Below are 115,343 nucleotides of genomic sequence, written 5' to 3' on the forward strand. Positions count from 1 at the left end.
TATCGCCTAGTTTTGGTTTCAGGAAGCGCGTGTTGATTTCGCGGCTGTTGAAAACGTATTTTTTAGCCCGCTCGACCCCTTCGGTATACAGTAAATCGACATTGCCAACACCACCGCCAAGAACGATGGCATCGGGGTCGAGGATATTGATGATAACAGAAACCGCCCGGCCAAAATACTCAAGCATTCGATTGACCGTTTGGCTGGCCACCAGATCGTTTCCTGCCTGATACCGCTCCATGATTTCTTTCATGGTCCGTTCTTCTCCGCTAATCTGCTGGTAATACCGTTGCAGCGCCGGGCCTGATATCACCTGCTCGTTACAACCCCGTTTTCCGCAATAGCAGGCGTGCCCGTTTTCTTCCAGAATATTGTGGCCCCATTCGCCCCCAATACCCTGCAAGCCGTTTAGTACGAAAGGCACACCATCGCGTCCGCGTATTACTACACCACCACCAACGCCGGTACCCATAATCACCCCAAAAACGGTTTGGAAATCGGGAACCACATCGGGTACTATTCCCATGGTGGACTCGGCCAGGGCAAAGCAATTGGCGTCGTTGGCAACGGCTACGGGTACATTGAGCAGGCGGGCCAGATCCTGTTTCATCGGCCGCCCGTTCAGGACTGTCGTATTGCAGTTTTTCATCGTTTGCCGTGCCGGGTCAAACGTGCCTGGTGTTCCGAAGCCAATACGATCTGGCTGAAGGCCGGTTTCGGCTTTGAGCATATCGATGAGCCGAACAATCTGGCTCATAATATGGTCGTACCCTAAATGAGCCTCTGTGTCAATACGTTTGCGAATAATGACAGCATCTGGCGAGGGGGCCGATAAAATAACACCTTCTATTTTGGTGCCGCCAAGGTCAATTCCCCAATAATTTTGCATCTAAAAATCGGTCTGTAAGTCTCAACCAGGGGCAAGACTGTATACGGTTTAGAGTTGTCAAGCGGGAGTATATACGCTGTTCAAGCTTCCCTTTCATTGACTATACTGCCCGCAATTTATGAACCTTCGCTCGGATTGCACAACCTGGTAAGTTTAGAAAGAGAAAAGAGCGCGTTTTCCATCCCGTTTTAGAAATTTCGCTTACCCACATGGAATTTTCGGGCTAAGTGTCCGTCCGACTTAATACCTTGCATTTAAATAGAAACCAGTTATTATGCTAACCACCGGTCAGATTGCCCCAGAGTTTACCCTTTTCAGCAGCGACAAAAAAGAAGTATCGCTGGCCGATTTTAAGGGAAAGAATGTTGTCATTCTCTTTTTCCCAATGGCTTTTACAAGCGTTTGCACCGCCGAACTTTGTGAAATGCGCGACAACATCAATGTTTATTCAAATCTAAATGCTGAAATACTCGGCATTTCGGTTGATTCACCCTTTACGCTGGCAAAGTTCAAAGAGGAGCAGAATTTACCGTTCCCGCTGCTGTCAGATTTTAACAAAGAAGTTTCACAGGCATATGGTACCTATTACGAAACGTTCGTGATGAACCTAAAGGGCGTGAGCAAACGCTCCGCTTTCGTGGTCGATAAAGATGGAAACATCCAGTATGCCGAAGTTCTGGAAAGTGCTGGTGATGTGCCTAATTTCCAGGCCGTACAGGAAACACTTAAAGGAATGTAAAATGAATAGTGAAGAGTGTAGAGTGCCGAATGCACCATTTAGTCTACTCTACACTCTTCATTCTACATGCTTCACGACAAATGGCCTGGTACCACAATTTTTTTCACGGATTGCCGCAAACGGCATGGAAGGCTGCACAAACGGAAGAGCAAACGCAGCTGGATCTTGAGTTACTCGTTGAAACGCTTGATTTCGGTCCGGGTGATCGTTTGCTGGATATTTTTTGTGGCTACGGCCGACACGCGTTACCTCTGGCCCGAATGGGTACGTATGTGACGGGAATTGATATTTCCTCCGAGTACATCGCTGAATTACAAGCTTCGGCAAAAGCAGAAAAGCTATCCTTAACGGCTATCGAAGCCGATTTTATGGCCGTTCCAGAGTCCGAAATTGGAGAGGCTGACGGGTTTGATGCGGGCTATTGTTTAGGGAACAGTTTTAGCTTTTTTGCGCATGCAGACATGCTGGCCTTTCTGACACGTATTGCCCGCTTTTTGAAGCCGGGGGGGCGCTTTCTGGCGCATTCGGAAATGATTGCTGAATCGGTGTTACCCGATTATCAGGCCCGAAACTGGCAACCCATTGGGGATGAAGAGGGCGAACCGCTGTTGTTCCTTGTTGAGAATGAATATGATCCTCTGGAGAGCCGGATTGACTCATCCCTTACTTACGTGCAGGCTGGCAAAACCCAGACCCGCAAAGCCGAACATTATGTGTATACCCTGGCTGAACTTTGCCGGTTATTTGACAAGGCCGGTTTGGACGTTGTTGCCTGTTACGGCACAATTGAAGGAGAGCCCTTTAGCCTGGGAGACGAAGCCGTCTGGATATATGCTCAAAGAAAATAAACATAATATGTTCTTAAGTGGTAGTTAGTATTAGTAGCCCGTCTGTGACTGGTGTTTACGATTAAGTATAGTTATTGGGAAGGTAAGTTGTTGATAACCAATTTATTATATGATATATCGTAGTGTTTATTTAACTTTTTTGAGAAATATTATATTCTTTCCATGTAAATACGTAGTTTTCAGACGGTTTAACACCGTTAACTGACCACTTAATAACTAAAATTTTATGGAAACTATCGAGCGTAAGCCCCGGAGCCGAGAGCAGGCTCGTTCCGGTATTATTAAAACGGCTAAGGCAATTGCCCGGCAGGAAGGGTGGCAAGCTGTATCCATTCGAAAGATCGCTGATGCGATCGAGTACAGTGCCCCCATCGTCTACGAATACTTTGATAGTAAAGATATTCTGCTGGATGAAATTCGAAACGAAGGTTTCCGGCATTTATATCAGGAGTATGAACGCATTCTGAAACTATATCGTGATCCGGAGAAACGGTTATACGAGATCTCGCTGGTTCAATGGCAATTTGCCCGCCATCAGCCTGAAATATACCAGGTAATGTACAATATGGACGGTGCATTTTGTACCATCCCGGTTTACCAGTCAGAAACAATGCAGGAAGTGAGCCGTCTGGTTCGCGAAGCCATCTTCTCATTTATTCCGAAAGCTGAAGAAAGCATTAAACGCTTACATTTTCAGTGGCTGGCAGTTTCTCATGGAACAATCATGCTTGCTATGATGCTGAAAGATGAGCGACCACTTGACCAGTCCGAACAGATCTACCAAGAGACTATGCGTCGTTTTGTTCGCGAATTAAGGTAATATTTCCCTACTCGGGGTATTGATTGTTTCCATAAAGTGGTTAACACGGTAAGATCCACTTTCCTTCAGGAGAGTAGATCTTACTACTTACGGATATGACCATCGCGGTACTGGGTTCAACGGGCATGCTTGGCCAGCCTGTTACGAACGAACTGATCCAGGCAGGCTTTTCAGTGCGACTCATTGTTCGCGATGTTTCAAGAGCGCGCCAGCTTTTTCCACAGGCCGATATTGTTACCGGCGACTTGCGTGACCTGGCAAGTTTGACCAGGGCCTTGCAGGGAATCGATTTTATCTACCTGAATCTATCAATCAGGCAAACCGAAAAACAAACTGATTTCCATACCGAACAGGCAGGGTTGACTAATTTAATACAGGCCGCTCAGATTGTAGGTGTCCGTCGAATTGGTTATCTGTCTTCGCTTGTTATGCGGTATCAGGGAATGAACGGATTTACCTGGTGGGTTTTTACCATAAAGAGAGAAGCAGTTCGGCTTATTAAAGCCTCAGGTATAAACTACAGCATTTTTTACCCATCCTGTTTTATGGAATCGCTGAATGGCACCCAACGACTGGGGCCATTTGTACTGTTAGTGGGCCGTTCACCGGTGAAACCCTGGTATATTGCGGCTCATGATTACGGTAAACAGGTTGCGCGGGCTTTCCGGATCGCCACAGCGGGTCTGAATCAGGAATATACGATTCAGGGTCCGGAAGCGGTTACCCAGCACGAAGCTGCCAGTCGTTTTATTGCCGCTTACCGGAAAGAGAAACTATCTTTGGTAACTGCCCCTTCTTTTCTCATGAGCCTGGGGCGACACTTCTCCCCGCAGACTGACTATGGCTGGCATATTACCGAATCACTCAATAAGTATCCGGAGGTCTTTGAAGCCGGGCCGACCTGGGCTGAGTTAGGCAAGCCGGAAATCACGCTGGAGCGGTTTGCTGCCGCACTATAAAAATGGTCTACTGCTCGGCGCCAGCGGTGAGCGCGCTAGTGCATGGGTAAACTCTTTACTTTACCCCCCGCAACGTCGTCAACGCTGTGTTGTATGATGAATGCTTTCGGGTCAATCTGGAGTACTAATGTTCTTAAGCGGCTGATTTCGAGCCGGGTAATTACGGTGTAGAGTACCGTGTCTATCTCCTGGTGACTGCCATGTTTGCCGTATCCGCCCTGGCCTTTCAGTATGGTAATGCCCCAACCTCGCTCGATGACTTTTTCCCGAATCTCTTCATTTTGCTTGGAGATAATAAGAATAGCGGTATATTCTTCAATACCGTGAATGAGAAAATCCACCGTTTTGGAGGCAGCGAAATACGTAATCATGGAGTAAAGGGCCGGATTTAGTCCCAGAAAGAAAGCGGCTGCCCCAAAAATCAAAACGTTAAGTATCAGAATAACATCACTTACTTTCAGAACAGGGCTACTCCGGCTGATAAGTAGAGCCGCAATTTCTGTTCCGTCCAGTACAGCACCCCCCCGCATCGCCAATCCGATACCGGCTCCGATAAAAAAACCACCGAAAACAGCGGTAAGCAGCAAATCCGGGGTGGCATCCGGGTAAGGAATAACGGCTAGACTAATGGATAGACCGGTAATGGCCAGTATACTTTTGAGTGCAAATTGCCGGCCAAATTGTCTGTATCCAAGGCCAATGAACGGCAGATTGATCACTAGCAGCCAGATGGGTAGGGGAATATTTATAAGTGATGCCAGCAGCATGGATACCCCCGTGACTCCTCCATCGATGAAATGGCTTGACAGCAAAAATCCTTTGATTCCCATGCCAGCACTGAGCACACCGGCAGTGATAAAAATAGTATCCTTTATAATTCTAAAAGAAGAAGTTTGAGTTATCATTAAATCGAGTAATGGTTTAGTTAAAAAGTGAACCGCAACCGGCTTGATAGTATTAAAATAGAGAATCAGTAGGGTCGATTATTTACCAACTCTACTGATTCGTTAAGCACTTGCCGGTTACCTAATATAAGCCGTCTATAGATAAATAGCGTTCCCCGGTATCGTAACAAAAGGTAAGAATCCGGCTGCCAGGAGCCAGGTCCGGGAGCTTTTTGGCGATAGCGGCCAATGATGCGCCCGACGAAACACCAACAAATGTACCTTCTTCCCGCGCCGACCGGCGGGCCATTTCGTACGCTTCGTCTTTACTAACCTGAATAGCGCCATCCAGCACATCGGTATGCAGGTTTCGTGGGATGAAGCCAGCGCCAATTCCCTGGATCGGGTGGGGACCCGGTGCGCCCCCACTGATTACCGGTGAGAGTTCAGGCTCAACGGCGTATACTTTAAGGTTTGGAAACTTCTCCTTCAGAACTTGACCAACGGCGGTTATGTGGCCGCCGGTGCCAACGCCTGTAATAAGAACATCAAAACCCTCAGGAAAATCGTCAAGTATTTCCTGAGCCGTTGTCTTAACATGTATATCAATGTTCGCCTGATTCTCGAACTGCTGAGGCATCCAGGAACCCGGTGTTTGGGCAATCAATTCATGAGCGCGCTCAATCGCCCCCTTCATACCTTTCTCGCGGGGCGTTAGGTCGAACTCGGCACCGTAAGCAGCCATAATTTTGCGCCGTTCGATGCTCATCGACTCCGGCATAACCAGTATTATTTTATATCCTTTCACCGCAGCGACCATAGCCAGACCAATGCCGGTATTTCCCGAAGTCGGTTCAATAATGGTACTGTCGGACGTTAGCAGGCCTTTAGCTTCAGCATCTTCGATCATGGCCAGCGCAATGCGGTCTTTAATACTGGCACCAGGATTGGCCCGCTCTAGCTTGCTCCAGACTTCATAGCCCGGAAATAATCGATTGATACGAACATGGGGCGTTTTGCCAATGGTGCTGAGGATAGTGGTTGCTTTCATAGTAAGTGGTTATATAACAAAATTGATCGGCTCAATTACTTCCAGTGATTTCATCCGGACATCGGTCTGATGCTGATGAAACACGAGCGAGTGGGGCTCAACGCTGCTGGTAAGCCATACATTGCCGCCAATAACGGAGTCGTGGCCAACCACCGTATAGCCACCCAGAATAGTAGCGTTGGCATAAATGACAACGTTGTTTTCTATGGTTGGATGACGTTTTTTCTGAGCCATTGATTTGGCAACGTGTGTAGCTCCCAGAGTTACACCCTGATAGATTTTTACATTGTCGCCAATGACCGTTGTTTCGCCGATAACAACGCCCGTACCGTGGTCTATAAAGAATGCTTTACCAATCTGAGCACCCGGATGAATGTCGATTCCCGTTTGTCCATGCGCGTATTCCGTAAGCATACGGGGTAGAAGAGGTACATCTTGCTTCAATAGTTCGTGCGCAATTCGATACACGGCAATAGCATAAAAGCCTGGATATACGGCAACGACTTCCTCTATCCCAACCGCAGCCGGATCATTGTCGGCAATGGCATGGGCATCGAACAAAAGATTGTCGTAAATAGCCGGAAGCCGTTCGAAAAAACGCTCGGTGACGACCGTCGGGCTTTCCTTTAAATTTTTCTCGAGCGGCTGGAGCAAACAAACCAACTGTTGGTTAAGATGCTGGTAAGTCTCTTCTACATGCTGAGAAATTGACCGGCAGTCCTGCGTAACTGGAAACATGAGCCGCATTAACTGGTCGATGAATCGGCCGGCATCCGGGCGCGAAGGGAGTTTATACCGGTACAGCGCCCGCTGGGTCTGAAGATGTTCGAGAAAGGTAGTTGTGTCGGTAATCATGATAATGTCGTCTGGATCATGCTGTCGAGCGGTAGAATTTATACCCCGTTTTGTGGAAACACTACACTGGTTATTGGCTTGTAAATCCGGTAAACACATGGGTATACGCAGGCACATTCCTTGTTTTTGAAACAAATTGCGGGCCACAAAGTTCGGCGGGCCTTCTTGGAACTTTTATTGTAGATAAAACAGGTAAACTAATGAATCTAATCATCATGCTTAGTAAAACAATCATCGCATTTATGCTTTCGCTGGCGGCAACGTCGGGCGTTGCCTGGATGGTTGCCGCAGCTTGTCAGTCGTCCACTCAGTCTGGTTCGCTAGCACCGGACTCGACGGCTACTGGTACAGGCGGCTCAGGGTCTCTGTCGGCGAAAGTGGTCAATGCTTACCCTAAACTTACCTTTTCTTCGCCTGTAGAGTACACGCACGCCAACGATGGCACCAACCGCGTGTTTGTTATCGAACAGGAAGGGCGTATTCGGGTCTTCGAGAACGACGCTAATACGGCATCGGCAGGGACGTACCTAGACATCCGTAATAAAGTTTCTTCGGGTGGGGAGATGGGCTTACTGGGGTTGGCATTCCACCCTGATTTCAAACAGAATGGCTATTTCTACGTCAACTATACGAAGAACAACCCCCGCGAAACCATCGTAAGCCGCTACAAAGCGCCATCGGCAGGAGCCTCGCAGGTTGATCCGGCCACCGAAGTCATTCTCTTCCGGTTCGAGCAGCCGTACTCAAACCACAATGGGGGCAAGGTTCTCTTCGGTCCTGATGGCTATCTGTATGTGTCGACAGGAGACGGAGGAAGTGGGGGAGACCCTCAAAACAACGGGCAAAACCGGAAGAGCTGGCTGGGTAAAATCATTCGCGTCGATGTAAACAGCACGGATAAAGGTAATTATGGCATTCCAGCCGATAACCCTTTCAAGGGCAACTCAAACGGATACCGCGAAGAAATTTTCGCCTATGGATTACGGAATCCCTGGCGGATGAGTTTTGATGCAGACGGTCGACTCTGGGTTGGCGATGTAGGACAGAACAAGCTGGAAGAAGTTGACATCGTAAAAAAAGGTGGCAATTATGGCTGGCGTGTAAAAGAAGCCAATGCCGATTATGAAGCAAAGGATAACAACGTCAACGCAGCTGATTTGACTGGCCCCATTTGGCAGTACAGCCACAGTAATGGTGATGTATCAATTACGGGTGGGATCGTGTACCGGGGGGCGGCCAACCCATCCCTGCGTGGTAAATACATCTATGCCGATTACGCCAGCGGGCGGATTTGGGCCTTGACAACGACAGATGGGAAAACGGCTACCAATCAGGAACTGATGGCACAGGCTGGCGCCATTTCTGCCTTTGGTGAAGACCAGAAAAACGAGCTATACATGTGTGATTTGGGTACAGGGAAAATTTTAAAACTGGTCGCTAACTGATTTCTTCGTTCCAGAACTAGTCGAGTTAAAACAGATGCCCGCTGCCTAAGCCGCGGGCATTTTTGTATCTTGGCACAGCATTGAGAACCTAGCAAATGACGACCACCCTTTTCGATTCTCCACTAGGGGTAGTGGCAATTACTGGTAACGATACCGGTGTTTCGGGTATTAGCTGTACAAACGTATCCCCGGTTGAAAACGCTCCTGATGATCCAATTCCTGAGCCCGTCCGCTTAGCGGCCGAGCAGCTGAGAGCGTACTTCGCCGGAGAACTGAAGTCATTTGACTTTCCGATCAATCCGGCAGGAACGGCTTTTCAGAAGTCGGTTTGGCGAGCCTTGCTGGAGGTACCATTCGGAACGACACTTTCTTATCTGGCATTGGCCCGGCGGATGGGCGATGAAAAAGCAATCCGTGCCGTAGCAGCGGCAAACGGCCGGAATCCACTTTGGATCGTCGTTCCCTGCCACCGCATTATTGGCTCTGATGGTTCCCTGACAGGGTATGCCGGAGGGCTCTGGCGGAAACAGTGGCTTCTGGAACACGAAGGGGCTTTTGCCCGTTCGAATCAGATGTCCTTGTTTTAACAAAACACACGCATCAACTTGCTGCATCAGATCATGCTTATTTTATCTCCCCGGCTATTACTCATGGGTTTTCTCTTCACGTTCTCGGCCTGTGCACCACGGTATAAAGGACCCGTTACGGATCATTTCGACGGAAAGAAGTTCTTCAATCCCGGCATGCCCGAACGAACATCGGGCGGATTGCTGAAATGGCTCTTCAACCGGGATAAAGGTCCCTGGCCGGAGCAGCCTGATGCGTTTGTTGGTGCCCGACCTGCTACGCGTGTTGAAGGCGACAGCCTAGTGCTGACTTTTGTTAATCATTCAACCTTTCTGATTCAGACCGCCGGGCTTAACATACTGACAGACCCTGTTTGGTCGAAGCGGGTTGGGCCAACATCGTGGCTGGGTGTAAAGCGGAAGCGGCCGCCGGGACTGCGATTTGACGAGCTACCACCCATCGACGTCGTGTTGCTCAGCCATAATCACTACGACCACCTCGATCTGCCGACCATCGAAAAGTTAGTCAAGGCACACAACCCTCTTTTTGTTACTCCATTGGGCGTATCCTACCTGCCAAAATCCGTTAATGGACGTGTAACCAGAGAACTCGACTGGAACGATACTCTTCAGATCAATCAAAAGCTAGCCCTGACGTGTACGCAGGCGCAGCATTTCAGCAACCGCGGACTGGGCGACAGGGAGGAAACTCTCTGGTGCGGCTACCTGCTTCATACTAGCTTTGGGACAACCTACTTTTGTGGCGATAGTGGCTATGGACCTCATTTTAAAAAAATTGCTGAACAAGCCCGGACCTCAGCAACAGGCCCTATTAAGCTAGCTTTGCTGCCTATTGGCTCGTACCGGCCGGAGTGGTTTATGGCACCGGTACACGTATCGCCAGCCGGTGCTGTAAAGGCGTTTATCGACCTAAACCCGGTGCAGGCGGTAGGAATTCACTTTGGTACTTTTCAGCAGGGCGATGATGGCCTATACGAACCCGCCGATGATTTACGAAAGGCATTGGGCACCGCTAAAATCGCTGCGGACAAATTTATAGTGCCTAAAGAAGGCCGCCCATTGGTGTTCCGGTAATTGTCCTGTTGCCAACAAAAGCGCGGGCTGCTACGTTTAGTAAAGGGAATAAGTACGAAAAGGCGCATATACATTATGAAGTTAGTCCAGTTAAGTTGTTACCTGACTTTGGTGTTTAGTAGCTTCACGCTTGGTATAGAGGCAGTTTATGGACAGGACAAAGAAGGTTGGCGTATGGCGAAAGATAAGGACCAGATTCAGGTGTACACTCGCGATGTGCCGGGGAGCCGGCTGACGGAGTTGAAGGTCGAATGCTCGATGCCGGGCACCCAAAGTCAGCTTGTTGCATTACTCTCTGATATTGCCAACTACAAAAACGTTATGTACAAAACCAAATCCGCGCAGCTGGTAAAGCGTGTCAGTGAAACGGAACTGGTGTATTATGTAGTAACAGCTTTGCCCTGGCCCGTTAGCGACCGGGATATGAGTGTTCAGCTTACGTTCGAGCAGGACCCAGGCTCCAAAGTTGTTCAGGTAAAAGGCGTTGGCGTTCCAAACCTGGTAGCTACCCGGCCAAACACAGTTCGTATTGCCGACTGGCTGGCCATCTGGAAGATTCGTCCGATCGCCAAACAGCGTATTCAAGTTACCTACACCTGCCGGGTCGATCCGGGTGGCGATATTCCGGCCTGGCTTGATAATATGGCCGCGGCAAATAGCGCCTATCAATCATTTATGCTAATTCGAAATAGTATTACCCTACCGCGTTATCAGGGGAAATCCTTTGCTTTTCTGAACTAGTAAGTGTAGTTAATGACTAAGCCCCAACGTGCCGCGAACAATCAACGGATTATTGATTGTTCGCGGCACGTTGGGGCTTTAGGGCGTATTTAACTTATATCTGCTTTTCATAGGCCAGAAACCGCAATCCCGGTCGAAAGCTAAGTGTAATGGCGCCCGCGTACCGATAGCCCAGTTTCGGAAAAAGCTTTTGGGTAACCTGGTTTTGTGAGTTTGTGTCGATGCGCAGAAAGCGAATACCCCGTTCATGAGCGAGCTGTTCCGCCTGAGCCAACAGTGCAAGAGCTACACCTCGTCCGCGGAACGCCGGATCAACCGCCAGACGGTGCGTAACAATAGCCCGTTGGTTCAGGTCGAAGCCAACCTGAGCATACTCGGGCTCCTGGTCTTCAGTGAGGGCCGCAACCCCCGCCAGTAGCCCATCTACATACGTTACCCAAAGCTGACCTTTGGCAATGTCGTCCGCAAAAACAGTCTGGTTGGGGTAATGTTCGTCCCATTGAAAATTACCGTCCTTGCGCATCAGCGGAACTACGTGCCTGATAAGGTTCATAAGGGCTGGAAGATCGGCAGTGGTGGCCTGGCGAATGGTCATGCTTGTGTCAATTGTTAATGTTGATCTTGCCTTACTGATGCTTTAAGCTACTTCCCTTCTTTCAGCATCTCCACAACCAGACTCAACTCGTTAACCGTCGATTCGGGGTTGCCGGAATACCCAATGGTACGGTACCGCACGCGCCCATCCGGGCCAATAACTACTTTGGTCGGAATACCCTGTACTTTATAGGCATTAGCCACTTTCTGCTGCCCGTCGAGAGGCACCACAAAGGGATAAGGGTGTTTATTCATAAAATTGTGGACGCGCTGCACGGGGCCACCTTCGCGGGTGTTGACGAATAGAAACTTCACATTTGGGTCGTTCTGAAACCGCGTCTGTGCCTGTTGCATGGCCGGAAAAGAAGCAATACAAGGGCCGCACCAGGTAGCCCAGAAGTCAAGCACAATCACTTTTCCCTTAAACGCCGAAGATGAAATGCTACGTCCCAGTAAATCGGTGAGCGTGAATGCCGGCGCCGGTTCATTGATGAGCAGCTTCTGGAGTTCATCCCGCTGATCGGCGCGTAAATCGGCTTCCAGTTGAGTCAAATAAGCATCGGCTTTTGCTACTGTGTTGCCCGGTTGTCTGGCGTACCAATCACGCAGGGCTCTTTTCAGGCCGGATGTTGCCGTTCCAATCTGAACCGAGGCTTCGGCCATCGGTCGTGCTTCGGCAATATGGTTCGTTTGGAGCGCACAGAGGAAGTAGCGTTCGATAAGTCGAGGGTCGGTATTGTCAATATCATTGGGATCTATGAAGGTCTGATAAGCCGTGTACGCACCGGCATAATCGCCCTGCTGTTCGCGCACACGTGCGTAGGTATTCATTAACTGACGCTGCCGGGTTAATCGTTCGGCTTCCCAGTTACCGGCTCCTGTTTTCGGTTGTGATTTGAGAACATCAATAGCTCGGTTCACCAGTTTTTCGGCCTCGGGTAACGACCGTCGCTCATCAGCCATCTGAAATGCTATTGTGTTCAGCATCAGAACATCTGTGTGGGAGGCTGGCTGTTTCTCCACAAAAGTGACCAATCCCGGTATGTCATTGTTTTTGAAATAGCCATCGGTCATCATAACCGTCAGAGCGGGCAGGTAGGAGGAGCCCGGGAACTCGGTCGCAAATGCCTGATAGGCGGCCTTTTTGCGTTCCCAGTTTTGTTCCTTCCGGATAGCCATCGACCGGTCTTTCTGCGCCAGTGAGCCGGTTGGCTCCACTAACTTCTGCCGCTCACGAAGGGCATTGGCTTTGGGGAAATCGCCCAGACTTTCGTAGAGCTGTGCTGCCGTAGTGAGTTCAGCAGTGGTCGGCGTTGGGCGGGAGGCCAGGTAAGATTCAATGCCGGCTTTTACCTTGGGTCCATAACCGGCCTTTTTCTGTTTCACCTGAGCCGCCAGCAAATCTGACCAGTAGAAGGGGTGAAGATTCGGATTCTGGGCGAGTTCATGTTCGTACAGGGTAACGACCCAGTTCGGGTCAGGACGCGCGCCCGATTCGTACAGAAAATGACTGCGGGTGAATACCGATGCCTGACCGCCGGTAGCGTGGGGCACGATTCGTCCACTGGCATCACTGACCGGAATAACGTATAGCTGACCGTTGTTTAGATCAGTTCGTTTGGGCTGGCTGCTGTTTCGAAACAGCAACATCATACCCGCCACATCTTTACGAGGAATAAATAGTTCACCGACAAAATCGTTGCCGTGCCTCACCAGTTTAACGGTTGTAGGCTGACTGAGCTGAATCACATTGGGGGCTCCATAGCGTACGTAACGTCCTTCAAGCGTGCTGTCGCTGGCCAGGGGCGTCGTTTGTGGGGTGTACGTAAAGGACACGACCTGCCCAAGCTGCGGCCTCTCCGGCGAAAAGCAGAACTGTCCCTGAACATAGCCCGTATATAAGGCGCAGAGCAACGTAACGGCGTAACGCAGATTAGCTCGTTTGGGGCGGACCAAGAGCAGGTTAGCAAAAGATAGAGGCTTTTTCGTTTTCATAATGTTGATGAGTTTCCGGCCGGGCCGGATGGGGTAAGCTATACGGCTACAGGTTCTTCTTTTACAACCGGTTTTGAGACCGCCCATAAACCTACAAACGTAAATAAGCCATTTAGCAACAGTCGTTCAAACCCAAACTGATAACCGCCAAACCAGGCCGCCGAATTTTCATTGACTACGTAGGTAAACACCGGCGAGACCAGGCAAATCCAGGGCACAAAGCGATCCCTGACCGGGCGTTTGCTGAAAATGCCAAAGGCATAAAGTCCCAACAATGGCCCATAAGTATAACCCGCAATGTCAAAAACAGCGGTAATAACTTCTTTACTATTCAACTGCCGGAAAACGATGATGACCACATAGAAAAGCAGCGAAAAGCCAATGTGAACGATATGTTTGATGCGCGACCGCTCGGCTTCAGGCCGCTTTTCGACATTCATGAAATCAACACAAAACGACGTAGTTAGGGCCGTCAGGGCGGAGTCGGCGCTGGCATAAGTAGCCGCTGTAATACCAAGCAGGAACGTGATGCCGACAACCAGACCAAGGTGATTTAAAGCAAGTAACGGATATAAATCGTCGGTACGGGTTGGGATTTCGATGCCTTCGCGTTGAGCGTATACGTACAGTAACACCCCCAGCGAGAGAAACATAAAGTTGACAAAGACAAGGGTTACGGTGAACCAGAACATGTTTTTCTGAGCCTCGCCAATGTTTTTGCAGGTCAGGTTCTTCTGCATCAGGTCCTGATCCAGACCGGTCATAACGATGGCTATGAAAGCCCCGGAAATAAACTGCTTGAAGAAGTTCTTCGGGTCGTTGGCGTCCCAGTAAAACACCTGCGACATAGTACTATCTTTCACCGTCCGGACCAGATCGCCAAAGGAGTAGCCTAACTCCTGTGAGATTAAGACAATGGTTAATACAACGGCGGTAACCAGAAACACGGTTTGCAGCGTATCGGTCACGATAATCGTTTTAACGCCCCCTTTGAAGGTATATACCCAGATCAGAGCGATGGTGATGAGTACCGACACTTCGAAGGGGATTCCCAGCGCGTTAAATAACGCGATTTGCAACACGCCAGCGGCCACATAGAGCCGAACGGCCGACCCGACGGTTCGGGCCAGCAGGAAAAAGCCCGCGCCTGTTTTGTACGACCAGAAGCCAAAGCGTTTTTCCAGGTACCCGTAAATCGAGATCAGGTTCAATCGATAATAAAGCGGCATCAGCACCGAGCCAATGACAAAGTATCCGACAATGTAACCCAGCACAACCTGGAAATAAGAAAAGCCAATTTTCCCAACTGCGCCGGGTACCGAAATAAACGTAACTCCCGACAGGGACGTGCCAATCATGCCAAACGCAACTAACCACCAGGGCGACTGTCGGTTAGCAGTAAAAAACGCATTAGTATCGGCACCCCGTGCGGTGTAAAAGGAAACAACAATCAGCATTCCGAAATAAGCAATCAGAATGACAAGGGCAAGGGTGGTATTCATAGAAAATACGGCAACTTTTCAGGCCTAAATTGAGTTCTTTTATAGGACGGCGAAGGTTTTTTTTAGTGCCCATTTTGCCGTAAATTTGCTAAGTAAACACCATTTTATCTCCTATGCAACCTTTTGAAGAAACCGTTGTGGACGTGCTCGACCAAGTTGTTGAAACCGACGTTCATAACCTTGTGGTCTTCAACGACGAAGTCAATACGTTCGATCATGTCATCGAAACGCTCATTGACGTCTGCGGACATACGCCTGAGCAGGCCGAGCAATGTACGTTGCTTATTCACTACAAAGGGAAGTGTTCCGTAAAAAACGGATCATGGGAAGAACTTGTGCCAATGCGTAATGAAATCTGCCGTCGCGGAATTAGCGCTGAAGTTTTAAATTAATGCTGAAAGAGCGAAAGAGTGAGCGAGCGAAAGTTGATGCGCCAGTCACTCTTTTGCTCTTTTTCTTTTTCGCTCTTTAATTTAACTGAAATTGGAATACCCATCCAAACTCATAGAAGACGCGGTGAACGAGGTGTCGAAACTACCGGGTATCGGGAAAAAAACCGCTCTCCGATTGGTGCTGCATCTGCTTAAACGCGATGAAGAACAAACCGAAACGCTGGCTCAGAGTTTGACGGCCATGCGGACCAATGTTAAATACTGTCGTAAATGCCATAACCTCTCGGATAATGAGTTATGTACCATATGCGCCAGTAACAAACGTGATCAATCCCTGATTTGTGTGGTAGAGGATACCCGCGATGTATTAGCGATTGAAAATACGGCCCAGTATCGTGGCCTTTATCATGTCCTGGGTGGTATCATCTCACCTGTGGAAGGTATTGGCCCCAGCGATTTGCAGATCGACTCGCTGATGAACCGACTGCGCGATGCCGGAAGCGAACAAGTGCGCGAAATTATTCTGGCCATCAGTCCTACGATGGAAGGAGACACAACGGCGTTCTATCTTCAGAAGAAACTTAAGCCGTTCAATCTCAAAATTTCAACCATTGCCCGCGGAGTTCCTATCGGGGGCGACCTTGAGTATGCCGATGAGGTGACACTGGGCCGTAGTATCCTGAGTCGGATTGCCTACGATTAAAGGCATCCTGTTACCTCTGGTCGTTATCGGCTGGTGGTCGTTATTGAAACATACTGACAGGCCAGGGGGTCACAGATGCAAAAAACTTGTTTCTTTGCATCTGTGACCCCCTGGCCTGTTAAACATTCGACCATTTTTGACGGTTTGATGAACAGCCCAAAGCGTTACAGACGCTTTTTCGTTTTTAAACCAACATTCGCATGAATCGCTCCGAGTTTTTGAAATTGGCCTTCGGTGCATCGGCCGGTTTAGTTGCCTTCCGTTCGTTTGGTCTTACACCTGCTCAGGCAGAAGGACCCTTTAAACTGGCTCCATTGCCATACGATGCGGGTGCCCTTGAACCGCACATCGACAAAATGACCATGGAAATCCACCATGGCAAACACCACAAAGCCTATGTCGATAATCTTAACAAGGCCGTTGCCGGTACTGATATGGCAAAGATGGACATCGATGCACTGGTGAAAAGCATAAGCAGCAGTACACCAGCCGCTGTTCGGAACAATGGAGGTGGGCATTGGAATCATACCTTCTTCTGGAACATCATGGGGCCCAATGCGGGTGGTGCACCCAAAGGCGCACTGGCCGATGCCATCAATAAGAAATATACCTCGTTCGACAACTTCAAAGCCGAATGGGCTAAAGCAGCTACCGGACGCTTCGGTTCGGGCTGGGTTTGGCTGATTAAAAATGGCAACGATGTCGAAATCGTCTCGACGCCTAATCAAGATAACCCATTAATGGCCCTGGCTGAGAAAAAAGGAACGCCTGTTCTTGGACTCGACGTATGGGAACACGCCTACTACCTGAAGTACCAGAACCGTCGGCCGGAGTACGTCACTGCATTCTGGAACGTTGTCGACTGGAACAAAGTCGGTAAGAACTTCGGGGCCTAATTGCCTTACATCCAAAGACGCAATCCCCTGCGTTTCCTGTGCCGAATGGTTGATTCACACAGGAGACGCAGGGGATTGCGTCTTTGAATTGAGTAACCGGCAGATTGGGCAATCTTTTGTATTTTTGTGAAAATAGTTTAGGAATGGCAGCAGAAGAATTATACAATGAAATACCGTCATTGGATTTGGCGGATTTCATGTCAGGAGACCCCGGGCGTAAAACTCGTTTTGTGCAGGATTTAGGGCGGGCATTTAATCAGATTGGGTTCGTCGCTATCCGTAATCATGGGTTAACTAATGAGTTGACAACGAAACTCTACGATGCAGCGCAGTCTTTTTTCTCCTCACCCGATTCACTCAAACAGAAGTATGAACGCCCTGATTTGAATGGGCAGCGGGGGTATATTGGAAAAGGAAAGGAAACTGCCAAAGGATTTAAGGTCGCGGATTTAAAAGAGTTTTACCACATAGGTCAGCCCGAGCCGGTTGGGGATATGCCAGCCAACGTGCTGCCTGACGAGTTTCCCGAGTTTAGTGAAGCTACTCAAACCGCTTATCGGACCCTCGAAAATGCGGGTAAGCAACTGTTGCGGGCTATTGCCCTGTACCTCGAACTGCCCGAAAACTACTTTGATGATAAAGTACAAAATGGCGACAGTATTCTGCGGGCTTTACATTACTTTCCTCTCGATCCCGACACAACGCCCGATGGCGCGGTGAGAGCCGCTCCTCACGGCGATATTAACCTGATTACGCTACTGATGGGGGCATCGGCCGATGGGCTCGAAGTGCTGCGCCGGGATGGCAAATGGATTGGCATTACCGCTCTGCCCGATCAGGTAGTTGTGAACGTGGGCGATATGCTGGACCGGTTAACCAACCACAAACTGAAATCGACGATCCACCAGGTTGTTAACCCACCGCGTGAAAAAATGAACCAGTCGCGCTATTCAATTCCGTTCTTCATGCATCCCCGTGCAGATATGGACCTGACTAGTCTGGAAAGCTGTATCGACGTACAACATCCGAAAATCTACGTCGACATGACGGCAGGCGAGTTTCTGGATGAACGACTGATGGAACTTGGACTGAAAAAATAATCAGTTCCTGTCTGACACGATCGGTGAATGACAATGGCCAGTTACCGACCGTGTCAGACAACCCGCTATCCCTGACCCTCCTCTACATGCTTCCATACCTGTCCACTGTTCAGCCGGTACGCCGAATTCGTTATATCATCTTTTTAAAAGATGTGCTGATTCTGGCGCTGACAACTTTTGGTGGACCCCAGGTGCATCTGGCCATGTTTTATGAACGTCTGGTGCAGAAACGGCGCTACCTTACTGAAGACGAACTACTGGAGCTGAACGCATTGGGACAGGTATTGCCAGGGCCAACGTCTACGCAAACCATAACAGCCATTGGTTTCAAAATAGGCGGTCCCAATCTGGCGTACATTACGCTGCTGGTCTGGATTTTGCCTGCGGTATGTATAATGACAGCCGCCGGGATGGGAATTTATTACCTGGAAAAGCACCACTTGTCGTTGCAGTTTGCCCGATTTATTCAGCCGATGGCCGTGGGTTTCATGGTTGTGGCGGGGTACAGGATTGGACAGAAGGTTATAAAAAATCAGGTCAGTCTGGCTTTAGCGTTGATTGCTGTCGTTGTGGCTTATCTATTTCGGTCGCCCTTTATGACGCCAATTGTTATTGCAGTAGGAGGGTTGACCACGGCACTAACCTACGAAAAACAAAAACGTATGGAGAAAAAGCCCCTGCGTGTTCAGTGGTCTAACTTTTTTCTGTGGCTGGGTGTATTTGTCGGGGCAGCAACGCTGGGAGCCTATACTCAATCGCTGCCCGTTCGCCTGTTTGAAAACTTCTACCGGAATGGCAGCTTTGTTTTTGGGGGAGGGCAGGTATTGACGCCCATGTTATACAACGAGTTTGTTGCCTTTAAGCATTATTTATCACGCGAGGAGTTTTTGTCGGGCCTGGGTTTGGTGCAGGCCGTTCCAGGACCGGTCTTTGCATTTGCGTCTTACATAGGGGTCTTATCCATGCGCGATTCAGGCATGCACGGCCAACTTTGGGGAAGCTTGGTATCGACTGCCGGGATTTTCCTGCCCGGTACGTTTCTGATTTTCTTCGTTTATCGATTCTGGGAGCAACTCAAGCGCTACCGGGTTGTTCGGGCATCTCTGGAAGGGATCAATGCCGCCAGCACGGGTTTAACGGCCGCAGCGGCTTTGGCGCTTTTCGAGCCCATGGCGACCCACTGGCCATCTGTGGTGGTGGTGGTATCAACCATTGCTGTGCTGCTGTATACGAAAATTCCCCCTTATGTGTTGATTCTGGTAGGCTTGCTGACCGGCGTGATTTTGTAAAGGCGCATGAGCCACCTGTTAGATATACCACATTCCTTCAGCTACGAGTTTATTACGTCCGCCAACATTTATCTCATAAGCCCCATTGGCTAAACGCCCATCCAGATACAGATAGGATTTCCGCTTCATCTGAAATCCTTGTTCTACGGTTACCGTAATATTGTCGCATACATTCGTTAAAAGATATGCCAGAAAGCAGCCGTTGGCACTCCCGGTAGCTGCATCTTCCATAACCTTATCATTTTCGATCAGCAGCATTCGGGTATTATACGCATTGCCTGCTTCATGGGTCTCACTGGTAAAGAAAAACAGTGAAGTTGAATGGCCAGTGGGACTGTTGGTCTTATACATTTGCCGGGCCGTTAAAAAAGCGCTGAAGGGTTCAATTTTCAGCGATAGGACGTCAAGGGCAGCGCGGCTTTTGAGCGGAATAACGATGTAAGGCAGACCCGTACTGATTTCCTGAATGGGTAACACGTCGTTAAGGTCATCGCGGGGAATACCTAGCTCAGTGGCAATCTCGTCGGCCGTAAAGACAGGGCCAAACGTAGGTTGCGCCTGGCGCATTAAGAATATACTCTCGTCCAGGTTATCCGGATCGTTTACAGAAATAGCGATGTCGCTGTGAGCAAGTTCTAGGGTTAGGGTTGGGCTGACCTGGGGCAGAATAAATTTATTGATGACATAGCTCGTTCCCAACGATGGATGACCCGCAAATGGAACCTCATGCTCCGGTGTAAAGATCCGAACTGAAAAGCGAAAGTTACCATTGTCCGCTTTGATGAACGTTGTTTCGGCAAAGTTGATTTCTCGGGCAATCTGCTGCATCTGTTGGTCGCTGAGCTGATTGTCCATGTCGAGGAACACGGCAAGCTGGTTGCCTTCATACCGGCTTGACGCAAATACATCGACAATGTAAAATTTAATACCCTGCATAGGCTGGTCAATAAACGTTTTAATTAAAGGTATAAAAAATCGCTCCCCGTAGCGTATAGTAACGAGGAGCGATTCAAGGAGTAGTCCAGTTTTCAGATCAAAGCTCGTCTGATAGAAATTTCCGGATTGTCTGATGAGGCCGCAGACCCTGGGGTTTTCCGTTACTGCCGGCAGGCCGACTTTCGTTCGTTCGGGTTCGGCTGCCGTTCTGAAGCGTCAGCATTTCTTTCCGTAGCTGCCGTTGTTCTTCATCCGTAAGTACTGTTCGTGTGGCTTCGCCCTGCCCATAGCCATCGTTGAAGTTGCTGATACGGCTATCGGTCTGGGCTAGTTTAAGTTCAGCCAGTAGTTCATTTAGTTCAGCCGTAACGGCTTGTTTTTGCTGTTTCAGATCGTCCAGACCGGGTAGCAAATCAAGATTGTGCTGGAGAACATTTTGTTGCGTGCTCTGTTCGGCCAGCACTATTTCGAGTGGAGTGATTTCTTTATCGATGCGTTTCAGCCGACGACGTAGTTTCCAGAGTTTAATATCAGCCTGTAGCCACCGAAACCAGAACGCCGATAAAACCGGCAAGGCAATACCCAGGCAGACAGCACCGGCCAGTGCAAACAAAATGCCGCTTAGAACGAACGACAGTAACGCCCAGGGACTGTTTACAAGGGCTAGGTTCAACTCACTCGATTCACTTAGCTGTTTCTCAATTTTGCCCATCGTGGCTGCATCGAGCACCTGTGTTGTTGCTGTAGGGTCGGTATTCAACTGAAGTTGCCGGACCGATTTGTTGATGGCGGCTTTTAGTTGATCGGTCCGGTACGCTTCGTACCGGAACCAGCCCAGAACGGCCAATGTCAGTACCGCAAACACGGCCAGAGTAATCTTGAAACGCTCGTATTTGCGCCCATTGCGTTCAGGATCTTCCTGATACGGTTTTTCAATGAGCCGATCATAAGCGGGTTTCAGCAGAATAGAAACCATCGCCAGCCCCACGGCAAATGCCCAGGCTTCGTTTGTGTTACGAATATTGAGCGCGTAGGCAACGATTTCGTGCGAAATGATCAGATCACCCGCCAAAAATGAGATACCCGCAACCAGAAACAGTAAACCAGCAAACAACGAATAATCAGGAGACGCTTTCATGCGACGCTCCCGTAAACTATCTCGGTCAGTCTCAATGGATTGTTTGGCGGCTTCCAGCTTCCCAACCTGTTTGGCCAGCCGTTCAACCTGGAGCGTATGCGTTTGCAGGGTTGTATAAGCGGCCCTGTTGGCTTCGGTGGCTTCGGCTAACTGTTGATTGATGGACGTTATCTCCGCCCGTTTCTCGGCAATTCGTTCGGTTAGCCAGTCGGTATTAATTTGGCTTGATAAATACCCTTCGTATGTTTCCCGATTTACACCTTCAACACCACTCGTGTAGCCATGCTGGAAATCAGGATGATTGCTTGGTTCCATAGATAGAATGAATTATAAATGATGAGCTATGATCATTCATAATTCATCATTGATTTACGCTGTTGCTCCGTGAGTCGGTCGCGGAGGCTGCGGGCGAGTTCAAACTCGCTCAAAAACAAGTTAACCAGTTCATCGCGTTGGGTGTTCAACCGGGTTCTTTGGGCCTGCGTATGGTTCAAGGCTGTTACGATTGGCCACTTTTGGGTGCGAATGGCGTCAACTTCGCGATTTAGTTTATCAATTTCGGCTTGCCAGGCTGGTATTTTTTGCACGCTGTTAAGCGCCAGTAACCGGTTGGCTCTGCTTATTTTTAAATCTGTCTGTAACGTACTCAGATTACTTAGCAACAGATTACCTGCCAGCAAAAACAACAACAGAACAAACACAAATAAGGCAACGGCCTGACCAACCGGCTGCGTTTGCAGAGCCTGCGTCAGCACGAAGACCGATGCCGCAACCGGTAATCCAATCTCAGCCAAGAGCCGACGGACCGAAACCCGTGTTCCTTCTTCGTAGAATAACGAAGTACGACCGAACAAATTGAACATGCCGGCTAGAAATATGCCCAAGGCAATCCAGCGGTTCGGAAAAACAGGACGCAGGGTTTCATCGATCAGGTAAAAATTACTGATGCAAACGCCCACCGAAAGCACAAGACTGACCACCGTCCGAATGAGGTTGTTGTCTTTGGGCTGGCTATTCTGAAGGTCGGTCAGCTGATCCTGCAACGCGAGAATCCGGTTTTCGCGTTGTTCTATAAAGAGGTTAAGTTCGCCTATCTTTTCGGACTGCTCATCAATGGATTCATCCAGCGGAGCCGTTTGCCGAACGAAATAAGCCCGAATCTGGGCAATCTTTTCATCAGGTCTTGTGTTGGACAGGCCAAATAAAACGCCTTCATCGCGAAGAGCGTCTTCGTCGGCAAGCCAGTGTGGCAATGGTTCCTGTGTGTGTATCTGCATCGGGAATGGCCTGAGACTGTCAGTCCCGGTTGGCAATTGGGGGCTGGGTTCAGGTACTATAGGCATATGAACTATGTCAGCAGACACGCCACCTGGCCTGAGCGACAGTGAGTTCCTCGCGAAAAGCTGGCGGATGTGCTGAAGTACTGTCATGATCACGCTGATAAAAGTGAGCTGGCTATCGGTGTATTAACCTAAGCGAGCCAAAATATACGTTTTTACAATTGAAAAACGCGTCTTAGAGCGCTCCAGAGCCGTTTTTTTAAGTCCTGGTCGGCTTCAATGGTGGGCAGGGAGTCGGCCATTAGGAAGGTGATGCCCTCAAACCGCACCGGCGAATAGCGGTCCATCATGATGTCGAGATTGATTCGCTCAAAAGGCACACCAAACGTAATGAAATGATTAATATACTTACCTCGAAGGAGTTCCCCGAAATTCATGTCCTGCACACCATGCAGGTTTAGTAAATCAACCCCGTCGATGTTGAGGTTTACCGCTTTCAGGATTTTCTCCAGAAACAGGAGGTTACTGGGGTCCAGCGCTTCGTCGGCCAGCAACAGGACTTTATGATTCAGTTTTGGCATTCTGGGCTGCTGTTGAGCGGGTGGAATTATAGAAGGTGTTGTTGGGCGTGGCAACTCACGGGGTAATGGTTCGGGCGTGGCAATGACAAGGGCCGGTTCCGGCGTAAGTATAGCGGGTGTCTCAACAAGGCTATCTGTAAGGACAGTTTCGAGCGCAACAACTGTTTCTGCTTTCCCGGCCGACAGCTCATCCAGTTCCGCCAGTAGATCCGAACCCTGGTTTTCAACAACCGGAATTTCTTCACTGACAGGGTCTGTCATCTGTACTTGCGTATTTACCACCCATGATTCACCGGGCACCCGAAAAAGAGTATCGTTCTGATAAACAGTCTGAAAAAGATTTTTTACGGACATACGTGCAAAGGCAACCCAGGTTCATTTTGTCAAAAATAGGCAAAAAAGCCGCCCCCGGTATGAAAACGAGGGCGGCCGCTTGTAGTAAGCAGAAAATCGGACCAATTAAGCAATGATCGCCTGGCGGTGAATGATGGCTTCGCGGTCGGGACTGGTCGAAATAAAGTTGATGGGCAGGCCCAGTGTGTCTTCTAGGAAGTAAACATACGTTGCCAGTTCGGCTGGTACATCGACAAACGAACGGATGTTGGTTAAATCCGTTTGCCAACCCTTGAACGACTTATAAATCGGGGTCACATCCGTATCACAAAGGTCATAAGGCATCTGCTCGGTAATGGTACCATCCGGTAGTTTGTAGTGCGTACACACCTGAATCTCGTCGAAGATGTTCAGTACATCGACTTTCATCATCACCAGCTGCGTAACACCATTGATCATGATGGCGTATTTCAGGGCGGGCAAATCAAGCCAGCCACACCGGCGCGGACGTCCGGTTGTTGCGCCAAACTCGCGGCCTTCCTTTCGTATCTGCTCACCAACTTCATTGTTGAGTTCGGTAGGGAAGGGGCCGCTTCCTACGCGGGTGCAGTAGGCTTTGAAAATGCCGAACACCTCACCAATTTTTCGGGGCGCAACACCCAGACCGGTGCAGGCACCGGCGGCCATCGTGCTGGACGACGTTACGAAGGGATAGGAGCCGAAATCAATGTCGAGCAGCGATCCCTGGGCACCCTCGGCCAGCACTTTCTTGCCAGTGGTGAGGGCTTCGTTCACCGCATACTCACTGTCGTTTAGCTGGAACTGTTTCATAAACTCCACTGCGCCAAAGAACTCGTTTTCAGCCTGGGGCAGAACGGAGGCATAATCGAAATTATTCTGTTCCAGAATGACTTTATGAACGGCCACCAGCTTGTCGTATTTGGCCCGGAAATTCGGCGATTCAACATCACCGACCCGTAAGCCCAAACGCGCTACTTTATCCTGATAGGTTGGGCCAATACCCCGGAGTGTCGACCCAATTTTCGACTCACCCTTTGCCTGCTCATAGGCGGCATCGAGCAGACGGTGGGTTGGCAGGATAATGGACGCCTTGCGGGAAATTTGCAGGTTCTCGGTCAGGGGCAGGTTATATTTTGCGAGGCCGTCAATTTCTTTTTTGAAGACGATCGGGTCTAGTACAACACCGTTTCCAATGATATTGAGGATATCGTTTCGAAAAATACCCGACGGAATCTGGTGCAATACGTGCTTCAGTCCGTTAAACTCCAGTGTGTGTCCGGCATTGGGACCACCCTGAAAACGAGCCACTACCTGATACTGCGGAGCCAGTACGTCCACAATTTTCCCTTTTCCTTCGTCGCCCCACTGGAGGCCTAATAAAACATCGATCATTCTGATTGGGCCGTTGATACGGCTATGGTTACGCTAATTCTTTACTTGTGTCAAAATCCACGTTCGGTGCTGGCCAAACATCCCGGAACGTAAATGCCAGTGGGCCAGGTCCGTTTGAATTTAGAAGCTGGAGTCGTTCTTTCGCTTCATCAACAGATGGTATGTGACCAGCCGGAATCCACCACAGAACCGTCATTATCTGGTCTGGCTGTTCAAACCACTTTCGCCGGTCCTTCATGACTCGTGTATGCGGACTCTTAAAAACAAAGGTCTGTAACTGTTCCAGCGAAACCCAAACAGACATATTTACGATAACTCGCTCGTCGTCGAATGGTCGTAAGCTGGTGGCATCGTTTCCGTCGCCAGTGAGCCGCCAGATAAACCCGTCACTTTGTTCTGCCAACTTGTTAATTGTATCTAGCTGGTTAACAAAATCAGCCATAATCGGATGATTAATGTCCGGTGCCAGCATTCTGGAGATATTCAATTGGGCAAGCTGCATAGTTGAGGATGTCTAATGTAGGATATATGGTGTATTGATCATGATGTATGTCTATTAATTGGTACTACATCATGGGTCAAAAACTTACCCTTCCACCGGAACCTGAACCGTATCGACGGACCGCCCTTGCTGGTCTTTCTCGGCAATCTGTCTGTTTTCGCATATGTCGCGGGCGCAGGAGCCGTAGAAAATCAGGGAGTGGTGCATGACATTAAATTTTAACATGTCACCTACCATGTTCTGTATATTCTGGACGCGCGGGTCGCAGAATTCCATCACCTTATGGCAATCAGTACAGATGATGTGGTCGTGTTGCCGGTAACCGTACGATTTTTCGTACTGGGCCAGGTTACGGCCAAACTGGTGTTTGGTAACCAGATCGCAGTCAACCAGTACATCCAGGGTATTGTAAACCGTAGCACGGCTAACCCGGTATTTTTTGTTTTTCATCGAGATATACAACTCGTCCACATCGAAGTGGTCCTGTCGATTATATATCTCTTCAAGAATGGCAAACCGCTCGGGAGTTTTCCGGAGACCCTTCCGCTCAAGGTAGGCCCGAAAAATCATCTGAGCAGCGTCTAAATTTGTTTGCGTCGGAGCAGGCATAAGACAAAAGTAATGATGAATGATGAATGCTGAACAGCTTTGGAGAATAGCTTTCAGGATTCATCATTCAGAAGTCATCATTTTTAAGAATCAAACCGAACCACTTCAAAGACACCCTGAACGCGTTCGAGTTTCTGCATCAGGATTTCGAGGTGGCTCGTATCGTGAACGTAGAGCCGAATATTTCCCTCAAAGATACCGTCTTTCGAGTCAATCGCCACAGAGCGCATGTTAATATGCAGCTCATTGCTGATCACTCGTGTTACATCATTGATCAAGCCAACCCGGTCCGTACCGGTAATGCGCAGACCAGCCAGGAAGGCAAGCTCTTTTTGGGAGGTCCATTTTGCTTTGATAATCCGGTTGCCGTGGTTCGACATCAGTTCAACGGCATTAGGACAGGTGACCCGGTGAATTTTAATGCCGTCATTGATCGTCACGAACCCAAAAACGTCGTCGCCCGAAATCGGGTTGCAGCATTTTGAAAGGGTATAATCGATTTTGTCCATGTCCTCGCCAATGAGGAGCATGTCGGCATCGGCGCGTTCGCCGTGAATTTTCTTAAGTTCTTTAACAAACGCCTTGGCGTCGGGCAGCGCATCGGTATTCAGTTTATTCGCCCGGTTCTCTTTGGCTTCTTTATCCGATTTGAACTTCTTCAGTTCACCAACATCAATGTGGCCTTTACCAATGCGGTAGAAAAAATCATCTGAGGTTTTGGAGCCGAAATAAGCGCGTAGCTGGTTGATGACTTCGTTGGTCATCTCCATGCGCAGCACGCGGAGTTTTTTGTTTACCAACTCACGGCCGTCGGTCACGAACCGTTTGTTCTCTTCCTTGATCAAATCTTTGATCTTGGTCCGAGCTTTCGACGTAACCACAAACCGAAGCCAGTCCTCGCTGGGTTTCTGCCGGTTAGAGGTGATCACTTCCACCTGATCGCCATTTTGCAGCACATAACTCAGCGGCACGAGGGTATTATTGACTTTAGCGGCCATGCACCGTGCCCCAATCTGGGTGTGAATGTCGAAGGCAAAATCGAGCGCGGTGGCCCCCCGTTGCAGTACCTGAAGGTCACCTTTGGGCGTAAACACAAAAACCTCTTCGCTGTACAGATTGCTCCGAAAATCATCGACGAACTCAATCGCAGCTTTTTTGTCGCCACTACCCGCCGACTCGATCATATCCCGAACCTGACTGATCCAGGCCTCAATGCCCGCGCCAGTCTGGGTGTCGTTACCTTTATATTTCCAGTGGGCTGCGTAACCTTTCTCGGCAATTTCGTTCATCCGCTCGGTTCGGATTTGCACCTCAACCCACTGACCTAACCGGCTCATAACAGTCGTGTGCAGCGACTCATACCCGTTGGTTCTCGGGGTGCTGATCCAGTCTTTCAGCCGGTCGGGGTTGGGTTTGTAATGGTCTGTTACGATGGAATAGGCTCGCCAGCAGGCGGCTTTTTCCTCTTCCTGAGGCACATCCAGAATAATCCGGACGGCAAACAGATCATAAATTTCCTCGAACGGTTTTTTCGATTTGTTCAGTTTGGTCCAGATCGAATAAATCGACTTTGGACGACCTTTGATTATGTATTTGATTCCCGTTTCGGCCAGATCTTTTTCAATAGGTTCGATAAACCGACCGATAAACCGATCCCGTGCCAACCGTGTTTCGCGTAGTTTTTTTGCGATGTCTTTATACGCTTCGGGCTCTACATGCTTCAGATACAGGTCTTCCAGCTCCGACTTAATGGTATACAAACCCAGCCGGTGAGCCAGCGGAGCGTAGATATAAATCGTTTCGGAAGCAATCTTCAACTGCTTATCGCGGGGCATGGAGTCTAGCGTTCGCATGTTGTGCAGCCGGTCGGCGAGTTTGATCAGAATAACCCGCACGTCGTCCGACAGCGTCAGAAGCATCTTTCTGAAATTCTCGGCCTGCTGAGAAGTTCCGTATTCGAAGAAGCCGGATATTTTGGTCAGTCCATCAATTATTTTGGCCACCTTCGGCCCGAACGCCCGGTCAATATCGGCAATGGTCGTATCCGTATCTTCAACAACATCATGCAGAAGGGCGGCTACAATACTGGTTGTTCCTAGTCCTATTTCTTCGACGGCAATCTGGGCAACGGCCAGCGGATGATAGATATAAGGTTCGCCCGATCGCCGTCGCATATTCTTATGGGCTTCGGCAGAGGTGTTGAACGCTTTCTTGATCAGCTTGGCGTCATCACCTTTGAGCATAGGTTTGGCGGCCCGCAACAACCGGCGATAGCGCTTCAGGATTTCCTGTCGCTCCAGTTCCAGGTCAATAATGGGTTCGCTTGTATTATTGGCTTGATGCTCGATGGCATTCATCATAGTGGGCTTTGTTGCAGTAATCGCCTTTAGGTTGTACTCTTATTACAAGTTAACAAATTATTAATCGAAAAAGGGCGGAAAACTTGCTAAAAATAAAACCTTGCAAGAAAATGCTTGACACATTCATTTTTTTTTGTACTTTTGCACCCTGAAATGTCGGTAACGACCCACGGTCATTACACATTCAGCGAACAGATTCTCCCTGTTCAGGCCATCAAAATGCGGGCGTGGCGAAATTGGTAGACGTGCCAGACTTAGGATCTGGTGCCGCAAGGCATGGGGGTTCGAGTCCCTCCGCCCGTACTAAAGTTTAAAAGCGAAAGCGTGAAACCGGGCCGCCGGAGCGGAGCGAAAGAGTGTTGTCTATAACAATTCGCTTTTCGCTCCGCTCCGGCGGCTCGGTTTCACGCTTTCGCTCTTTCAGTTTTAAACCGATACAAACGTGGATATTACCCTAGAAAAAGCCAGCGATACCAATGCCTCGCTGAAAATTACGCTGACACCGGCCGATTATAAGCCCGAAGTAGATAAGAAGCTGAAAGATTACGGCCGTAAGGTGCAACTGAAAGGGTTTCGCCCTGGTCACGTTCCGGCTTCGCTTGTGCAGAAAATGTACGGAAAAAGCATCCTGGTTGACGAAATCAACTCGATGCTGAGCCGAACCGTTAGTCAGTATATCCGCGAAAACAAACTCCAGGTTGTTGGCGATCCCGTCCCCGATCGGGAGAAAGCGGATGCTATCGACTGGGATAATCAATCTGATTTTGCTTTCAGCTACACGTTAGGACTGGCTTCTGAATTCGATATCGACTTCAGTGACCTGCCAAGCGTAACCCAATACGAAATTCAGGCTGGTGAAACCGAAATCAACTCAACCATTGCCGATCTTCAGCAGCGTTTCCACAACCATGCTCATGGTGAAGAAGTGAATGATGGCGATACCATCTACGGCGAACTGAAGCAAGTTGATGGCGAGTTCTCGGCTAAAACAGCTTTCCCAACGAACCAGATGGCCGAAGACGCCAAAGGTCAGTTTGTTGGTAAGAAAAAAGGTGATGTTGTGACGTTCGTACTGGAGCAGGCTTTCCCCGACGAGAAAGCACGGGCCAACGCAACGGGTGTAAAGAAAGAAGAAGCTGCCGAGCTGGCCGGAGAGTTTACCTTTGAGGTTGACGACATTACCCGCCATGAGCCTGCTGAACTGAACCAGGAGTTCTTCGATAAAGTACTGGGTGTTGGTGCTGTGTCTGACGAAGAACAGTTCCGTGCCAAAGTCGCCGAGATCATTAAAGGAAACTACGGTCGTGAGTCGGCTCAATTGCTGCGGCTTGACATTGAGAAAACGTTGATCGACAACACGCCGATTTTACTGCCCGACGAGTTCCTGAAGAACTGGTTGCTGGAAGTAAACGAAGGTAAGTTTACCCCTGAGCAGATCGATGAGCAGTACGACGAGTTCACGAAGTCGGTGAAGCTACAACTGATCAAGAATAAGATTGCCGAAAAAGCCGATATCAACGTTGAGTTCGACGAAGTATTGGCTGTAACGCGTCTGATGGTTCAGGAGCAGTTTGGATTCATGGGTAGCGAAGATGAGGAGATGAACAAAACCATCGACCGTATCGCCCGCAACTACCTGATGGATGAGAAAAACAATGGACAGAACTACACCAATACGTTCAATCGGGTGTATGACGATAAAGTGATTGAATACACGAAAACACAAATAACGGTTGTGTCGCAGGAGATCACTGTTGACGAGTTCAAAGCACTGGTTGAGAATCGTTAATAACATTTGTATTTAAGCAGGCGGCCCGGTCAATGACCGGGCCGTTTTGTTTTATGGGCTATGAAACGAAACACCCACTGGCTACCTGAACATGTTCAGCTTAACGTCGTGAGCGTGTATTGTTAGGATGCATAACAGGTCAGAACAAGAGCCATCCAGGAAGGCGTTGAGCCTGGTCACAGACTGTGCTGGTCAGCTCATAAAACGAAAAGGAGACCCAGCGGGTCTCCTTTTCGTTTTATGAGCTGTATGCGTTACTGGTACTGAATATACAAGGGTTTGGGTGTTAACGCCAGCACTTCGGCTGGTGTCATAATTCGGGAGCCGGGCTTGCGAAAGTCGTTTTCGTAAAACAGCTTGAAGCCTGTGTATTGGACGGGCTCCTTCTGAATATAAGCCAGGTAAGAATCCTTTTTGAGTACCGGTGGTCCCCAACCATCCATATCCATAACAATCTGGACATTTGGGTCGAGTTTAATATTTTTATAGTTCTTGATCATGCCCTGCGTGAAGCGGTGAACCACCAGAATTTTTGGAGGCAGATTATTTTCCTTCACGATCCGGCTCAAAAATTTGACCGCCTGATTAACATCGGCAGCATCATACGACCCAATTTTCGTACCCGGCTTGGCTCCTGTTACCATCGAAAACTCCGGATCTATACCCAAATGAACGAAGGGAAGTTTGAGGTATTTGGTCATGTACTCCATCTCGGGGCCGAGGGGGGCGTGCCCCCGCTGAATATCCAGAAAAACGATGGCTTTATGGTCATTTCCCCATTTAAGCACTTTCTTAATGGTCTTATCTGACATTCGCATCCGATAACCACCATCTTTTCCGGGCGCCCCCTGTGCTGATGTGGCAACTAAATGAAGAGCAGGTAGAATCGGTGTTGCCGGGTCGGCTTTTTGCCAGTTTTTAATTTCCTCGTCCAGTCGTTTCAGCATTTCGTCTTTCGGGTATTTTCCCAATACACCCATCTTTTTTGAGTGCGGATTACCGTAATAAGCGAAGATGCGGTATTTGGGAAGCAGTGCACCGGCAGGCGGAGCAAAGGTCAGCGAATCGAGAGTGGAATCGCCGGTAGAAACGGCTCCCGCAGGTCGGGCAGTTGCTACAGGCTTTTCCTTGGGGGCTTCAGTGGAATCGGCTGAAGAGGTCGTTGTCGGACTCTTAGCGGACGCTTCGAGAGCAATTTTACCAGTCTTTGACGATTCGTCTTTTGATTGTGTTGAGCAGCTGGAAAGTTGACATAACGTCAATACTGAAAGCGCAGCTAAAGATAAGCGCATACTTTATTAGGTAAATAAGATGTGATTCATAAAAAAAGGGTTACATCCTTACGAGAAGGAATGCTAACCCTACGGTGCAAGTATAGAGTCTTCTTGTAACTTTTCAAAGCGTTAATTCACCTAGTCCCTGCCGGATGATGGAAAAGTTATCGTCTGTCGCATCCACAATGGTTGAGGCAACGTTGCCGCCATAGCCTCCATCAATAACTATGTCGACCTGATTCTGGAACTTCTCAAAAATCAGCTCGGGATCGGTCGAGTACTCGATGATCTCGTCTTCGTCGCGAATGGAGGTAGTAATAATTGGGTTCCCTAACTCATGAACAATCTGGCGGGGGATGTCATTATCCGGCACCCGGATACCGACCGTTTTCTTGTTGGAGTTCAGTATTTTGGGAACACTGCCGGTTGCTTCGAGGATAAATGTGAAGGGGCCGGGCAATACTTTCTTCATCAGTTTGAAGGCCTGATTTCCCACCCGGGCATAATCGGCAATGTGGCTCAGGTCGTAACAGATAAAAGAAAAATCATTCTTAGTCGGTTTGATGCCTTTGATGCGTGCTACCCGCTCAACGGCCCGTGTATTATGGATATCGCACCCCATCCCGTAGATGGTATCCGTTGGATAAATGATAACCGCGCCATCGCGCAGGGCCTTTACAATGTGCTCTATACGACGAAGATCGGGGTTCCTGGGGTAAAGCTTAATGAATTCGGCAGACATAGCAGGACGTAGTGATTTACAGTTTATGGCTGAGCCTACTCGTTAACAGGGAGGAAAACCACACGCTATAAACTACAAACGGGTTAATCCAGTTTCGCCGAATGAAATACCGGGCTCCACTTGAGGTAATGCCGGTATAGTTTATTGACCGGAAGATGGAGCCTGCTCAGGCCTAAAATCAGCTTGCTTTGCCAATCCGGTTGTTCAATATGGTAGAGAAGGTCGCCAAACTGAAGGGCCAGATCAAATTGTTCGACATAAAAAGCTTTTCGGATAAACCGTCTGACGCGTCCGGCCAGGGCCCGGAATTCATCGGGGGTAACACACCGCTCGAAGGCTTTGTAACATACGGCCAGTGTGGAGTACAGCAGGGACGTATTCGTATAAACAATCTGGGCCGAAAGGGAATCGGGTGTAAGGCGTTTCTGGGTCAGCACTTCATCCAGATAAGCATAATGATAGAGCCGGGCCGAGCGGACCCAGAAGTCAAAATCTTCGTAGGCCAGGGTTTCATCGTAGCCGCCCAGTTCATTCAGAACGTCCCGACGCATCATCATGGTTGGGGTGCATATAAAATAAGACTCCAGAATTGGCTTGAACACATTACCTGATGGTACCGGCAAGCGCGCATGCCCACTAGCATCTACGGCATAATGCAGGGCCACTTCGCGACCGCTGCGATCAATGTAAGCCGCATTGGAAAACACAACGGCATAAGGGCCGGCCAGTTTTTCAAACTGTGCAACCTGTTTTGACAGCCGACCCGGAAGCAATACATCATCGGCCGACAGATCAACCACATAACGCCCTTCGGCCAACGCCAATCCCTGATTGAATGCCCGATTTAAGCCAACGTTAACCGGATTCTGGATAAATCGAATGGCGGAATGCCGCTCGGTAAACCGGGCAATGAGTTCGGCTGACCGATCGATACTGCCATTGTCGATGACAATTAACTCGACATTTGGATAATCCTGATCGACAACCGATTGAAGTGCCTGTTCAACATAGGACGCGTGGTTGTAAGAAATACATATGACACTCACCCAAGGCTTAATTTGGTTGAGAAAAGGACTCATTGGAAGTGGGCTAGACTGCCCGGTAACGGTAACCATATAAAAAGCCGGCGGTGTGTATCGTTGACAGTATAAGTTGTAAGTACACCAGTTTATTTAAAGCTACAAATTAAGACTTATTTGTTACTGCTTGAATGAATGTTTTTAGTAAACGGGTACGAAATAGCAGATACCGAATTGAACCTCAACGTTGGCACGCTTTTGGCCTATGGTTATAATGAACATGTTTGGTGGTGCTTACTGAGGGGCTATTCCAATATTGTGCTTTATCATTTATGGGTTAGGTTTCACAAACGTCATCTCAAATTTCAGGGGTGGCGTTTGTCGTTTTAGCCGCTACATCGGGGCTTCTGTCACCTTCCAGATTATAAAGGGCTACGTTCATCTCAAAGCCCAGAATGAGTAATAAAGAAATAAGGTTTATCCAGATCATCAGGGCAATCAGGGTGCCGATGGAGCCATAAACCTTGTTATACGAGCCGAAATTCGAGACGTAATACGAGAAGCCAAGGGTTGTAAGCACGATAAGTAAAGAGGCCGTAACGGCACCGGGCGTAATAAAAACCCACTTCATGCGAACATCCGGACCGTATCGATAAATAACAGAAACTGTGCCGACAAACACGGCAAACACTACAAGATAACGTGTAATGGCCAGTAAATTAATAAAGAGTGCATTGTTAAGCAGCCCGAAATGAAGGAGATAATCACTGATAATGCCCCCGATGATTAACACGACGATGGCTAAAATCAGGGCAAAGGCCAGCGTAAAGGTTAAACCGATGGCTACAAGGCGGACTTTGAAAAAGCCCCGCCTTTCGTCCGAGTGATAGGAGGAGTTAAAGGCCTGCATGAGCGCCACAAGACCACTCGTGGCCGAGTATAAGGCTAGCAAAAAGCCAAAGGAAAGCACACCACTGCGGGGGCGGCTGACAATGTCGCGAATGGTTGTATCGACACTACTGAACGTATTTCCCGGTAGAACCTCGCGGAAGAAGCCCATGATCTGCTCTTCCAGATTTGGAATAAAGGTGATGAAAGGGATAAGCGTGAAGAAGAAGATAACCGTGGGGAAAACCGCCAGAATAAGACTATAGGAGACAGAAGCTGCCCGCTCACTGGTGTTGTTGTCCGTAATCTGAGCCAGCATCTTTTTTAGAAAAGAATACCAGGTAATGCGGGAGTTGAAAGGATGATGCTGATGCAGCCAGACGCGGATGTTTCGCATCAGCTTCATACTCATTAACGTATCGAACATAGGCTCTTTTTTCCACTTACTACTTCATTTTGAACCTACTGATCAAAGAAAGGTTTGGTTGCTTCCACTAATTCTGCCGGAGCCGTGCAAGGACGGCCTGTTTCGGTACGAACAAAAACGAGGGTTGTCTGACCCGTATTGAGAAGCTGCCCCTCCTGATTAAAGATCTCATAGGCGAACATAAGCCGGGTCTTGGGCATCTGCGGAATCGAGACTCGTATGGTCAGCAGATCATCATATTTGGCGGGCCGGATAAATCGGGAATTCAGGTCATACACAGGCATCGAAATGCCGCTTTCTTCAATGGCTTTGTAGCTTAGCCCCAGATTTCGAAGGGCTTCAACCCGGCCAATCTCATAAAAACGGGCATAATTGCCGTAGTAAACTATGCCCATCTGATCCGTGTCGTAATAACGAACCCGGATATTTGTAACGTCGTAAGTAATCATTATACTATTTCATAATCTGCATTCGAGTAAGGGCCTGCTGATACAGGCGGGCATTGGCCAGGTGCTCGGCCAGTGTCTTTGAGAAGGTATGGTAGCCGTTGAAACTGGCGTTTACCACAAAATAGAGGTAATCGTGTTGCTCGGCATTCAGTACCGCATCAATCGTTGCCGGAGCCGGCAGGTTGATTGGCCCCGGCGGTAAACCGGTATACCGATACGTGTTGTAAGGCGAATCGACAGTTAGTTGTTTGTTCAACAACCGGCGAATGGTAAAATCACGCAGGGCAAAAATTACGGTTGGATCGGCTTCGAGTTTAATGCCGCGTTTGAGACGGTTCAGGTACACACCCGCCACGCGGGGCTGCTCATCGCGTTTGTTGGTTTCGGCGGCTACGATAGAGGCCAGAATCTGGGTTTGGGTCTGGCTGAGGCCTAATGCTTTCGCTTTGGCCTGCCGCTCGTAGTTCCAGAACTTCTTGTATTCGGTGCCCATCCGCTCCAGAAGCGCTTCGGGCTTGATGGTCCAGAAAAATTCGTACGTATTAGGTAGGAACAGACAAACAATTGTCGTGGTATCGAAGCCGAACTTCCGGCAGGTGGCCGGGTCATTGAGCAATTTACCCAATGCATCGGGGCCAAATTCAAATTTGCTGCCCAGCCGCTGAATTAGGTCGCTTTTCTGGCGCATGCTGTTGAACGTTACCGGCATGGCATCCTGACTGCCACTACGCAGTTTGACCAGGGCCTCGCGATTACCCATCTTGGGTTTTATCTCGTAGCGCCCTTCTTTAACCCGCTCCGGGTACTTCATCATCTTAGCCAGAAAGCGGAATGAGGTTTCGTCATTGATAACTTTGTGGGTCTTAAGCGTATCCATTACCGACTCGAAGGTAGCGCCCTTCGGAATGAGTAAGGCGAACGTTTTATCATTGTCCTGAACCAGCAGATTCGGGCTTCTGAACACTTGCCAGAAGTAAAACGTAAAAGTCGTTAAGAGGATGGATACGGTGAGGAACAGACCGATTTGCAAATTGCGCGACATAACGAAAATGTAAATAATGAATAAAGACGCTTGGCTATTGGCGATTATAACCGACCATCGGTTGTCACCTATTGCCTGAAATTATTTATTCATTTTGCTTTGTTCACTTTAGATTGCGCAAATTTACGCCAAATCTGAATTAAGCTACTACCAATGACCCGTGCATTCCTTCTTTTACTTTGTATTGCGCTCGTTGTCTCCTGTCGTACCCGCGTCGATAGCCCACGAAGTATGAATCCGGCGGCTGCCGTGCGGCAGAAAGCCATTGATGAAATTCGGGAGGCCGACCAGAATTTCAGTATGCTCTCCGAAAAGCAGGGGCTGGCCAAAGCTTTCGCTACCTATGCCGCCGATGATGCCATTAAACTGAATGATGGAGCCGCACCGACCGTTGGGTTCGATTCCATACGTTCTCAGATGAGCCGAATACCCCCCAATGGTTCGGTACTGACCTGGCAGGTCCTTAAAGCCGACGCTGCGCAGTCGGGCGAACTGGGTTACACCTTCGGTCAATGGATGCTAACCAGTAAAGACAATTCTGGTAAGCGAAAAACACAGTTCGGGGTTTACGTAACCGTCTGGAAACGCCAGCGAAACGGACAGTGGCGTTTTGTACTCGATGGCGGGAACGCCACCCCAGAACCTAAATAAGGCGGTAGAAGGGTAGGCTTTGTTTCCTAACGGGGGTTTATAAGCGTACAACCCCCGTTAGGAAATTAAACCTGTCTTCATGCCTGACTTTAGGTCGCTTGTTAAAAGCGTTGTAAATTTGAGTGAACAAAATCAGGTCGTTTTGGTCGTTTCTTCTCTTTTCAGGCGCCGTGTGTCACACGGCCCTTCGCTCTACACGTTTTCGTTCTGGCTACTCTGCGTTAGTAATTTCTTATTCTCGGCCAGTTTTCAGATGATGATTCCCGAGTTGCCTGCTTACCTGACAAAGCTGGGTGGACAGGAGTACATCGGCTGGATCATCGCTCTGTTCACCTTCACTGCGGGGATATCCCGCCCGTTCAGCGGAAAAATTACCGATACTGTCGGCCGGGTGCCGGTAATGGCGTTCGGGTCGCTGGTTTGTTTTCTGTGTGGTTTCCTGTACCCATATCTGCTCACAGTGGGCGGTTTTCTGACGCTACGGCTGATTCACGGCTTTTCGACGGGCACCAAACCCACGGCTACCTCGGCCTATGTAGCGGATATTGTACCGGCTACCCGCCGGGGTGAGGCCATGGGAACACTGGGGCTGTTTACAGCCATGGGTATGTCGTTGGGACCCGCCATTGGCAGTTGGTTAGCCAATGATTATTCCATGAACGTCATGTTCTGGACGTCTTCGGCGTTTGCACTGTTGTCGATTGGGATTCTGTTGCAAATGACTGAGACGCTGCCCAAGCCACAGCCCTTCCGGTTTGGGCTGTTACGGTTGAAGAAAGATGAGATTTTTGACCGGAATGCTCTGCCGCCCTTCCTGGTTTTATTGTTACAGTCGTTCTCATCGGGCGTTATCCTGACAGTTGTTTCGGGACTGAGCACCTCGCTGGGTGTCGCCAACAAAGGCCTGTTTTTTACGGTCTATACCGTGGCTTCGCTGGTGGTGAGGCTGGTGTTCAGCAAATCGTCGGACCGGTATGGCCGCTTGCCCGTACTGTTTATTTCGACGGTGGTGTTGGCCGTATCTATGGTGTTACTGATTATTACCCAGTCGCCGTTCATGTTCTGGGTGTCGGCCGTTTTTTATGGTATGTCGTGGGGGATGAATTCGCCGACGGTAACAGCTTGGACGGCCGATCTGAGCAACGAAAAAACGCGGGGCCGGGCCATGGCCACCATGTATATTGCCCTCGAAGCCGGTATCGGACTAGGGGCTGTGGCTGCGGGCTGGCTGTTGAACCACGTTCAGGGCGAAGCCGGTATCGATGCGTCCTTTGCCGTATCGGGTGTGTTGTCGTTGGTGGCCGTGGCCTATATTGGCTGGCTATGGCATCAGCACCGAAAAACCCGCCAACATCGAATGAATGAAGCCGATGAAGTAGCGTTGCTGGACGGAGAGCCGTGATGGAAGACATTGAACCCCGTATCCGCCCGCTGGTCGATGCCCTGAACAAAACCGGGCTAGTTCGCACATTCTCAAGCTGCGAAGGGCATTTTTCACCCGGAGAACAAACCCTGGTCGACCGCAATCATGCCGAAGTTCGGTTTGTGCCGGCCGATGGCGTTGCTGAACAAGATATTGAAAGTTTACTGGCTTCCCTTCTGACCCGTTTTAAAGCCAGGCATGGATTATTACCGGTGAAAGTAACGGCCTACAAGCTTTATACACCCATTGATGCCAATGAGGTCGAAGAAACCTTTGTGATTGAGCTTAAGCCATTTAACCGATTCGACTCCCCCGATCGGAAAAGGGATGATGTAGACCGGGCTATTGAACAGGTTATACTTTTCTTTTAATGTTGGCAGAAAATTAACGCTGATAAAAGGCTCTTCGTATTTAATTAAATACTCGTTCGAGCAGGCGTAAATCATCTGTAATAGTTTGCTATTTCTGAATCTTCTGGAGGGCACGAATAAAGCCCCTCCAGAAGATTTTTAGAGCAGTATTCTACAAAATAAACTGACTTAAATCCCGATTCTTTACCAAACCGTTCAGTTTTTCATTTACCAGTTCTTTCGTAACGACCACGTGGGCGTTGGCGCCGATCACATCGGGTATATCGAACATGAAGTCGTTCATCAGGTGACTCAGCACCGTTTGCAGTCGGCGGGCACCAATGTTTTCTACTTCGCCATTTACTTCAAAAGCAATCCGGGCAATTTCGCGCAGGGCATCATCCTGGAAGGTCAGGCTAACCTCTTCGGCTTGGAGCATGGCGACATATTGCTTCGTCAGAGCGTTCTTTGGCTCTTTCAGGATCTGGTAAAAATCATCTTCTGATAAACTCTGCAACTCCACCCGAATCGGGAAACGACCCTGAAGCTCCGGAATCAGATCGCTGGGCTTGGCCACGTGAAAAGCTCCGGCGGCTACGAACAGGATGTGGTCGGTATGAATAATGCCGTATTTGGTGTTCACTGCGCTGCCTTCAACAATGGGCAGCAAATCGCGCTGCACACCTTCCCGACTAACATCCGGGCCGCCACCACCATTGCCAGAGCGGGCCGAGGCAACCTTGTCAATCTCGTCGATGAAGATAATACCCGCGTCTTCGGCTTTCCGGATGGCTTCTTCTTTTACCTCGTCCATGTCGATGAGTTTGGCGGCTTCTTCTTCGAGCAGGATTTTACGGGCTTCGGCGATGCTCACTTTGCGTTTTTTGCCGCGCTTGGGCATCATGCCGCCAATCATCTCCTGAATGTTCATCATCGACATGTCGTCAATAGCGCCACCCATAATGCCAATGTTTGGCGTCTGGCTTTGCTGCACGTCGATGTCGATTTTGCGGTCGTCCATTTCGCCCGAGCGGATTTTCTCCCGGAACCGTTCGCGGGTGCGCTCGTTCAGTTCGGCGTCGGGGTCTTTCTTCTCGTTCTCGAAGCCCATATGCCCGTTGGCAGGCTTGACCGGTGGAATCAGAATATCGAGAATAACATCTTCGACCATCTGCTGGGCTTTCACCTGAACGGCTTCTTTTTTAGACGCCTTTACCATGTTGACGGCCTGCTCCACCAGGTCGCGCACCATGCTTTCTACGTCTCGGCCCACGTAGCCCACTTCGGTGAACTTGGAGGCTTCGACTTTAATGAATGGCGCATCGGCAATTTTGGCGAGACGGCGGGCTATTTCAGTTTTCCCGACGCCCGTAGCGCCAATCATCAGAATATTGTTAGGCGTTATTTCGCGCTGCATATCGGCAGCGCTGTTCATACGACGCCAGCGGTTTCGAAGGGCAATTGCCACGTTGCGTTTGGCATCTTGCTGGCCGATAATGTACTGGTCCAGTTCGGCGACAATCTGCCGGGGTGTTAGGTCTTTAAGTAATTCGGTCATTGAAAAAACAAAGCAAGTTGAGCGCTCCTTGGGTAAGAAACGCAGGAAATTAGAAAATGACTCAATGGGTAGGAGATTTTTGCTACTGGTAACTATTAATGCCTGAAGCTACCATAAAATCCATTCTGAAAATCAGGCTAATTTAAGGTTTCGTACTTGAATAGCGCGTATGAACTGGCGCGCTTACAGTCTTACTCCCAACGAAGCACGTCAGGCTGTTTACCGGTTTGGGCTCGAAACACTAAAAGGTGACGTGCTTCAGATTCAAACAGCCTGATAACCTTCTTAGAAAAAGCTTAAAAATACCTTCCGGGAAAATCAGTATGACCTGCAGCGAGTTGTAAAGAGAGAAGCAGAATGCTTTTATCGTGAAAAACGATCTTGAATTATATGTAAAAGACTGACCGATCTCCGGCTTACCAATGAATATATTTGACACGGCTACACTGCTGATTGCCCTGACGGCCATCTTCGCTTATCTGAATGTGCGCTTCCTTCGACTGCCCGACACCATTGGCCTGATGATTGTGTCGATGCTGTTTTCATTGGGTATCATCATTGGCCATATCGTCAGCCCGCAGCGCTTTGATGGCATCTGGGAACTGATCAGCCAACTCGATTATAAAACGCTGGTGCTCGACGTGATGCTGAGTTTTCTGCTTTTTGCCGGGGCGCTCCACACTAACACCCAGAAACTTAAATCGGCCTGGGCAAGCATTACCTTGTTTGCTCTGTTGGGCGTAGCTATTTCAACGGTACTGGTGGCGGGGCTACTCTATGGTGCCCTCCACCTGATTGGCCTGCCCATTGGTTTCCTTTACTGCCTGCTGTTCGGGGCACTTATTTCGCCTACCGACCCCATTGCCGTGCTGGGTATTTTAGCCAAAGCAAACGTGCCGAAGGCTACTGAGATCAAAATCGTAGGCGAGTCGCTGTTCAACGACGGCGTGGGCGTAGTCATCTTCCTAACGCTGCTGGAGGTGGTTCGGTTGGGTACGGATGCCATCACCGTGGGGTCGGTAAGCTGGCTCTTTGTCAAGGAAGCGGGGGGCGGGCTGCTGTTGGGCTTGCTGGCAGGGTATGGGTTATACTGGGTATTGCGCAGCATCGATCACTACCAGACAGAGATCATCATTACGCTCACCGCGGTGATGGGTGGCTACTGGTTGGCCAGTTGGCTGCACGTGTCGGGGCCACTGGCCGTGGTGGTGGCGGGGTTGTTCATCAGCGATCAAACGCGCAGCACCGCCATGAGCGCGGTCACGCAGGAATACGTTGAGAAATTCTGGGAAACCATCGACATCTTGCTCAATGCTTTGCTGTTTGTGCTGATTGGCTCCCGTCTGGTGTCACTATCGTTTCAGTGGGCGTATGTGCCGGCCGGTCTGATAGGCATTGTTATTATGCTGGTGTCTCGCTACGTAGCCATTCGTCTGCCGCTGACGCTGGCCCGGCGCTGGATACCGTCAGATAAAGAGGACCCCCTGATCCTGACCTGGGGTGGACTACGGGGCGGAATTTCTATTGCCCTGGCCCTGTCGATTCCTGAAACTGTAGCCGAAAAGGATTTGTTGGTGTTTATTACGTACACTTGCGTCTTTTTCTCCATAGTCGTACAGGGGTTAACGCTGGAACGATTTGCCCGGCGGCTCTACGGGACTAAAACAGGCAGCGTAGAAAAAGTCTGAATGTACCCATGAGCCACCACAAACAAACGTCCTTCCCACTCATGGACTAAACTGGTGACCGTGGAGGCTAGTCGTTAAGGCAATAAATTGAATTCATTACATTTAAACTGGTTTCGCCAACTATGAACACTAATTCTTCCGCTGATCAATTCACATTTGGCATGATTGGTCTTGGCACAATGGGGCGCAACCTCTTACTCAACATGGCTGACCACGGATTTGCCGTGGCTGGTTACGATCAAAATCCGACCCAGTCGACGTTGCTGGAAAAAGAAGGGGTCGGCAACAGGGTTAAAGGCTTCACCCAGATTGAGCCTTTTGTGGCCAGCCTCAAAAGTCCCCGGGTTATTATGATGCTGGTACCAGCGGGCAGGATCGTGGATAGCGTAATTGCCGAACTCGTACCGCTGCTCCAAAAAGGCGATATTATTATTGACGGTGGCAACTCCCATTTTACCGATACAACCCGCCGGGATGCAGAACTAGAGGCAATGGGTCTTCACTTTTTCGGGATGGGTATTTCCGGTGGAGAGGAAGGCGCACGCCGTGGGCCGAGTATGATGCCAGGGGGCGACAAAACAGCCTATCAGTATGTAAAGCCGGTGCTGGATGCAGTAGCGGCCAAAGTGAACGGTGATCCCTGCGTTACCTACATCGGACCCGGGGCGGCCGGGCACTTTGTTAAAATGGTTCACAATGGAATCGAGTACGCTGTTATGCAGCTCATCGCCGAGACGTATGAAGTGCTGCGTAAGGGGCTGAAGCTGGATAATGAGGCTATTGGTGCTGTTTTTGCCGACTGGAATGAGGGACGGCTTCATTCGTTTCTGCTGGAAGTGACGAAGGATATTTTCGCATTCCGCGAGCCGGGTACTGATCACCTCCTGCTGGACATGATCAAGGACGAAGCCCGCTCCAAAGGCACCGGGAAGTGGACCTCTCAGATTGCCATGGACATGGTTACGCCCATTCCGGCCATTGACAGTGCGGTAGCCATGCGCGACCTCTCCAAATACAAATCGCTACGGGTAGAAGCCGCCAACATCTACGGTGATGATATACAGGCGTTAGCCGTCGATCGGGATGCATTCCTGAAGAGTCTGGAACAGGCTTTCTTCTTTTCCATGATTACGACCTACGCTCAGGGTATGCACCTGCTCTCATCGGCTTCGGTCCAGAACAGCTACGACCTGAATCTGGGAGAAATCACCAAAATCTGGCGCGGGGGCTGTATCATCCGGGCCGCGTTCCTAGAAACGATGTTACAGGCATACACGGCTAACCCTTCATTGGAACACCTGCTGGTAGAACCCAACGTAGCCGATCTTATGCGGGAAACTGAGCCGGGAATTCGTTCGGTTGTCTCATCGGCCATGTTGGCAGGTATCGCCATGCCAACCTATGCCGCCACGCTGAGTTACTTCGACGCGTTCCGGTCGGCGCGGATGCCCTCGAATCTGATTCAGGCCCAGCGCGACTATTTTGGTGCGCATACCTACGAACGGATTGACAAAGAAGGAGTTTTCCATACCGAATGGCAGGGCGAGGCATCGGTCAAGCCAGTAGGATAAGCGAAAGTTGCAGTAGAGAGCCCCTGGTACACTGTCGTATCGGGGGCTTTTCTTTTTATATCGTCGTGCCCTGCTGATTGGTGTTCTTTCGTGTTAGAACAAGGGTAAACTAAAGGGAATCTTTTTTTGATGGACAAAATAGAAAAACAGGGCTCCCGCGAAATAGGCTATTCCATCATACGCATCACCAGTGCCATACTCTGAATAACCAGGTACGATCACCTCAAATAAAACGGTTACATAAACAGCCACGAACAGGACAAACGAGAAGGGATAACAATAAGCCTCATCGTGTATAAAGATAAAACGTGTAAACGTTAGGGCAACATGGCAAATAAAAGGCACAAAACAGAAGTCAGTGAGCCAGCCATTAAGAAAGGGCAATGGATAATCCCATCGCCTGAACAAATGAATGACAACCCACGACAGACCATAGCCAACAAAATAGGCATCGAATAATCGTCTGGCTACAACATTAACAGGATTGCCGCCACCGACAGAATTGTGGTACATGTGAATAAGATAGCAAAAGAGACTTTTTTTACCTGGCGTACCGATGGGGAGTCGGTGGACTTAATAGACATGAACGCATCTCTGACAACCTTATATGTGCTTTTCTTTGCTTGTGCTTCGGGATGATTTTCCATGGCTTCTGGTAAAGTTCGATTTCTCTACATTACCTTCTTATAACAACCTGGGGCTGGAATGGGGAGCTATTCCCGATTAGAAGAATATTAGAATCGTAGCTATACGCTTGTCTGGCAACGGGTAATCCTGTTCAATATAGAAGGCTTAGCGCATTAACCGGTCTAAATCAATTCGTATGGATAACTGACTCGTACCGGCTGTGGGAATGGACGTAAACCGGGCATAGGTCAGTTGAAACGCCCGCGCCTGTACCGAGACACCGAACGAAATACCCGTTCCGGTAAAGGCCGAGCCGCCAATACCAGTTGTCGTTACCTTGCCTTCTGCTCGTTTCTGGTGGTTATAGCCGACCAGCAGATGCACGTTTCGGCTGAGGAGTAATTCGGCCCCTACGCTCAGGTGCCGGGCTATTTTTTCTGTTACGCTGGTCGTTTCAGAAATAGGGTTTCCACTCAAATCATAACGGACGTTCAGATTCGGGTCGTTGTAACTGATGTCGAATCGTTGGAGGTGGTGGGCTGTCAGACTCAGTCGGATAGGTGCGTGGCGGGGCTTGAGCGTAACACCCGCTTGTAAGTCGAACGGCAGATCGACATCCGTCGAACCGTAGTTTTTGATCAGATACCCGACATTTTTGGCCACCAGTCCAAACGTCAGATCCTGTTTTGGATGCCGCCACACTCCGCCAAGATCGGCCAGCACGCCGAATGCAGAATACATTTCGATAGACGAGCCGACGGCCTTTATCGTAGCACCGAGGGTGAAATTGCCTTCTGTCCGGGAGTGGGTGAGGCTTAACGCATAGTCATTGGCCGAAAACGTACCCAATGTATTTCCCATGGGATCAGTCATGTCAAACTGCCCGTAGCTCAGGTATTGCAGACCCACCGCCCAGCCCGCGTGTCTATCAGAGTTGGTTTGTTTGATCGGTAAGCCATATTGAAGGGTATAATATTTGGCTGCTGCCAGATACGGCATCAGACTAATGGAAAGCAGGTTTGGCTTAACCGAATCGGCCAGGGCCGGGTTATTGAGGTGATAAGCCCCGTCCGGGCTAACGGCGGTTGCGACTTGCCCACCCAAAGCTGCCACGCGGGCATGCGTGGGCAGATCGAGAAACGAAAAGATACGCTGCCCACCCAACGACTGCGCAACTGCGGCCGGTTGGTACGCGATCAGAAAAAAGGCGATGTAAATGAAAAAACGCAAAGGAGCCAGCGCGATTGTACGCGGCAAAGGTCAGAAAAAAAGGAGTATTCCGTACTTATAAACCAATGCCAATTTTCAGGCCAGCCGTCAGACTGGGCAAAATAGAGTTGCCCGGCTGAAACCGGCTGGGAATAATTCCGCAACCACAAGTCGACATCTGCGAATTGGTCTCGGTACGGCCATACCGAATGCCAACGCCGATATATAAGTCGAGCAGGACGCGGCTCAAGTGTTGGGGTGCATCGGAGGGAATCGCAATCTGACGACCCCATTTGACGTGACTGCCCCAGACAAACCGGTTGATGACTTCCTGATTGTTTGGGAAATTTGGGTCCGGGTCGTAGAGAACTACATTTTTTGTGGCGTTGATCTGCTTGGCAAATCCCTCGATTGCCAGATAATTGCCTAATGGAAATTGACTTCTGATATGAATGTTTTTTCGGTTGTTGGTGCGGTAATGTCCGGTATAATGACGCCACTCAGACCGAACCCGCCAGATGGACCAGTCAGCAAAGTTCTTCTTGTCATCGGATGTAATGGCCAGTCCTTTATGTCCAAAACCAATTTCGCCCTGCACGGCATTTCGTTGGCCGGTGCGCACTTCCAGCCCTGCCTGTAGTGTAGCGTCAGGATCGAGAAGAAGGGAGAGCGGAGCCAGTTTAATAATAACCCGCGGAACGTAGCGGTACCGGACGGTAGAGTCCTGAGCCGATGCGGATAACGCCAGCATGAGCAGCGGAAGGAGGAGTAAACGTTGACGCATCAGGGAAAAGATTACCGTTGTAATTTACGAAAGCTGTATGCAACCTTTATGCCCAGGGTAGCGCTCAAGGACAGAGCGTTGATCGGACGATACACGTCAAAAAACTGACCGCCAATCGGGTGAATATAGCGTATGCCTGATACGGTTTCGGCAGAGACACGTTCGTGGCGAAGACCCAGACCCGCATAGATATCGTACAGAAATCGTGACGGGTTTGCTGACTTATTTCTTCGACCGAATGCCCGCTGAAGCCCCATTTTCACGTGCCCGCCAATGACCCGCTTATGAATCGGGAAGGCAATAGGTTCATCATGCCCGCCCTCGAACGTAGATATAAAGACGGACTTTGGGCCATTCACAGTCAAAATAAATCCTTCTAATGCCCAATACCGACCAGACGGTGCGCCGGGCCTCCGATAATAGCGGAACTCCGACCGTACCCGCCAAGCCTGCCGTTCATCCAGTTGCCCCTGTTTCAATGCCGAGAGGTTATCAAGAAATGGCGGTCCATACCCTGCCTCCACCTGAATCGCCGTTCTGGAAGAAAGCGTGTACTCGAATCCCGGCTGAAGCATGCTTTCTGTACCGAATAAGGTTAGGGGATTCCATTTGAGTAGAAGTTGCCGGACGGTAGATGCCCTTACTGTGTCCTGGGCAGTCGCATCGACGCAGAAAACCAGCAGAGACAGCAGCAGTAATCGACTCATAAATGATATAAATTTCATTCATCAGTCAAGATACAAATCGGCTCGGAACGGTTGTAATCCGCAAGAAAAATTAACTTTGTCCGTCCTTGTTTTTCTATGACCAACAGTATGCCTACTGAAAACCACCTGGAGTCTAATCAGCTTGATACACCAACGCTTTCCAAAGCCGAAGTCCTGATTCAAAAAAATACCGAAGCCGAACTCGGTGGCGGTCAGAAACGGATTGATAACCAGCATAAAAAAGGAAAACTAACCGCGCGCGAACGAATCGCCCTGCTGGTCGATGAAGGCTCGTTCGAGGAGATCGGTAAGTTCGTGATGCACCGTACCCGCGACTTCGGGCTCGACAAGGAACATTACCTCGGCGATGGCGTCGTTACCGGCTATGGGACCGTCAACGGGCGCCTGACCTACGTGTTTGCGCAGGATTTTACCGTTTTTGGGGGGGCACTCTCCGAAACCCACGCCGAGAAAATTTGCAAGCTTATGGATCTGGCCCTGCAAAATGGTGCCCCGATCATTGGACTGAACGATTCGGGCGGTGCCCGTATTCAGGAGGGCGTCCTTTCGCTGGCGGGTTATGCCGATATATTTTACCGCAACACACGGGCGTCGGGGGTTATTCCGCAACTATCGGCCGTCATGGGCCCCTGTGCGGGTGGTGCGGTATACAGCCCCGCTATCACCGACTTTATTTTCATGGTCGAGAACACGAGCTATATGTTCGTGACCGGCCCCAACGTCGTAAAAACCGTTACGCACGAAACAGTCACCGCCGAAGAATTGGGCGGGGCCAGCACGCACAGCACCAAGTCGGGCGTGACGCATTTCGCCTGTGAGAACGAGCTGGCCTGTATCCAAAGCCTGAAACAGTTACTGAGCTACATTCCGCAAAACTGTGAAGATGAGCCGCCCATGCTGGCCTATGAATCGGGCGATGAGTCGCGGCCGGGTCTCAACGCCATTATTCCGGCAAACCCGAACCAGCCATACGATATGCGGGAAGTAATTGAGGAACTGGTCGATGGAGGGAGCTTCATGGAGGTTCACAAGAATTTCGCCGAGAATATCGTGGTTGGTTTCGCCCGGATTGGCGGACGCAGCATTGGGGTGGTGGGCAATCAACCGGCGGTGCTGGCGGGGGTGCTGGATATTCATGCCAGTACGAAAGCGGCCCGGTTCGTTCGTTTCTGCGACTGTTTCAACGTACCGCTGCTGGTGCTCGAAGATGTACCCGGTTTCTTGCCCGGTACCGATCAGGAATGGAACGGCATTATCACCAACGGGGCTAAACTGCTGTTTGCATTCTGTGAGGCCACCGTGCCCCGCGTAACGGTCATTACCCGGAAAGCGTATGGCGGAGCCTATGACGTAATGAACTCCAAGCACATCGGGGCCGACATGAACTACGCATGGCCATCGGCTGAAATTGCCGTGATGGGAGCCAGTGGTGCCGCTGAGATCATCTTTAAGCGGGAAATCGCGGAAGCCGAAGACCCGCAGGCTAAGTTGCAGGAGAAAGTGCTGGAGTACACCGAAAAATTTGCCAATCCGTATCGGGCGGCTAACCGGGGCTATATTGATGAGGTGATCATGCCCGACCAGACCCGGCAGAAACTCATCCGGGCGTTTACAATGCTGGAAAACAAAGTCGCCACGCTGCCGAAGAAAAAACACGGAAACATTCCGTTGTAAATAGAAACCGGGCTACTAATGGTTCAACGCAGAGATTAAGGAGATACACTTATTGACGCCCAACGCAGCTATTCAGGTTGCGTTGGGCGTCGGCGTAAACAGGGGCAACCTGAAAAAAATCAGGCTTGACAGCCAGGGTAATCAGGAGTTTATCAATCACGGGAGTGGACTTTGCGTTGTTGACGCTGTTTCTTTGCGAAGCAACTGCCGAATAGCAGCCAGATGGGCCAGAATGACCAGTGGAACCAGACACGACGGCAATAGATTAAAGGGGAAATAAATAATGGCGATGTTGGGCTGGTCGAAGGCGAATTGCTGGAAGGGTGTGGGCACAGACAGCAGCGCGTTCACCACAATATTTACGACCAGCGCCAGGCAAACAAGATTCCAGATCAGCAACAATGGTTTGTTAACCCGGTTGCCGATAAACCCAAACCAATAGACAAGCGGAGCCGACAGCCCCGAAAAAATATCGAAGTTTCGCCCCTCGAACGTCATGAGTTCAGGAATGGTTTTCTGCATAAACAGCCATAGCAACACGATTTCTACGGGGATGCGGACGACATGAAACAGCGTTAATGCCCTTATATCCAGCCGGTCGATAAAGGTTTTACCCCAGGCCGTGCTCATCAGCGCCACGATGGTGATTATGGGCGGTAGCAACAGGAGCAGAAGCCGGGGTGGCACCGTATTGGTGACCGTGTAGAACCCGGTAAGGCCCAGGCCCGCCTGAAACGCAATCCAGACTGCCAAAAGGGCCAAAAACGGTTTACGCGCCGGTGTCGCTCGGCCAAACAGCCAACCGGCGAGCAATACGGTAAGCCCGAACATAACGGGAATGTAGAGAGGTAGTTGTTCCATGTCATTATAATTTATTGACAAGGCAAAGGAACGCTGCGTGCTGATCAGACGACCTGCCAAATGGCAAGAAATAACGATCGGACTATTTTTTTACGTATTCGCGCCGTATCCGGCTCAGCGACGTATCGGTGATGCCGAGGTAGGAAGCGATATGTTTGAGCTGGGCGTACTTGAAAATTTCCCGATCCGTGTTTATCAGATTTTCGTACCGTTCTTCAGCACTTTTATTTATGAGCTCCAGCGTTCTCTGCTTAAACACGGCAAACGATTTGACCAGCATCATACGGCCAAATTCGCGGAATTCGGGCGATGAATGGAAGAGTTTATTTAACGTCTCGAACGTGATAGAATAGCCATGGCAATCGGTGATTGCCTGAATGTTTTCGGTTGAAACGGTTTGCATAAAGAGGGATGACACCTCGAAGACATACCTGTTGCGGGCATAAAAAAAGGTGGTCACTTCATTGCCATCGGGGTCGTGCGTGAAAGCCCGCATACAGCCTTCTTCCAGAAAAAAATAGTCGTTGCTGATTTGCCCTTCTTTCAGGAAAAACTCATTTTTTTTGATGGTTCGCTTGTCAAAGTGGTCGATGATGTTTGTCAGTGCTGAACCCCAAACGGGTATGTTACTCTGGATAAACGCGATCAATGCTTCTTTAGCCATATTGGTCGAAACAGGATTGGGTCGGTACGGTTTACGTCGCTATAAATTCCCTTAAAGTAGCGTGAATCCGGGATTAAATAACCTGACTTGCAGCCTATCTCTTTTTGGAAAGACCGTAACCCGGCTTCACCCGGTTCTGCCATGCGCAGACGCGACAATTACATTTGGGAGCACTCATGTTTGACAGATGCCGGAAAGCAAATGGTTGCAAAAGTCGGGTTAACGGCTCATTTTTGTCCACCCAAGCGCAAAACAGCTGCGCCAGTATTTGACGCAGCTGTTTAACTGAATTTATCCGTCAATCAATTGACCCATTTATGTCCATCCCATCCCCTAAAAAGCCCGGTAGTTTAGTACGAACCGTGGTTATAGGACTTTTAATCTTATTTGTAATTGCGTTGATGGTCGGTACGCTGACGGTTCTGTTTCCTTAATCTACAGGTACCGTTACGTATTCAATCGCTTCCAGAATGACCGCGCAGGCCTTTCTGATCTCTTCTTCCGTGATCACCAGCGGAGGGGCGATTCGCATGGAATTGTTACAGAACAGAAACCAATCGGTAATGACACCGCCCACGATGGCGCGGTCAATAACGGGTTTCAGCACATCGAACGAGTCAAATTCAACGGCCAGCATCAATCCTTTACCGCGTACCTCCCGAATAGCCGGGTGGGTCAGCAACTGCCGGAATAATTGGCCTTTGGCCTCGGCCTGTTCGTGCAGGTTTTCGGTTTGAATGACCTGCAACGTCGCCAGCGATGCCGCACACGAAACCGGATGCCCACCAAAGGTTGTGATGTGCCCCAGAATTGGGTTGTTCCGGAATACGCTCATAATATCGGCTGAGCTGATGAAAGCCCCAATGGGCATTCCACCCCCCATCCCTTTGGCGCACAGCAAAATATCGGGTACAACGGGGCCAATGTCTTCAAACGCCCAGAAGGTACCCGTCCGGCCGAATCCCGTCTGAATTTCATCGAAAATCAACAGCGTACCCGTATCGGTACAGCGTTGCCGAACGGCCTGCATGTAAGCCGCTTCAGGAACCCGAACCCCCGCTTCACCACAAACAACTTCCATAACAACAGCTGCGGTACGGTTGCTGATCTGATCAATATCAGGCCAGTGTCCATGCCGAATGTGCCGGATGTCGGGTAGGAGCGGACGGTAGTTGCGTTTGAAATTTTCGTCGCCCGAGAGCGACAGGGCGCCCTGTGTAGAGCCGTGATAGGCATTGAAGAAACTAATAATCTCCGTCCGACCGGTGTAACGTTTGGCCAGTTTCATGGCTCCTTCAACGGCTTCGGTGCCGGAGTTCGTAAAATACACCGTGTTCAGGCCGGGCGGCAGCGTTTGGGCGAGTGCTCGTGCCAGTTCCGTCTGGGGTGTCTGAACAAACTCACCATACACCATCAGGTGCAGGTATTTGTCTAACTGGTTCTGAATGGCTTGCAGCACATGCGGGTGCCGATGTCCGACATTACTGACGCCAATGCCCGAAATAAGGTCCATGTAGACCTCATCAGGCTGCTTTCCAAAAAGATATACGCCTTCGGCCCGTTCGATTTCCAACCCTAAAGGGAAATCGGAGGTCTGGGCTATATGCTGAAAAAATAGTTGCCGGTTCGTCACCGTATGCATGATAAATTATCAATATTGCTCCTTGATTTTTAACACCCACGACCATGAAAACAGTTCTTCTTTTCCTACTGCTGAGTCCAACTATTTTGCTGGCTCAACTGATAAAAGTCACACCACAGGATATTGAACGTAAACAGTCCTACCTGCTTTTTCGGGATGGGACCCTGCTTCGGGGGCGCATCATTCGGCAGGACAGTTCGGTCATCACCGTTCAGAAACGAAATGGAGACCGCTCATTCGTAGAAGCCGACCAGGTTGTCCGTATCTCGTCTAGTCGCCCCGATGCGCCGACGGGTTCGGACCAGACTCACACAACAGTATTTTTGCTGAAGGATGGTACCCGGTTTTCCGGAAAATTCGTTCGCCAGGATAACACAATGATCACGGTACGAAAGAGCAATGGGCAACTCACGTATTTTGAACCGGAATTACTGGCCCGCGTCGACTCGTCCGGGTTAGACACCGGGGCCACTGCGCTCACCGACCTGCCTCGTACGTTTCAGAACCGCTTTTCACCCTGGCTACTGACCGGTAACACGGCCTTTAACGCAGAAAAAGGACGGGTATATTACCGGAATACGTTTCTGATACTCAACGAGCTTCAGTACGGGCTCACCCGTAATCTGAGCCTTGGAGCGAGTGTCAACCCATTTTATGGGAGTTACTCGCCAAGCGCTTTTAGCCCAAGGGAAACGGTGCTGGGGCCAACGATCCGGCTCTCCGGTAAGTTGACATTTCCCATTGGCGAGCAATTTCGGTTCGGTATCAACACTGTTTACCAACCCCGTCAAAAAGGGTTTTTCTACCAAATCGCCCAGCAACTGGTGATCCAGGGGCTTATGTCGTTTGGCGATAGCCAGCGGAATGCAACGCTGGGATATGGACTGCGCATTTTTCCGGATTATACTTCATCGAACAAAATTCCGGTGATTACCGTAGGGGTCATGCACCAGCTATCCCGTAACCTGACTTTCCTGAGCGACAATACCTTCTATTTGAATGCGTATTACGGTAATTCCAGTGCCGATCTCTCGGTGGCGCTGCGTCTCAACCGCAAACGCCATGCCTTCGACCTGGGAGCACTGGCAGCGGTGAAGTCCAATTTCGTCTACTATATCAATGTTCCAGCTCAAAATCAGACCAAAGTATACATCTCGCCCTATATTGGGTATAATTTGATTATCGGCCGTAACTAACCTCCACTACATGAAACAATTATCCCTCCTTTTGCTGCTGATTTTGCCCTATCTCAGTATCGCGCAGGATGAGTATTACCAACCTAAAAAACAACCTCAGCCCACAAAACGCACGTACTCGATACTGTTGAAAGACGGGACGCAACTCCGGGGTGAACTCGTCCGACAGGATAGCGCCGAAGCCATCATCCGAACCACTAATCTGGGCGAAATTCGACTGAATGCTGACCAGATCGTGCGAATTGAGCAGATCGGCACACAGGCCGAAGGTGAAAGTTACCCCAACCTATTTTCGCAAACGATGCGGTTCGCGCCAACGGCTTTTTCGGCCGAGCAAAGCCGACTTTATTATCGAAATTATTTTCTTTATTTCAGTCAGTTTGAGTACGGCATTACGGAAAACTGGAGTGTAGGCACAACCTTCTTTACGTTTTTGCCCACAGCGCTTTTCAGCCTATCAACAAAAGTGTCGATACCCGTTAGCAAACGGGTCCGGCTGGGAATCAACGCGCAGTACGCCGGTTTGCGGGATGGGGGGCTGTTCAATGGCAATGGTAGCGCACTCCTGGGTATTGGCTACGTGCAGGGCATCGTAACGACCGGCGACCGGCAGAACAATACGACCTTTGGGTTGGGGTGGGGTGTGTCGAATGGCGAACTCTCCCGCAATGTGGTGGGTACGTTTGGGCTGGTCCGGAAGGTTAGCCCCAAACTCTCTTTCATCACGGAGAATTTTGTGCTGATCGGGCAGGGTAGTGTGGACTTTGCCGGTGTCCTGTCGGCTGGTATTCGCTTCGATCGCCGTCGGCATGCGTTCGATCTGGCGGCTTATGTTCCCTTGGTTGTAGGCTCGGGCGTATCGAGTTCGGTCCTGTTTATTCCCTACGTTAGCTATCACATAAGAATTGGCAAATAATTTGTTCTAAGGGTATTATCTGACGGTTATGCCGATTTACACTATTTTCGCCGTTATTGTCAGATAAGACAGTTCTGTATGCCCGAAAATCCTACCGATTTACCACCGTTTGCCCGTTCCTGGACGCAGCTTTACGCCATTGTGATTGGCAGCCTGGCTGTCGAAATCAGTTTGTTTTACCTGCTAATGCACTGGCTGTCATGAGTGTTATTGACTGGAGTGTATTGGTTTTTGCGTTAGCCGGCATTATTATTTACGGCCTTATCCGAAGTCGGGGCAGCCGGAGTATGGACGACTACCTACTGGCGGGGCAGTCGCTTCCGTGGTACCATGTGGGCTTATCGGTGATGGCAACTCAGGCGAGCGCCGTTACGTTTTTATCGGCACCGGGACAGGGGTTTTCGGACGGGATGCGCTTTGTGCAATTTTATTTCGGCTTACCGCTGGCCATGGTTGTGCTGTCCATTACGTTCGTTCCGATTTTCCATAAGCTCAAAATTTATACGGCCTACGAATATCTCGAATCTCGCTTCGATTTCCGCGTGCGAACCCTCACCGCCGGTTTGTTTCTGCTCCAGCGTGGGCTCTCTACCGGCCTGTCGATTTATGCGCCTGCCATAATTCTGTCAACCATTCTGGGCTGGAATATTTACTGGACGAATCTGCTCATGGGCGGCATTGTGCTCGTATATACTGTAACGGGTGGTACCAAGGCTATCTCCTATACGCACCTGCAGCAAATGGCCGTTGTGACGTTCGCCATGGCGCTGGCCGGGTTTCTGACCGTTAAGATGCTGCCCGAAGGCGTGGGCTTTGTCGATGCCCTGCACGTAGCGGGCGAAGCGGGGCGAATGAACCTGATCGACCTGAAATTTGACCCCAATAGCCGCTACAACCTGTGGTCGGGCCTGATCGGCGGCTTTTTTCTCCAGCTTTCGTACTTCGGCACCGACCAGTCGCAGGTGGGGCGCTACCTGACGGGCGAATCCATCGGCCAAAGCCGTTTGGGTTTGCTAATGAATGGACTGTTGAAAGTGCCCATGCAGTTTCTGATTCTGCTGGTGGGTGTGCTGGTGTTCGTCTTTTATCAATACAATCCGTCGCCCACGTTTTTCAACAAGCAGGAAACCGACCGGCTGAAAGAGAGTCCGTACGCATCGGCCTACCAACTCGCCGAAATCAAACACCAGAACCTCACAACCCAGCGGCAGAAGGCAGTAATGGATATGCAGGTGGCCCTTAAAACGGATAATGAAGATGCTCAGAATACGGCAGGGAGTGTTCTGCGTGAAACGGATGAGGCTCTGAAACAGGTGAAAACCGATGTGACCAATCTCATTAAGAAGAACAACCCCTCGGCCGATACGAACGATGTCAATTATGTTTTTCTTCGCTTTGTACTCGATTATTTGCCCCACGGGCTGATCGGGCTGCTCATTGCCGTGATCTTCAGCGCGTCGATGGGCAGTATCGCTTCGGCTTATAATTCGCTGGCGTCGACCACAGTGGTTGATATTTACAAACGGCTCATCAAAGACGACTCAGACGACGCCCATTACCTGAATGTATCCCGTTGGGCTACGGTAGGCTGGGGCGTATTCTGTATTGTGGTTGCTCAGTTTGCCAATCGACTGGGCAGTATGATTGAGGCTGTTAATATTCTGGGGTCGCTGTTTTACGGCGTGATTCTGGGCGTTTTTGTCGTTGCCTTCTACGTCAAATCTATAGGAGGTCGGGCTACTTTCTGGTCGGCGATCATCTCCGAAGTCCTCGTTGTTATCAGCTGGTATCTGGATTTAACCGCTTTTCTGTGGCTGAACGTGATCGGCTGTTTATTGGTGGTGGGCATCGCCTGGATACTTCAAAAGGTTATACCACGGCCTGCATGAACAAACCGCAGGCCGTAAGTCTGCTCGGGTAAGAATTAAAACAGTGTTCGGAGAAGTCTGGTTGTAGGTAAGGCACTCAACTTTATTTACAATGAGCATCTTTAATTTAACAGTTTTTAGTGGGGTCTTACTGACGTTATCGGCTATGGGCCAAACGAAAAACTCCTCGTCTGCCGAATCAGCAAAATCCGTGACGGTCGGTCAGGGCGAAGTCGCTCGCTGGGCTGGAAACTGCCTTCGGTGTAGTTTCGAAAAAAGGGCCTGGGATGCGGTCAATGGCACCTGTTATTATCCGGTAGATATGGATATGGAGCCGGGGAAGTATACGATCTCCCGCCGAACAACGGGCGGAAAACTGGAGTCGGCCACGCTTACGGTAACCGAGAATTCCTGTCAGCAGGAAGACATCAAAAACTTTCCTAAAAAGGAATACGTAACTGTGTCGGCTAAGAACCAGGCGAGAGCGGCTAAGGAGGCTGCCATTGTCAATCCGATTATCAGCTACAAGGCAGAGGTTCGTCCGGCCGTATTTGATTTACCCGTGGGCAAGCCCGCTAATCCGCTGCCCAAAGGCGAGGGTAATTTTGGTGCCTGCCGAACGTTTGACGGGCAACCCCGCGATCGGCATACAGGACAGGATTACCCGGTAGCGGTGAGTAAGCCTGTGTTGAGCATTGGAAATGGTAGGGTAGTACTGGCGGCTAATCAGTTTTTTAGCGGCAATGCCGTTTACATTGATCACGGAAATGGATTGGTCAGTGAATATTTTCACCTGAAAAGTTATTCGGTCAAACCGAATCAGACCGTAACCAAAGGCCAAACCATTGGGTTGACCGGCGAAACGGGTCGGGTAACGGGGCCGCATCTGCACCTGGGCGTTCGCTGGCATGGGGCTTGTATCAATCCTGGTTTCCTACTGATCGATCCGTCAGATATGCCGGAAGTACAATAGCCAGGAGTAGCTATATTTATTATGTGAATGCCTGTCGAAAACCCCGGCAGGCATTTTTTTGTCCCTTGTTTCCTGTATCAGAAATGTTTCCGGTCAATGCGATCCAGACATCTGACTTGTTGGTATTTTGTTTATAATCAGTAGAATAAGGCCGTATTCTCATTATTTCATAAATGACTATTAGTTTGGTAGAGTAATGGGCTTTGCTAAGTTCTATGCCCGGTATTATTGATGTCGCCTGTGCACATTAATGAATCAGGGTAGTAGATATGGCTATCATTTCCACAAATCCAAACAAACGTTATGTCATCATTTTTACGCTCAATGAGCCTCGCATGGTTCTGGTTTACGGCCATTTTTCTAATTCATGGAGCCTCCGCGAAACCTTCGCAACAAAGTGGCCCGACACCGCAGATCATCGTTACGCCATCCTCGCTAACTGTTCTGAATTACAGTGAGTATGAAGGTCAGTTTCCGGCCACTTACACGGTGTCGGCAAGCGGGCTAACGAATGATCTGGTCATAACCGCACCGCCCTATTATCTGCTTAGCGCCCGCGGAAATACAGGTCCGAGTCTTTCCCTGCCGATTGTCAATGGGGAAGTATCGCCAACGCAGGTTTCGGTAATACTGCTCGCGTCGTCGCCCGGTACCTTTACGGGCGTTGTTACCAACGTCAGTGGCTCCGCAACAGCAACGGTAGCCGTGAGTGGAACCGCCATAACGCAGTCGGTGAGTGTAAGCCCCAGTGCACTGAATTCGTTTACAACAACGGTCGGCCAGCCTTCTGCTGTTCAATCCTATACCGTGACCAGTCGTGGAGGCTTGTCAGTGGTAGTGAATGCCCCAATGGGATTTGAGATTCGTACGGGCAGCGCTGCGTTTGGAACATCGCTGGTTATTAGTCCGAGCTTGTCGTATAAAAATACGCAGGTCGATGTACGCTTGGTTGGAACAACGGCCGGACCTGTTTCGGGGGCTATATCCAATGACACCTACTACCATTCGGCTCACCTTACATATCCGGTGGCAGTGAGTGGTGTGGTTACACCGGTTGCGGCATCCGCTTCACTGAGCGTGCTGCATCGCGATGCTGATTACGGCAATCGAACGGATCAGACGATCCGGCCTTTTCTTGAACTTAGTAATGAAGGCACTACCGCCATTCCGTATAGCCAGATCACTCTGCGGTATTGGTTTACTGCCGAAGGGGCCTCACCACCTACCGATTTACAGGTATACTACGCTCAACTGGGAACCCGAAACGTTAGAATGAAGTATGTTCCGCTTTTGGAGCCGCGCCAGGGGGCATTCGGGTATGTTGAGTATAGTTTCGATGCATCGGCGGGGAGTTTAGCCGCGGGCAGTCTGTCGGGCCCGATTGAGAATGGTATTCTGAAGCAGGACCGGTCAGCCTTCAACGAGTCGGACGATTATTCGTATGCTACTCCCACTACATTTACCCGTAATTCGCATGTAACGGCCTATCTGAATGGACGACTCATCTGGGGTGAAGAGCCCGTCACTGCACCGGTAGTGCGGCAGGTTAAGGTTTATTCGGCCGCAAAAAATAGTTATGTCACCAGCAGTATCAGTACCGTTCTTGAGGTGCGTAATGCAGGAAATGTGGCAATTCCCCTGCAGGATTTGACAGTACGCTATTGGTTTACGTCCGAAACGAGCCAACTGCTCAATAGCTATATTGACTATGCACAAGTAGGGGTTCAGACCATTAAGCACAACGTTGTTCGACTGGCTCAGCCAGTGTCAGGTGCCGATAGCTACCTTGAACTGGGCTTTTCGGCTGGTACTGCGAACTTGTCGCCCTTGAGCAGTACAGGGCAAATTCTGTTCCGGCTCGTGAAGCCTGACTTCTCGTTGCTGAATCAGGCAAATGATTATTCTCACGGCCCCGTAAGCCTGACCGAAAATCCCCGCATGACCGTCTATTTACAGGGAAATCTGATTTATGGTACCGAGCCGTCGGGTGGCATGGGGCGTGTGGGTGTACCGGACGAAAGCAAGTTGTTACAGGTCACGCTATTGGGAAACCCGGTACAGAATGAACAGTTGATTCTGGAAGCACGTGGTGCTCAGGGTCTTCCTTTGGTTATGCAACTGCTTGACCGCCAAGGTGTACAGGTGTTCGGGAAGGAAATAAGTGAGGCCGCCGATGTAGAGCGGCAGCAGTTGGAGATGAATCGGCAACCGGCGGGAGTATACCTGTTACGCATACGTACACCGAATCAGGAACAGGTACTTAAAGTAATCAAACCATAAACTACTTTGTAAAACAGCCTAAGGCCCGCTCATTTGGCAGAGTACCGAAGAGCGGGCCTTAGGCTGTTACTAGCTTAGGCGTTAACAGCTGTTATAACTTTAGCGGACTCTCTTTTGGTTGATGCTACGGCTGCACCATAGACTACCAGACCAAAGCCAATTTTGTTAACAGCGTCTCCGATGTTGTAAATCAGATCCAGATTAAGGCCCATATTGCCCAGCAGGCCGCCGGGCATTGTCATGTAGCCGATTGGGTAAATACCCCAGCCAATCAGGACAAAGTTACGCAGCAGCCGGACCGCCTTGGATACCTCTGGGTTTGGTGATTGATCGGCCACCTGTTTTACGCTGCCAAGTGTTGCTTCATATACGATACCGATATAGCCGAGGGTCGAGATTGCCCCCCACAGTACAGTCCGGGCCGGGTCGATTGACTCACCAATGTAGCCGGTTACCAGCATGAAGACAGAGTAACCAACCAAACGCCAAAGCGTAGAGGTTTTCCCTCCGTAGGGCTTGATCAGCAAATAAAACTCTACACACATCAGCGGTACTGTAAGCGTCCAGTCAATGTAGCGAAATTCGGTAGGCGATGTCTTTGTCTCAAGCCATACACCCCGCATATAAAAATAGTGTACCGCAGCAATCATGGTGATCAATCCGGAGATGAGCAGCGATGTGCGCCACTTACCATCCACCTCGCTCCGTTCCATAAAGAAGAATACCGAAGCCGCAAACATGGACATATAGCCCGTAAAAAACGTAAATCCAATTACGTCACCTGGCTGAAGAACCTCCAGCAAAATTGAAGAGAGTTGATTAAGCATAGCAGTATGTAGTGAATGATGAAATGGACATGTACAATTAAAACCTAGAATTGTACAACGGGTCAAATGTATTTTGTTTAATCTTTATAAAAAAGTGTTAAACAAAATATATTTTTATAAAAAATGAAAAAGCCCTCCAATTCCTTACAGAGGGCTTTTTGAAGCAGAAAAATAGTGCCTTGTTGCGGTAAATTATTGTAGAAGAGCTATTTACGGAGCAGGTCCAGTTGGTGCATTACCTGAATGTGAGGCAGTGTTATGGTAGAAAGCAGGATGAACAGGTAGGGGAGCGGGTCAAACAGAGGTGTATAACTGTGCCAGATACCCGCCCCGGCCATTAAAAAGCCGAACGCAAGCATTGTAAGGGGAATTGACTGCCGCCAGAGTTTCCAGATTGTTTGGGTAGGCATTCCTGGGCGCTGCATGTAGGTTTGAATAATGCCAAACGAACTAAGCGAATGCCAGCCACCAAAATACAGCATAAAGGCGGGAAGTAAAGGGAGCATGTAGGTAAGGAGGAGTATCATGCCCAGGCGTGCCAGACGCCAGCCATTGAGCCGCATGGGCTGATGGCCTAATGCCAGCATAGCCAGTACAATCGCCAGTGTAGCCCAGCCACGGAGCAATGCCCCGGCCCGACTGACGGCCTCGCCCCAAAGTTTCATGGCCTGCGGGTCATTCTGAATAATTCTGGAGAGAATGGGCGTGACTTCAGCGGCATGGGTGAGTAAGATAAACGCGAGTACGAAGCCACCGGCCACCAGCCTGATCAAGGACCAGTACCGATCATCCGGTGCATTTTCCAGATCTGTTTCGCCAAAATGCCAGGCTGAAATCAATAAAAAGACGGTTAGACTCAACACCGGAAAAAATAACCAGGCTAGCCCATAAATAACAATCATGAGCACATACTTCGTTATAAAACGGGCCAGCGAAAAGGGTTGTGCCTGTCGAAGGGTGCGTTCCTGTTCAATAAGGTGGTCAAGTGCTCCGTGCGGAATTCCAACCAATAAGAGCAGACTTATACAAAAGATCAGTTGAAGAAGTACAGGCAATGGCCCGACCCAAAATTGATAACAGGCCAGTAGAACACCTGCCAGAATGGTTAGCCCGGTAGGCGTACGCTGGATGTAGTGGCCCAGTTTGGCTAACAAGTAAGTAATCATCTCGTAAACAGTGGTTTATTGGTCAAGCCGATAACCAGCGATTTACTTTACTGGTTCATATAGTACTAAAAAATAGTAAATAAATTCTATTAGAAAGTCCCAGGAAGTAGCTAAAGCTTAGCTTTAGCTACTTCCTGGGACTTCATATAACAAAAGCGAGTAGGCGGCTATAGTGAAAGCAGCACGTCTGCTTACGCCTTCTTTTTACCTTTACCGCTTTTTACAGCGGGCATGGCCGGAATTTTGGATTTATACTCCGATACGCTTTTTTCGATGCCTTCCTTAAAGAAAGGAAACACCTGGTCGTTCGATGATTGGCCCAGGGCAAGTGCCTTTTCGGCAAATGGCAGCGCATCCGTATACTTACCCATTTTAGCCAGAATCTGCGACTTGATATACAGGTTACGGAAATTCTCCTGCTTCGCTATTGACTTGTCGATCCAGCCCAAAGCCTGATCCAGATTACGGCCTTTCGACACATTATAGCTGGCCGCTGCCTGTAATACGGCCGCATCGTCGGGCTTCTCCACTACTGCTTTATCTACGTTAGCAGCCGCATTGGCATCCACGTCCACGCGTAGGTCAGCGGAGGCTTTTGCATTGGCCCACATAAAGTTCAATTTAACTGAGTTGTCGGTTAAATCACCAAAGGCAATGGTGAACGTTTCGACCTTTTCACTGTTTTCCTGTGGCTGCAAATCAACCCGCAATACGTCCTGATCCTGCTTGTAAGTTGCTTCTGTAACGGATTTGTCTTTGTTGAAGATCAGGGTGAAGGCTCCCTCGGCTGGAATAGACATGACGGCATAACTTCCAGCCGGTAATGTTTTGCCATTTACCATCACATCGGTTGAGGTGCTGAAAATCGTGGCACCATTAGCACCTGTTCGCCACACTTTTCCGGCAGGGACAAAATCGCCCGTGAATGGTTGGCGACCCCGCAGGCTTGGACGTGAGTAAGTAACGGAAAGATCAGTTGTACCCACGGTTTGCATAACTGTAGCACCGGGGCTGGGTGAAGGCAATTTAATTTGGGCGGTGGTCAATTGAGCTGCTAAACAAAGTGTAGCAGCTGTTAATGAAAGTTTGCGCATGATTGTCTATAGACTATTTAAAAAACAGCCCCAAATTGCGATTTTTTTGCACTAAAAACCAGCACATGTACCGAAATCCCCTGCTTTCGTTGCTTCAACAATACAGTCCGGTCGATACGCATGAACAGACCATGACTCAGGAAACCATCGATTTCGTTCGGGCAAATCCTAACTGCTTCGACCGGTCGTTACTCGTTGGCCACATTACGGGCTCCGCCTGGATATGCAGCCCCGACCGGCGACAAGTTCTCCTGATTCATCATCGAAAACTCGACCGCTGGCTACAACCCGGTGGTCATGCCGATGGCGACCCCGATGTGGTCGCGGTAGCCCTTCGGGAAGCACAGGAAGAAACCGGGCTAACGTCCCTTAAACTCCTTTCCAATGCCATCTTCGACGTTGATATTCACGAAATACCCGCCCGAAAGAATGTCCCAGCACACCTGCATTACGATATTCGTTTTTTGTTCGAAGCAGACCCTGCAGAGCCATTCGGTAATTCCGAGGAAATTAGAAATATTAAATGGTTTTCGTCTGAAAATGCCGAACAACAGATAAATGAAGCATCAATTCTACGTATGCTAAGGAAAAAAGTGCATTAACTATAAATATAGTAGCTATTTTTATTGTTTTTACTATATACGAATCATTAGATTTGTCGTACAGCAAAACCATAGAGATAGCCATGAAATCTATATTTTCACTACTGGTCGGTATTAGCCTGATGGCGATATCCGGTCAGGCCTTTTCGCAGGATGGAGGGAGTAAGAAGCCGCTCAACAATCCGATGTATTCTACCCACAATTACAAACATCCGAATATGGCGGCTAAAGCCCGGGCCTGGGAAAATAAGCCGGGCGTTGCCGTACAGCAGCCTGCGCCAACCGATGCCCGGTATGCGAACTACAAAAACCAGATGCCTAATGTACAGCCGGTGGGTGGCATAACCGTTGATCATACGCCTTCGGCGAGTTTAGCTGACCGCAACTACAAAATCCAGCGGGTAAGTGAGCCGAATGCAACCACCCCTTCGAATGAGTACTATGTTAAGAAGCAAAAGAACACGGATACAACGAACACCAACGTTGGTAACTAGGTATTCTGGTCAACAATAAAATGGGCCATCTGTCATGCAGTTGGCCCGTTTTGCTTTTATTCGTATTCCGCACAACGTCGTGCAGACAGATGCTACCGATGAGTTGCGATTGCGGGTCGCACCACGTCTGAACCGTTGGTTTGTACCATGGATGACTTGGTTTGTCTTTTCAGGCCGAATACGGATGATCTATCTTTGCATTGGAATCATACCCGGCTTTACTGAGTAACAAGCCGGGTATTTATCAACCGAAAACCACGTCGCCATGTCAGCCAATAGCCGTTTTCATAGTATTTTATATAATAAATGCCCACGTTGCGGAGAAGGTGATTTCTTCGTCAAGAAAAGTGCATTCACGCGCGATTTTGACAAAATGCATGAGCACTGCCCTCATTGCGGGGAAAATTTTATGCCTGAGCCTGGTTTCTACTGGGCATCCATGTTTGTCAGTTATGCGTTTTATACCATTTACACACTGCTGACGTTTTTCATTGTCGTTCAGGGACTGGGTGTCAACCTCGATTATTATCTGATTGGACTAGTGCCAACGCTGATAGCCTTGACTCCGTACTTTTTCAGACTAGCCCGTCGAACCTGGTTGTCTATTTTTATCACTCCTAAACAGGTATCCCGTTTGTAGCGGAGTGCAGACGAATGAAATTCCCGCCAAGTTCTTTAAAACCCCTTGTACATTTGGGTGAAAGATCATGAGCCACGGTAAGTTATGAAGGTTAGAGTAGGGGTAGTTCAGGCAACACCCGTGTTTTTTGACATAGTCAGAACGATTGATAAACTCGAAGCACTCGTTGTTGATGGTGCTCGGCAAGGCTGTCAGTTTCTGCTTTTTCCGGAGTCGTTCGTTCCCGGTTATCCCCGAAAATTTACGTTTGGGGCCGCCATCGGCTTACGAACCGATGGCGGACGGGAACTCTACAAAACGTACTGGCAAAATAGTCTGCAACTACCTAGTCCTGAACTGAAGCGTCTGGAACAAATTGCCCGCGATAACGGCGTTTATCTGGCCATCGGGGTAACGGAACGGGATGCCTTGAATGGAAGCCTTTACTGCACGCTCGTCTATGTATCCCCAACGGAAGGCTATATGGGAAAGCACCAGAAAATCAAGCCGACGGGCGTTGAGCGGCTGGTCTGGGCCGAAGGAACCGGTGAACAGTCGCTGGGCGTATTCGAAACGAAAGTCGGGCGCATGGGTGGGTTGATTTGTTGGGAGAACTACATGCCGTTGGCCAGGATGCGCATTTACCAGCAGGCTCCGCAGCTCTATCTGGCCCCCACGGCTGATGCGCGGCCCACCTGGCCTGCTACGCTTCAGCATATTGCCTGCGAGGGCCGCTGTTTTGTGCTGAGCTGCAATCAGTTTTTTACACGCACTGATTATCCGGAAGAGTACCAGGAATTTCTGACGGAGGAAGATGATACATTAAGCCGGGGTGGGAGTGCTATTGTCTCGCCACAGGGAGAGTTTATTGCCGGGCCACTCTGGGACGAAGAAGGTGTTTTAATCGCCGATCTTGAGCTGGATGAAGTGCTGAAAAGTAAGCTCGATTTCGATGTGATCGGGCATTACACCCGGCCTGACTTACTGCCTTTCTCACCCAAAACCAGCTAAGCGGTCAGTCGGCCTGACGGACCGCTACCAACTATTGTTTTACCAGCTTTACTGTCCGTTTCTTATCGCCCGCAACCAGGGTCATAAAGTACATACCTGCCGATAAATTCAGGTAGGGTAATGTAAAGGCGGCCAGCCCGGCTGAGGTATACCGGCTCTGCCAGATCACTCGTCCGGCGGCATTGGTTAATGTAGCGTCGAGTGGGACGTTGGCTTCGATTTCGCCCCATCGAACGCCCAGCGGTTGCACATCACTGAACGGATTAGGGAAAACAAGCAGCTGCCCATAGGTGTCGGCGAGTACAGATGCCCGCTCAAAATTTGGGATGCCGTACCCCAACTGGGCGTCGGGACTCCCAAACTGATTCCCCGACTGGCGAAGTGCATCGGTTACCTGAGCGGCCGTAAGCCGGGGATGAGCTTGCCAGAAACCGGCCGCCAGACCGGCAACGAGCGGAGTGGCAAACGAGGTGCCGTTCCCCGAAACGATCTGTCCACCCGGACTGCCTACAATGGTTCCCTGTCCACGAGCTGCCAGATCGGGTTTGATTCGCCCATCGGCCGACGGACCGAACGAACTGAACGAGGCCCGCACACCAGCTTGGGTAACGGCCCCAATTGCCAGGACAGATACCGCGTCGGAAGGAGCAGATAAGTAGCGCCAGGCGTTGCTTCCTTCGTTGCCGGCGGCTACAACCACAACCATACCTGTTTCGGCAGCAATTTGAGCCCCGCGGGTCGACAGGGCTGTTTTACCATCCAGATTCTGGTAAGTGTAACTGGTCGACGGATCATCGAACTGGGTGTATCCCAGCGACGAACTGATAACATCCACCCCGACACTATCGGCGTACTCGGCTCCCAACACCCAGTTTGCTTCTTCGATTTGCTTTTCGCTGGCTGCATCTTCGGTACGAATCAACACAAACGAGGCTTTGTAGGCGGTGCCATACAACTGCCGGTCGGCGGTGGCAGCAATGGCTGACAAACAGGAAAGGCCATGCGAATCATCCTCGTACACACTCGTTTCTTTTTTGACAAAGTCGTAGGTTGCCACAATGCGTTTGTCATCGAAGAGCGGTTTTAGAAAGCTCACTTTATCGCCATTCAGGAAGCCCGCGTCCAGCACACCAATCAGCATCCCTTCACCATGATACCCCTGCTGGTGCATGATGTCGGCTCCCAACTGGGTTATCTGCGTTTGTGAATTGCCATAATCCAGTGGCGCGTCTGCTAGCATGTTAATAGTGCTGACTTTTTTCGGGGCCGACACCTGATTCGCTGCACTGACTCGCGCATTGGCAAGCGACCGGCCAAATTCAAGTCCTTTTACAATGGAGAGTCTCTGGACGCTGGCTATCGTAGCGTCGGTGGCCTCAACCAGAGCCGCATTGAGCCAGCGAGAGGTAAACCAGACTTTAGCCCCCGCCTGCTGAAGTTGTAAAACATAAGCCGGATTAACGGGCAGGTCGCGTTCCAGAACGCCAATATTCTGCTTTTGCCGACGCAGGATAGACCGTTGTGACAGAAATTGCTCCGGACGGCTTATACTGTAGGGCGAGTTCGCTTTGTCGCGCAGGAGAACCAAAAATTTACGGGTCGACTGCCCAAAACCCGTTAGCTGGCAGAACAGGAGCACGACGACAAGACATCTTGTCTTATTCCTTCCCGTATGTTTGAATGCGATAGATTTGCCGAATGCCATACTCAATCTGGTTTTTTCCTAAACAAGCCGGAGTGTCCGTGCAGAATTGGAGATACGTACGTTCTTTATAGATCATCCCGATTTGATGAGCGTAGATGTCAACGCGTTTGGCCTGCCCGATAAGGGTTGAATCATTCGACGCAATGACCGTGACGGTTTCCCCAAATTCTTTACCCGATACGCTGAAATGCTGCCCGACGTTGCGTGCCTCGTACTCCTCAGATTGCCATAAATTATACCGGTTGCCATTCCAGCGTAGCCCATTGCTGACCGGATACAGAAGATTAACAAAATCCCGACCATTTTCGGTACGAATCACTTCGCTATTGACCAACCGGACCGACCAGACTGAGTCTGTCTGCCATGACTGACCGTTGCTAGTTTGCCGATAGCGCAGGAGACGATACGCCCTGTGGCCGCTGACGTCGGTGTAGGCCGGGCCAACGGTCTCTTTAAGTTGGTACGAGTGCTGAAGAGGCAGGCTATTTCGTACATACTGCGTTTCCTGCACGTCGTAGATACGATAACGACCGGCTTCCAGCGGCATGAAGTCGTATTCGGGTATACCAGGCGCATCCGTTCCAGGTCGGCATCCGCCGATGGCAATCCACAGGACCAACAAAAGAATATATAACCGACTGGACATACGGGAACAAAGGATACACCAAGGTAGCGATGTTGCCCTTTTGATCAAATCGTCGTATAAATAAACCCTTCTGCCGAAGAGGCTGACGTTAGAAAATTCGTTTCCAGGCCAAGCGGACAATCAGCAGTAACGCGACAAAACCCACCAGTATATAGGTGAACGGCACGTAGGTGATTGCGTAAATGCGGGTACGGTCAATGAGCCAGAGAAGCGCAATAAGTGCCGTAATCATCGTCAGAAAGTTAGACAACTTTCCGAAAGCCGGTATGTAATTGAAAGGCAGTTTCCGTTTAATGAGCATCAGGGTAGCCACCATCGTTAACATAGGTAGCACCTGTAACGCCAAGTTCATATCCCAGATACTCTGGCGCTCGAACAAAAAGAGGTAAACATTCAGGGTGAAGGCAAACATGCCCGGAATACAGGCTATGTAGGCCAGTACGGCGTAAACATACCGCCATTTCCAGATTTCTTCTGCAGTATCGCCCGACCACAGATTAACTAAAAAAGCTCCTGTAGGAATGGCCATCAGGAGCAAAAACAGTAGTATTGGCTGGCCGGATAAGGTCTCGAATACATCTCGAAGCGTCATGGCGATAGGGAGTCTAAGCAGTAAATAGTAAGGTGTACGTAATCAAGTGATCGTGCTTACATACCTCAAAGTTAGGCATTATAGGCGCTAATCTGACTTGTTAACGTACACCTTAGTATTATCTTACCGAATTACCCGGACGCTTGACCTTATTTTATTGTCAGTAAATAACCGATTGTGAAGTTGGCATCCCAGTCGAAAACGAACTGATTACAGCCGGTTGCTTCGGCAATGGATCGATAAATATTGAGTCCCGCTTTAGACTTGGCATTCTCCAGTTTGTAAGCAGAAGGGGCGTCCAGAACCGTATAACGCTCTTTATCTTTTCGGACAGCCTTGGCCAGTTCAAAGGGTACTCCGCCAATAATGAAGCAGGTCTTGCGATGATCGGTTGGTACTTGCTTGGCTTTGGCTTTTACTTCCGTGGTAACGGTTTCGTCGCTGGTGTTATTCTGGAAATACTTCGCCCCGTATGTTTCTACGGCTTTAGTAGAACCTCCTTCTTTCCAGGATATCTTGGTATTCCCCGAACCTATATCAACCACAAATGAATTATTGTAAAATTCGGTGGGGAGTACGGCTCTAAGCCCCAAAGACCCTTCCTGCTCCGGGGTAACGATGTTCACCACGTAGTTCAATGACTTCAAAACTTTAATGATTTTTGGGGTTCCCTCAGCTTTTACGGCTCCCGAACTAACCACAAACTGAATGTCGCGGCCACCTACACCAAAATCCAGCATTTTGCCGATATAGCTTTTCAGACCCGTCCGGATATCCTCATCGGTAGCCATGTTTTCCATAACGAGGCTGTTGTTGAACTCGGCTTTTTCGAGTTTCCAGCGCTTCTGGTCGTCGATCCGGACTATGAAGGAGTTGAATCCACTGGCGCCTAACTCAACGACGCCTTTAAGCTTCCCGTTTTGCGGTTCAGGAGCCGTGTAGGAAAACGACTGGCGGGGCTGATCGGTAGCCTCACTCTCCGACGAAGCTGAAGAAGAGGCACTCGACTCTTCGACTGCAGCCTCGGCTGTTTTGTCGTCGGCACGGGGCATCGTTTCCGATTCAGTATATTCCTTGTCTTTGGGCGCAAGTTTGCGCAGGGCGTCATTACCGCCAAAGTAGCGGAATGCGAAGAAAACACCAGCCAGAATCAGGGCCGTAATGAGCAGCCGACCGGCTACGGTTAAGCGTTGCATAGGAAATTAATTTTGAATGAGTGATTGAGCGAATGGTTGAATTAAAGCGAATGAGTGGCTATTCGCTCAATCACTCATTCGCTCATTAAAAATGTACGGTTAGTCAAGCAGGTTTTTATACCCGGCGTCCTTCTGCGGAGCGGGACCGAGGTTGATGGGCTGTGCCGGAGCGTCTAGCTGTACCATCTTGAACTCGCCCTTGTTATAGGCTTCTAGTAAAGCCTCGCCTTTGTCGGACAGAATACCGTTCTGAATATCGACACCGTTGATGAAGTCCATCGAAAGGTCCATCGCGCGCTTCATTTCGCCGAGTTTCATGCTCATGTCGTCCTGAATGTATTCCATCGACTGATCGAAGTAAAACTTCTTGTCGGGATCTCCTTTAAAGATGCTGACCGCCGTTTTCAGCGCGTTCGAGCTATCTTTAACGATCTGGTACTCGGTTTCCTTAAGCCGGACTTTAATTTCGGTTTCCTTAATAATGTAGTCGGCACTTTGGTTGACCTTCTCCATAAAAGCCAGCACATTTTTCATGTTGCGCTGGAGGGGCAGCAGTTTTTCGTTCATCTCCTGCAAGCCAGCGCCTTCGATCGTTGCCAGTTGGGCCGTTTCGCGCATACCGGGTTTGTCGATCAGTGAGTTGGCTTTGTTGGCTTCAGCGAACTTCTGCTTGATAGCTTCGTTGTTCTCGTTGATCTTTTTGTTCAGCTTTACCAACTGCCCGGCCAGAATATTGATCTGTCCCTGCATTTTTTCCCGCTTGTCTTTCAAATCTTGGATATAGATTTTCATGATCGCAATCGGGTTCAACTGAATAACCGTGCCCGTAACACTCCGCATCAGCGATTTGAACAGGAAAAATATCGCCGTCCGAACATCTTTGCTCGTGAATAGGAAAATCAGAACCCCGAGAGCACCCAGCAGGAGGGAGAGTTCGAGAATGTTTGACGTTACACGAATCAGAAATTCAATGATTCGGTTGAAATAGACCAGGCCGAGTCCGGCCATACCGGCCAGCACAATCATGCCCAGAACACCTTCGGGGCGGCTCCAGAACGAACGCTTTTCTGCGTCTGCATTGCCGCCAAGTTGAGAAAAATCAGGAGTTGCCATCTAAGGATTTACAATTTTTGAGATAGAGTTCAGGCTTGCAAAATGGGTGAGAGCGTAGTCGTTATTGACTCTAATAAAGTACCGCGCAACGTCAGTTGTATTTCGCAAATCATTTCAGATACTGTGCCATTTTGGCGATATCGTCTTTAATCTGGTTTAGAAAGTGCGCGAAGGTCGACTCATAATTTTGCCGATTTTGAGTGATTTTGGCACTTTGTTCCGAGATCTCGCCTGTAATTGCCGTCAGGCGGTTGGTGTTGGCGTCGATCTGTTTCTGAATCTCAACCAACTGTTTTTCCAGAGCATTGTTTTCTGTTTGCAAGCGCTTCTCTTCATTTTGCAATCCGCCTACGCGTTCGGCCAACGCTGTTTCAACACTCTTGCTGAACCCCTCGCGGTCTTTGTTAAGGGCCGAAATGTAGCCATTCGCCGTGTTATTCAGTACGCTTGGGTCGCTACTTCCTCCGAGCGCCTTAAAACTCGCCCAGGCCGCCTGAAACTGTTTGTCTTCAGACAAGCCAAGGTTGCTCAGGCTCCGCAGGGTTTCCCGAAACTCAAAATAATCCGGACCCGGCGGGTTATTTTGTGCCAGTACATTGGCAAAGTGCTCGGCAAATTTCGAGTCTACCGCACCGGTCGCACCGGCGGGGGTACTATCCGCTGAAGGTGCCGAGGGTATTGCGGGCGAACCCGTAACGGGGGGCGAAGGCCGCGGAGCAGCTGGCGCCGGTGCCGGTGATGTACCCGTAGCAATAGCGGGCTCTTCTCCTTCTTTGACGAAGAAACTCAGAATTTTGCGACCAAGTGATTTATCAGGTTCTGCCATAGGGGTCTATTGTTTCGGGGTCACCCGGTAGCGGGATGCCCGTTCGTTGAAAGACTGAACAATGTTACGAGGTTCCAGCCATTCCTACAATATCACATTTGGCCGAACGGTTGCCGGACTTGACAAAATGCTACAGGGCATGACGGCTTATTGTCCGCATCGGTCGGCAGGGGATCATGCCGTTCATTTCATCCTGGCTGTTCCTTAAGCAGGACCGCAATCCCTGATATCAGCTACTGCTTACTCCCGGAGCCACTTCTCCATCCGTTCCCTGAATGTGGCTACTTTGGGTTCCGAAACGAGGTGGATGTACATGTTGTATGGGTTATGTCGGTAATAATCCTGGTGATACGTCTCGGCAGGGTAGAAGGCCGCAAAAGGCATGACCTGCGTAACAACCCGGCCCTGATGGTGCCCAGACGCGTTTTCTCGCTGGATAGCCGCACTGATACGAGCTTTTTCCTGGGGTGTGCGATAGAAAACAGCCGACCGATAATGCCTGCCTATATCAGGCCCCTGCCGATTGAGCTGGGTAGCGTCATGACCGGCAAAAAAAGCATCCAGTAGAACGTCGTACGGAATAACGGCAGGGTTATAGTAAACCTGAACGGCTTCGGCATGACCGGTCTGGTCGGTGCCAACCTGCTCGTAAGTGGGGAAGGCAAGGTCACCACCGGTATAGCCCGAAACAACGGCCCGAACCCCTTTCAAAACCCGCATTTCCTCCTGAACGGCCCAGAAACAACCACCGGCAAATGTGGCTACGGATTCACCTGGTTGCAGGGCAGGAAGCTTTGCCGGACTGACGTCAATAACGGTGCTGGCTTTCGACGCATCCGTTCGCTGTCGGCAGCCGGTAAAAGAAAGTGTACCGACAATCAGCCATCCGGCCAGTAGCAGAAACGTTTTTCGAGTCATATCCGGGAAACAATATATAGATAGTGAACAATTGAAACCGGTAGTCGATTCCACGGCCGGTGTGTATTCCTGAACTGATCGAAATAAAGCTGTATCGTTTCGTGGAATGGGTGAAGTCGGGTAAACAGGTGCGTTCTTGATTGAGCCACTGTGTTTATCTTTGTATGTATTGACCCCGTATCCATCACTGACAAATCCTTACGCCTTATGTCGCTTACGACCTTAGGTCTCGAACTCCCCACCGACCCCCGCTGGGTTGATATTGCCGGCATGAATATCGGCGAAATCCTGATCGACCATGCCTGGTGTGAGCAAAAAGCCGCGTCGTCGTGCATATCGCTCATTGTTATGTATACGGATAAAGTTGAACTGGTGGACGTACTGACGCCCATCGTTGCCGAAGAGTGGGGCCATTTTCAGCGGGTATTGAAAGAACTGCGCAAACGGAATATCCGACTGGGAAGGCAACGTAAGGACGAATACGTGAATGAACTACGGTCGCGTCTGCGCCGATCCATTGGCGATCAGCATGAGCAGATGATGGATAACCTGCTCATCAACGCCCTGATCGAAGCCCGGAGCTGCGAACGCTTTAAGCTCCTCTCGGAACATATTGCAGACGTAAGCCTGCGGAAGTTTTACCGTGAACTCATGATTTCGGAAGCTGGGCATTACCGGACATTCATTGAACTCGCCGAAACCTATCTGCCCGCCAGCCGCGTTCGCGAACGCTGGAAAGAGTTTCTGGCCGTAGAGGCCGATATAATGGCCACTATGGACGTTCGGGCTGACCGAATGCATTGATTGTCAATTCTGGCGAAACAGATTGACGAATTTATCAATCTGTTTCGCCAGAATTGACTGGCGAGTGGGTTATCTTTACTGTTCGGCTGAAAACGAATCCGACTCACCGACCACTAATGACTTTTCTTCAACAAACGGCCCAACGCATTTTTGACGCCCATGGCCCCAGCTTAAACGATGTTTGGGTGATTTTGCCCACTCGCCGAGCTGTGTCCACTTTCCTGGATGAGCTGGCTGCCCTTTCTGACAGACCCTTTCTGGCCCCCCACGCACTTGCCGTCGATGATTTTATCACCCAGGCCGCGGGTGTTCAACTGATCGATTCGGTTAGTTTACTTTTCGAGTTATACGACGTTTTTAAAGAAATTGACCCGCTGGTCGAGTTTGAGCAGTTTATCGGCTGGGCGTCCATACTGCTCTCCGATTTCGACCGTATTGATCAATACCTCGTTAATCCCCACGAATTATTCAGCTACCTGACGGCCGCCAAAGCACTCGAACGCTGGCAGGTCGACATGCCTTCGTCCGCCAAACCAATTGTCGAAACGCCCGGCACGACCCGATACTTCAAACTTTTCGAGAATATACATACGGCCTATCATGCCCTTCACCAGCGACTAAACGAGCAGCGGCTGGCGTACCGGGGAATGGCCTACCGGCTACTAGCGCAGCAGGTTGAGCCCTTGATTCGGGATAACCTGGCTTATGAGCGGGTGTATTTCGTGGGGTTCAATGCCCTGAGTAAAGCAGAAGAGCACATTATCCGGGTGCTGGTCGATGCCAATAAAGCTGAATTGATCTGGGATGCCGACCTGTATTACATGAATGACCGGCGACAGGAAGCTGGCGAATTTTTGCGACGATACAAGGACAATGGCTGGCTTTTTTCGAAGCAAAACCATGCCGATCTGGCGCAACTGTCCAACAACCTGCTGGGTTCTGAGAAGAATATCCGCGTGGTTGGGGTGCCAAATGCCAGTATGCAAACCAAGGTAGCGGGTAAGATTTATAGCGAATGGCAACGGGCCGATAGCGCCGGGCCGCGGGATGCTGCTATGCCCCCGCCAAAGACCGCTATTGTGCTGGCTGACGAAACGCTCCTGGTGCCGGTATTGTACGCGCTGGATGAAAACGTGACCGACCTGAACGTTACCATGGGTTTGTCGTTGCGTTCATCGCTGTTGTTTACGCTGGTCGATACGCTTTTTGAGATGCAGCGAACGGTCCATGAGTTTCGTACAAAAGACGGGCGCGACCTCAAGATTCCCAAGTTTCACCATCGCCACGTTGTAAAACTCCTTAATCACCCCTTCCTGAAACAGTACGAGCGTATACGGGGGCTGATGTGGCCGGGCGATGTACTGTCGACAGGCGAAGTTTTACCGCCCGAACCGCTCTTTCAGTGGATCGCCAAAGAGATTGTGAAAAATCAGCGGGTATACCTGACCGAGCGGGACATGCTGGAACTGGGGCAGGATGACCCACTCGTGCGGGTGCTGTTCAGGCGTTGGCCCAATGAAGAGCCCATGAAGGCCATTCGCACGTTTTATGACCTGATCGAGTTACTGCGCGACGTGTATCGTACCAGTCAGGATGCCATCGAGATCGAGTACCTCTACCTTTTCTTTACTCTGCTCAAACAACTGGAAGCAACGCTGGACCGGCAGGGCGAAGGAGCACAAGAGGCAGGGCGCGGCATACCGGTGGCTAAGGCGCGAAATAGAGGGCAGGGGGCAACCGCCATCCTGGATACGGGCGCTCCGGTTCCCATGCTACACGCGCACGAACCGTCGGCCGCCGTTACCGTGCGCAGCCTGAAACAGTTTCTGTACGAACTGATCCGGCAAACGAGCATTCCGTTTACCAGCGAAGGAAAGAGCCAGTTGCAGATCATGGGTATGCTCGAAACACGGGCTCTGGATTTTGAGCGGGTTATTATTCTATCGGTGAACGAAGGGATTCTGCCGCAGTCCAGAAAATTAAACTCGCTTATTCCGTTCGATATAGCCGCCGATGAAAACATAAAACTGCCTACCTATAGCGAACAGGAAGCCGTAATGGCGTACCACTTTTACCGGTTGCTGCAACGGGCCAGCGAAGTGGTGCTCCTGTACACAACCTCCACAGATGCGTACGGGAATAGCAAAGGTGAGCCAAGCCGCTTTATCCGCCAGTTGGAACACGAGCTGGTGCCCCGCTCTAACGGACTCGTTCGGATAAGCTACCCAACGGTTCGTTTCGGTCGGACAAGCGACAAAAAGGAAACCAGCCTGACTGAGTTGAGTGTGCCCAAAACGGAATCGGTGCGGGATGATCTGATTAACCTGCTTATAACGAAAGGGTTGTATCCCTCTTACCTGAATCAGTTCGTGAGCTGCTCCATGCGGTTTTACTTCAGCCGGATTGTGAATATTAGTGAGGAGGAAGATATCGAAGAGAAAATGGGAGCGGCTGAGTTCGGAAGCTGGCTGCACAAAGTGATGGAGCGGCTAGACCTTGAGTACCGCCTGAAAGCCCTGCCCATCGACGAGTCGATCATCAAAAGGCTGCTCGAAGAAGAGTTTGCCAGTACCAACAAAGGCCGGGTTATCGAGTCGGGTATGAACCTGCTGCTTTACGATCTGGCGCAGAAACTAATGCTCGACTTTCAGCGTCAGCAGAATGCGCTTCCTGGTTTGACCGTTATTGGAACAGAGCAAACCCTCGAAACGTATTTGACTGTATCCATTGAAGGGCGTGGGCCCGTTCGGGTACGGATAGCGGGAAAAGTGGACCGTATTGAACGTCTGGGTGATCAAATTCGAATTGTCGATTATAAAACGGGCAAGGTCGATCTGTCCGAAAAAACGCCCAAAGACCTGAGCGATCGATTAGTGAACGATGGGGGCGACGATGCTGGTAAGATGCGGCAGTTATGGCTGTACCGGTATCTGGCCCTTAAAAACATTAGTGAGTACGGTGGTTTACCCCGCGACCGGGCTAAACGAGATATTTTTAAGGCGGAGGGTATGCCCGTCGAGGCCGGTTTTTATTCGTTCCGGGATGTGAATGGGGGCTTTAAAACAAACCCCGTTCGCTTCGGCGATAATGATAGCCCTGATCAGTACATCGAAGATTCGGAAGATTTACTTCGCCAACTGATACAACAACTGCTCGATCCTAAACAACCGTTCAAAAAAACAGACCAGATCGAGACCTGCCAGTTTTGTGATTATAAGGGTATCTGCGGACGGTAAGCACCTCCGCAATGGGACTGGCCTTACGATTTCACTAAGCTATAAGCGCTAACCAGTACAGCAATGGCTCACTTCCAGTCAGACTGGTTGATGCCAGCAACCTGCATCAATTTCGATTTGGTATCGTAATGATAAAGGTCGTTCCTACGCCTACTTCACTGTTAACCTCAATTTGCCCCTGTTGTAAATGCATATACTCCCGGCAAATAGCCAGACCCAGACCCGTGCCGCTGATTTGCCGGGCATTACTGGCTCGAAAGAATTTACTGAACAGATTTGGTAATTCATGGGCGGGCACGCCAATACCCTTATCGCTTACGGTTATCAACACTGAATCCGGGGTATATCGAACTGTCAATAATGGGTCTGCTGAAGAAAACTTAAATGCATTCGCTAACAGGTTGATCAGTACATGACTCATCAGTTTGGTGTCTACCCAAACCGCCGTGGGCTCCCCAATGAGGGCTTGCTGTACGCTTCGTCCATCGGTCTGATTGCTAAAGGTCGATACGATCACGTCTTGTATAAATGTAGGCAGATCCGTCTTCTGAAAATTTACCTGTACTTTACCTTCCTCCAGCTTACTGAGCGTTAAGGTGTCCATGATAAGCTCCTCCAGGAACGTAATCTGTTGGGAAATCTGATCCGTATGTTTTTTGATCAGATTGTTGAAGGGAGATTCGTTATTCTTACTGATGTAATACTGAATTAGGTCGATACTGGATTGGATGGACGTTAATGGAGTTCGAAACTGATGCGAGGCAATGGAAATAAACTCAGACTTCAGCGTGTTCAGAGACCGCTCCTTTTCCAGCGATTCCGATAGGAGTCGTTTGTTCTCAACAACGTTCGTAATGTCGGTCCCAACGCCGATTCGGCCGGACTGTTTACCGTATCCCCGGTCCATGGTAAATAAACGCACATGGAAGTAGCGAAGGCTACCATCCTGGTGTCGGGCCCTGAATTGAAAGTCCGTTCCGGGTTCGGGTTGCTGAAAGGCCTGAATAAGCAGGGGTTGATCTTCTTCTGGGACAATAGATAACAAAGCCCTTGGGTTTTGATACAACTCGGTCATTGAAATACCGCTTAGCCGCTCAAAGGCCGAATTCATGTACAGCACATGTGGGTCTTCGCTGTCTCGTATCCAGAATAGCTCATCGAGATTTTCTGCGATCGCACGAAACCGCTGCTCACTTTCACGCAGTGCTTCTTCAGCTAGCTTTCGTTCGGTAATATCGGTCAGTGTACCGGTAGTGCCTGTAAGTTCGTTATCTTCATTGACCGTTAACCGGGCGAACACCTCAATCCAGCGATAGCCGCCTGCTTTACTGACATAACGAATCTCGTGCCGGCAATAGCTTTTCTGGCGTGCCATCAATGGCTCAAACAGCTCCAGGTTGCATTTCTGATCTTCGGGGAATACATAATCCAGGAATGAAGTACCCAGCGACTCGGCAATGCTAAACCCCGTAATTTCCTCCCAGGCTGGATTCAGGTAGGTCCATGTGCCAAATGTATCGGTCTGGAATACAGCTTCTTTTAAATTATCAACCAGCGAGCGGTAGCGGAATTCACTTTCCTGTAAAGAATGCTCCGCCTGGCGTTGGCTTGTTTGATCGATAACAACGCCAATCATCCGGCGGACCGACTCACATTCACCCTCAAACCGTATTCCATCGACTTTGAGATAATACGTCGTTTGGGTATCTGGCTTAAAAACACGAAAGCTAAGATCGGCCATGGCCTTTCCCTGTCGAACAGACTCGATCGTCTGATTAACTAACGTCAGATCGGCCTTGTGGATCAATGGCAGAAAATCATTAATGTGTTTAAGGCAACCCTTTTCAAAAAAGCTGAAATAAGCGTAAAAATGTTTATCCAGTATCAGTTCATCGGTTAACAGATTCCACTCCCATATTCCAAGCTTTCCTGCTTTTATTGCCAGATCGGTTCGTTGTTGGGTTTTCGTGAGTGTTTCTTCAATGCTCTTGAGCGACGAGATATCCGTAACTATATCCACGAATCCTAACAGGGTATTCTGATCATCATAAAGACCACTAACCGTCGACAGTACCGGAATGATCTGACCAGATTTGGTCTGTATCAAATTCTCGCGTCGTATAAAGCCATGTTGTTTAACATAGGCCATAATTGTGTTATCGTCGGTTAGCGACTGATCGTCAAGTAAAGGTCTGAGCTGGTCTACCTGTCTATGATGAACGGATGGGTCTCGCAGGAAACCGGGAGTTCTCTTCGCCACCAGTTCATCGGCCCGATAGCCCGTTAACGTTTCCAACGCCGGATTGACCAGTTGAATAATACCCTGGCTATCGGTAGCACTTATACCCAGTCCCGCATAAGTCAGGATTGCCTGCTGGAAAGCGGAAAGCTGACGCAGATCGGCCGTTCGTTCGGCGATCCGTTGTTCGAGGTTCAGGTTTGCCTGCCGTAAGTCCGCTTCGGTACGTTTCAACTGCGTAATGTCCTGAATTGTCAAGAGGACATCGCCACCCACTCGTAGCAGCGTAAAGCTTCCCCACTGCTGGCTGTTTCGAATATCATCCAGCATTTCAAAGTGCAGCGTTACATTATTACAGACTACGTCGATCAGCTTGATAAAAATATCATTGGTTAATAGGTGGGGACAAAGCGTTAATAGTGACCTTTCCAGCATGGTTTGCTGATTAAAACCGATAATCAGCGAATTCTGGGGGTTAGTGATCAGGTAACGAAAATCAGTAATGTGTCCGTTCTCATAGATTGGCCGCAGTAAGGAGAGACCCGCCGGGCTGGAGTTTACAACAGCCTGTAATAGCTGATTTAATTCAACTGAGTCATTTGGCTGGTCAGCCTTTACGGGACCACCAATGGAATGATAACGATCGGCTATTGGAACTGTATCACTTTCGCTCACCTGAAGGACCAGTTGCCGACCCAATCGAAGGATCGTCAATGAAACCCATCTTTTTGCCTTGGGTAGATAATAATCACTATGGCGGGGGTTGCCGTCTTTCAGAACGGCCTCTAACTGGCCCAAAACATCGTTTGCCTTGTCAAATGGCGACAAGAGCATATTGCTCGCTCTGGTGAACTCTTCCGGAGTTTGTTCCAGTAGTTGAGCAAACCGTAGGTTAACACGTTCGCAGCGGAATATAGTGGACTTTTGCTGACGTACAGGCCTCAGAAAGGCGACCCCATAGCGGGACCCTTCAAACCATAGCTGAACGAGCTTTTTCATGGAGTGGATTGCGGTGGTAGGGTAGAGTTACGTAAGCAGAGCTTGAGCAAGTTGTCAAACCTGAATAATTCTTAACTGTACCCTGTTATAGGGGCGTTCTGTATGACGGGCAAAGGCAATTCTGTGATGACGAAGAAAGTATAACTGCCCGGAATGAATCGGACTTTGGAAGGAGACTGTTTTGTAGAGCTAACATTAATTAATTTTTATCTGATGTACGGTGGCTTATTGTATGGAACAATAACGTTAAGTTATGTTACTAAATAAGAACAAACATACAAATAAGTAAGTGTATTATGTTCATTTTACAAATAAGATACACATTAAATAATGATGTTATTTTGTTTCGTTGGCTATGTTTGTGCGTATATAATATTCTTTTTAACTGGATTTATACAGAATATAAATTACCTGCAAGGGCTCTAAAACTGAAAAAGCAATTATGTTGAGGATAGACGGGCAGAACCTGTATAGTACATTACCTGTGAAATGAAGGCATTTTTAAGATATTCTATCACTATCGCTTGAGACGAGATTTTAAAAAGAAAAAACGCCCTCAATCCTCAGGGAGAAGGCGTTTTTTGCTGTATTTTGAATACAACCTGAATTGAAAAAAGCAATTTTGTTTGCTACCTAAGCAGCAGATGAAACAAAATTGGCAAATAAAAAGATTAAATACAACTATTTTGATAAAATAAACGGTATGAGTAATCCGCATACTGTTAATTAATTCATCTCGAAAACAACTTTCACGGAAGCCGTAATCCGAAACGTTTGGGAAATAGTTGCGACAGGTCGGTTAACTTCCATGTTGTAGGCGTTCATGTATATATTGTTCTGATTGGTTCGTATATAGCCAATAGCTTCGGTTTCTTCTATATCACCCATCCGCACAATTCGTTTGATTGTCCGGGAGGCCGCTTTAGCCATTCGTTCGGCCTTTTCTTTAGCCCTTGTTACGGCCACATCAGATAATCGAAGTTCAATATCGCGCTGGTTGCTCACCGAAAAAGAAGAGAATAAGTCCATAAAGCCATCGGAAGCCAGCCGTTGCTGCACCAGTGCATATCGTTTCAGGTCGTCGAACTTAATGGCAACCCGTTGAAACCCCTTGAATTTTTCAACTGGCTGTCCCATGCCGCCACCACCCATCGAAAAGTCACGTTCCTTACGAACCATCAGTTGCAAAATCTGAATATCTTTCGTGGGTACTTTGAGTTCGTTCAGCAGAGCCGCTAATCGCTCCCGACCTGCTTTATGCTGTTCGTAAACAAGAGTAATGTCTTTTTCATCGCTGTACGTCAGGTTGACACTCAGCGTACCCTGGTCGGCGGCTACTTCTTCAAAAGCATCGCCCAGTACCGTCAAATGATTGTCAGTCGATTGAGCAATGCCTGTTGATAAGCCCAAAAATAAACTAACGACTAGCAGGCCGGCTTTAATGATGTGGGATTGATACATTGTGTGCATAAGAGGGAAGGATGAGTTGAAAAAAATGGTTAAATCCGAAAGTGTGTTAACGAAAGTAGTGATTCAGAATAGTATCATTCGGTGGGAAGAATAGCACCCGTTCAGAAAGGACGTTAACATCTTTCTGAACGGGTGCTATTCTAGTTAACGGTAGTCCGATCAGACTAACGTAACAAAGTGCTTCTGATTCAAGGGTAAGTTTTCGGCGTTCCAGTCAATATCGTTAACGAAGGCAGAAGCGCGTACGGGGCAATCGGCAACACGGCAGTAATGACAACACTCTTTTTCGCAGGGATCGGTATGAACAAAAATTTCAACTTCGGCCCGGAAACCGTCTTTGAGGGTATCTTCAAAATGATGCACCTCCTCGTGTACCTGCGTAAGTGTCCAGTAATAAGGTAGGGTGAGGTGGCAGTCGATATGCAGATCGGCACCGTATTTCTGAACCCGCAGGTTATGCACATCGATCCAGTTGCGGTCTTTATGAACATTCAGGAGCGTAACCACCCGGTGTAGCGTCGGCACGTCGGCTTCGTCCATAAGCCGCGCTACCGACTGGCGGGTAATCTGAAAGCCATTGTAGATTATGACAATGGATAGTATAACGGAAAGAACACTGTCGATCCAGTGTTTACCGGTGTAGCTCACCAACGCAACGCCCGCCATAACGACAATGCTGCTGAATGTATCGGTGAGCAAGTGTTTACCGTCTGCGGTGAGGGCCGCTGAATCCGTTTGGGTTCCCGACCGAATGAGCATCCAGCCAACAAATGCGTTGGCTACCGCCGTAATGCCAATCAGGGCAAATCCCCAATCCAGATTAGTAAGCTCCTTAGGCTCAAAAAAGCTCAGAATTGCCTGCCAGACGATCACTAAACCAGCCGACAGAATCATGGCTCCTTCAAAGCCCGAAGACAAAAACTCGATTTTGCCATGCCCGTAAGGATGATTAAGGTCACGCGGCTGCCCGGCCAGGTAGATGCTGTAAAACGCAAAACCACTGGCAATGACGTTAACAATCGACTCAACGGCATCGCTCAGAATCGCCGTCGAATACGTCAGGAAATAAGCCGTGAATTTAAGCGCCAGCAGAATAATGCTCAGTCCCAGCGAGATGCCCATCCAGCGGTATTTAGTTTGTTGGCTGGCGCTCATGAAGCCTTATGGAATAGATGATAGATACTGCAAAGCTAACAATTCGTATGGGTATTGTTCGTACTTTCGCCGATATGAAATCGACTGAAAACCCCTGGCAGACGCTCAATTCATCCGTACCGTACGAAAACCCCTGGCTCTCAATCCGGCACGAAGAGGTGATAACACCCGCCGGAACGCCCGGAATTTATGGCGTTGTCAGTTTTAAAAACAAAGCGGTTGGTGTGGTACCGATTGATGCCGATGGCAACACCTATCTGGTGGGGCAGTATCGCTATGCGTTAAATGAGTATTCATGGGAAATCCCCGAAGGAGGCTCTCCGCTGGGTACCGTTCCCCTCGATTCTGCGAAGCGGGAACTTAAAGAAGAAACGGGCCTGGAAGCAAAAAACTGGACCGAGATAGCCCGGATTCACACGTCAAATTCGGCCACTGATGAAGAAGGATTTCTGTATATAGCAGAAGACCTGACCGAGGGTGAGCATGAGCCCGAAGATACCGAAGACCTTCGTCTTTGGAAGCTGCCTCTGTCCGAAGCGGTACACATGGCTATGACCAGCCGGATTACCGACGCATTGAGTGTTAGTGCGCTCCTGATTGTTGCTCGGCTGCGAGGTATTTAAACTTAGTTTGACGTTTGTGGTTTGTAAGTTGATGTTCTGTAGCCAGTTGTCCGGCGCATCAATTGAATAGCCATAAACGACATACTTCAAACAATAGACTATCTGTGTTCTTACCAATTTTTTTCGGTTTCCTGGTTGGCGTTGCGCTTTGCCTGACGTTTGGAACAGTGTTCTTCGCCTTGATCCAAAACAGCGTTGACAATGGGTTTCGCTCCGGTATGAAGATCGTTCTGGGCGTTATCACCGGCGATACACTCTTTGTTCTGGCCGCCTTGCTGGGTACCGCCTTTATTCCGAAAGTACAGGGTTTTGAAAATATTATGGCGGCTGTCGGGGTGATATTCCTGGTGGCCATGGGGCTGGTCAACATTCTTAAAGGAACGCCCCGGCTGGCCTATCCGAAAACCAGCTTCGGTAATTTTGTTTATTACTTCACGACGGGTTTTTTCCTGAACGCGCTCAATCCCGTAAATTTTGTTTCGTGGGTTGCCATCGTGGCCTATATTCGTTCACACCTGCATTACTCCGAAATACAGCAGTATGGTTTTATGATTGCCGCGCTGGTGGGCGTATTTGTGACCGAATCGGCACTGGCTTATTACGCCAATCGGCTCAAACGGCTCTTTACCCCCCGTGTCGTTCTGATCTTTAACCGAACTACCGGCGTGGTTTTTCTGATTGGGGCCGCCAACATCGCCTATACTCGTCTGCTGGAACCCCTGTCGAAGGCGTTGAATTGGTGAGGGGTAGTAAGTATTAGGAGCGAGTAGTAGGAGTGAGAAGCGCACAGGCAATAATGTATGCGTCAGTTCTCCTACTACTCGCTTCTTACTCCTACTACTTACTCAACTTACACTTTAGCCAAAAACGCTTCCCACTCGGCAATCATCCCTTTTTTCAGGACTCTGGGGAATTTGTTTTGGCCGCCCATTTTTCCCCGGGCTTCCATCCAGTCATAAAAGGTTTTAGTAGGCAATACCGTTACACGGACGTCTTTTAATGCGTGCCTCCGCTCAACAGCATAGTCGTCGTTGAGTTCCTTGAGTTTGGCGTCGAGCCGATCACGAAGGTCGTTGGCGTCGACGGTATCATTGGTGCCAATGTACCAATGGTGAGCAAATAGTGTGTCATGGGCCACACCGGCCACGGTAAACTCACGAATCGAAATGTCCAGTTCGTCGGACACCATTTCAATTGCCTTGTTCATGTTGTCGACCGACAGGTGTTCGCCACACATGCTCAGGAAGTGCTTGGTACGGCCCGTAATAACAATCTCGGCGCGTTGTTTATTAACAAATCGAATGGTGTCGCCAATCAAATAACGCCAGGTGCCGGAGCAGGTCGAAATCAGAAGCGCGTATTCTTTGCCTTCCTCAACCTCATCAATCATCAGGGTCTCGGGCTTATCAATGAGTTCGCCATCGGCGCTGAAGTTATGCTCGTTGAAGGGGATGAATTCAAAGAAAAGTCCGTTGTTCAGCACCAGTTGCATTCCCTCCGCATCGGGATGGGTTTGGTAAGCAATGAACCCCTCCGAGGCCAGATATGTCTCGATGTAGGTGATCGGGTGAGCCAGAAGCTTTTCAAATCCCTGGCGGTACGGCTCAAAAGATACGCCCCCGTGGCAAAATACCATCAGGTTCGGCCAGATGTCGTGGATGGTTTTGACGTTGTATCGGGCAATGATTTTTTCCATCAGCAACTGTATCCAGGCCGGTACGCCCACCACATACCCAATATCCCAGCTAGCGGCCTGTTCAGTAATTTCGTCCAGTTTGTGCGCCCAGTCGCGCTCCTGTGCAATGTCGCGGCCGGGTTTATAAAACCGCTCGAACCAGAGGGGAAGTTTGCTGGCGGTAATACCGCTTAGGTCGCCTTCGTAGTGGCCTTCCCGAACGTTGAGGTCGGTGCTGCCGCCAAGCATCAGACAGCCTTTTTCGTAAAGTGTTGAAGGCAGATTCTGGTATTTGCCGAGGGTTAAGATCTGGCGGATACTGGTTCGCTGGATGGCTTTCGACATCGCCTTCGTTACTGGAATGTACTTCGTCGCGGCTTCGGATGTGCCCGAACTAAGGGCAAAGTATTTTACTTTTCCCGGCCATGTCACATCCGGATCGCCGGCCAGCGTTCGTTTCCACCAGCCATCAAACATTTTGTTGTAGTCGTGGATGGGGACAAATTGCTTGTATTTTTGATAAAACTCCCGTTCGGTACCAAACTCGACAGAACGCAGCAAATCATCGAACTGATAGGTTTCGCCAAACTTCGTAAACTGTGCTTTTCGGATAAGCTTACGGAAGACCTTTCGCTGCTGTCGGACTGCATTGAACTTCCGCAGCCTTACGACGTTCGATAACCGAATGCCGTTTTTGAGCATACTACCTAGTAAAGCCATATTTTGAATGATGAAGGATGCATACTACCTGATGCGTTGGGGCAGGGGCCTTCGCCTAGCATTCATCAGGTATCATGCCTCATTTATAATTACATATCCCAGTCTTTCAGTGTATCCACCATGGTATAGGCTGTCAGATCATACTTACAGGGTACAACAGAGGTATAATTTTGTGACAGCGCGTACTCGTCGGTGTCTTCGGCATGGGTGTCAAAATTGACAAAATCGCCCGCCAGCCAGAAATAACGGCGGCCGTGCGGGTCGCGTCGCTCATCGAAAACCTCCTGCCATTTGGCGTTGGCCTGCCGACAGATTTTAATTCCTTTAAGCGGTTCGGCGGTTCGGGCCGGAAAATTCACATTCAGGGCCGTACCCCGCTCCACTCCGCGTTCCAGCACATTCCGGACAATAGCCAGGATATGCTCGTGAGTATGCGAAAAATCGGGGTTGTGGGTGAAGTCGCCAAGTGAGAAACCAATGGCTGGTATGCCCTCAATAGCAGCTTCGATAGCCGCCGACATCGTGCCCGAATAAAGGACGCTGATGGACGAATTGCTGCCGTGATTGATGCCGCTTACCACCAGATCGGGAGCGCGGTCTTTCAGGACATGGTTTTTGGCCAATTTAACGCAGTCGGCTGGTGTGCCGGAACATTCGTAGGCAGGAACATCACCAAAAATATCGGACGGGTAGAGCCGGATTGGGTTAGCAATTGTAATGGCGTGTCCCATTCCCGATTGCGGGCTATTTGGTGCTACGACCACTACCGAACCGAGTTGTTTCATTAAGTCGACGAGTGTACGAATACCATTCGCCGTAATGCCGTCGTCGTTTGTAATTAAAATAAGTGGTTTGTGCTCAGACATAAAATCAGGGTTGTCAACGGTCAATAGGGGTCGATAAGCCATGTTGGTCAACGGCTTAAGTTTCCGGGTTGCCGTACTGCAATCTACTAGCTGCTTTTCTACCGCTAAACTACGCAAATACGCTGTAAGGTCGGTATTGATTATGGAAAGGGTAGCCGGACATTCAGGCCCGGTCTTAGTCATATTTTATGTCGCTTTTTAAACTGTAGCGGGTTTTCGCCGGTTACGCGTCGGAAAATCTTGTTAAAATAGGACAGACTCTCGAAGCCGCACGCAAAACAGGCCTCCGATACGGTGTTATCCAACAATAACAGTTTCTGCGCCTGACTGATTCGATATTGATTTAAAAACTGGGTAAATGTCAGACGGGTCATGCGTTTGAAATACCGGCAAAAGGCAGCCTCTGTTAGGTTCGCAGCCGTTGCTGCTTCGGATATCGACAGTCGGCGGGCATATTGTTCGGCAATGAATTGGTTAACGCGTTTGAGTCGCTGCTGTTCGTTAAGGTTGTAGGCACTGGCAACAGCTTCGCCCTGAAGGGGTGTATATTCCTGACTGGTTGCCAGTAGCTGAAAAATACCCAGCAACTGCATCAGGCGCTCGAAAGGAGGGAGGGTTGCCAACTGATTAAGACGTTCGCCTACGCGTTGTTTGGTTTGTCCATAAAAGGAAATTCCCGACCGGGCCCGGGCAAACAGTTGGGTGATCGCGGCAAATTCAGGAGCCTGCCAGAGCACGTCGCCCAGAAAATTTTCCTTCAATTGCACAACCACTTTTGTATGATCTGTTTTAACCCCGTAATCAAAATTGAGGTGTGGAATATTCGGGCCAATGAAGACCAGATCGCTGCCTTCGTAACGCGAAATATGATCGCCGACGTGTCGAGTGCCGTTTGCGCCTTCGATATAAACGATTTCATATTCCGGATGGTAATGCCAAAGGAAAACGTCGCTCAGGTGGGGCGTTATCAGTATATGAAAGGAGCTGTCGGTATCCGGGCTGATCTGCTCAAGAATAACTTTCATAAATCAGTCTATTTTGCTGCTAAATGACATTAATTGGCCTAAATTTTCATCTCAGGAGCAATATAGTGTAAAAAAGGGCCAGTTTTGTTTTAACACATCCAACTGCATATCCGCTACCTTTGAATCAATAAAATCCCCTAAAAAGCCTATTATCTCATGGAAACGATGCAACCAATAATGACTTCGACAGGTGCACCTGTCACAATGATTCCTGATAATGCGCACAAAGACATTCCTGGTAATCCGTCTACGGCGACCAGCAGCAAACTGAGTTTAAATGACCGCTCAAATGGAAAGCCATTGCGGGTGTTGTCAGAAGCGGACTGGCAGTTCTGGAAAGAAAACGGATACATCGTCATCAAGCAGGCGGTCCCCAGAGAAAACGCCGAACGGCTGGCGAACTTTATCTGGGCGTTTGAAGAGAAAGACCCCAACGATCCGTCGACCTGGTATGCGCCGGCCCGCGCTGAAATGAAGATGAAGGAACTGACTAATAGCGGCATGGTCGAACTTTATAATCACCAGTTTGAGTGGGATAACCGGCAGTACCCGCGTGTTTACGATGCCTTCGTTGACATCTGGGGAACCGAGAAGTTATGGGTGACTATCGACCGGGCCAACCTGAATTTTCCTGTTCGGCCGGGGCACGAATTCAAAGGGTTTATCCATTGGGATTACGACCCCGAAACCCGTCCGCAGAACGTGCAGGGCGTGTTGGCGCTGGCCGATCAGACCGACGAGAACATGGGCGGATTTCAGTGTATTCCGGAACTCTACCGAACTTACGATACCTGGAAGCTAACCCAACCCGAAGACCGTGACCATTTTAAGCCCGATACCACGGGTTTTGAGTTCGTGAAAGTAAAGATGGAAGCGGGCGATCTGTTGATCTTCAACAGTACCCAGCCGCACGGTATCCGCCCAAACCTGTCAACTTATAAAGTACGCATTGCCCAGTATATTTCCATGATGCCAGCTGAAGAAGATAATGAGGCTTTACGGCAGTGGCGTGTTATGTCTTGGCGCGACCGTCAGGCTCCCGAAGGGTACGCTTTTCCGGGCGACCCGCGTAATTGGGAGAAGGAGCGTCATCAAACGGCAGAACTATCCCTTCTGGGCCGTAAACTGCTGGGCTTGGATAACTGGGAATAACGATTTTTGACAGGATTTACGGCGTAAACAGCGTTTGGGGCTAAACAACCCCCTGTTCATCCTGTAAATCCTGTCAGAATAAATGAGCTCCTTCGGCGTTAGTACCGTTGACGGTTACTTGTGCCGAAACCAGCAATCCGTTCGATCAGTCTGATACGCCTTAAAGACCGTATTTACGGGTGCTCCGTGAATGAGTTGTTCGTTAAATCGAGTCCGTGCCAGATAGTTAAAGGCCCCCATATCGCCCGTGTAAGCGGTTTGGTTATTGTAATTATACTGCTCATGAATATGGCATAAGGCCTCAATCAGGGGCTGCATCAGCGCTGTGTTTCCACCAATAATACCACAGTTAAGTAACGTTTCTTTGGCGAAAATGGCCTCATAATCAGCGTAATTGGCAATTCTGCTGCGCAATAGCGTGGCATGTGCTTTCATCCACTCGTTATCAAGGGATTTAAGTTCATCGCCACAAAACAACGCTGTTGGATTATCGACAAAAAGCGGTTGGCAAAATGGGTTACGGCAGACGACCACATCCGAAATATCCGTCACGAAAAAATGGGCTACTTTTTGGCTGTGTTCTCGTATATAATCCCTGTAAACGAAGTACCTATATACGTTCGGATTAAACAGAGGGTCGTATACCACTCGGGTAAAGGTGACGTACTCGTTTTGGAACAACTTACAGGTTGATTCGGTAAAATTATTGTGGAATAGTACGCCCTGAAGTTTTAGGGAAGTAATGGAATCAACCCACTCTTTAACGAGCTGATACGCATCGTGGGGTAGCGTATTGCTGCGATTCACATCGAAGACACCCGTAATATGGCAGGCTAGAATGAGGTTTTTTGGCCCGGAAGAAGAACGCATTTCGAAGCTAAATTAAGACAGGCACAGGTGAATGCTTCTTTTTGAGGGTCGAACAAATGCTGTTCGGTATGTTCCGGTAATAAATATATGTTCTCAAATCGGCCTTTCTGACCCGGTAGGTTTGCGCTGCCCGTTCAAAAAAACGAGCGTCAGCCCCGTACCCATCCAGAAAATCTATAGTCCTGAAAACCTCCTCCCGACCAAAAAGTGTAGCGAATAAAATGCATTTATCTACATGGATGAATTTGGTATGGTCCTGTTTGTCAGAAACATAATAGTCGCTTTCAGCATCAACGACGGTTTCTGTGGTAGAGGCAATCAAATCCGTTTGGTCCATTTCCTGTAAACAGGCTTTCAGATGATTGGGCTTGTACTCATCGTCGGCATCCAGAATCGTGATAAACTCCCCGATACAGTTCAAGATTCCCCGGCTAATTGACTTTGACTGACCACAATTTGTGTGGCGGAGGTACACGATCTTATTCTCGTGTTGTTTTGCATAAGCGAGAAGGCGATTTTGAGGATCGTTGCCACTGCCGTCATCAATAATAATTAGTTCGAAATTCTGGAAGTCCTGATTCAAGACGGAATCTATGGCCCGCTTCACTAAAAAAAAGTCTGTGTTGTAGACGGCCATTAACACCGACACTTTTATTTTATTTTCCATTTGGTGGGTTGCTTTTTAGAGCTTCCACAAATATATGGGTCAACAAGTATAACAACAGAAACAGAAAGTAAATTTAGATTATTAACAGCAATGCCTGATTAATTACTTAATGTAATCAATCAGGCATTGCTGTTAATAATCTAACAAAGTAAGTCCGCGCTGGGTGGATGAGATTACTTTATTCTCATAAATTAAATGTTAACCTCTACGCGTTGTCCCAGTCGGCTTTTAAAGCCCTGAATTGGGGAGTAGCTCTGCGTTTGTTTGCCGTAATAACCTGTGCCATCGTATGGGCGGAGGCTAGGGTCATCTTTACAGGTATCGGTACAGGTTCCTCCGTGCACGTCGCCACAGGATTCGCACAGGGTAACGTGGTTGTTACAAACGGGGCTGGCGCAGTTGATCATTCGGCTGGTGGGTGTGCCGCAACGGTAGCAAACCGATACTGTAACGGGATTTATGTTGTTGACAGGAACCGTGACGCGGTTATCGAACACGTAGCACTCACCGTCAAAATCTTCGCCACCCGTTTCCAGACCGTAGCGTATAATGCCGCCATGAAGCTGGTAAACATTTTCAAATCCTTGCGACAACAGATAGGCAGATGCTTTTTCGCATTTAATGCCTCCCGTGCAGTAGGTGATTATCTTTTTATCCCGAAACGTGTCGAGTTCATGAACGTGGTTTGGGAGTTCGCGCAGGTTTTCCATGTCGAACGTGATGGCGCCCTTAAATTTCCCGACTTCATGTTCGTAATTCGACCGCATATCGACCAGCACTACATCCGGGTCGTTTTTCAACTTGCGAAAATCCTCGGGTTCGAGGTGAATGCCGGTTTGTCGCAGCGGATCGACGGGTAAGTCAGAGTGCACAATTTCGGGTTTTACCCGCACATGCAGTTTTTGAAACGCATGGCCATCGCTTTCGTCAATTTTAAAGGAAATACCAGTAAAACGCGGGTCGTCTCTGAGGGTTTCCATATACGCTTCGCAATCGGCCGTGAGCCCGGATACGGTTCCGTTTAGCCCTTCTGGAGCCACAATAATGCGTCCAAGGAGATTCAGGCGAAGGCACAGCAAATGGTGTTCTTCCCGGTATTGCTCCGGGTTCTCAATGGGCGAATAAATATAGTATAGAAGAACACGGTACGGTTTCATAGCTACAGCAAAGGGTCTGACAAAGCGGTAAAAAAGCGTATCTAAAGCCGACTGGTTCGTCGGACGGCCTGGTCAGAAATAAGGGCTAATGTTTATTTTTAAATACAAAAATAAACCCAATTTGCTAAAGTTGGTTCCTTAGAATGGAGCAAAGGTCACGAAAGGGAGGACTCGATTCTTATGCATATTGCTATCACAGGAAATATTGGGGCTGGTAAAACAACCCTTGCCGAACAACTGGCTTCTTATTACGGTTGGGAGGTTTTATACGAAGCGGTAGAGGGAAATCCGTATCTGGCTGATTTTTACAGTGATATGCCTCGTTGGTCGTTTAATCTCCAGATCTATTTTTTGAATAGTCGGTTTCTTCAGGTAAAGCGTATTATTGATATTCAGGGTGCTAATCAACGCCATTCTCCTCAGGTTGGAACTGCCAATCGTCGTACGGTAGTTCAGGATCGAACCATTTACGAAGATGCCGCTATTTTTGCCCGTAACCTGTATGTGAGTGGTGACATGAGTGAGCGCGATTACAACACCTACAGTCAGCTCTTTGCCAATATGATGAGTCTGGTTCGCCCCCCCGACTTAATGATCTACTTACGGGCCAGCTTGCCCAAACTCCGGGAGCAGATAAAAAAACGCGGGCGGTTGTTCGAGCAGTCCATTAGTGACGACTATCTGGGTAATCTGAATCAGCTATATGAAGAGTTTATCTCGTCTTACACATTGGGACCTTTACTGATTCTTGATGTAGATCAACTGGATTATGCGAAGCACCCGGCTGATTTTGATCTCGTTGTCGAACAAATTAATAGCCGTCTTAACAGTATTTCTTTCTGATTTATAGCCAGCGAGTTCGGATAAATTTTGGAGTCTTGTACTAAAAACAGGCCGCTTCTCAGTTAGAAGGCGGCCTGTTGGGTGTGGAAAAGCGGAAAGAAAAAAGTATATACGATTAGTAGACTATTCTGGATTGCTTAAAATAAATTTTTAGTAGAACCCATCAGCCAACTCCATACCAATTCATTGAGCAGCGGGTTTTTATAATACGCTTATGGCTGGATAGTGAGGTGTAGCTCATTGAGCGTAGATACGCATGGCCCGGATTCCTAAGAAAGGGCCGGGAATCAGTACATAAAAAACCCAGCCAGACAGGCCAATCGTATCGATCATCCAGGCCATCAATTGGATGGACAGAACTGTCAGTAAAAAGCCGAAGCAGGTAACCAGGGTTAAGATACTGCCCCGATTCTCAACAAAGGCATTACTGGCAACCAGAGTCGAGAATTGGGGGGAGTCACCGGCGGCCGTAGCTCCCCAAAGCAATAAAAAGAAACCGAAAAGGTAAGGCGGCAATGCCAGCATAAATGGCAGCATCACGATACACAGGCCAGACGTAAGTAACAGATACCGGGCAACCCGACCGCTGCCAATCCGTAACGCCAGATATCCTCCGCCTACACAGCCAACGGCTCCGGCACCAATGGCCCCGAAGGCCCAAAGTGAAATCGATGTGTTGATGGTCGGGTGTTGCTGACCGTAGTAAACCAGTAATGCCGGCAGAAAAGCCCAAATCGTATAGAGTTCCCACATATGGCCAAAGTACCCCAGCATGGCTGGTCGAAAGGCTGATGGCTTCCACACTGCCAGAAGTGCCTGAAAGCGAAAAAGGTTGCCGACACTTTTTCGGGAGGAAGCGGGCACAATCAGCGTTAGCAGAATACCACCGCTAATAGCGAGTAAACAGACCGATATCATCAGGGTACGATACGGTAGATTACCACCCAGTCCCCGGATGAGGTGCGGAAAAGCAGTACCCAGTACCAAAGCACCAACCAGAAAACCCATTGCCTTACCTAATTCGGTTTTGAACCGATCGGCGGCAATCTTCATGCCTACCGGATAAACGCCTGCCAGAAAGAAACCGGTAAAGAACCGACTCGCCAGGACCGTTTCTGCCGTTAAAGGTATCAGCAGCCAGCTTAAGTTAACCAAAGCTGCCAGTACTACCGACAGCAGAAATACGTAGGTTGACCGAAAACGGTCAGGTATGGCTAAAATGGCATACGTGACCGTACCGACAATGAAGCCAATCTGTACCGATGAGGTAATCCAACCAGTCAGGGTGGTGGTTTTTAGGAGCGTTTGGAGTTCGGGCAGGATGGCATTCCCCGCAAACCAAAGTGAAGTACCCGCGAATTGAGCAAAGACAATAACCACCAGTTGACCTTTGGTGCCGGAAGATGCAAGCATTTTCAAAGGTAGACATTGCTTGCTAAAAGCGGTTGCGTGTTGGCAAAAGCATGACCGCCCACGTTTATATAAGTTTTTCTGGTATTCACCATGACTATTGTTGGCTGACTTAGTCAAATAGACTTACGTCCAACATTTATGTCTAACAAATGGGAAAAAATTTATATAAACAATACACATACTGTTTTGGGCTGCTGTTAAGCTTACTGGTGCCCTTCGCGCAAGCCCAACCTGCACCTTTTGAAGGCGCTAATGTTATTTTGATCACCACTGATTTGGCTGACAAGGAGGCCTATATAACGGCCGCAAGTGTATTAACCGAACAGGGGATCCTCTTTTCAGCAGCTGATGATTGCTTGCTGATCAACCTGCCGGTAAAAGCCAGCGAACCAGGTAAAACGACTGAGTTTGTGGGTAAACTATCGGTCAATGCCGGGCTTGTTAAATTAACCGGAAGGATGCAGTTGGCCGGGGAGTTCACGAATGAGCAGCCGATCAAGGGTAGACCTTTATCTATGAGCTATGCCAAAGACAAGCGTAAAGTTTCGCTTTCGCAAGTCGGATTTTTATACCTTATCGAGCTGGCTAAAAAGCTGCACCGGCCCCTGCACGGCATTATCAGTTATAAAATGCAAGTGCCGTCAACGGAGGAGGCAGCGAGTTATTAGCCAGATCGGGTACAGACTGCTCATAGGATGTTCTGCCGATGATACATAGGGCCGAATTTGGCGTTCAATTGTTGGTTTGCCTGCTGTTTGAGCGGTCTGCCGTGGCCAAATACAGCTTTGTCGAAATGAAATGTCGCAACTTCCAGGATGCTTTTAAGTGCCAGGGTTCTGTTTTCGTAGACTGTACTTAAATCCAGACCGGCTACATTCGCGCACAGATCACCGGCTATTAATATGCCTTCACGCTTAAGTAACAGGGCTATATGGCCAGTGCTATGCCCCGGGGTGTGAATTACCTGTAGCCCACCCGCTATTGGAACCATGTCCAGGTGGTTTAACCGGTCATCGACATGCACCGGGTCAATGGTACTTGCTCCCCGTTTGATGAACAGGGAAAAAATTAGCCAATTTATAATACCGGGTGAACAGGATATGGGCGAGTTTCCACTATGTCCTTCGTTAAGCAGAGGGGCTTCCTGCTGGTGTGCCAGTAGCGGAATACCGAGCTCGGCCTTGATGGCAGCGGCACTACCGGCATGGTCAGGATGAGCGTGGGTTAGTATCATCCGTTTGATTGCTGCCGGCTTGTAACCGCCCTGCTTTATCGCCGAGAAAATTCGGGGCAAACTACCTTTGTAGCCCGTATCGACCAGCGTAAGGTCATCGTCGCCGTCTTTGATGATGAAAGCGTTGACGACACCCAGCGAAATCTGGTACAGCGAAGGGGTTATTTGCTGAAGAGTCGGCATATCATATCAGGCTATAGTAAGTTTATCAGCTAGGTCATGGGTAAATAAACCGTAAACGTGGCCCCCGCTCCGGGTTGGCTATAGGTGGTTATGAAGCCATGATGATTCTCGATTACTTTCTTGACTACTGCCAGCCCAATGCCTGTACCCGTATATTGACTGCGGCCGTGCAGCCGATGAAAAAGCTCAAAGATACGCTCGCGGTAATGCTCATTGAACCCAATGCCTTCATCCACTATTCTAAGCGCAACCCATTGGCCTTGTTCTGGTGTAAATTCAGTTGCTGGCAATTGATCGGCCGTGAGCAGAACCGCATCCAGGCGTATTTGGGGCGGTTGGTCTGGTTTTGTGAACTTAAGCGCATTGGTAATCAGATTTTGTATCAGCTGTCTTAGTTGAGTTGCATCCCCCCGTATCGTTGGCAGTTCGGTGATGGTAATACAAGCCTTGGTTTCCTGAATCCTCATTTCCAGATCGCTAAGTATTTCCTGAGTAATCGTTTGCAGGGACACTGGCACAAATGGGTTCTGCTGGGTTGTCAGGTGGGAGTAGTCCAGGAGGTTTTTGATAAGGAGCTGCATCCGTAAAACTGCGTTTTGTTGCCGTCGCAGTAAATCCTGTCCAGTATCGTCGAGTGCTGTAGCGTGCTGTGTCAGCAGCATGTCTCCAAACGAATGAATTTTTCGCAAAGGCTCCTGCAAGTCGTGTGAGGCAACATACGCAAACTGCTGGAGGTATTCGTTCGAGCGGCTTAACGCAACGTTTTTTGCTTCCAGTTGCTGTTGATAGACACGCAGAGGGGTTATATCGGTGGTGATCAGCAACACGCCACCACGGAATGGGCGAATATCGTACTCGTATGTCAAACCCATCGTTGGGTAGTCCACTGACTCGTGAATGGACTGGCCGGTCATTACCACCAGAACGAGCGCATTGAACAAAGCTCGTTCCTTAACCGCCGGAAAAACCGTTAGCAGGCTCTGGCTCTGCAATTGTTCCTGCGTAAAGTCACGGTTCACAAAGGGGAAAAATAAGCGTACAGTGGCTGGATTAGCGAGATTGATTGCAAAGTCAGCGATCTGCCCGGCATCGTCCCGGCGGGGCTCGAGAACCAGAATACTGGTAGTCGAACTGTTCAACACGCCTTTGAGTAGATCGGCCTGGCTCTCCTGATCGAGCTGGGCAAGCTTGATGGCGGTTATATCCATCAACGTAACAATAAGCCCATCAAAACAAGGTACTACCGATATGTCATACCAGACTGTATCCGTGGGGTTCGACCATACAAAACGTTGGGCTTTCCCGGTTCGGGCCACGGCTGCCAACCGGTCAAAAAGGCTATCATTTATCTGATAGGGAATTAATTCAGACAAGGCCTTGCCTACCAGTCGTTCGAGTGGTTGCTTGAGCGTCTGAGCCAGTGTGGCGTTAATCTTTTCGAGGGAGAAATCTACAATCGCCCCCGCTGTATTGTAGACGGTCTTTAACAAGGTTATGCCCGTAAGGGAGTTATCCAGCACCGTTTGTAGAACTGTAGCCTGCCGTTGCTGATCCAGTTGGGCCTCCTTTCGGTAGGTAATATCGAGTGTTGTTAGAACCAGTCCATCTCCATGCTGAACGGCCACACAGTCAAACCAGACACCATGGGTCTCCAACGGATGAAACCTTTCAAAATGATCACTTTCCCCTGATTCCACGACAGCTACAAAACGATCGAAAAGACCGTTATCTGGCAGTCTAGGATACAACTCCAGGAGCCGTTTACCCGTAATCGATTGACCTGGCCGATATTGTTCATAAGTATCCAGTTCATTCCCGGTACTGATCTTGAAGTCGATGATAAGTCCGGTATGGTCTCGAATGGATTCGTAATAACGGATCGACGCGGGCGAACTCCGCAATACACTTTCTAATAAAGAAGCGGCCTTTTGTCGTTGCGTAACATCCTGAAAGGAAACCAGCAGCCCATCGCCATACTTAACCACAGATACGTCCAGCCAAATGTCCTGGGGTTGCAAATAAACCAGGTCCTGGTGCCGTTGGCCCGTGGTTACAACGTCTTTGTAACGGTAAAAAAGTTCCTCAGCCCGCATGTTGGGATAACGCTGGCTGACGGGTTTAGTCAATATTGTTTCCTTGGACTGACGCGAAATATCTGCCCCTAGTTGATTACAGAGTATGGCCTGAAAGTCAATAATAGTTTGGCTGGCATCGCGCAGAGCCTGAAACATAACCAAGCCCGTAGGCATGGATTCGATCACTTGTTCCAGTAATTGGCTACGCTCCGGAGGCACCTGGAGCAGGCCAATAGAAAGAATCAGCCGCTGACTATCAACATTCAGTAGCTGACATTCATATATAGTGGCTGAACTGGTACTAAATAATGAACGCAGCAACTGAAAGCGAACAGGAGTGGTCTGATTGAGGGCCTGATGTAAATAGACGCCCAGAGAGTGGCTATTAAATGGAGCCGGTAACTGGTCGACAGGTGTGCCAATTAATGGCTTTGTCAGTCCGGAGAGCAGCGATAGAGCACGGGCATTCGCCTGTATCACCTGAAACCCTGAAACGGTTGGTTGTTCGGAGGCCAGTACAAGTATACCATCTTGAGACAACTCGATAAGAGCGGCTGAAAGGCTCATGTCCTGACGAGAAATGGCGTTCACAACGTTCATAAACCTACTTAAACCAACATCCGTATATTTACGAGCAATTGCACACAGGTATGCTGGTAAAGACAATTTAAAGTACTTGAGGGGATTATATTATTTATACAAATCTACATAGTTTTATTCGTAAACGGGCAGGTGCCTGTTGTTCCATATAACTCTATGCGACGTTGCCAGCCTAGTTCGATTTTCTACAGGATTTATTCGGGTACATAGTTGATATTCATGAACTTACTATCATCGTTAGCGCAGATGACGGCTAGTAATAACTAATCGGAAGCTTTTCCGTATTAGGAATTTATGCGCCTTTTCCTCCATGTTGCTTATGATTCAATATATTCTTGGTATGGGTATTCGAACGCATAATCGGCGACCAGACTCAAGAGTTGGACGGCGCAGATGGATTTACGGGGCAAGCAATAGACAGTCCATAAAAAAAGCGCTTATCTATCCAATAAGCGCTTGATTTTCAATTTGTTGTGTGACCACGGGGAGACTCGAACTCCCATGCCTTGCAGCACCACCCCCTCAAGATGGCGTGTCTACCAGTTTCACCACGTGGCCATTTTCTTATTCCGGGTGCAAAGATAGCATTCTTATCATCTTTTGTCAACCTTCGATTGGAATCTTTTGCTTTTTTTCGCTCCGTATGGCCCAAAAACGGGCAAAATTTCGTACTTTTATCTTTATAAACCACGTTTAAAAGTCCAAGTAGTATGGCACTGGAATTAGTCGGAAAACTCATAAAGGTTCTGCCTGAAGTATCGGGTCAAAGCCAAAAAGGTCCCTGGAGCAAGCAGGAATTCGTTATCGAAACACTTGATGCATCCTATCCAAAAAAAGTTTGCTTAACGGCCTGGGGCGATAAAGTTGCAGATTTGAAACAATATGCCAATGGCGATACGCTGAAAGCTACCTTCAGTGCTGAGTCACGCGAGTATAATGAACGCTGGTACACAGAGTTAAGGGCGTTTCGAATTGAGTTAGCTGAAGGTGACGGCGGGTCTGCTCCTGCACCACGGTCTGCTCCAGCCCAACAGCCGCGGTCTGCTCAGTCGAGTCAACCTGCTGCTGTGTCGTTCAACTCAGCCTTCGATGAAGAAAGTAACGATCTGCCGTTCTAAGCAGGTTGATAATGAAAAAAGCCGCTAATAGCGGCTTTTTTCATTATGTGATTCGGCTGGGATTCGAACCCAGGACCCATACATTAAAAGTGTATTGCTCTACCAGCTGAGCTACCAAATCGGTTGAACGTCCGTCCTGTTAGTGGGTGGTTGTTCTTAATTGTGGTGCAAAACTATGGCCTTATTTCGATCGTTGCAAGCTATTCCTCTTAAAATAAGTCTATTTTTTTGTTTTTTTTCGGGACTCGCTGATGCACAGATAGTTTCAGTAGACTCTCTCAAACGTGCCGATTCACTATTTATTGCCGGTGATCAGGTGAATGCCGCGCGTATCTATGAAATGGCGCTAGCCGAAGGGCACACGGCTACCGATCCAATGCTGCTGAAACTGGCGAGTGCTTACGAGCAACAGAATGATGTACCCCGGTTACTCTATTATCTGGATGTTTATTTCGAACGCCACCCCGACGATGTTGTGCTGCGTCGGATGAACGACATTGCCAGTGCCAACAACCTCAGTGGATACGAAACGGATGATCTGAATTATTTTTATCTCTTTTACCGAAAATACGGTCTCTACTTCCTGCTCTTTCTGCTCATTCCGGCAGGCTATGTTTTTACGGTACTCATGCTTAAGTTAGTCCGTAAACAACCCGTATTTAGTAGGCAAAAGTGGATTTTCTTTGCCTATCTAATTCTTCTCCTGATCTTTACAAATCTGCCGGAAGGTATCCAGTCAGGAATAACCAGCCATGACCGGGTATTTCTTCGGGCAGATCCTTCCTCAGCCGCCCCGATCGTTGAAGTAATTGGTCGAGGCCACAAGCTCAGCATTCTGGGTACGAAAGACATTTACCTGCGCATATTATGGCACAATAAACTTTATTTTATCCGCCGGGATAATGTGTGGATTATTTAAAAAGAGGAGTTAGGAGTTGCTGACGCAAATGAGCTGACGCAAGCGTGTGCTTTTGGTTTTTACTGGCGTCAGCAACTCCTAACTACTTTTTCAAAGGTGAGTCTTTCTCTCTGGCCAAAGTATTGTATACAAGTTTATCCATGAGTTTAGGCAACCACTTGTTCAGGAACACGGTGAATTTGCCCTGCGAGGTCAGGATGAGCTCGCGCTTTCGGGTTTTAACTGCACGCAAAATGTGATCGGCACATTCTTCTGCGCTCATCATATTACTTTCATCCCGCATGGTTTCGCCTTTGGTCCGCCCGTGGGCGTCGAGGGCTGAAAAGCGAATATTAGACGCCGTGAAACCCGGACATGCGGTCAATACATGAACGCCCGTATGCAGCAGCTCGGTCCGAACGGCTTCAAGAAAGCCATTCATCGCAAACTTTGAAGCCGAGTAACCGCTCCGAACGGGTAGACCCCGATACCCGGCAATCGACGAAATCCCTACAATAGACCCTTTTGTCTGCTGAATGTAGGGCAACGCATAGCGGGTGGCGTAGACAGTCCCCATGAAATTAATGTCCATCACCTTTTGGATAACGGCCGGGTCTGTGTCAATCAGCATGGAACGCATACTTATTCCCGCATTATTGATCAGGATGTCCAGCCGCCCGAACCGGGCAATCGTCTGGTCGATTAATTGTTTAACATCGGACTCAATACTGACATCCGCCGTTAGTGAAAATGTGTTGATCCCTGACTGACGAAGCTCATCACTTACCAACTGAAGTGCGTCTGCCTTGCGGGCGCAAATAACAACAATGGCTCCTTCACGCCCGAAGGCAAACGCAAGCGCCCGACCGATACCCGATGATGCACCAGTAATGAGAACTAATTTATCTTTCATAATTGCAGCCGCGAAGATACTACTTAAGTGGCCGGCTAGGTAGAGTCGGCAGGATCATCGCATGAGAGTAAGCGGGCCCTTAAATGTTCGTTTTGATGTCAGTAGCAGATAGTAATACGTGCCAACGGGCGAACCGGTACCGTACCAGCGGAATTTGGGGTCTGATGATTTAAAGACGGTCTGCCCCCAGCGATTCGTTATCTCCACCGACTTGAACTGTTCATCACAGGAGTTTTCCGGCAAATCTTTAATGGCGAAATAGTCATTAATACCGTCGCCGTTGGGCGTGAAGATATTCGGGATTTTTATCTCCGCATTAAATGATGGATTCTTGACCGTGAACGTAACCGTCGTCACAGCCGTATGTTCGGGTTGGCAAGAGCGGTCATCCACTATAAAATCGACCACAAATGTAGCCTCGGCTTTGCCTGCCATCAGGGCACAGGTTGGCTTCCAGTCGAAAGGGGATTGTAGTGTTGGTAATCCAAACTTATCCGTAAACACCATCCCGGCCTCCTTAACATCAAATCCTCGTCCAATAGCAGTGAGCCGCAACGTATCCCGGTCGGGGTCGTTACCCAGCACATCAAAGTTTGTCCGTCCGTCGGAATCACTGGCACTAACGGTCAGCTCAACAGCCTGTGAGGCCAGTGTAGTGCGTACCGTGGGGGGCTTACTGGGCAAGCCAGTAGCTGCCAGGTTTACGGTAACGGTATCCCGAAGGTTTCGGTTACAGCGGGTATCGGTCACGATAAAGTCGACAATATAACCGGACTGGGTAGCCTGGGTACAGGTTGGTTTCCAAGAAAAAGGTTGCGACACTTTCCCTACTCCCGAAGCCGAACCAAAACTCATCCCAGCCTGCGACAGCGTAAACCCGCGTCCAACGGCCTGGATCGTCACATTGTCGTTGTCAATATCGGTGCCGAAAGCGTTGAATGTTAGCGAAGATCCTACCGTAATACTGGCTTTATTGTTCGGCAGGTCGGTAGCGGCAACGGGTTTGGTATTGGCTGATGGAATAATATTCAGGCGGATACTTATCGTATCGCTGAGTCCCTGCGGACAGCCATCATCCGTAGCCCGAATCAGCAACGTAATTGGAGTGCCATTACCCCCAACGCATCGTCCGAAACAGAATTTTGCCTGTAATGTATCACGGCTTGTTCGGGTGGTTAACTCTCCGGGAGTTAGAGTGAGACCGGGTAGCGAGCCACTCATGTTAACGATCGAAATACGCTGGTTTGGGTCGAGGTCCGTGATGTACAGACTCAGGCAGTTGGTATCTTTTTCGGCGATGGTGAGGACGGTACCTTCCGTGTAAAACTGTTTTTGGTCGTTCGGTCGGAAAAGCAGTTGGGGAGCGTTGTTTTTTGGGCAGTCAATTACCAGCACCTGAAAGTCGCGCCGGACGCGCCCAATCTGTTTACCGGCCCGAAACTCGCCTACCTCAACAGAAAAAACGAAGAGTCCGGCCCGGTCCGGGGTTACGCTGAGCAGTCCCGTTCGGGCATTCACCCGCAGGGGAACGGCTCCCGGTATTTCATTGGCAATGGAGATGCCGTTAGCCCACCGGATTGGCGGATAGGGGCCTGCAAAAAATGAAGGGTTTAATGCCGTCGTACCGGCACCGGGATTTGGTGCAGCGGATGTACTAAAGCCGTTGTAGGGTGTCGCCAATGCATACGTCAGGCTGTCGCCATCGGCATCGCGGGCGCTGAAGTCGAGAGTAAACGGCTGACCAATGCAGGCGTAATCCCCTTTAGGAACGGTAAATACGGGCGATGAGTTGACGAAGCGGGTTTGTCCCGAAATAATAGCCGGAAACTCCAGGTAGAATGTTGAACCGGCTGCCCCCGGGTTTTCGATATTGACAATGGCACCATTCCGGCAGCATCTTTCCCACGATAGGTAATATCCGCCCGCATCATTGAATACATTGGGGTCGAGGGTCAGGTCGGTACTGTGCCGGATCAGGCGCGTACGTACGGCACCCGTTGCACAGGCTGGCCGGGTGTAGGATACGTATTCGCTGCTGATGCGGATAAGCGGAACATAGCCGATCAGCTGATTGGTGCGCTTCGAGAAAACACCAACGGATACCTGACCGTCATCGGCTCCCGGATTTCCGTTAATGTCGTCGAAGTATAAATTAAGGTTGATACGATGCGTGTATTGTGTCTGGGTACCCAGGTAACGCAGTTCGAGCTCACCCCCGACAATATGCGTTGCCTGTGCCAGCGAGCCTAAAACCAGAAAAAAGCAAAGAAGAAAAAAAGGTAATTTTGAGGGATAGTACAGGTTCACCATAAGCAGAATCAGGTCAGTATAGAGTTCGTCCGAAAACGACTGCTTAAATTAGCGGTTTTTTAGGACTTATGCGTAGGAAGATTCATAAAACACCCGAACGGTTGGCACGTGTTCGTGTCGATGCGGTAGCCGCCGAAGGGAAGTGTATTGTACGTACTGAAGAAGGCGTAATTTTTGTTGAAAACCCCACCGGTGGACCGGGTGTGGCCCCCGGCGATGTAGTAGACCTGCGCATTACCAATACCAAAAAGCAATACCGCGAAGCCGTTGCCGAACGCATTCATGAGTGGTCTACTGTCCGTACCGAGCCTTTTTGTGAGCATTTTGGGACGTGTGGTGGCTGCAAGTGGCAGCATATTCAATACAGCGAACAACTTGGCTTTAAACACCAGCAGGTAATCGATCACCTGACGCGTATTGGTAAAGTGGAACTGCCCACGTTTCGGCCCATTATGCCCGCTCATCCAACGCAGTACTATCGGAACAAGCTTGAATTTACCTGCGCCGAAGGCCGCTGGCTGACAACAAAGGAAGTGGGTACTAACCAGCCGATGGACCAGCGGGCAGTGGGCTTCCACGTGCCCGGACGCTTCGATAAAGTGCTGCCCATTCGGCATTGCTACCTCCAGCCCGACCCGTCCAACGCCATTCGGGAAGCAATTGATGCCTATGTACTTCAGCATGACATGACGTTGTACAACCTGAAAATGCATACCGGTTATCTGCGGACGCTCATCATCCGCACTGCCGATACTACGCAGCAGGTGATGGTAACGTTGCAGGTAGCCCAGGACAACCCCGAGCTGCTCAACGGATTAATGGCCTATTTGCAGACGTTGTTCCCGCAGATTACCTCCCTGAACTATATTCTGAACACCAAAAAGAACGATAGCTATCAGGATCAGGAGGTTATCAACTGGGCCGGGAAAGCCTTCATCGAAGAGCAGATGGAAGAGCTCACGTTTCGGATAGGTCCCAAGTCTTTTTATCAGACCAATGCTCAGCAAGCGTACAACCTCTATAAAGTGGCCCGCGAATTTGCCGGGCTTACCGGTCAGGAACACGTGTATGACTTATACACCGGCACCGGTACCATTGCACTCTTTGTGGCTCGTTTGGCCAAACACGTGGTCGGGGTGGAGTATGTCGAAGCATCGGTGGCCGACGCCCGCGTCAATGCGGAAGTGAACGGGATTACCAATACGACGTTTGTCGCGGGGGATATGAAGGCGATTCTGACCGACGAATTTTTTGCGGAGCACGGTCGTCCGGATGTGGTCATTACCGATCCGCCCCGCGCCGGCATGGATGAGGCCGTTACCCGTCAGTTACTCAAAGCGGCTCCCGAACGCATTGTTTACGTTAGTTGCAACACCGCCACACAAGCCCGTGATCTGGCTATTCTGGATGAAGGATACACCGTAACGGGCGTACAACCGGTGGATATGTTTCCGCATACGCACCACGTCGAAAATGTAGTCGTCCTGACGAAGCGGTAGTTTGTATTCACAAAGCGAGGGCCCACCGGTTGGTGTCAGTTTCTCAAAACTGACACCAACCGGTGGGCCCTGATTTAAAATTCCAGATAAGGAGCAATCTTCTCAATGGTTTTGGCGTCCAGTATCCGAATTGGTTTCAATGACTCCGCCGAGGTGTATGCCCCATGCTGCTCCCGGTAGCTAACGATGAGCTGGGCCTGTCGGCGGGATAGAAATGGGTGCCGGTCCAGTTCATCGGCTGTAGCAGTGTTAACCGGAATCCGGCGCACCCCCGACCGGATCTGACCAAATTTTCTAAGTTCTTCAATCGCGAGTGAGTCTAGTCCGTAGACATCCCGAAATTGATCTGCCGAAATAAACCCGCCCAGTGCATCCCGGTATTTGACAATTCGGGCAGCCAGCGTAGCGCCAATGCCTTTTAGTGCAATCAACTGGCTTGTGTCGGCAGCGTTGATATCAAATGGTTGAAGAACCGGCTTTGCCGGGCGTTCCGGAAATGCCGGTCGGTTTGACGCCGGGTAAGGCTCGTTGCTGGCTGGTTTGCCAGTGCCCGATGCGTCGCTGGTAAAGCGCTCTGGCCGGGATGTTTCTTTTACTGTAATGTAGGGTTCGAGCTGGTCGTACAGGTCGGGAGGGAAGTCGTATATTTTAAGGAGGTCTTCTTTCCTCCGAAACTGTCCGCCTTTGCTTCGGTATTTTTCGATGCGCTCCGCCATCCACTTCGGCAATCCCAATTGCTGCCAGCCCGTTACGCTAACGGTATTTGGGTCGAACGCAAACAGTTTCGGCTCACTGAATCGTTCGGCAGTGGTTTTCTCCTTCCCGGACCGGTCGCCGTATTGGGGTTGTTTGGCGGCTTCAGTCTGCATGAGGGCCACCAGGCTATCGAGTTTTCGCTGGTCGGCAACCGATGTGTCGATGGGTGTGCGGGTAACAACGAATCGGTAAACGAACGGAATCAGCAGGCATAGCAGCGTCAGGAACAGCAGGACCATAAAGCCTCTGGTCTCCTTATGGGAGAAGCCAAAATAATCGCGCACGAAGGAGACGAAACGGGAAATCATTAAATTGACAAGTAGTTTTTATCGTTAAAAATGGTTACTTGTTTTGATGATTTCAAACAGTGGGCGAATTAATTCGCCCACTGTTGTATTTTTGCGCCCACGTATGAATACTCCGCAAACGCCAGCCGCTGGTTCTCCAGCCACTTCGCTGCAAGACATTATCGCCCACGCCAAAGAATATGGCTTCGTGTTCCCGTCGTCCGAAATCTACGATGGCCTGCAAGCCGTGTACGACTACGGTCAGAATGGCGTTGAACTGAAAAATAACCTTAAAACGCTCTGGTGGAAGGCAATGACCCAACTCCACGACAATGTCGTTGGGATTGATGCGTCGATTTTCATGCATCCGCTGACGTGGAAAGCGTCGGGGCACGTTGACTCGTTCAACGACCCCATGATCGACAACCGCGATTCTAAAAAACGGTACCGCGCCGATCAACTCCTCGAACTGAAAGCCGAAGCCTATGCCAATGCCGGGGATGAAGAAAAAAGTACCGCGCTATTGCAGGAAATGGGCCGTTTACTGGGCGACAATGACCTAGAGGGCGTTCGGAACCTCATTATCGCCGAAGGCATCATAGACCCCGTTTCAGGTACTGATAACTGGACCGAAGTACGGCAGTTCAACCTGATGTTTTCTACGCAGGTGGGTTCGCTGGCCGAAGATGCCAGCCTGATTTACCTCCGGCCGGAAACTGCCCAGGGTATTTTCGTGAACTTCCTGAACGTTCAGAAAACGGGCCGTATGAAGGTTCCCTTTGGGATTGCCCAAATTGGGAAAGCGTTTCGGAACGAGATTGTGGCCCGTCAGTTCACCTTCCGGATGCGGGAGTTCGAACAGATGGAAATGCAGTTCTTCGTGCGCCCCGGCACTGAAATGCAATGGTATGAAACCTGGCGAGATGCCCGGATGAAATTTCACCAGGCGGTGGGCTTACCCGCCGATAAACTCAAATTTCACATTCACGAGAAACTGGCGCACTACGCTAATGCCGCCGTGGATATCGAGTATAAGTTTCCGTTTGGTTTCCGCGAGATGGAAGGGATTCACTCACGCACCGATTTTGACCTGAAAGCCCACCAGGAGCTGAGCCGCAAGAAGCAGCAGTATTTCGACAATGACGTTGACCCCGCCACCGGTAAACCGTACGGTAACTATATTCCGTACGTTGTTGAAACATCGGTAGGGGCAGACCGCCTGTTCCTAGCTGTTCTCTGCAATGCGTTCACGAAAGAAATCGTGGGCGAAGGTGATCAGCAGAAGGAGCGTACGTATTTGAAGCTTCATCCGGCGCTGGCTCCCATTAAAGCGGCTGTGTTCCCGCTGGTTCGGAAAGATGGTTTGCCCGAGAAAGCCGAAGCGATCGTGAAGAATCTCCGGTCTGAGTTCCGGGTGGTGTATGAGGAGCGCGATGCCATTGGTAAGCGCTACACCCGTCAGGATTTGATCGGTACGCCGTTCTGTATTGCGGTGGATTATCAAACCCTCGAAGATGATACTGTAACCATCCGTTACCGCGACACAACGGAGCAGATCCGTATTCCGGTGAGCGAACTGAAAGCCCGTATCGGTCAGGAAGTGTCGATGGAGCGGGTGTTGGAAAATATGTAAAATTTGGTTTCACCAATAAAAGAAGAGAAAAAGCAGGCGTGCCACGGATTAGAACCGTGGCACGCCTGCTTTTTCTCTTCTTTTCAAATATCGGTTATCGACTTGCTGAGAGCACTGTGCGCAGGGCCGCTATATTCGCCGTAGCATCAAAGATTGCCTTTACGGGAATGGTGAACCCCGCTAACTGCTGGCTGGAAACCGTCTGCCCGACCCGTAGTAAATCGACCAATGCGTAGGCTTCGGTATCGGCATCCAAGGTGAATACTTCGACCGTTTGACGGGTAGGATCAACGAGCCAGTATTCGGCTACCTGGTGCGTGGCGTAATCTTCAAATTTGATTTCCCGATCGTTCTTCTGCGTGCTTTTTGATAACACTTCCACCACCAGATCCGGGGCTGGATAGTATAGCAAATCAGGCTTGATGTCAGCCGCTTTTTCCGTTCCGAAATAGCAAATATCCGGCTCGTAGCTATTTTGGGTTAGTTCGACCAGAGCTTTTTCAACAAGCACAATACCAATGTTATGCTCATTGACAAAAGCATTTAGTAACGTTCCAAGGAACATCACTGCAGCATTGTGCTTATGTAACGCCGGTGAGTGAACGACAATTTCACCGTTGATGAACTCCACTTTCATGTCGTCGTCCATCCACTCATAAAACGCCTGTCGGCGTTTTTTTTCGTCGTTCAACACCGCCTGAACCTGCTGAATAATTTGCGGGGCCTTAGGGGATTCCAGAAGTTGGGCAGCCAGTTCAGTCATAGCCTTATTAGGACTTTATACTCAAATATAGAAAAGTAAGCCGACTTACGCTTCGCCCACCAGCATCAGGGCCCCAACGGTTACGTTCGAGGTTTCGTCGATGAGGATGGCGCCACCCGACGCCCGGTTAGTGGCGTAAGGGTCAAAACTGATCGGCTGTGCGGTTCGAAGCACCACTTTGGCCAAATCATTCAACCGGAGTTGCTCAACGCCTTCAATCTGTTCGTAAGTATTAACATTTACCTGGTACGCAATCTCCCGCACCGAACAGCGCGTCCGGAAAGTGCCTACCTGTAACACATATTTATTCCCTACTTTAAACTCCTTGCTATCCATCCAGCAGAGCATGGCTTCGACCGTTTGACTACTCAGCGGCTGGCTGTCCGAACGAACAATGAGGTCGCCCCGGCTAATGTCTACATCAGTTGCCAGATGCAGCACGACAGACATGGGCGTTGCCGCTTCATCGAGATGCGTTTCGGCAATTTCAATGGCATCGATGGTCGAAGTTTCGCCGGATGGGAACACCGTAATGGCGTCGCCTTTGCGGAACTGTCCGCTTGTAATTTTACCCGCATAACCCCGGTAATCGTGAAGCTCCGGTGTTTGCGGACGGATGACGTACTGAACCGGAAAACGACCTTGAGTAAGGTTCACATCATCGGCAATTTCTACCGTTTCCAGATGTTCCAGCAGCGTTTGCCCCTCGTACCATGGCATGGATTCCGACCGGTCGACAACGTTATCGCCGTTCAGTGCACTCATCGGAATATACGTTACATGCTTCACGTTCAGCTTTTGGGCCAGTTCGGCATAATGAATGCAGATGTCGGAGAACACATCCTGCGAGTAATCGACCAGATCCATTTTGTTGATCGCCACCACAATGTGCGGGATTCCCAGCAACGACGCAATGAGCGAATGCCGCCGGGTTTGTTCGGCAACACCGTGCCGGGCATCGACCAGCACAATCGCCAGCTGGCAATTGGACGCACCGGTTACCATGTTGCGGGTGTACTGAATATGACCCGGTGCATCGACAATAATAAACTTCCGAACCGGGGTCTGGAAATAGCGGTAGGCTACATCAATTGTAATACCCTGTTCCCGTTCGGAACGGAGCCCGTCGGTCAAAAGGGCCAGATCGATCTCCCCATCGTCACGGCTTTTGCTTGCCCGCTCGATGGCTTCCAGTTGATCGGCCAGGATAGATTTGGAATCGTAAAGCAACCGCCCAATGAGCGTGCTTTTGCCGTCGTCAACCGAACCGGCAGTTATAAATCGTAAAAGATCCATTTATTGCATGTGTAATGAATAATCAGAAATGGATAATGTTGTACCCGCTTATTATTCATTGTTCATTTTACAGTAGTCAATACTCAAAAATACCCGCCTTTCTTGCGGTCTTCCATGGCGGCTTCGGAAAGCTGGTCGTCCATGCGGGTTTCGCCCCGTTCGGAAATGCGCGTGGCCTGAATTTCGTCGATCACTGCGTCGAGCGTGTCGGCCATCGACTCGGAGGCAGCGGTGCAGGAAATATCGCCAACGGTACGGAAACGTACCCGGCGGGTTACCAGTTGGTCGTCGGCTTCGGGTTTGATAACGCCCCCGGCAGTAGCCATCAGTTTACCATCGCGGATAAGCAACTCGCGGTCGTGGGAGAAATAAATGCTGGGAAGCTGGATTTTCTCGCGACGGATATAATTCCAGACGTCCAGTTCGGTCCAGTTTGAAATAGGGAACACCCGAACATTTTCGCCTTTATGAATCCGGCCGTTGTAGAGGTTCCATAGTTCAGGCCGCTGGCGTTTAGGGTCCCACGAGCCAAACTCGTCGCGCACGGAAAAGACGCGCTCTTTAGCCCGTGCTTTCTCCTCATCCCGACGGGCGCCCCCAATGCAGGCATCAAACTCAAACTCTTCAATCGTATCCAGTAGCGTAAACGTTTGCAGCCCGTTACGGGTGGCGTTGCGGCCGGTTGGTTCTTTCAGCTTTTTCTCCCGGATGGTGTCTTCGACATACCGAACGATGAGTTTTTCGCCGATACGCTCCGCCATAGCATCTCGGTAATCGAGGGCTTCCTGAAAATTATGGCCCGTGTCGATATGCACGAGCGGAAAAGGAAACTTACCCGGCCGAAACGCTTTGAGGGCCAGATGAACCAGGGTAATGGAATCCTTGCCACCCGAAAAAAGCAGCGCAGGGCGCTCAAACTGACCGGCTACCTCCCGCATGATGTGGATGGCTTCGGATTCGAGCTGGTCTAAATAATCTAACTTCATTACAATAAAAAGTGAAAGAGCGAATGAGTGAAAGAATGAGTGGCAATAAACGCCCTTACACCCTTTCACTAGTTTACTCATTAAGCTTTAAATACTTCTTCGTGAACGTGTAATCCGCATTCTTTCTTGGAGTTGTCTTCCCACCACCAGCGACCCGCCCGGAAGTCTTCACCGGGTTGAATGGCCCGGGTACAGGGCTGGCAGCCGATGCTCACAAAACCCCGGTCGTGCAGAGGATTGTACGGCACGTTGTTATCTTTTACATATTGTTTTACTTCGTCAAACGTCCAGTCCATCAGTGGATGAAACTTGAAGAGGTTATGCGACGCATCCCATTCGAGCTGGGGCATACTCTGGCGGTTGGCCGACTGTTCGGCGCGGATACCCGTGATCCATATTTTCTGTCCTTTCAGTGCCCGGTTGAGAGGTTCCACTTTTCGGATGCCGCAGCACTCTTTCCGATTCTCTACCGAATCGTAAAAGCTGTAGGGCCCTTTAGTCGTCATCAGGGCTTCTTCGGCAGCCCGTTCGGGGAAAAACGCTTCGATTTTGGTGGCGTAGCGGTCATTGGTCTTTTTCCAGACCGAATACGTCTCCGAAAACATCCGGCCTGTGTCGAGGGTGAAAATCCGGATGGGAATTTCGTTTGCCAGAATCAGATCGGTAATTACCTGATCTTCGTAGCCGAGGCTGGTCGAGAAAACGACTTCGCCGGGGAATAGGGAAGCCAGTTTCCGCAGCGCGTCAACGTTGCTCAGACCGTGAACTTGTTCGGTCAGGCTTTCCAGTGTGTGTGTCGGTTCAGCAATCATACAAAAGGGCGGGATTGAACCCGTATTTATAGTCAATTAACGGACCTGTGCCCGTTGTGACAGGTTTACCGCCTTGCCTGTTTTGGCCGATTGTCGGGCGGCATCCAATATTTCCATGACGATAATATTATTTTCTAAAGACGTTAATTCATCGGCTTTAGTTTCGCCATGTATCAGCTTCGCGAAGTATGCAAATGGGTCAGTAGCAGGCGCATCGGCGGGTGTTGCCTCGGTCGGACGTTCGGTTTTGTCGTCTTTGAACCGGATGCGCATCCGGGTACCATCAACCGTAAAGACATAGCCAGTCTGCCCGTAGACTTCCATGTCTTTGCGACCAAAGGGCCAGTTCCAGGACCCCTGGATGATGGTTTGGGTTTTGGGATAAGTCAAAACAATTGTCCCTTCATCATCTACTTTCGGGTAAATATCCGGTTTGATCTGTTGGGTTACCGCCAGAACCGAGAGCGGCCGCTGGTTGTGCATAAGCCAGGTGGAGAGATTAGCTCCGTAACAGCCAAAGTCAAACAAGGCACCGGCACCGTTGGTAACCGGGTCTGTGAGCCAGTTCAGGAACTCTTTACTCACCCCAATTTCTTTGGGTCCCTCGTGACCATCGTGAACGACAATTTTTCGCAAATCACCAATCGACTTGGTCGTGTTGGCAATTTCATAGGCTTTATGATTGCTTCCGTACCAGGTTGTTTCGTAGTTTGTCAGGAGCTGGATCGTGTGTTTTTTGGCCAGTGCTTCCATCTGTTTAGCATCGGCAAAGGTCGTTGCCAGTGGTTTTTCAACCATCACATGAATACCACGGGGAGCACAAACGGCGACCGTTTTTTTATGATCGACAATCGGGCCAAAATCCGTTACAGCTTCCGGCTTCGTTTTGTCGAGCATTTCGGCTAGCGTAGGATAAACCAGGCTCATACTAAACCCATGCCGCTTAGCGAGTTTTTCGGCCAGTTCCCGGTTCGGTTCGGCAATTCCTACGATTTCAATGTCAGTCTGAGCTGTTTTGCCAAAGGCTTTGTTCAGAATCCCATGCACATGGTCATGCGCCATACCCGCAATTCCCACACGAAGCGGCTTTTTAGGTGTTTGGGCGTTCACAAGCTGGGTAGTAATAAGTAATAGGGTGAGGAAAAACGCATTAAGTTTCATACTGGCATTTCTGATTTACCGGATTCTATCCGAATGACTTTATTACGACGATTCTCAGGCTTCTGTAGGTGGAATGATATTCCGTTCCACGCTACAAAACTAAACCTAAGCGGCTTCTACTCTTATAAATCAGGTTGTTGTGCCAATACAGAATCTTAGTCCACATTTACTTTGATGATCTCGGCCGATTTCTCGACAGCCTGGGTAAAGTCGGCGATCAGATCGCTGATTGCTTCGAGACCAACAGAAATGCGGATCAGGCCTGGTGTGATTCCCAGAGCGGCTTTCTCTTCGGGCTTAAGTTTCGCGTGAGTTGTGGTGTTCGGGTTCGTTACGATGGTGCGCGAATCGCCGAGATTGGACGAAAGCGTTGGAATCGTCAGCGCATCGAAGAACGCTTTTACGCGCTCGAATCCCCCTTCCAGTTCAATTGTTACAATGGCACCGCCCGCGCTCATCTGCTTCTTCGCCAGCTCAAACTGTGGGTGAGAAGGAAGGAACGGATAGAGAACCCGCTCCACATCGGTATGACCATTCAGCGCTTCGGCGAGTTGCAGGGCGTTGCGGCAGTGGCGTTCCATGCGCAAGTCCAGCGTTTCCAGGCTCTTCGACAGAATCCAGGCATTGAACGGCGATAGCGACGGGCCGGTATGCCGGGCAAAGAATCGGATCGGCTGAATCAAATCGGCCCGACCCACTACGATACCGCCCAGAACACGTCCCTGCCCATCCATGTATTTGGTGGCCGAGTGTATGGATAAATCGGCTCCCAGGTCGAGAGGTGTTTGAAGGATAGGCGTGGCAAAGCAGTTATCGACGTTCAGGATAAAGCCGTATTTCGCTTTCAGGCGGGCCAGCATCTCCAGATCGACCAGTTCCAGACCGGGGTTGGAAGGCGTTTCCAGATACACCATACGGGCGGCAGGTCTTCCATTGTTTGGCTGAATGGCCGCTTCCCATTCGGCTTCGGTGGCTGTGGCATCCAAATAGGTATGGCTGATACCCCACTTGCTCAGAATCTGGGTGATGATCTGGTGAGCGGAGCCAAATAAAGCCCGGCAGGCAACCAGGTGATCGCCAGATTTTAGCAAGGCGGCCATGCTGGCAAAAACGGCGGCCATCCCGGTGCCCGTGGCAATACCATCTTCGGCATTTTCGAGCATGCAGACTTTCTCGACAAACTCCGTAACGTTGGGGTTTGAGAAGCGGGAATAGATATTGCCTTCTTCCGTTTCTTCAAACAGGGCTTTCCCCTGTTCGGCGCTTTCGAAGGTGAAACTCGATGTTAAATATAAAGGAACGGAGTGCTCCCGATTGCCGGATTTATCCGTCTGTATCCGAATCGCTTTAGTTTGTTTTTCCATATTGTTTAGGCTAAGCTCTGGCTTGGCCACTGAGAATTAACAGGCCAAGCCAGAGCTTGGCCCAAACACTAAAAGAACTTAATAATTTTTCGCAAACTTACGAGGATCACCACAATTCCGACCAGGATCATCATGGTTTTTATGGGTAATTTCTGAGCTAAACGGGCCGCTATCGGAGCCGCAATCATACCACCCAGAATCAGTCCCAGAATAACCATCCCGTAGTTATCCAGCCCGGCATACAGGGCGAATACAACCGATGACGCAAACGAGACAAAGAACTCCGCCAGATTGACCGACCCAATCGTATAACGCGGGTGCCGACCTGATGCAATGAGCGTAGAGTTAACGATTGGCCCCCAGCCACCGCCCCCAATGGCATCGACAAACCCGCCAAACCACGCCAGTAGTCCAATCTGGCGAACGGGCTTTTTCTTGGGATTCTTGGCCAAGGCTTTCTTCAAAATCAGAATGCCCAAAATGACCGTATACACAGAAATGGCCGGGCTCAGGTATTGAGCTACAATCTCCATGTCGGCAAGTTTTGTTATCAGGAAAGCACCCAGCGCGGCACCAATAACCCCCGGAATCAGGACAATCTTGAATAGGCGACTGTTTACGTTACCGAATTTCAGGTGCATATAGCCCGACACGCCACTGGTGAAAATCTCGGAACTGTGTACGCTGGCCGTGGCAAATAAAGGGCTAATGCCAACGCTCGTCAGAAAAGTAGTAGCGGTAACGCCATACGCCATACCCAGAGCGCCATCAATCATCTGGGCCACAAAACCAGCCATGATGAAGTAAAAAATGTCGGGTGTGAGGTCTATCGTGCTGGCTAAGAGCGTCAGCCGGTCCAGCGTGAAGTAGCTGAAAAGGAGATGACCAACCAGCATTAAGGCCAGCGCTGAAAAAACATAAATCGCAATTTCGGTCCGATTACGTCGACGTAGTAGGGGGCTTGGTGCGTCGGTCTGTACACTGGCAGCCGGAAAAGTGGTCCGTATGATAGCTGCCTGTGAAGAGGCATTAACGCCCTGAATCGTGATCGTTAGCCCATTCAGGTCGAGTTCCGGATTGGGAGTAGTGAGCGAATCAGAGGTCGAATCGGTTGCAGAGACAATCCGCTGGGACATAAGGTATAAACTCTATAGAGTTAATGGATTAATTCTCTTATGAAAAACGGCACATCGACGTGCCGCTGGTTTTGATGAAGTTTCGTTGACTTTGGTAAGCCAAAGTTGTTGAGAAGTGCAGCAAAGGTACGAAAAGGAAGTGAATACATGCAAGCCAGCGGCATTAAACCGCTCAGCCTGCCCGCAATATCTCGGCTACTAAAATGCCCAGATATGAGCCAATTGCGTTGCCCAGGGAGCCAACCAGTACCGCCGGAAGTTGTAATTCCGGTCGGTTAAGGCTCTTAGCCAAAGCTAGTGCGGAGGTTGCTCCGCCGATATTAGCCTGAGAAGCAATACTTAGCACATCCCAATCCTGTTTAAAAAAGGCGCCCACACCAAAGACGATACAGGCATGGATAAACACTAGGGTTAGAATCATGCCGAAGAGTATGATCGCCAGCCGACCGTTGTGAAGAAGGGTGGCAATATCGCAATAGGCACCGATCACGGCCAGGAAAATATAGATACCAAATAACCCGAGCAATCGACTTCCCCGGAGTCTGTTTACTACGCGAAACTGGGCCAGTGCCAGAGCAATGGTGGTTAAAATCAGCACGAAAGGAACCGTAGGAGCAAGGGTAACCAACTGTTTTGAAAGGAAAATGGACCCAAAACCCAAGGTTAATAAAAGGGCCAGATCGTAGGGGCTCATTGTCTCGGCATCGGCAAATGAATCAGTCCCGCCCGCTATAGTTCCTGATGCGACTGTTGAACTTGTCGGAATATGTCTTGGAAACCGGCTTTGGAAAAAGCGGGGTAACGCCAGTGTTGCTGCCATCCACAGAGCCGTTAGAATGTTATCGGCTGCTGTTGAGGCAACGAACAGATTACCCGCTTTCGATACACCGTAATGCAGGGCAACGGCGTGAAAGTTAACGCTGCCACCAATGTAGGTTCCGGTAAACATACCCGCCAGAGCATAATACAATTTACCGACGGTGTTCGGGGCGGCAAATAGCCAGACGCTGGTGAAAACGCCCATAATCGTACCCAGTGAGCCGATGAGAAACATCGTTACCATAGGCAGGCCAGCTCGGCGCAAGTCTTTCAGGTTAACACTCAGTAAAAGAAGGAAGAGCGAGAAGGGAGCTACATAGTTAAAAATTCCCTCGTAAAGGGGTATTTCTGTTGTGGGAATAAGGTAAAGATTAGCCTCGATAGCGGTAAGAATAATAATTAGTAGAGCCGTTCCAATATGACGAAAGCCGGGTTTGGTAGAGAGCCATTCGCAGACGATGACATTCAGACAGAGGATGAAAAGAACAAAAATTGAGTTTGCCACGATAAATGGTCATTGGGGAAAATACTTAGAGGAGATCGGAATGTAACCAGCAGTCCTTTGATTTTGGCTTCAAGGTACAAAATAACATGGTGTACTAAGGGCCATATGTAAAATATTAAGGGGTTTAAAATGATATTTGCGAAACAAATACTTAATTTGTGCTAAATTTTATTATATATTTTAATCTTAACTTACAAAAGATGAACAGAAAACTACTCCTATTTGTATGGCTGTTTTTTTGTATTACCAGTTTGGTATTTGCTCAGGAACAAGCTGTTACGGGAAAGGTGACCGATGCAGAGGGCACGCCGATTCCAGGTGCCAGTGTTGTGTTGAAGGGGCGATCGGTAGGTACAAATACGGATGCCACTGGAAGCTTTAAGCTTAACGCCCCAGCCAATGGAACACTCATCTTCAGTTTTATTGGATTCACTACACAGGAAGTAGCCATCGGCAACCGATCT

At 49.5% G+C, this 115,343-nt stretch carries 105 protein-coding genes and 3 tRNA genes (2 of these 108 running past the window's edge); 44 read left to right on the plus strand and 64 right to left on the minus strand.

The window, feature by feature from the left end:
* Nucleotides 1-889, minus strand: partial view of an ROK family protein gene (locus NT073_RS15870; protein WP_297375318.1) — the 5' portion only. It extends 32 nt beyond the left edge of the window; 889 of the gene's 921 nt are visible here — the first part of the coding sequence; the start codon lies at nt 887-889; its stop codon lies off the left edge, out of view.
* A gap of 274 nt (nt 890-1,163) precedes the next feature.
* Here NT073_RS15870 and NT073_RS15875 point away from each other — a divergent pair, with 274 nt between their 5' ends.
* From NT073_RS15875 to NT073_RS15890, 4 genes are all read left to right on the plus strand, one after another.
* Nucleotides 1,164-1,628 (plus strand): peroxiredoxin, encoded by a 465-nt coding sequence (locus NT073_RS15875; protein WP_297375319.1) that lies wholly within the window; start codon nt 1,164-1,166, stop codon nt 1,626-1,628.
* An 80-nt stretch (nt 1,629-1,708) separates the two neighbouring features.
* A complete protein-coding gene (locus NT073_RS15880) occupies nt 1,709-2,476 on the plus strand; it encodes a class I SAM-dependent methyltransferase (RefSeq protein ID WP_297375320.1) in 768 nt (255 codons plus the stop codon).
* Nucleotides 2,477-2,702: 226 nt separating this feature from the next.
* On the plus strand, nt 2,703-3,296 hold the full coding sequence (locus NT073_RS15885; protein WP_297375322.1) for a TetR/AcrR family transcriptional regulator: 594 nt from the start codon (nt 2,703-2,705) through the stop codon (nt 3,294-3,296).
* 95 nt (nt 3,297-3,391) lie between these two features.
* A complete protein-coding gene (locus NT073_RS15890; protein ID WP_297375324.1) occupies nt 3,392-4,255 on the plus strand; it encodes an NAD(P)H-binding protein in 864 nt (287 codons plus the stop codon).
* Between the two features lie 35 nt (nt 4,256-4,290).
* On the opposite strand, the gene NT073_RS15895 is transcribed toward NT073_RS15890, so the two are convergent.
* From NT073_RS15895 to epsC, 3 genes are all read right to left on the minus strand, one after another.
* Nucleotides 4,291-5,160 carry a YitT family protein gene (locus tag NT073_RS15895; RefSeq protein WP_297375326.1) on the minus strand — a complete coding sequence of 290 codons (870 nt, stop codon included), beginning with the start codon at nt 5,158-5,160 and terminating at the stop codon, nt 4,291-4,293.
* 121 nt (nt 5,161-5,281) lie between these two features.
* Complete coding sequence (gene cysK, locus NT073_RS15900; protein WP_297375328.1) at nt 5,282-6,190, minus strand: cysteine synthase A; 909 nt, start codon at nt 6,188-6,190, stop codon at nt 5,282-5,284.
* 9 nt (nt 6,191-6,199) lie between these two features.
* Nucleotides 6,200-7,045: a serine O-acetyltransferase EpsC gene (gene epsC / locus NT073_RS15905; protein ID WP_297375330.1), complete on the minus strand. Its 846-nt coding sequence runs from the start codon at nt 7,043-7,045 to the stop codon at nt 6,200-6,202.
* Between the two features lie 200 nt (nt 7,046-7,245).
* Here epsC and NT073_RS15910 point away from each other — a divergent pair, with 200 nt between their 5' ends.
* From NT073_RS15910 to NT073_RS15925, 4 genes are all read left to right on the plus strand, one after another.
* Complete coding sequence (locus NT073_RS15910; protein WP_297375332.1) at nt 7,246-8,490, plus strand: PQQ-dependent sugar dehydrogenase; 1,245 nt, start codon at nt 7,246-7,248, stop codon at nt 8,488-8,490.
* Nucleotides 8,491-8,585: 95 nt separating this feature from the next.
* On the plus strand, nt 8,586-9,077 hold the full coding sequence (locus NT073_RS15915) for a methylated-DNA--[protein]-cysteine S-methyltransferase (protein WP_297375334.1): 492 nt from the start codon (nt 8,586-8,588) through the stop codon (nt 9,075-9,077).
* A 33-nt stretch (nt 9,078-9,110) separates the two neighbouring features.
* The gene (locus tag NT073_RS15920) at nt 9,111-10,151 is read left to right on the plus strand and encodes an MBL fold metallo-hydrolase (protein WP_297375335.1); all 1,041 of its coding nucleotides are present in this window, start codon (nt 9,111-9,113) and stop codon (nt 10,149-10,151) included.
* Between the two features lie 75 nt (nt 10,152-10,226).
* Nucleotides 10,227-10,892: an START domain-containing protein gene (locus NT073_RS15925; RefSeq protein WP_297375336.1), complete on the plus strand. Its 666-nt coding sequence runs from the start codon at nt 10,227-10,229 to the stop codon at nt 10,890-10,892.
* A 94-nt stretch (nt 10,893-10,986) separates the two neighbouring features.
* Here NT073_RS15925 and NT073_RS15930 read toward each other — a convergent pair whose 3' ends face one another.
* From NT073_RS15930 to NT073_RS15940, 3 genes are read right to left on the minus strand one after another with little or no spacing between them, the layout of a single operon-like run.
* Nucleotides 10,987-11,487 (minus strand): GNAT family N-acetyltransferase, encoded by a 501-nt coding sequence (locus NT073_RS15930; RefSeq protein WP_297375337.1) that lies wholly within the window; start codon nt 11,485-11,487, stop codon nt 10,987-10,989.
* 47 nt (nt 11,488-11,534) lie between these two features.
* Nucleotides 11,535-13,481: a TlpA disulfide reductase family protein gene (locus NT073_RS15935; protein ID WP_297375338.1), complete on the minus strand. Its 1,947-nt coding sequence runs from the start codon at nt 13,479-13,481 to the stop codon at nt 11,535-11,537.
* Between the two features lie 38 nt (nt 13,482-13,519).
* Nucleotides 13,520-14,983 (minus strand): sodium:solute symporter, encoded by a 1,464-nt coding sequence (locus tag NT073_RS15940; RefSeq protein WP_297375339.1) that lies wholly within the window; start codon nt 14,981-14,983, stop codon nt 13,520-13,522.
* Between the two features lie 113 nt (nt 14,984-15,096).
* Here NT073_RS15940 and NT073_RS15945 point away from each other — a divergent pair, with 113 nt between their 5' ends.
* From NT073_RS15945 to chrA, 5 genes are all read left to right on the plus strand, one after another.
* A complete protein-coding gene (locus NT073_RS15945; protein ID WP_012926198.1) occupies nt 15,097-15,375 on the plus strand; it encodes an ATP-dependent Clp protease adaptor ClpS in 279 nt (92 codons plus the stop codon).
* A gap of 91 nt (nt 15,376-15,466) precedes the next feature.
* Entirely contained in the window at nt 15,467-16,078 is a 612-nt protein-coding gene (gene recR, locus NT073_RS15950; protein ID WP_297375340.1) for a recombination mediator RecR, read from the plus strand.
* A 200-nt stretch (nt 16,079-16,278) separates the two neighbouring features.
* Nucleotides 16,279-16,974, plus strand: a complete 696-nt coding sequence (locus NT073_RS15955; RefSeq protein ID WP_297375341.1) for a superoxide dismutase — start codon at nt 16,279-16,281, stop codon at nt 16,972-16,974.
* A gap of 143 nt (nt 16,975-17,117) precedes the next feature.
* Complete coding sequence (locus tag NT073_RS15960) at nt 17,118-18,074, plus strand: 2-oxoglutarate and iron-dependent oxygenase domain-containing protein (protein WP_297375342.1); 957 nt, start codon at nt 17,118-17,120, stop codon at nt 18,072-18,074.
* Between the two features lie 86 nt (nt 18,075-18,160).
* Nucleotides 18,161-19,363 (plus strand): chromate efflux transporter, encoded by a 1,203-nt coding sequence (gene chrA, locus NT073_RS15965; RefSeq protein WP_297375343.1) that lies wholly within the window; start codon nt 18,161-18,163, stop codon nt 19,361-19,363.
* 18 nt (nt 19,364-19,381) lie between these two features.
* Here the strand turns inward: chrA and NT073_RS15970 are convergent, their stop codons facing one another.
* The 8 genes from NT073_RS15970 to NT073_RS16005 form a co-directional block, all read right to left on the minus strand.
* Nucleotides 19,382-20,299, minus strand: coding sequence for a PhzF family phenazine biosynthesis protein (locus NT073_RS15970; RefSeq protein WP_297375344.1), 918 nt, complete (start codon nt 20,297-20,299; stop codon nt 19,382-19,384).
* Nucleotides 20,300-20,396: 97 nt separating this feature from the next.
* Nucleotides 20,397-21,752 carry a hypothetical protein gene (locus tag NT073_RS15975; protein ID WP_297375345.1) on the minus strand — a complete coding sequence of 452 codons (1,356 nt, stop codon included), beginning with the start codon at nt 21,750-21,752 and terminating at the stop codon, nt 20,397-20,399.
* A gap of 32 nt (nt 21,753-21,784) precedes the next feature.
* Entirely contained in the window at nt 21,785-22,714 is a 930-nt protein-coding gene (locus NT073_RS15980; RefSeq protein ID WP_297375346.1) for a hypothetical protein, read from the minus strand.
* A 218-nt stretch (nt 22,715-22,932) separates the two neighbouring features.
* The gene (locus tag NT073_RS15985; protein ID WP_297375347.1) at nt 22,933-23,652 is read right to left on the minus strand and encodes a hypothetical protein; all 720 of its coding nucleotides are present in this window, start codon (nt 23,650-23,652) and stop codon (nt 22,933-22,935) included.
* Between the two features lie 105 nt (nt 23,653-23,757).
* A complete protein-coding gene (locus NT073_RS15990) occupies nt 23,758-25,044 on the minus strand; it encodes an adenylosuccinate synthase (RefSeq protein ID WP_297375348.1) in 1,287 nt (428 codons plus the stop codon).
* A 28-nt stretch (nt 25,045-25,072) separates the two neighbouring features.
* Nucleotides 25,073-25,546 carry a DUF3291 domain-containing protein gene (locus tag NT073_RS15995; RefSeq protein ID WP_297375349.1) on the minus strand — a complete coding sequence of 158 codons (474 nt, stop codon included), beginning with the start codon at nt 25,544-25,546 and terminating at the stop codon, nt 25,073-25,075.
* Between the two features lie 84 nt (nt 25,547-25,630).
* Complete coding sequence (locus NT073_RS16000) at nt 25,631-26,155, minus strand: transcriptional repressor (RefSeq protein ID WP_297375351.1); 525 nt, start codon at nt 26,153-26,155, stop codon at nt 25,631-25,633.
* An 83-nt stretch (nt 26,156-26,238) separates the two neighbouring features.
* Entirely contained in the window at nt 26,239-28,515 is a 2,277-nt protein-coding gene (locus tag NT073_RS16005; RefSeq protein ID WP_297375353.1) for a bifunctional (p)ppGpp synthetase/guanosine-3',5'-bis(diphosphate) 3'-pyrophosphohydrolase, read from the minus strand.
* A 221-nt stretch (nt 28,516-28,736) separates the two neighbouring features.
* On the opposite strand from NT073_RS16005, the gene NT073_RS16010 reads away from it, so the two are divergent.
* Nucleotides 28,737-28,818, plus strand: a tRNA-Leu gene (locus NT073_RS16010).
* Nucleotides 28,819-28,957: 139 nt separating this feature from the next.
* Nucleotides 28,958-30,304 carry a trigger factor gene (gene tig / locus NT073_RS16015; protein WP_297375355.1) on the plus strand — a complete coding sequence of 449 codons (1,347 nt, stop codon included), beginning with the start codon at nt 28,958-28,960 and terminating at the stop codon, nt 30,302-30,304.
* Between the two features lie 254 nt (nt 30,305-30,558).
* On the opposite strand, the gene NT073_RS16020 is transcribed toward tig, so the two are convergent.
* The 6 genes from NT073_RS16020 to mltG all read right to left on the minus strand — a co-directional run bounded on the left by NT073_RS16020 (nt 30,559) and on the right by mltG (nt 36,145).
* Complete coding sequence (locus NT073_RS16020) at nt 30,559-31,596, minus strand: hypothetical protein (protein WP_297375357.1); 1,038 nt, start codon at nt 31,594-31,596, stop codon at nt 30,559-30,561.
* 103 nt (nt 31,597-31,699) lie between these two features.
* Nucleotides 31,700-32,320, minus strand: coding sequence for an L-threonylcarbamoyladenylate synthase (locus tag NT073_RS16025; protein ID WP_297375359.1), 621 nt, complete (start codon nt 32,318-32,320; stop codon nt 31,700-31,702).
* Nucleotides 32,321-32,403: 83 nt separating this feature from the next.
* Entirely contained in the window at nt 32,404-33,399 is a 996-nt protein-coding gene (locus tag NT073_RS16030) for a glycosyltransferase (RefSeq protein ID WP_297375361.1), read from the minus strand.
* A gap of 298 nt (nt 33,400-33,697) precedes the next feature.
* Nucleotides 33,698-34,654 carry a YihY/virulence factor BrkB family protein gene (locus NT073_RS16035; protein WP_297375363.1) on the minus strand — a complete coding sequence of 319 codons (957 nt, stop codon included), beginning with the start codon at nt 34,652-34,654 and terminating at the stop codon, nt 33,698-33,700.
* A gap of 35 nt (nt 34,655-34,689) precedes the next feature.
* A complete protein-coding gene (locus NT073_RS16040; RefSeq protein WP_297375365.1) occupies nt 34,690-35,103 on the minus strand; it encodes a thioesterase family protein in 414 nt (137 codons plus the stop codon).
* A gap of 4 nt (nt 35,104-35,107) precedes the next feature.
* Complete coding sequence (gene mltG / locus NT073_RS16045; protein WP_297375367.1) at nt 35,108-36,145, minus strand: endolytic transglycosylase MltG; 1,038 nt, start codon at nt 36,143-36,145, stop codon at nt 35,108-35,110.
* Nucleotides 36,146-36,298: 153 nt separating this feature from the next.
* Here mltG and NT073_RS16050 point away from each other — a divergent pair, with 153 nt between their 5' ends.
* From NT073_RS16050 to NT073_RS16060, 3 genes are all read left to right on the plus strand, one after another.
* Nucleotides 36,299-36,796, plus strand: a complete 498-nt coding sequence (locus NT073_RS16050) for a DUF4440 domain-containing protein (protein WP_297375369.1) — start codon at nt 36,299-36,301, stop codon at nt 36,794-36,796.
* A gap of 79 nt (nt 36,797-36,875) precedes the next feature.
* The gene (locus NT073_RS16055; protein ID WP_297375370.1) at nt 36,876-38,198 is read left to right on the plus strand and encodes an MFS transporter; all 1,323 of its coding nucleotides are present in this window, start codon (nt 36,876-36,878) and stop codon (nt 38,196-38,198) included.
* Nucleotides 38,198-38,590 (plus strand): hypothetical protein, encoded by a 393-nt coding sequence (locus NT073_RS16060; protein WP_297375372.1) that lies wholly within the window; start codon nt 38,198-38,200, stop codon nt 38,588-38,590. The genes NT073_RS16055 and NT073_RS16060 overlap by 1 nt, the downstream gene beginning before the upstream one ends.
* Before the next feature lie 151 nt (nt 38,591-38,741).
* Here the strand turns inward: NT073_RS16060 and hslU are convergent, their stop codons facing one another.
* Nucleotides 38,742-40,127: an ATP-dependent protease ATPase subunit HslU gene (gene hslU / locus NT073_RS16065; protein ID WP_297375374.1), complete on the minus strand. Its 1,386-nt coding sequence runs from the start codon at nt 40,125-40,127 to the stop codon at nt 38,742-38,744.
* A 422-nt stretch (nt 40,128-40,549) separates the two neighbouring features.
* Between hslU and NT073_RS16070 the strand changes: the two genes are divergently transcribed.
* Together NT073_RS16070 and gndA are read left to right on the plus strand one after the other, a co-directional pair.
* Entirely contained in the window at nt 40,550-41,815 is a 1,266-nt protein-coding gene (locus NT073_RS16070) for a sodium:proton antiporter (protein ID WP_297375376.1), read from the plus strand.
* Nucleotides 41,816-41,937: 122 nt separating this feature from the next.
* Nucleotides 41,938-43,386 (plus strand): NADP-dependent phosphogluconate dehydrogenase, encoded by a 1,449-nt coding sequence (gndA, locus tag NT073_RS16075; protein WP_297375378.1) that lies wholly within the window; start codon nt 41,938-41,940, stop codon nt 43,384-43,386.
* Nucleotides 43,387-43,479: 93 nt separating this feature from the next.
* On the opposite strand, the gene NT073_RS16080 is transcribed toward gndA, so the two are convergent.
* From NT073_RS16080 to NT073_RS16095, 4 genes are all read right to left on the minus strand, one after another.
* Entirely contained in the window at nt 43,480-43,899 is a 420-nt protein-coding gene (locus NT073_RS16080; RefSeq protein ID WP_297375381.1) for a hypothetical protein, read from the minus strand.
* Between the two features lie 279 nt (nt 43,900-44,178).
* On the minus strand, nt 44,179-45,270 hold the full coding sequence (gene porQ, locus NT073_RS16085; protein WP_297375382.1) for a type IX secretion system protein PorQ: 1,092 nt from the start codon (nt 45,268-45,270) through the stop codon (nt 44,179-44,181).
* 28 nt (nt 45,271-45,298) lie between these two features.
* On the minus strand, nt 45,299-46,006 hold the full coding sequence (locus NT073_RS16090; RefSeq protein WP_297375384.1) for a hypothetical protein: 708 nt from the start codon (nt 46,004-46,006) through the stop codon (nt 45,299-45,301).
* 11 nt (nt 46,007-46,017) lie between these two features.
* Nucleotides 46,018-46,713 carry a hypothetical protein gene (locus NT073_RS16095; RefSeq protein WP_297375386.1) on the minus strand — a complete coding sequence of 232 codons (696 nt, stop codon included), beginning with the start codon at nt 46,711-46,713 and terminating at the stop codon, nt 46,018-46,020.
* Nucleotides 46,714-46,821: 108 nt separating this feature from the next.
* On the opposite strand from NT073_RS16095, the gene NT073_RS16100 reads away from it, so the two are divergent.
* The gene (locus NT073_RS16100; protein WP_297375388.1) at nt 46,822-48,408 is read left to right on the plus strand and encodes an acyl-CoA carboxylase subunit beta; all 1,587 of its coding nucleotides are present in this window, start codon (nt 46,822-46,824) and stop codon (nt 48,406-48,408) included.
* A 156-nt stretch (nt 48,409-48,564) separates the two neighbouring features.
* Here NT073_RS16100 and NT073_RS16105 read toward each other — a convergent pair whose 3' ends face one another.
* From NT073_RS16105 to NT073_RS16115, 3 genes are all read right to left on the minus strand, one after another.
* The gene (locus tag NT073_RS16105) at nt 48,565-49,269 is read right to left on the minus strand and encodes a hypothetical protein (protein ID WP_297375390.1); all 705 of its coding nucleotides are present in this window, start codon (nt 49,267-49,269) and stop codon (nt 48,565-48,567) included.
* An 82-nt stretch (nt 49,270-49,351) separates the two neighbouring features.
* A complete protein-coding gene (locus NT073_RS16110; protein WP_297375392.1) occupies nt 49,352-49,933 on the minus strand; it encodes a Crp/Fnr family transcriptional regulator in 582 nt (193 codons plus the stop codon).
* Between the two features lie 430 nt (nt 49,934-50,363).
* Nucleotides 50,364-51,575, minus strand: a complete 1,212-nt coding sequence (locus NT073_RS16115; protein WP_297375395.1) for an aspartate aminotransferase family protein — start codon at nt 51,573-51,575, stop codon at nt 50,364-50,366.
* Between the two features lie 44 nt (nt 51,576-51,619).
* Here NT073_RS16115 and NT073_RS16120 point away from each other — a divergent pair, with 44 nt between their 5' ends.
* From NT073_RS16120 to NT073_RS16145, 6 genes are all read left to right on the plus strand, one after another.
* Nucleotides 51,620-52,771 carry a hypothetical protein gene (locus NT073_RS16120; protein WP_297375397.1) on the plus strand — a complete coding sequence of 384 codons (1,152 nt, stop codon included), beginning with the start codon at nt 51,620-51,622 and terminating at the stop codon, nt 52,769-52,771.
* A 10-nt stretch (nt 52,772-52,781) separates the two neighbouring features.
* Nucleotides 52,782-53,687 carry a hypothetical protein gene (locus NT073_RS16125; RefSeq protein WP_297375399.1) on the plus strand — a complete coding sequence of 302 codons (906 nt, stop codon included), beginning with the start codon at nt 52,782-52,784 and terminating at the stop codon, nt 53,685-53,687.
* A gap of 78 nt (nt 53,688-53,765) precedes the next feature.
* Nucleotides 53,766-53,891: a hypothetical protein gene (locus tag NT073_RS16130; RefSeq protein WP_297375401.1), complete on the plus strand. Its 126-nt coding sequence runs from the start codon at nt 53,766-53,768 to the stop codon at nt 53,889-53,891.
* Nucleotides 53,888-55,576 (plus strand): sodium:solute symporter, encoded by a 1,689-nt coding sequence (locus NT073_RS16135; protein WP_297375403.1) that lies wholly within the window; start codon nt 53,888-53,890, stop codon nt 55,574-55,576. Before NT073_RS16130 ends, NT073_RS16135 begins: the two co-directional genes overlap by 4 nt.
* A gap of 91 nt (nt 55,577-55,667) precedes the next feature.
* A complete protein-coding gene (locus NT073_RS16140) occupies nt 55,668-56,528 on the plus strand; it encodes a M23 family metallopeptidase (RefSeq protein WP_297375405.1) in 861 nt (286 codons plus the stop codon).
* A 324-nt stretch (nt 56,529-56,852) separates the two neighbouring features.
* The gene (locus NT073_RS16145) at nt 56,853-58,808 is read left to right on the plus strand and encodes a cellulose binding domain-containing protein (protein ID WP_297375407.1); all 1,956 of its coding nucleotides are present in this window, start codon (nt 56,853-56,855) and stop codon (nt 58,806-58,808) included.
* Nucleotides 58,809-58,882: 74 nt separating this feature from the next.
* Here the strand turns inward: NT073_RS16145 and NT073_RS16150 are convergent, their stop codons facing one another.
* From NT073_RS16150 to NT073_RS16160, 3 genes are all read right to left on the minus strand, one after another.
* Nucleotides 58,883-59,635 carry a bacteriorhodopsin-like gene (locus tag NT073_RS16150; RefSeq protein ID WP_297375409.1) on the minus strand — a complete coding sequence of 251 codons (753 nt, stop codon included), beginning with the start codon at nt 59,633-59,635 and terminating at the stop codon, nt 58,883-58,885.
* Between the two features lie 206 nt (nt 59,636-59,841).
* Complete coding sequence (locus NT073_RS16155) at nt 59,842-60,801, minus strand: Brp/Blh family beta-carotene 15,15'-dioxygenase (RefSeq protein ID WP_297375411.1); 960 nt, start codon at nt 60,799-60,801, stop codon at nt 59,842-59,844.
* 191 nt (nt 60,802-60,992) lie between these two features.
* Nucleotides 60,993-61,895, minus strand: a complete 903-nt coding sequence (locus NT073_RS16160) for a DUF2911 domain-containing protein (protein WP_297375413.1) — start codon at nt 61,893-61,895, stop codon at nt 60,993-60,995.
* A 65-nt stretch (nt 61,896-61,960) separates the two neighbouring features.
* Between NT073_RS16160 and NT073_RS16165 the strand changes: the two genes are divergently transcribed.
* The 4 genes from NT073_RS16165 (at nt 61,961) to NT073_RS16180 (ending at nt 64,621) form a co-directional block, all read left to right on the plus strand.
* Entirely contained in the window at nt 61,961-62,497 is a 537-nt protein-coding gene (locus NT073_RS16165) for an NUDIX hydrolase (protein WP_297375415.1), read from the plus strand.
* 83 nt (nt 62,498-62,580) lie between these two features.
* The gene (locus NT073_RS16170; RefSeq protein WP_297375417.1) at nt 62,581-62,991 is read left to right on the plus strand and encodes a hypothetical protein; all 411 of its coding nucleotides are present in this window, start codon (nt 62,581-62,583) and stop codon (nt 62,989-62,991) included.
* Between the two features lie 265 nt (nt 62,992-63,256).
* Nucleotides 63,257-63,631, plus strand: coding sequence for a DUF983 domain-containing protein (locus tag NT073_RS16175; protein WP_297375419.1), 375 nt, complete (start codon nt 63,257-63,259; stop codon nt 63,629-63,631).
* Between the two features lie 84 nt (nt 63,632-63,715).
* On the plus strand, nt 63,716-64,621 hold the full coding sequence (locus NT073_RS16180; protein ID WP_297375421.1) for a carbon-nitrogen hydrolase family protein: 906 nt from the start codon (nt 63,716-63,718) through the stop codon (nt 64,619-64,621).
* Nucleotides 64,622-64,652: 31 nt separating this feature from the next.
* Here NT073_RS16180 and NT073_RS16185 read toward each other — a convergent pair whose 3' ends face one another.
* The 6 genes from NT073_RS16185 to NT073_RS16210 form a co-directional block, all read right to left on the minus strand.
* On the minus strand, nt 64,653-66,326 hold the full coding sequence (locus NT073_RS16185) for a S8 family serine peptidase (protein ID WP_297375423.1): 1,674 nt from the start codon (nt 66,324-66,326) through the stop codon (nt 64,653-64,655).
* Nucleotides 66,280-66,972 (minus strand): hypothetical protein, encoded by a 693-nt coding sequence (locus NT073_RS16190; RefSeq protein ID WP_297375425.1) that lies wholly within the window; start codon nt 66,970-66,972, stop codon nt 66,280-66,282. Before NT073_RS16190 ends, NT073_RS16185 begins: the two co-directional genes overlap by 47 nt.
* A gap of 88 nt (nt 66,973-67,060) precedes the next feature.
* On the minus strand, nt 67,061-67,564 hold the full coding sequence (locus NT073_RS16195) for a hypothetical protein (RefSeq protein WP_297375427.1): 504 nt from the start codon (nt 67,562-67,564) through the stop codon (nt 67,061-67,063).
* A 149-nt stretch (nt 67,565-67,713) separates the two neighbouring features.
* Nucleotides 67,714-68,760, minus strand: a complete 1,047-nt coding sequence (locus tag NT073_RS16200) for a hypothetical protein (protein WP_297375429.1) — start codon at nt 68,758-68,760, stop codon at nt 67,714-67,716.
* Nucleotides 68,761-68,859: 99 nt separating this feature from the next.
* Nucleotides 68,860-69,873, minus strand: a complete 1,014-nt coding sequence (locus NT073_RS16205; RefSeq protein ID WP_297375431.1) for a hypothetical protein — start codon at nt 69,871-69,873, stop codon at nt 68,860-68,862.
* A 109-nt stretch (nt 69,874-69,982) separates the two neighbouring features.
* Nucleotides 69,983-70,699 (minus strand): hypothetical protein, encoded by a 717-nt coding sequence (locus NT073_RS16210; protein WP_297375433.1) that lies wholly within the window; start codon nt 70,697-70,699, stop codon nt 69,983-69,985.
* A 61-nt stretch (nt 70,700-70,760) separates the two neighbouring features.
* Between NT073_RS16210 and NT073_RS16215 the strand changes: the two genes are divergently transcribed.
* The gene (locus NT073_RS16215) at nt 70,761-70,907 is read left to right on the plus strand and encodes a hypothetical protein (RefSeq protein WP_297375435.1); all 147 of its coding nucleotides are present in this window, start codon (nt 70,761-70,763) and stop codon (nt 70,905-70,907) included.
* A 32-nt stretch (nt 70,908-70,939) separates the two neighbouring features.
* On the opposite strand, the gene msrA is transcribed toward NT073_RS16215, so the two are convergent.
* Nucleotides 70,940-71,617, minus strand: a complete 678-nt coding sequence (msrA, locus tag NT073_RS16220) for a peptide-methionine (S)-S-oxide reductase MsrA (RefSeq protein ID WP_297375437.1) — start codon at nt 71,615-71,617, stop codon at nt 70,940-70,942.
* 207 nt (nt 71,618-71,824) lie between these two features.
* Between msrA and NT073_RS16225 the strand changes: the two genes are divergently transcribed.
* Entirely contained in the window at nt 71,825-72,421 is a 597-nt protein-coding gene (locus NT073_RS16225; protein ID WP_297375439.1) for a tRNA-(ms[2]io[6]A)-hydroxylase, read from the plus strand.
* Nucleotides 72,422-72,537: 116 nt separating this feature from the next.
* A complete protein-coding gene (locus NT073_RS16230; protein WP_297375441.1) occupies nt 72,538-75,657 on the plus strand; it encodes a PD-(D/E)XK nuclease family protein in 3,120 nt (1,039 codons plus the stop codon).
* Between the two features lie 106 nt (nt 75,658-75,763).
* Here NT073_RS16230 and NT073_RS16235 read toward each other — a convergent pair whose 3' ends face one another.
* From NT073_RS16235 to NT073_RS16245, 3 genes are all read right to left on the minus strand, one after another.
* On the minus strand, nt 75,764-78,895 hold the full coding sequence (locus tag NT073_RS16235) for a PAS domain S-box protein (RefSeq protein ID WP_297375443.1): 3,132 nt from the start codon (nt 78,893-78,895) through the stop codon (nt 75,764-75,766).
* Between the two features lie 726 nt (nt 78,896-79,621).
* Complete coding sequence (locus tag NT073_RS16240; RefSeq protein ID WP_297375445.1) at nt 79,622-80,365, minus strand: SIMPL domain-containing protein; 744 nt, start codon at nt 80,363-80,365, stop codon at nt 79,622-79,624.
* A 159-nt stretch (nt 80,366-80,524) separates the two neighbouring features.
* A complete protein-coding gene (locus NT073_RS16245; protein WP_297375447.1) occupies nt 80,525-81,520 on the minus strand; it encodes a cation diffusion facilitator family transporter in 996 nt (331 codons plus the stop codon).
* 74 nt (nt 81,521-81,594) lie between these two features.
* Here NT073_RS16245 and NT073_RS16250 point away from each other — a divergent pair, with 74 nt between their 5' ends.
* Together NT073_RS16250 and NT073_RS16255 are read left to right on the plus strand one after the other, a co-directional pair.
* Complete coding sequence (locus NT073_RS16250) at nt 81,595-82,143, plus strand: NUDIX hydrolase (protein WP_297377037.1); 549 nt, start codon at nt 81,595-81,597, stop codon at nt 82,141-82,143.
* Between the two features lie 104 nt (nt 82,144-82,247).
* Complete coding sequence (locus NT073_RS16255; RefSeq protein WP_012926261.1) at nt 82,248-82,886, plus strand: LysE family transporter; 639 nt, start codon at nt 82,248-82,250, stop codon at nt 82,884-82,886.
* A gap of 107 nt (nt 82,887-82,993) precedes the next feature.
* Here NT073_RS16255 and NT073_RS16260 read toward each other — a convergent pair whose 3' ends face one another.
* From NT073_RS16260 to NT073_RS16270, 3 genes are all read right to left on the minus strand, one after another.
* On the minus strand, nt 82,994-84,538 hold the full coding sequence (locus tag NT073_RS16260; RefSeq protein WP_297375451.1) for a GH3 auxin-responsive promoter family protein: 1,545 nt from the start codon (nt 84,536-84,538) through the stop codon (nt 82,994-82,996).
* An 89-nt stretch (nt 84,539-84,627) separates the two neighbouring features.
* The gene (surE, locus tag NT073_RS16265; RefSeq protein ID WP_297377039.1) at nt 84,628-85,404 is read right to left on the minus strand and encodes a 5'/3'-nucleotidase SurE; all 777 of its coding nucleotides are present in this window, start codon (nt 85,402-85,404) and stop codon (nt 84,628-84,630) included.
* 179 nt (nt 85,405-85,583) lie between these two features.
* Nucleotides 85,584-86,429, minus strand: a complete 846-nt coding sequence (locus NT073_RS16270) for an AraC family transcriptional regulator (RefSeq protein ID WP_297375453.1) — start codon at nt 86,427-86,429, stop codon at nt 85,584-85,586.
* Nucleotides 86,430-86,585: 156 nt separating this feature from the next.
* On the opposite strand from NT073_RS16270, the gene NT073_RS16275 reads away from it, so the two are divergent.
* On the plus strand, nt 86,586-87,581 hold the full coding sequence (locus tag NT073_RS16275; protein WP_297375455.1) for a phytanoyl-CoA dioxygenase family protein: 996 nt from the start codon (nt 86,586-86,588) through the stop codon (nt 87,579-87,581).
* Nucleotides 87,582-87,695: 114 nt separating this feature from the next.
* Here the strand turns inward: NT073_RS16275 and NT073_RS16280 are convergent, their stop codons facing one another.
* The 3 genes from NT073_RS16280 to NT073_RS16290 form a co-directional block, all read right to left on the minus strand.
* Entirely contained in the window at nt 87,696-88,451 is a 756-nt protein-coding gene (locus NT073_RS16280) for a hypothetical protein (RefSeq protein ID WP_297375457.1), read from the minus strand.
* Nucleotides 88,452-88,458: 7 nt separating this feature from the next.
* Complete coding sequence (locus NT073_RS16285; protein WP_297375459.1) at nt 88,459-89,118, minus strand: glycosyltransferase family 2 protein; 660 nt, start codon at nt 89,116-89,118, stop codon at nt 88,459-88,461.
* 191 nt (nt 89,119-89,309) lie between these two features.
* Nucleotides 89,310-90,275: a rhodanese-related sulfurtransferase gene (locus NT073_RS16290; RefSeq protein WP_297375461.1), complete on the minus strand. Its 966-nt coding sequence runs from the start codon at nt 90,273-90,275 to the stop codon at nt 89,310-89,312.
* A gap of 180 nt (nt 90,276-90,455) precedes the next feature.
* Here NT073_RS16290 and NT073_RS16295 point away from each other — a divergent pair, with 180 nt between their 5' ends.
* The gene (locus NT073_RS16295) at nt 90,456-91,118 is read left to right on the plus strand and encodes a deoxynucleoside kinase (RefSeq protein ID WP_297375463.1); all 663 of its coding nucleotides are present in this window, start codon (nt 90,456-90,458) and stop codon (nt 91,116-91,118) included.
* Between the two features lie 237 nt (nt 91,119-91,355).
* Here the strand turns inward: NT073_RS16295 and NT073_RS16300 are convergent, their stop codons facing one another.
* Entirely contained in the window at nt 91,356-92,531 is a 1,176-nt protein-coding gene (locus tag NT073_RS16300; RefSeq protein WP_297375465.1) for an MFS transporter, read from the minus strand.
* 149 nt (nt 92,532-92,680) lie between these two features.
* Between NT073_RS16300 and NT073_RS16305 the strand changes: the two genes are divergently transcribed.
* On the plus strand, nt 92,681-93,199 hold the full coding sequence (locus tag NT073_RS16305) for a hypothetical protein (protein WP_297375467.1): 519 nt from the start codon (nt 92,681-92,683) through the stop codon (nt 93,197-93,199).
* 20 nt (nt 93,200-93,219) lie between these two features.
* On the opposite strand, the gene NT073_RS16310 is transcribed toward NT073_RS16305, so the two are convergent.
* From NT073_RS16310 to NT073_RS16320, 3 genes are all read right to left on the minus strand, one after another.
* Entirely contained in the window at nt 93,220-93,948 is a 729-nt protein-coding gene (locus tag NT073_RS16310) for an MBL fold metallo-hydrolase (protein ID WP_297375469.1), read from the minus strand.
* A gap of 29 nt (nt 93,949-93,977) precedes the next feature.
* Nucleotides 93,978-96,623: an ATP-binding protein gene (locus tag NT073_RS16315; RefSeq protein ID WP_297375471.1), complete on the minus strand. Its 2,646-nt coding sequence runs from the start codon at nt 96,621-96,623 to the stop codon at nt 93,978-93,980.
* A 476-nt stretch (nt 96,624-97,099) separates the two neighbouring features.
* A tRNA-Leu gene (locus NT073_RS16320) sits at nt 97,100-97,181 on the minus strand.
* Between the two features lie 152 nt (nt 97,182-97,333).
* Between NT073_RS16320 and NT073_RS16325 the strand changes: the two genes are divergently transcribed.
* Complete coding sequence (locus NT073_RS16325) at nt 97,334-97,741, plus strand: DUF3127 domain-containing protein (RefSeq protein WP_297375473.1); 408 nt, start codon at nt 97,334-97,336, stop codon at nt 97,739-97,741.
* 48 nt (nt 97,742-97,789) lie between these two features.
* On the opposite strand, the gene NT073_RS16330 is transcribed toward NT073_RS16325, so the two are convergent.
* Nucleotides 97,790-97,862 (minus strand) — tRNA-Lys (locus tag NT073_RS16330).
* 54 nt (nt 97,863-97,916) lie between these two features.
* Between NT073_RS16330 and NT073_RS16335 the strand changes: the two genes are divergently transcribed.
* A complete protein-coding gene (locus NT073_RS16335) occupies nt 97,917-98,660 on the plus strand; it encodes a hypothetical protein (RefSeq protein ID WP_297375475.1) in 744 nt (247 codons plus the stop codon).
* Between the two features lie 82 nt (nt 98,661-98,742).
* Here NT073_RS16335 and NT073_RS16340 read toward each other — a convergent pair whose 3' ends face one another.
* Nucleotides 98,743-99,552, minus strand: a complete 810-nt coding sequence (locus NT073_RS16340) for an SDR family oxidoreductase (protein WP_297375477.1) — start codon at nt 99,550-99,552, stop codon at nt 98,743-98,745.
* 54 nt (nt 99,553-99,606) lie between these two features.
* Nucleotides 99,607-101,862 carry a gliding motility-associated C-terminal domain-containing protein gene (locus NT073_RS16345; protein ID WP_297375479.1) on the minus strand — a complete coding sequence of 752 codons (2,256 nt, stop codon included), beginning with the start codon at nt 101,860-101,862 and terminating at the stop codon, nt 99,607-99,609.
* Between the two features lie 68 nt (nt 101,863-101,930).
* On the opposite strand from NT073_RS16345, the gene rlmD reads away from it, so the two are divergent.
* Nucleotides 101,931-103,361, plus strand: coding sequence for a 23S rRNA (uracil(1939)-C(5))-methyltransferase RlmD (gene rlmD, locus NT073_RS16350; protein WP_297375480.1), 1,431 nt, complete (start codon nt 101,931-101,933; stop codon nt 103,359-103,361).
* 74 nt (nt 103,362-103,435) lie between these two features.
* On the opposite strand, the gene NT073_RS16355 is transcribed toward rlmD, so the two are convergent.
* Nucleotides 103,436-104,425, minus strand: coding sequence for a helix-hairpin-helix domain-containing protein (locus NT073_RS16355; RefSeq protein WP_297375482.1), 990 nt, complete (start codon nt 104,423-104,425; stop codon nt 103,436-103,438).
* Nucleotides 104,426-104,528: 103 nt separating this feature from the next.
* Here NT073_RS16355 and NT073_RS16360 point away from each other — a divergent pair, with 103 nt between their 5' ends.
* Nucleotides 104,529-106,037: a glycine--tRNA ligase gene (locus NT073_RS16360; RefSeq protein ID WP_297375484.1), complete on the plus strand. Its 1,509-nt coding sequence runs from the start codon at nt 104,529-104,531 to the stop codon at nt 106,035-106,037.
* A gap of 94 nt (nt 106,038-106,131) precedes the next feature.
* Here the strand turns inward: NT073_RS16360 and NT073_RS16365 are convergent, their stop codons facing one another.
* The 8 genes from NT073_RS16365 to NT073_RS16400 form a co-directional block, all read right to left on the minus strand.
* Nucleotides 106,132-106,800, minus strand: a complete 669-nt coding sequence (locus tag NT073_RS16365; protein WP_297375486.1) for a Uma2 family endonuclease — start codon at nt 106,798-106,800, stop codon at nt 106,132-106,134.
* Nucleotides 106,801-106,845: 45 nt separating this feature from the next.
* Nucleotides 106,846-108,096 carry a GTP-binding protein gene (locus NT073_RS16370; protein WP_297375488.1) on the minus strand — a complete coding sequence of 417 codons (1,251 nt, stop codon included), beginning with the start codon at nt 108,094-108,096 and terminating at the stop codon, nt 106,846-106,848.
* An 83-nt stretch (nt 108,097-108,179) separates the two neighbouring features.
* Entirely contained in the window at nt 108,180-109,082 is a 903-nt protein-coding gene (gene cysD / locus NT073_RS16375) for a sulfate adenylyltransferase subunit CysD (RefSeq protein WP_297375490.1), read from the minus strand.
* A gap of 80 nt (nt 109,083-109,162) precedes the next feature.
* Entirely contained in the window at nt 109,163-109,894 is a 732-nt protein-coding gene (locus NT073_RS16380) for a phosphoadenylyl-sulfate reductase (protein WP_297375492.1), read from the minus strand.
* A gap of 36 nt (nt 109,895-109,930) precedes the next feature.
* Nucleotides 109,931-111,055 carry a Gfo/Idh/MocA family oxidoreductase gene (locus NT073_RS16385; protein WP_297375494.1) on the minus strand — a complete coding sequence of 375 codons (1,125 nt, stop codon included), beginning with the start codon at nt 111,053-111,055 and terminating at the stop codon, nt 109,931-109,933.
* A 155-nt stretch (nt 111,056-111,210) separates the two neighbouring features.
* Nucleotides 111,211-112,419 (minus strand): PLP-dependent transferase, encoded by a 1,209-nt coding sequence (locus NT073_RS16390; protein ID WP_297375496.1) that lies wholly within the window; start codon nt 112,417-112,419, stop codon nt 111,211-111,213.
* A 68-nt stretch (nt 112,420-112,487) separates the two neighbouring features.
* Nucleotides 112,488-113,555 carry a sulfite exporter TauE/SafE family protein gene (locus tag NT073_RS16395; RefSeq protein ID WP_297375498.1) on the minus strand — a complete coding sequence of 356 codons (1,068 nt, stop codon included), beginning with the start codon at nt 113,553-113,555 and terminating at the stop codon, nt 112,488-112,490.
* A gap of 172 nt (nt 113,556-113,727) precedes the next feature.
* Nucleotides 113,728-114,879, minus strand: a complete 1,152-nt coding sequence (locus tag NT073_RS16400) for a DUF819 family protein (RefSeq protein WP_297375500.1) — start codon at nt 114,877-114,879, stop codon at nt 113,728-113,730.
* Between the two features lie 200 nt (nt 114,880-115,079).
* Here NT073_RS16400 and NT073_RS16405 point away from each other — a divergent pair, with 200 nt between their 5' ends.
* A protein-coding gene (locus NT073_RS16405; protein WP_297375502.1) for a SusC/RagA family TonB-linked outer membrane protein crosses the window boundary here: on the plus strand, nt 115,080-115,343 show its 5' end (the start). It continues 2,787 nt past the right edge of the window; the window shows 264 of its 3,051 coding nt (coding positions 1-264); the start codon lies at nt 115,080-115,082; its stop codon lies off the right edge, out of view.

The sequence above is a fragment of the Spirosoma sp. genome (assembly GCF_026391055.1).
Classification (GTDB): domain Bacteria; phylum Bacteroidota; class Bacteroidia; order Cytophagales; family Spirosomataceae; genus Spirosoma.

Coding starts and splice junctions, on each gene's coding strand:
- NT073_RS15875 (WP_297375319.1), top strand. CDS start 1,164: ATGCTAACCACCGGTCAGATTGCCCCAGAGTTTACCCTTTTCAGCAGC.
- NT073_RS15880 (WP_297375320.1), top strand. CDS start 1,709: ATGGCCTGGTACCACAATTTTTTTCACGGATTGCCGCAAACGGCATGG.
- NT073_RS15885 (WP_297375322.1), top strand. CDS start 2,703: ATGGAAACTATCGAGCGTAAGCCCCGGAGCCGAGAGCAGGCTCGTTCC.
- NT073_RS15890 (WP_297375324.1), top strand. CDS start 3,392: ATGACCATCGCGGTACTGGGTTCAACGGGCATGCTTGGCCAGCCTGTT.
- NT073_RS15895 (WP_297375326.1), bottom strand. CDS start 5,160: ATGATAACTCAAACTTCTTCTTTTAGAATTATAAAGGATACTATTTTT.
- cysK (WP_297375328.1), bottom strand. CDS start 6,190: ATGAAAGCAACCACTATCCTCAGCACCATTGGCAAAACGCCCCATGTT.
- epsC (WP_297375330.1), bottom strand. CDS start 7,045: ATGATTACCGACACAACTACCTTTCTCGAACATCTTCAGACCCAGCGG.
- NT073_RS15910 (WP_297375332.1), top strand. CDS start 7,246: ATGAATCTAATCATCATGCTTAGTAAAACAATCATCGCATTTATGCTT.
- NT073_RS15915 (WP_297375334.1), top strand. CDS start 8,586: ATGACGACCACCCTTTTCGATTCTCCACTAGGGGTAGTGGCAATTACT.
- NT073_RS15920 (WP_297375335.1), top strand. CDS start 9,111: ATGCTTATTTTATCTCCCCGGCTATTACTCATGGGTTTTCTCTTCACG.
- NT073_RS15925 (WP_297375336.1), top strand. CDS start 10,227: ATGAAGTTAGTCCAGTTAAGTTGTTACCTGACTTTGGTGTTTAGTAGC.
- NT073_RS15930 (WP_297375337.1), bottom strand. CDS start 11,487: ATGACCATTCGCCAGGCCACCACTGCCGATCTTCCAGCCCTTATGAAC.
- NT073_RS15935 (WP_297375338.1), bottom strand. CDS start 13,481: ATGAAAACGAAAAAGCCTCTATCTTTTGCTAACCTGCTCTTGGTCCGC.
- NT073_RS15940 (WP_297375339.1), bottom strand. CDS start 14,983: ATGAATACCACCCTTGCCCTTGTCATTCTGATTGCTTATTTCGGAATG.
- NT073_RS15945 (WP_012926198.1), top strand. CDS start 15,097: ATGCAACCTTTTGAAGAAACCGTTGTGGACGTGCTCGACCAAGTTGTT.
- NT073_RS15955 (WP_297375341.1), top strand. CDS start 16,279: ATGAATCGCTCCGAGTTTTTGAAATTGGCCTTCGGTGCATCGGCCGGT.
- NT073_RS15960 (WP_297375342.1), top strand. CDS start 17,118: ATGGCAGCAGAAGAATTATACAATGAAATACCGTCATTGGATTTGGCG.
- chrA (WP_297375343.1), top strand. CDS start 18,161: ATGCTTCCATACCTGTCCACTGTTCAGCCGGTACGCCGAATTCGTTAT.
- NT073_RS15970 (WP_297375344.1), bottom strand. CDS start 20,299: ATGCAGGGTATTAAATTTTACATTGTCGATGTATTTGCGTCAAGCCGG.
- NT073_RS15975 (WP_297375345.1), bottom strand. CDS start 21,752: ATGGAACCAAGCAATCATCCTGATTTCCAGCATGGCTACACGAGTGGT.
- NT073_RS15980 (WP_297375346.1), bottom strand. CDS start 22,714: ATGCAGATACACACACAGGAACCATTGCCACACTGGCTTGCCGACGAA.
- NT073_RS15985 (WP_297375347.1), bottom strand. CDS start 23,652: ATGTCCGTAAAAAATCTTTTTCAGACTGTTTATCAGAACGATACTCTT.
- NT073_RS15990 (WP_297375348.1), bottom strand. CDS start 25,044: ATGATCGATGTTTTATTAGGCCTCCAGTGGGGCGACGAAGGAAAAGGG.
- NT073_RS15995 (WP_297375349.1), bottom strand. CDS start 25,546: ATGCAGCTTGCCCAATTGAATATCTCCAGAATGCTGGCACCGGACATT.
- NT073_RS16000 (WP_297375351.1), bottom strand. CDS start 26,155: ATGCCTGCTCCGACGCAAACAAATTTAGACGCTGCTCAGATGATTTTT.
- NT073_RS16005 (WP_297375353.1), bottom strand. CDS start 28,515: ATGATGAATGCCATCGAGCATCAAGCCAATAATACAAGCGAACCCATT.
- NT073_RS16020 (WP_297375357.1), bottom strand. CDS start 31,596: ATGCGCTTATCTTTAGCTGCGCTTTCAGTATTGACGTTATGTCAACTT.
- NT073_RS16025 (WP_297375359.1), bottom strand. CDS start 32,320: ATGTCTGCCGAATTCATTAAGCTTTACCCCAGGAACCCCGATCTTCGT.
- NT073_RS16030 (WP_297375361.1), bottom strand. CDS start 33,399: ATGAGTCCTTTTCTCAACCAAATTAAGCCTTGGGTGAGTGTCATATGT.
- NT073_RS16035 (WP_297375363.1), bottom strand. CDS start 34,654: ATGTTCGATACGTTAATGAGTATGAAGCTGATGCGAAACATCCGCGTC.
- NT073_RS16040 (WP_297375365.1), bottom strand. CDS start 35,103: ATGATTACTTACGACGTTACAAATATCCGGGTTCGTTATTACGACACG.
- mltG (WP_297375367.1), bottom strand. CDS start 36,145: ATGTCGCGCAATTTGCAAATCGGTCTGTTCCTCACCGTATCCATCCTC.
- NT073_RS16050 (WP_297375369.1), top strand. CDS start 36,299: ATGACCCGTGCATTCCTTCTTTTACTTTGTATTGCGCTCGTTGTCTCC.
- NT073_RS16055 (WP_297375370.1), top strand. CDS start 36,876: ATGCCTGACTTTAGGTCGCTTGTTAAAAGCGTTGTAAATTTGAGTGAA.
- NT073_RS16060 (WP_297375372.1), top strand. CDS start 38,198: ATGGAAGACATTGAACCCCGTATCCGCCCGCTGGTCGATGCCCTGAAC.
- hslU (WP_297375374.1), bottom strand. CDS start 40,127: ATGACCGAATTACTTAAAGACCTAACACCCCGGCAGATTGTCGCCGAA.
- NT073_RS16070 (WP_297375376.1), top strand. CDS start 40,550: ATGAATATATTTGACACGGCTACACTGCTGATTGCCCTGACGGCCATC.
- gndA (WP_297375378.1), top strand. CDS start 41,938: ATGAACACTAATTCTTCCGCTGATCAATTCACATTTGGCATGATTGGT.
- NT073_RS16080 (WP_297375381.1), bottom strand. CDS start 43,899: ATGTACCACAATTCTGTCGGTGGCGGCAATCCTGTTAATGTTGTAGCC.
- NT073_RS16090 (WP_297375384.1), bottom strand. CDS start 46,006: ATGCGTCAACGTTTACTCCTCCTTCCGCTGCTCATGCTGGCGTTATCC.
- NT073_RS16095 (WP_297375386.1), bottom strand. CDS start 46,713: ATGAGTCGATTACTGCTGCTGTCTCTGCTGGTTTTCTGCGTCGATGCG.
- NT073_RS16100 (WP_297375388.1), top strand. CDS start 46,822: ATGCCTACTGAAAACCACCTGGAGTCTAATCAGCTTGATACACCAACG.
- NT073_RS16105 (WP_297375390.1), bottom strand. CDS start 49,269: ATGGAACAACTACCTCTCTACATTCCCGTTATGTTCGGGCTTACCGTA.
- NT073_RS16110 (WP_297375392.1), bottom strand. CDS start 49,933: ATGGCTAAAGAAGCATTGATCGCGTTTATCCAGAGTAACATACCCGTT.
- NT073_RS16115 (WP_297375395.1), bottom strand. CDS start 51,575: ATGCATACGGTGACGAACCGGCAACTATTTTTTCAGCATATAGCCCAG.
- NT073_RS16120 (WP_297375397.1), top strand. CDS start 51,620: ATGAAAACAGTTCTTCTTTTCCTACTGCTGAGTCCAACTATTTTGCTG.
- NT073_RS16125 (WP_297375399.1), top strand. CDS start 52,782: ATGAAACAATTATCCCTCCTTTTGCTGCTGATTTTGCCCTATCTCAGT.
- NT073_RS16130 (WP_297375401.1), top strand. CDS start 53,766: ATGCCCGAAAATCCTACCGATTTACCACCGTTTGCCCGTTCCTGGACG.
- NT073_RS16135 (WP_297375403.1), top strand. CDS start 53,888: ATGAGTGTTATTGACTGGAGTGTATTGGTTTTTGCGTTAGCCGGCATT.
- NT073_RS16140 (WP_297375405.1), top strand. CDS start 55,668: ATGAGCATCTTTAATTTAACAGTTTTTAGTGGGGTCTTACTGACGTTA.
- NT073_RS16145 (WP_297375407.1), top strand. CDS start 56,853: ATGAGCCTCGCATGGTTCTGGTTTACGGCCATTTTTCTAATTCATGGA.
- NT073_RS16150 (WP_297375409.1), bottom strand. CDS start 59,635: ATGCTTAATCAACTCTCTTCAATTTTGCTGGAGGTTCTTCAGCCAGGT.
- NT073_RS16155 (WP_297375411.1), bottom strand. CDS start 60,801: ATGATTACTTACTTGTTAGCCAAACTGGGCCACTACATCCAGCGTACG.
- NT073_RS16160 (WP_297375413.1), bottom strand. CDS start 61,895: ATGCGCAAACTTTCATTAACAGCTGCTACACTTTGTTTAGCAGCTCAA.
- NT073_RS16165 (WP_297375415.1), top strand. CDS start 61,961: ATGTACCGAAATCCCCTGCTTTCGTTGCTTCAACAATACAGTCCGGTC.
- NT073_RS16170 (WP_297375417.1), top strand. CDS start 62,581: ATGAAATCTATATTTTCACTACTGGTCGGTATTAGCCTGATGGCGATA.
- NT073_RS16175 (WP_297375419.1), top strand. CDS start 63,257: ATGTCAGCCAATAGCCGTTTTCATAGTATTTTATATAATAAATGCCCA.
- NT073_RS16180 (WP_297375421.1), top strand. CDS start 63,716: ATGAAGGTTAGAGTAGGGGTAGTTCAGGCAACACCCGTGTTTTTTGAC.
- NT073_RS16185 (WP_297375423.1), bottom strand. CDS start 66,326: ATGGCATTCGGCAAATCTATCGCATTCAAACATACGGGAAGGAATAAG.
- NT073_RS16190 (WP_297375425.1), bottom strand. CDS start 66,972: ATGTCCAGTCGGTTATATATTCTTTTGTTGGTCCTGTGGATTGCCATC.
- NT073_RS16195 (WP_297375427.1), bottom strand. CDS start 67,564: ATGACGCTTCGAGATGTATTCGAGACCTTATCCGGCCAGCCAATACTA.
- NT073_RS16200 (WP_297375429.1), bottom strand. CDS start 68,760: ATGCAACGCTTAACCGTAGCCGGTCGGCTGCTCATTACGGCCCTGATT.
- NT073_RS16205 (WP_297375431.1), bottom strand. CDS start 69,873: ATGGCAACTCCTGATTTTTCTCAACTTGGCGGCAATGCAGACGCAGAA.
- NT073_RS16210 (WP_297375433.1), bottom strand. CDS start 70,699: ATGGCAGAACCTGATAAATCACTTGGTCGCAAAATTCTGAGTTTCTTC.
- NT073_RS16215 (WP_297375435.1), top strand. CDS start 70,761: ATGTTACGAGGTTCCAGCCATTCCTACAATATCACATTTGGCCGAACG.
- msrA (WP_297375437.1), bottom strand. CDS start 71,617: ATGACTCGAAAAACGTTTCTGCTACTGGCCGGATGGCTGATTGTCGGT.
- NT073_RS16225 (WP_297375439.1), top strand. CDS start 71,825: ATGTCGCTTACGACCTTAGGTCTCGAACTCCCCACCGACCCCCGCTGG.
- NT073_RS16230 (WP_297375441.1), top strand. CDS start 72,538: ATGACTTTTCTTCAACAAACGGCCCAACGCATTTTTGACGCCCATGGC.
- NT073_RS16235 (WP_297375443.1), bottom strand. CDS start 78,895: ATGAAAAAGCTCGTTCAGCTATGGTTTGAAGGGTCCCGCTATGGGGTC.
- NT073_RS16240 (WP_297375445.1), bottom strand. CDS start 80,365: ATGCACACAATGTATCAATCCCACATCATTAAAGCCGGCCTGCTAGTC.
- NT073_RS16245 (WP_297375447.1), bottom strand. CDS start 81,520: ATGAGCGCCAGCCAACAAACTAAATACCGCTGGATGGGCATCTCGCTG.
- NT073_RS16250 (WP_297377037.1), top strand. CDS start 81,595: ATGAAATCGACTGAAAACCCCTGGCAGACGCTCAATTCATCCGTACCG.
- NT073_RS16260 (WP_297375451.1), bottom strand. CDS start 84,538: ATGGCTTTACTAGGTAGTATGCTCAAAAACGGCATTCGGTTATCGAAC.
- surE (WP_297377039.1), bottom strand. CDS start 85,404: ATGTCTGAGCACAAACCACTTATTTTAATTACAAACGACGACGGCATT.
- NT073_RS16270 (WP_297375453.1), bottom strand. CDS start 86,429: ATGAAAGTTATTCTTGAGCAGATCAGCCCGGATACCGACAGCTCCTTT.
- NT073_RS16275 (WP_297375455.1), top strand. CDS start 86,586: ATGGAAACGATGCAACCAATAATGACTTCGACAGGTGCACCTGTCACA.
- NT073_RS16280 (WP_297375457.1), bottom strand. CDS start 88,451: ATGCGTTCTTCTTCCGGGCCAAAAAACCTCATTCTAGCCTGCCATATT.
- NT073_RS16285 (WP_297375459.1), bottom strand. CDS start 89,118: ATGGAAAATAAAATAAAAGTGTCGGTGTTAATGGCCGTCTACAACACA.
- NT073_RS16290 (WP_297375461.1), bottom strand. CDS start 90,275: ATGAAACCGTACCGTGTTCTTCTATACTATATTTATTCGCCCATTGAG.
- NT073_RS16295 (WP_297375463.1), top strand. CDS start 90,456: ATGCATATTGCTATCACAGGAAATATTGGGGCTGGTAAAACAACCCTT.
- NT073_RS16300 (WP_297375465.1), bottom strand. CDS start 92,531: ATGCTTGCATCTTCCGGCACCAAAGGTCAACTGGTGGTTATTGTCTTT.
- NT073_RS16305 (WP_297375467.1), top strand. CDS start 92,681: ATGGGAAAAAATTTATATAAACAATACACATACTGTTTTGGGCTGCTG.
- NT073_RS16310 (WP_297375469.1), bottom strand. CDS start 93,948: ATGCCGACTCTTCAGCAAATAACCCCTTCGCTGTACCAGATTTCGCTG.
- NT073_RS16315 (WP_297375471.1), bottom strand. CDS start 96,623: ATGAACGTTGTGAACGCCATTTCTCGTCAGGACATGAGCCTTTCAGCC.
- NT073_RS16325 (WP_297375473.1), top strand. CDS start 97,334: ATGGCACTGGAATTAGTCGGAAAACTCATAAAGGTTCTGCCTGAAGTA.
- NT073_RS16335 (WP_297375475.1), top strand. CDS start 97,917: ATGGCCTTATTTCGATCGTTGCAAGCTATTCCTCTTAAAATAAGTCTA.
- NT073_RS16340 (WP_297375477.1), bottom strand. CDS start 99,552: ATGAAAGATAAATTAGTTCTCATTACTGGTGCATCATCGGGTATCGGT.
- NT073_RS16345 (WP_297375479.1), bottom strand. CDS start 101,862: ATGGTGAACCTGTACTATCCCTCAAAATTACCTTTTTTTCTTCTTTGC.
- rlmD (WP_297375480.1), top strand. CDS start 101,931: ATGCGTAGGAAGATTCATAAAACACCCGAACGGTTGGCACGTGTTCGT.
- NT073_RS16355 (WP_297375482.1), bottom strand. CDS start 104,425: ATGATTTCCCGTTTCGTCTCCTTCGTGCGCGATTATTTTGGCTTCTCC.
- NT073_RS16360 (WP_297375484.1), top strand. CDS start 104,529: ATGAATACTCCGCAAACGCCAGCCGCTGGTTCTCCAGCCACTTCGCTG.
- NT073_RS16365 (WP_297375486.1), bottom strand. CDS start 106,800: ATGACTGAACTGGCTGCCCAACTTCTGGAATCCCCTAAGGCCCCGCAA.
- NT073_RS16370 (WP_297375488.1), bottom strand. CDS start 108,096: ATGGATCTTTTACGATTTATAACTGCCGGTTCGGTTGACGACGGCAAA.
- cysD (WP_297375490.1), bottom strand. CDS start 109,082: ATGAAGTTAGATTATTTAGACCAGCTCGAATCCGAAGCCATCCACATC.
- NT073_RS16380 (WP_297375492.1), bottom strand. CDS start 109,894: ATGATTGCTGAACCGACACACACACTGGAAAGCCTGACCGAACAAGTT.
- NT073_RS16385 (WP_297375494.1), bottom strand. CDS start 111,055: ATGAAACTTAATGCGTTTTTCCTCACCCTATTACTTATTACTACCCAG.
- NT073_RS16390 (WP_297375496.1), bottom strand. CDS start 112,419: ATGGAAAAACAAACTAAAGCGATTCGGATACAGACGGATAAATCCGGC.
- NT073_RS16395 (WP_297375498.1), bottom strand. CDS start 113,555: ATGTCCCAGCGGATTGTCTCTGCAACCGATTCGACCTCTGATTCGCTC.